Source organism: Ruegeria sp. YTSA105 (genome assembly GCF_059610225.1).
This window is the reverse complement of the sequence record NZ_JBXWNE010000008.1, coordinates 56,886-166,541: the sequence shown is the minus strand read 5'-3', so window position 1 is coordinate 166,541 and position 109,656 is coordinate 56,886. Positions and strand designations below refer to the sequence as shown.

Annotated in this window: 116 protein-coding genes (2 of these 116 running past the window's edge); 67 read left to right on the top strand and 49 right to left on the bottom strand. The window is 58.0% G+C overall.

Features of this window, described 5'->3' with window-relative positions:
- Window positions 1–347 carry the 5' end (the start) of a DnaJ C-terminal domain-containing protein gene (locus AC2FH2_RS12345; protein WP_271949567.1) on the bottom strand. 574 nt of this gene lie to the left of the window's left edge, so the window shows 347 of its 921 coding nt (coding positions 1–347); it begins with the start codon at window positions 345–347; its stop codon lies beyond the left edge, outside the window.
- A gap of 160 nt (window positions 348–507) precedes the next feature.
- Here AC2FH2_RS12345 and AC2FH2_RS12340 point away from each other — a divergent pair, with 160 nt between their 5' ends.
- On the top strand, window positions 508–891 hold the full coding sequence (locus AC2FH2_RS12340; protein ID WP_142637207.1) for a hypothetical protein: 384 nt from the start codon (window positions 508–510) through the stop codon (window positions 889–891).
- Here the strand turns inward: AC2FH2_RS12340 and AC2FH2_RS12335 are convergent, their stop codons facing one another.
- Both AC2FH2_RS12335 and AC2FH2_RS12330 read right to left on the bottom strand, forming a co-directional pair.
- Window positions 892–1,989 carry a cystathionine gamma-lyase gene (locus tag AC2FH2_RS12335; protein WP_496823752.1) on the bottom strand — a complete coding sequence of 366 codons (1,098 nt, stop codon included), beginning with the start codon at window positions 1,987–1,989 and terminating at the stop codon, window positions 892–894. It lies immediately after the preceding gene.
- Between the two features lie 3 nt (window positions 1,990–1,992).
- Window positions 1,993–2,835 (bottom strand): LOG family protein, encoded by an 843-nt coding sequence (locus tag AC2FH2_RS12330; RefSeq protein WP_142637203.1) that lies wholly within the window; start codon window positions 2,833–2,835, stop codon window positions 1,993–1,995.
- Window positions 2,836–2,914: 79 nt separating this feature from the next.
- Between AC2FH2_RS12330 and AC2FH2_RS12325 the strand changes: the two genes are divergently transcribed.
- Together AC2FH2_RS12325 and dapD are read left to right on the top strand one after the other, a co-directional pair.
- Entirely contained in the window at window positions 2,915–3,832 is a 918-nt protein-coding gene (locus AC2FH2_RS12325; protein WP_496823750.1) for a threonine/serine dehydratase, read from the top strand.
- A gap of 108 nt (window positions 3,833–3,940) precedes the next feature.
- The gene (gene dapD / locus AC2FH2_RS12320) at window positions 3,941–4,768 is read left to right on the top strand and encodes a 2,3,4,5-tetrahydropyridine-2,6-dicarboxylate N-succinyltransferase (RefSeq protein WP_496823749.1); all 828 of its coding nucleotides are present in this window, start codon (window positions 3,941–3,943) and stop codon (window positions 4,766–4,768) included.
- A 64-nt stretch (window positions 4,769–4,832) separates the two neighbouring features.
- On the opposite strand, the gene AC2FH2_RS12315 is transcribed toward dapD, so the two are convergent.
- Window positions 4,833–5,168, bottom strand: coding sequence for a cupin domain-containing protein (locus AC2FH2_RS12315; RefSeq protein WP_271949580.1), 336 nt, complete (start codon window positions 5,166–5,168; stop codon window positions 4,833–4,835).
- A gap of 117 nt (window positions 5,169–5,285) precedes the next feature.
- On the opposite strand from AC2FH2_RS12315, the gene AC2FH2_RS12310 reads away from it, so the two are divergent.
- Window positions 5,286–5,630: a DUF8846 family protein gene (locus AC2FH2_RS12310; protein ID WP_039539567.1), complete on the top strand. Its 345-nt coding sequence runs from the start codon at window positions 5,286–5,288 to the stop codon at window positions 5,628–5,630.
- On the opposite strand, the gene AC2FH2_RS12305 is transcribed toward AC2FH2_RS12310, so the two are convergent.
- Entirely contained in the window at window positions 5,627–6,685 is a 1,059-nt protein-coding gene (locus AC2FH2_RS12305) for a transporter substrate-binding domain-containing protein (RefSeq protein WP_142637194.1), read from the bottom strand. The genes AC2FH2_RS12310 and AC2FH2_RS12305 overlap by 4 nt on opposite strands.
- A 208-nt stretch (window positions 6,686–6,893) precedes the next feature.
- Here AC2FH2_RS12305 and dapE point away from each other — a divergent pair, with 208 nt between their 5' ends.
- From dapE to rnr, 3 genes are read left to right on the top strand one after another with little or no spacing between them, the layout of a single operon-like run.
- A complete protein-coding gene (gene dapE / locus AC2FH2_RS12300; protein WP_496823747.1) occupies window positions 6,894–8,033 on the top strand; it encodes a succinyl-diaminopimelate desuccinylase in 1,140 nt (379 codons plus the stop codon).
- Between the two features lie 3 nt (window positions 8,034–8,036).
- Window positions 8,037–8,612, top strand: a complete 576-nt coding sequence (locus AC2FH2_RS12295; RefSeq protein ID WP_496823745.1) for a TIGR04282 family arsenosugar biosynthesis glycosyltransferase — start codon at window positions 8,037–8,039, stop codon at window positions 8,610–8,612.
- Window positions 8,613–8,659: 47 nt separating this feature from the next.
- Window positions 8,660–10,921 (top strand): ribonuclease R, encoded by a 2,262-nt coding sequence (rnr, locus tag AC2FH2_RS12290; RefSeq protein ID WP_496823743.1) that lies wholly within the window; start codon window positions 8,660–8,662, stop codon window positions 10,919–10,921.
- A gap of 31 nt (window positions 10,922–10,952) precedes the next feature.
- Here the strand turns inward: rnr and AC2FH2_RS12285 are convergent, their stop codons facing one another.
- Window positions 10,953–11,351, bottom strand: coding sequence for a DUF1801 domain-containing protein (locus AC2FH2_RS12285; RefSeq protein ID WP_496689955.1), 399 nt, complete (start codon window positions 11,349–11,351; stop codon window positions 10,953–10,955).
- A complete protein-coding gene (locus tag AC2FH2_RS12280) occupies window positions 11,348–12,061 on the bottom strand; it encodes a glutathione S-transferase family protein (RefSeq protein WP_496823741.1) in 714 nt (237 codons plus the stop codon). The genes AC2FH2_RS12285 and AC2FH2_RS12280 overlap by 4 nt, the downstream gene beginning before the upstream one ends.
- A gap of 67 nt (window positions 12,062–12,128) precedes the next feature.
- Between AC2FH2_RS12280 and AC2FH2_RS12275 the strand changes: the two genes are divergently transcribed.
- The gene (locus AC2FH2_RS12275) at window positions 12,129–12,842 is read left to right on the top strand and encodes a helix-turn-helix transcriptional regulator (RefSeq protein WP_496823739.1); all 714 of its coding nucleotides are present in this window, start codon (window positions 12,129–12,131) and stop codon (window positions 12,840–12,842) included.
- 62 nt (window positions 12,843–12,904) lie between these two features.
- Window positions 12,905–14,203 carry a lytic murein transglycosylase gene (locus AC2FH2_RS12270; RefSeq protein WP_496823737.1) on the top strand — a complete coding sequence of 433 codons (1,299 nt, stop codon included), beginning with the start codon at window positions 12,905–12,907 and terminating at the stop codon, window positions 14,201–14,203.
- Between the two features lie 73 nt (window positions 14,204–14,276).
- Here AC2FH2_RS12270 and AC2FH2_RS12265 read toward each other — a convergent pair whose 3' ends face one another.
- Window positions 14,277–15,674 carry an aspartate aminotransferase family protein gene (locus tag AC2FH2_RS12265; protein WP_281995446.1) on the bottom strand — a complete coding sequence of 466 codons (1,398 nt, stop codon included), beginning with the start codon at window positions 15,672–15,674 and terminating at the stop codon, window positions 14,277–14,279.
- A 75-nt stretch (window positions 15,675–15,749) separates the two neighbouring features.
- Complete coding sequence (locus AC2FH2_RS12260) at window positions 15,750–16,433, bottom strand: GntR family transcriptional regulator (protein ID WP_496823735.1); 684 nt, start codon at window positions 16,431–16,433, stop codon at window positions 15,750–15,752.
- A 141-nt stretch (window positions 16,434–16,574) separates the two neighbouring features.
- Between AC2FH2_RS12260 and AC2FH2_RS12255 the strand changes: the two genes are divergently transcribed.
- From AC2FH2_RS12255 to AC2FH2_RS12235, 5 genes are all read left to right on the top strand, one after another.
- Complete coding sequence (locus AC2FH2_RS12255) at window positions 16,575–17,660, top strand: polyamine ABC transporter substrate-binding protein (protein WP_142637176.1); 1,086 nt, start codon at window positions 16,575–16,577, stop codon at window positions 17,658–17,660.
- 69 nt (window positions 17,661–17,729) lie between these two features.
- Window positions 17,730–18,857, top strand: coding sequence for an ABC transporter ATP-binding protein (locus AC2FH2_RS12250; RefSeq protein ID WP_142637173.1), 1,128 nt, complete (start codon window positions 17,730–17,732; stop codon window positions 18,855–18,857).
- Entirely contained in the window at window positions 18,857–19,747 is an 891-nt protein-coding gene (locus tag AC2FH2_RS12245) for an ABC transporter permease subunit (RefSeq protein ID WP_142637171.1), read from the top strand. Before AC2FH2_RS12250 ends, AC2FH2_RS12245 begins: the two co-directional genes overlap by 1 nt.
- A complete protein-coding gene (locus AC2FH2_RS12240) occupies window positions 19,744–20,562 on the top strand; it encodes an ABC transporter permease (protein WP_142637169.1) in 819 nt (272 codons plus the stop codon). The genes AC2FH2_RS12245 and AC2FH2_RS12240 overlap by 4 nt, the downstream gene beginning before the upstream one ends.
- On the top strand, window positions 20,559–21,860 hold the full coding sequence (locus AC2FH2_RS12235) for an NAD(P)/FAD-dependent oxidoreductase (RefSeq protein WP_496689951.1): 1,302 nt from the start codon (window positions 20,559–20,561) through the stop codon (window positions 21,858–21,860). The genes AC2FH2_RS12240 and AC2FH2_RS12235 overlap by 4 nt, the downstream gene beginning before the upstream one ends.
- A 3-nt stretch (window positions 21,861–21,863) precedes the next feature.
- Here AC2FH2_RS12235 and AC2FH2_RS12230 read toward each other — a convergent pair whose 3' ends face one another.
- From AC2FH2_RS12230 to AC2FH2_RS12220, 3 genes are read right to left on the bottom strand one after another with little or no spacing between them, the layout of a single operon-like run.
- Window positions 21,864–22,733, bottom strand: a complete 870-nt coding sequence (locus tag AC2FH2_RS12230) for a phosphotransferase family protein (RefSeq protein WP_496713339.1) — start codon at window positions 22,731–22,733, stop codon at window positions 21,864–21,866.
- Window positions 22,734–22,787: 54 nt separating this feature from the next.
- Entirely contained in the window at window positions 22,788–23,453 is a 666-nt protein-coding gene (locus AC2FH2_RS12225) for a flagellar hook capping FlgD N-terminal domain-containing protein (protein WP_496677849.1), read from the bottom strand.
- Window positions 23,454–23,455: 2 nt separating this feature from the next.
- On the bottom strand, window positions 23,456–24,667 hold the full coding sequence (locus AC2FH2_RS12220) for a flagellar hook-length control protein FliK (RefSeq protein ID WP_496823732.1): 1,212 nt from the start codon (window positions 24,665–24,667) through the stop codon (window positions 23,456–23,458).
- A gap of 112 nt (window positions 24,668–24,779) precedes the next feature.
- Here AC2FH2_RS12220 and AC2FH2_RS12215 point away from each other — a divergent pair, with 112 nt between their 5' ends.
- From AC2FH2_RS12215 to AC2FH2_RS12190, 6 genes are all read left to right on the top strand, one after another.
- Entirely contained in the window at window positions 24,780–25,052 is a 273-nt protein-coding gene (locus AC2FH2_RS12215; RefSeq protein WP_142637161.1) for a rod-binding protein, read from the top strand.
- On the top strand, window positions 25,045–25,404 hold the full coding sequence (locus AC2FH2_RS12210; RefSeq protein ID WP_496692543.1) for a flagellar biosynthesis protein FlgN: 360 nt from the start codon (window positions 25,045–25,047) through the stop codon (window positions 25,402–25,404). The genes AC2FH2_RS12215 and AC2FH2_RS12210 overlap by 8 nt, the downstream gene beginning before the upstream one ends.
- Before the next feature lie 209 nt (window positions 25,405–25,613).
- Complete coding sequence (locus tag AC2FH2_RS12205; protein WP_496692542.1) at window positions 25,614–26,861, top strand: flagellin N-terminal helical domain-containing protein; 1,248 nt, start codon at window positions 25,614–25,616, stop codon at window positions 26,859–26,861.
- A 77-nt stretch (window positions 26,862–26,938) separates the two neighbouring features.
- Entirely contained in the window at window positions 26,939–27,313 is a 375-nt protein-coding gene (gene flaF / locus AC2FH2_RS12200) for a flagellar biosynthesis regulator FlaF (RefSeq protein WP_271949611.1), read from the top strand.
- Complete coding sequence (gene flbT / locus AC2FH2_RS12195) at window positions 27,313–27,714, top strand: flagellar biosynthesis repressor FlbT (RefSeq protein ID WP_271949613.1); 402 nt, start codon at window positions 27,313–27,315, stop codon at window positions 27,712–27,714. Before flaF ends, flbT begins: the two co-directional genes overlap by 1 nt.
- Window positions 27,711–28,502 (top strand): DUF1217 domain-containing protein, encoded by a 792-nt coding sequence (locus tag AC2FH2_RS12190; protein WP_496823730.1) that lies wholly within the window; start codon window positions 27,711–27,713, stop codon window positions 28,500–28,502. The genes flbT and AC2FH2_RS12190 overlap by 4 nt, the downstream gene beginning before the upstream one ends.
- A gap of 49 nt (window positions 28,503–28,551) precedes the next feature.
- Here the strand turns inward: AC2FH2_RS12190 and AC2FH2_RS12185 are convergent, their stop codons facing one another.
- The 3 genes from AC2FH2_RS12185 to AC2FH2_RS12175 form a co-directional block, all read right to left on the bottom strand.
- The gene (locus AC2FH2_RS12185) at window positions 28,552–30,123 is read right to left on the bottom strand and encodes a DUF427 domain-containing protein (protein ID WP_496750806.1); all 1,572 of its coding nucleotides are present in this window, start codon (window positions 30,121–30,123) and stop codon (window positions 28,552–28,554) included.
- Between the two features lie 82 nt (window positions 30,124–30,205).
- Window positions 30,206–30,907: a winged helix-turn-helix domain-containing protein gene (locus AC2FH2_RS12180; RefSeq protein ID WP_496823728.1), complete on the bottom strand. Its 702-nt coding sequence runs from the start codon at window positions 30,905–30,907 to the stop codon at window positions 30,206–30,208.
- The gene (locus tag AC2FH2_RS12175) at window positions 30,879–31,166 is read right to left on the bottom strand and encodes a hypothetical protein (protein ID WP_142637145.1); all 288 of its coding nucleotides are present in this window, start codon (window positions 31,164–31,166) and stop codon (window positions 30,879–30,881) included. Before AC2FH2_RS12175 ends, AC2FH2_RS12180 begins: the two co-directional genes overlap by 29 nt.
- Before the next feature lie 175 nt (window positions 31,167–31,341).
- Here AC2FH2_RS12175 and AC2FH2_RS12170 point away from each other — a divergent pair, with 175 nt between their 5' ends.
- The 4 genes from AC2FH2_RS12170 to AC2FH2_RS12155 all read left to right on the top strand — a co-directional run bounded on the left by AC2FH2_RS12170 (window position 31,342) and on the right by AC2FH2_RS12155 (window position 35,295).
- Entirely contained in the window at window positions 31,342–31,830 is a 489-nt protein-coding gene (locus AC2FH2_RS12170) for a hypothetical protein (RefSeq protein ID WP_142637143.1), read from the top strand.
- Window positions 31,831–31,939: 109 nt separating this feature from the next.
- On the top strand, window positions 31,940–32,557 hold the full coding sequence (gene rnhB / locus AC2FH2_RS12165) for a ribonuclease HII (RefSeq protein ID WP_496823726.1): 618 nt from the start codon (window positions 31,940–31,942) through the stop codon (window positions 32,555–32,557).
- Between the two features lie 106 nt (window positions 32,558–32,663).
- Window positions 32,664–33,767, top strand: coding sequence for a site-specific DNA-methyltransferase (locus AC2FH2_RS12160; protein ID WP_496823724.1), 1,104 nt, complete (start codon window positions 32,664–32,666; stop codon window positions 33,765–33,767).
- A gap of 145 nt (window positions 33,768–33,912) precedes the next feature.
- Window positions 33,913–35,295: an adenylate/guanylate cyclase domain-containing protein gene (locus AC2FH2_RS12155; protein WP_496823722.1), complete on the top strand. Its 1,383-nt coding sequence runs from the start codon at window positions 33,913–33,915 to the stop codon at window positions 35,293–35,295.
- Between the two features lie 84 nt (window positions 35,296–35,379).
- Here AC2FH2_RS12155 and AC2FH2_RS12150 read toward each other — a convergent pair whose 3' ends face one another.
- Together AC2FH2_RS12150 and mutY are read right to left on the bottom strand one after the other, a co-directional pair.
- Entirely contained in the window at window positions 35,380–36,516 is a 1,137-nt protein-coding gene (locus AC2FH2_RS12150; RefSeq protein WP_496677844.1) for an alkane 1-monooxygenase, read from the bottom strand.
- Window positions 36,517–36,574: 58 nt separating this feature from the next.
- Window positions 36,575–37,630: an A/G-specific adenine glycosylase gene (mutY, locus tag AC2FH2_RS12145; protein ID WP_271949633.1), complete on the bottom strand. Its 1,056-nt coding sequence runs from the start codon at window positions 37,628–37,630 to the stop codon at window positions 36,575–36,577.
- Between the two features lie 81 nt (window positions 37,631–37,711).
- On the opposite strand from mutY, the gene AC2FH2_RS12140 reads away from it, so the two are divergent.
- A complete protein-coding gene (locus AC2FH2_RS12140) occupies window positions 37,712–38,236 on the top strand; it encodes a DUF721 domain-containing protein (RefSeq protein WP_496823720.1) in 525 nt (174 codons plus the stop codon).
- Window positions 38,233–38,895, top strand: coding sequence for a DsbA family protein (locus AC2FH2_RS12135; protein ID WP_271949636.1), 663 nt, complete (start codon window positions 38,233–38,235; stop codon window positions 38,893–38,895). The genes AC2FH2_RS12140 and AC2FH2_RS12135 overlap by 4 nt, the downstream gene beginning before the upstream one ends.
- A 36-nt stretch (window positions 38,896–38,931) precedes the next feature.
- Here the strand turns inward: AC2FH2_RS12135 and lpxK are convergent, their stop codons facing one another.
- From lpxK to AC2FH2_RS12115, 4 genes are read right to left on the bottom strand one after another with little or no spacing between them, the layout of a single operon-like run.
- Complete coding sequence (lpxK, locus tag AC2FH2_RS12130) at window positions 38,932–39,930, bottom strand: tetraacyldisaccharide 4'-kinase (RefSeq protein ID WP_496694175.1); 999 nt, start codon at window positions 39,928–39,930, stop codon at window positions 38,932–38,934.
- Window positions 39,917–41,152: a 3-deoxy-D-manno-octulosonic acid transferase gene (locus tag AC2FH2_RS12125; protein WP_496694174.1), complete on the bottom strand. Its 1,236-nt coding sequence runs from the start codon at window positions 41,150–41,152 to the stop codon at window positions 39,917–39,919. The genes lpxK and AC2FH2_RS12125 overlap by 14 nt, the downstream gene beginning before the upstream one ends.
- Window positions 41,149–41,949 carry an inositol monophosphatase family protein gene (locus AC2FH2_RS12120; protein ID WP_142637123.1) on the bottom strand — a complete coding sequence of 267 codons (801 nt, stop codon included), beginning with the start codon at window positions 41,947–41,949 and terminating at the stop codon, window positions 41,149–41,151. Before AC2FH2_RS12120 ends, AC2FH2_RS12125 begins: the two co-directional genes overlap by 4 nt.
- Window positions 41,936–43,282, bottom strand: coding sequence for a TldD/PmbA family protein (locus AC2FH2_RS12115; RefSeq protein ID WP_496823717.1), 1,347 nt, complete (start codon window positions 43,280–43,282; stop codon window positions 41,936–41,938). The genes AC2FH2_RS12120 and AC2FH2_RS12115 overlap by 14 nt, the downstream gene beginning before the upstream one ends.
- A 212-nt stretch (window positions 43,283–43,494) precedes the next feature.
- Here AC2FH2_RS12115 and AC2FH2_RS12110 point away from each other — a divergent pair, with 212 nt between their 5' ends.
- A complete protein-coding gene (locus tag AC2FH2_RS12110) occupies window positions 43,495–44,181 on the top strand; it encodes an FkbM family methyltransferase (RefSeq protein WP_496823714.1) in 687 nt (228 codons plus the stop codon).
- Between the two features lie 36 nt (window positions 44,182–44,217).
- Here the strand turns inward: AC2FH2_RS12110 and AC2FH2_RS12105 are convergent, their stop codons facing one another.
- On the bottom strand, window positions 44,218–45,747 hold the full coding sequence (locus AC2FH2_RS12105) for a DUF2125 domain-containing protein (RefSeq protein WP_496713349.1): 1,530 nt from the start codon (window positions 45,745–45,747) through the stop codon (window positions 44,218–44,220).
- A 139-nt stretch (window positions 45,748–45,886) separates the two neighbouring features.
- Between AC2FH2_RS12105 and AC2FH2_RS12100 the strand changes: the two genes are divergently transcribed.
- From AC2FH2_RS12100 to AC2FH2_RS12090, 3 genes are read left to right on the top strand one after another with little or no spacing between them, the layout of a single operon-like run.
- Window positions 45,887–46,630 carry an SDR family oxidoreductase gene (locus AC2FH2_RS12100; RefSeq protein ID WP_271949652.1) on the top strand — a complete coding sequence of 248 codons (744 nt, stop codon included), beginning with the start codon at window positions 45,887–45,889 and terminating at the stop codon, window positions 46,628–46,630.
- A complete protein-coding gene (locus AC2FH2_RS12095; protein WP_271949654.1) occupies window positions 46,627–47,235 on the top strand; it encodes an enoyl-CoA hydratase/isomerase family protein in 609 nt (202 codons plus the stop codon). Before AC2FH2_RS12100 ends, AC2FH2_RS12095 begins: the two co-directional genes overlap by 4 nt.
- On the top strand, window positions 47,232–47,969 hold the full coding sequence (locus AC2FH2_RS12090; protein WP_496694170.1) for a VOC family protein: 738 nt from the start codon (window positions 47,232–47,234) through the stop codon (window positions 47,967–47,969). Before AC2FH2_RS12095 ends, AC2FH2_RS12090 begins: the two co-directional genes overlap by 4 nt.
- On the opposite strand, the gene AC2FH2_RS12085 is transcribed toward AC2FH2_RS12090, so the two are convergent.
- Complete coding sequence (locus tag AC2FH2_RS12085) at window positions 47,970–48,266, bottom strand: HNH endonuclease (RefSeq protein WP_271949658.1); 297 nt, start codon at window positions 48,264–48,266, stop codon at window positions 47,970–47,972.
- Between the two features lie 47 nt (window positions 48,267–48,313).
- On the opposite strand from AC2FH2_RS12085, the gene AC2FH2_RS12080 reads away from it, so the two are divergent.
- Window positions 48,314–49,486: a TIGR03862 family flavoprotein gene (locus AC2FH2_RS12080; protein ID WP_496823711.1), complete on the top strand. Its 1,173-nt coding sequence runs from the start codon at window positions 48,314–48,316 to the stop codon at window positions 49,484–49,486.
- On the opposite strand, the gene holA is transcribed toward AC2FH2_RS12080, so the two are convergent.
- The 4 genes from holA to AC2FH2_RS12060 all read right to left on the bottom strand — a co-directional run bounded on the left by holA (window position 49,483) and on the right by AC2FH2_RS12060 (window position 54,095).
- Window positions 49,483–50,511 (bottom strand): DNA polymerase III subunit delta, encoded by a 1,029-nt coding sequence (gene holA / locus AC2FH2_RS12075; protein WP_271949662.1) that lies wholly within the window; start codon window positions 50,509–50,511, stop codon window positions 49,483–49,485. The two genes, AC2FH2_RS12080 and holA, sit on opposite strands and share 4 nt — an antisense overlap.
- Window positions 50,508–51,011 carry an LPS assembly lipoprotein LptE gene (lptE, locus tag AC2FH2_RS12070; RefSeq protein WP_496823709.1) on the bottom strand — a complete coding sequence of 168 codons (504 nt, stop codon included), beginning with the start codon at window positions 51,009–51,011 and terminating at the stop codon, window positions 50,508–50,510. Before lptE ends, holA begins: the two co-directional genes overlap by 4 nt.
- A complete protein-coding gene (gene leuS / locus AC2FH2_RS12065; protein ID WP_496823707.1) occupies window positions 50,998–53,535 on the bottom strand; it encodes a leucine--tRNA ligase in 2,538 nt (845 codons plus the stop codon). Before leuS ends, lptE begins: the two co-directional genes overlap by 14 nt.
- Window positions 53,536–53,606: 71 nt before the next feature.
- Entirely contained in the window at window positions 53,607–54,095 is a 489-nt protein-coding gene (locus tag AC2FH2_RS12060) for a DUF3576 domain-containing protein (RefSeq protein ID WP_142637277.1), read from the bottom strand.
- A 283-nt stretch (window positions 54,096–54,378) separates the two neighbouring features.
- On the opposite strand from AC2FH2_RS12060, the gene AC2FH2_RS12055 reads away from it, so the two are divergent.
- Both AC2FH2_RS12055 and AC2FH2_RS12050 read left to right on the top strand, forming a co-directional pair.
- The gene (locus tag AC2FH2_RS12055) at window positions 54,379–55,416 is read left to right on the top strand and encodes a porin (RefSeq protein WP_281973064.1); all 1,038 of its coding nucleotides are present in this window, start codon (window positions 54,379–54,381) and stop codon (window positions 55,414–55,416) included.
- 102 nt (window positions 55,417–55,518) lie between these two features.
- Complete coding sequence (locus AC2FH2_RS12050) at window positions 55,519–56,178, top strand: YggS family pyridoxal phosphate-dependent enzyme (RefSeq protein ID WP_142637099.1); 660 nt, start codon at window positions 55,519–55,521, stop codon at window positions 56,176–56,178.
- Here AC2FH2_RS12050 and AC2FH2_RS12045 read toward each other — a convergent pair.
- Window positions 56,162–56,662, bottom strand: a complete 501-nt coding sequence (locus AC2FH2_RS12045) for a L,D-transpeptidase family protein (RefSeq protein WP_281995420.1) — start codon at window positions 56,660–56,662, stop codon at window positions 56,162–56,164. The two genes, AC2FH2_RS12050 and AC2FH2_RS12045, sit on opposite strands and share 17 nt — an antisense overlap.
- Window positions 56,659–57,753 (bottom strand): GTP cyclohydrolase II, encoded by a 1,095-nt coding sequence (ribA, locus tag AC2FH2_RS12040; protein ID WP_271949672.1) that lies wholly within the window; start codon window positions 57,751–57,753, stop codon window positions 56,659–56,661. Before ribA ends, AC2FH2_RS12045 begins: the two co-directional genes overlap by 4 nt.
- Window positions 57,754–57,916: 163 nt before the next feature.
- Between ribA and AC2FH2_RS12035 the strand changes: the two genes are divergently transcribed.
- The 6 genes from AC2FH2_RS12035 (at window position 57,917) to AC2FH2_RS12010 (ending at window position 61,925) form a co-directional block, all read left to right on the top strand.
- Entirely contained in the window at window positions 57,917–58,603 is a 687-nt protein-coding gene (locus tag AC2FH2_RS12035; RefSeq protein WP_142637092.1) for a response regulator transcription factor, read from the top strand.
- 228 nt (window positions 58,604–58,831) lie between these two features.
- The gene (locus tag AC2FH2_RS12030) at window positions 58,832–59,224 is read left to right on the top strand and encodes a GFA family protein (RefSeq protein WP_271949675.1); all 393 of its coding nucleotides are present in this window, start codon (window positions 58,832–58,834) and stop codon (window positions 59,222–59,224) included.
- Between the two features lie 71 nt (window positions 59,225–59,295).
- Window positions 59,296–60,084 carry an exodeoxyribonuclease III gene (locus AC2FH2_RS12025; RefSeq protein ID WP_496692519.1) on the top strand — a complete coding sequence of 263 codons (789 nt, stop codon included), beginning with the start codon at window positions 59,296–59,298 and terminating at the stop codon, window positions 60,082–60,084.
- A 75-nt stretch (window positions 60,085–60,159) separates the two neighbouring features.
- On the top strand, window positions 60,160–61,074 hold the full coding sequence (trxA, locus tag AC2FH2_RS12020; RefSeq protein ID WP_281995418.1) for a thioredoxin: 915 nt from the start codon (window positions 60,160–60,162) through the stop codon (window positions 61,072–61,074).
- Between the two features lie 27 nt (window positions 61,075–61,101).
- On the top strand, window positions 61,102–61,743 hold the full coding sequence (locus AC2FH2_RS12015) for an LON peptidase substrate-binding domain-containing protein (RefSeq protein WP_496823704.1): 642 nt from the start codon (window positions 61,102–61,104) through the stop codon (window positions 61,741–61,743).
- On the top strand, window positions 61,740–61,925 hold the full coding sequence (locus AC2FH2_RS12010; RefSeq protein ID WP_142637084.1) for a Trm112 family protein: 186 nt from the start codon (window positions 61,740–61,742) through the stop codon (window positions 61,923–61,925). Before AC2FH2_RS12015 ends, AC2FH2_RS12010 begins: the two co-directional genes overlap by 4 nt.
- Here the strand turns inward: AC2FH2_RS12010 and AC2FH2_RS12005 are convergent.
- The gene (locus AC2FH2_RS12005) at window positions 61,922–63,184 is read right to left on the bottom strand and encodes an FAD-dependent monooxygenase (RefSeq protein ID WP_496823702.1); all 1,263 of its coding nucleotides are present in this window, start codon (window positions 63,182–63,184) and stop codon (window positions 61,922–61,924) included. The genes AC2FH2_RS12010 and AC2FH2_RS12005 overlap by 4 nt on opposite strands.
- Window positions 63,185–63,237: 53 nt before the next feature.
- Between AC2FH2_RS12005 and AC2FH2_RS12000 the strand changes: the two genes are divergently transcribed.
- The 4 genes from AC2FH2_RS12000 to AC2FH2_RS11985 all read left to right on the top strand — a co-directional run bounded on the left by AC2FH2_RS12000 (window position 63,238) and on the right by AC2FH2_RS11985 (window position 69,394).
- Window positions 63,238–64,566, top strand: a complete 1,329-nt coding sequence (locus AC2FH2_RS12000; RefSeq protein WP_271949844.1) for an amidase — start codon at window positions 63,238–63,240, stop codon at window positions 64,564–64,566.
- Window positions 64,567–64,673: 107 nt separating this feature from the next.
- Entirely contained in the window at window positions 64,674–65,855 is a 1,182-nt protein-coding gene (locus tag AC2FH2_RS11995; RefSeq protein ID WP_496823700.1) for an aminotransferase class I/II-fold pyridoxal phosphate-dependent enzyme, read from the top strand.
- 14 nt (window positions 65,856–65,869) lie between these two features.
- Complete coding sequence (locus AC2FH2_RS11990; protein WP_496823698.1) at window positions 65,870–68,758, top strand: DNA translocase FtsK; 2,889 nt, start codon at window positions 65,870–65,872, stop codon at window positions 68,756–68,758.
- Window positions 68,759–68,797: 39 nt separating this feature from the next.
- A complete protein-coding gene (locus AC2FH2_RS11985; RefSeq protein WP_142637078.1) occupies window positions 68,798–69,394 on the top strand; it encodes a LolA family protein in 597 nt (198 codons plus the stop codon).
- A 12-nt stretch (window positions 69,395–69,406) separates the two neighbouring features.
- Here AC2FH2_RS11985 and AC2FH2_RS11980 read toward each other — a convergent pair whose 3' ends face one another.
- Both AC2FH2_RS11980 and AC2FH2_RS11975 read right to left on the bottom strand, forming a co-directional pair.
- Window positions 69,407–69,988 (bottom strand): transglycosylase SLT domain-containing protein, encoded by a 582-nt coding sequence (locus AC2FH2_RS11980; protein WP_142637077.1) that lies wholly within the window; start codon window positions 69,986–69,988, stop codon window positions 69,407–69,409.
- A 60-nt stretch (window positions 69,989–70,048) separates the two neighbouring features.
- Window positions 70,049–70,930, bottom strand: a complete 882-nt coding sequence (locus tag AC2FH2_RS11975) for an AEC family transporter (protein ID WP_496823696.1) — start codon at window positions 70,928–70,930, stop codon at window positions 70,049–70,051.
- An 80-nt stretch (window positions 70,931–71,010) separates the two neighbouring features.
- On the opposite strand from AC2FH2_RS11975, the gene hspQ reads away from it, so the two are divergent.
- Entirely contained in the window at window positions 71,011–71,337 is a 327-nt protein-coding gene (gene hspQ / locus AC2FH2_RS11970; RefSeq protein ID WP_142637073.1) for a heat shock protein HspQ, read from the top strand.
- A gap of 34 nt (window positions 71,338–71,371) precedes the next feature.
- Here the strand turns inward: hspQ and AC2FH2_RS11965 are convergent, their stop codons facing one another.
- The 3 genes from AC2FH2_RS11965 to AC2FH2_RS11955 form a co-directional block, all read right to left on the bottom strand.
- Complete coding sequence (locus tag AC2FH2_RS11965; RefSeq protein WP_496823694.1) at window positions 71,372–72,949, bottom strand: gamma-glutamyltransferase family protein; 1,578 nt, start codon at window positions 72,947–72,949, stop codon at window positions 71,372–71,374.
- Between the two features lie 212 nt (window positions 72,950–73,161).
- The gene (locus AC2FH2_RS11960) at window positions 73,162–73,602 is read right to left on the bottom strand and encodes an ATP-binding protein (RefSeq protein WP_496823692.1); all 441 of its coding nucleotides are present in this window, start codon (window positions 73,600–73,602) and stop codon (window positions 73,162–73,164) included.
- Window positions 73,603–73,634: 32 nt separating this feature from the next.
- Window positions 73,635–73,973, bottom strand: coding sequence for an STAS domain-containing protein (locus tag AC2FH2_RS11955; RefSeq protein WP_142637067.1), 339 nt, complete (start codon window positions 73,971–73,973; stop codon window positions 73,635–73,637).
- A gap of 100 nt (window positions 73,974–74,073) precedes the next feature.
- On the opposite strand from AC2FH2_RS11955, the gene AC2FH2_RS11950 reads away from it, so the two are divergent.
- The 3 genes from AC2FH2_RS11950 (at window position 74,074) to AC2FH2_RS11940 (ending at window position 76,369) form a co-directional block, all read left to right on the top strand.
- The gene (locus AC2FH2_RS11950; protein ID WP_142637066.1) at window positions 74,074–75,246 is read left to right on the top strand and encodes a thiolase family protein; all 1,173 of its coding nucleotides are present in this window, start codon (window positions 74,074–74,076) and stop codon (window positions 75,244–75,246) included.
- Between the two features lie 73 nt (window positions 75,247–75,319).
- Window positions 75,320–75,787 carry a GAF domain-containing protein gene (locus AC2FH2_RS11945; RefSeq protein WP_496823690.1) on the top strand — a complete coding sequence of 156 codons (468 nt, stop codon included), beginning with the start codon at window positions 75,320–75,322 and terminating at the stop codon, window positions 75,785–75,787.
- Window positions 75,788–75,844: 57 nt separating this feature from the next.
- Window positions 75,845–76,369, top strand: coding sequence for a GNAT family N-acetyltransferase (locus AC2FH2_RS11940; RefSeq protein WP_496823688.1), 525 nt, complete (start codon window positions 75,845–75,847; stop codon window positions 76,367–76,369).
- A 39-nt stretch (window positions 76,370–76,408) separates the two neighbouring features.
- Here the strand turns inward: AC2FH2_RS11940 and AC2FH2_RS11935 are convergent, their stop codons facing one another.
- Window positions 76,409–76,678, bottom strand: a complete 270-nt coding sequence (locus AC2FH2_RS11935) for a DUF1294 domain-containing protein (protein ID WP_142637060.1) — start codon at window positions 76,676–76,678, stop codon at window positions 76,409–76,411.
- Window positions 76,679–76,795: 117 nt separating this feature from the next.
- Between AC2FH2_RS11935 and AC2FH2_RS11930 the strand changes: the two genes are divergently transcribed.
- From AC2FH2_RS11930 to rarD, 10 genes are all read left to right on the top strand, one after another.
- Window positions 76,796–77,365, top strand: a complete 570-nt coding sequence (locus AC2FH2_RS11930; protein ID WP_142637059.1) for a helix-turn-helix domain-containing protein — start codon at window positions 76,796–76,798, stop codon at window positions 77,363–77,365.
- Complete coding sequence (locus AC2FH2_RS11925; protein WP_281973074.1) at window positions 77,365–77,988, top strand: LysE family translocator; 624 nt, start codon at window positions 77,365–77,367, stop codon at window positions 77,986–77,988. The genes AC2FH2_RS11930 and AC2FH2_RS11925 overlap by 1 nt, the downstream gene beginning before the upstream one ends.
- Before the next feature lie 5 nt (window positions 77,989–77,993).
- Window positions 77,994–78,374, top strand: coding sequence for a GFA family protein (locus AC2FH2_RS11920; protein WP_142637055.1), 381 nt, complete (start codon window positions 77,994–77,996; stop codon window positions 78,372–78,374).
- Window positions 78,375–78,389: 15 nt separating this feature from the next.
- On the top strand, window positions 78,390–80,840 hold the full coding sequence (locus AC2FH2_RS11915) for a GcvT family protein (protein ID WP_142637053.1): 2,451 nt from the start codon (window positions 78,390–78,392) through the stop codon (window positions 80,838–80,840).
- 19 nt (window positions 80,841–80,859) lie between these two features.
- Complete coding sequence (locus tag AC2FH2_RS11910; RefSeq protein WP_496823686.1) at window positions 80,860–81,336, top strand: cupin domain-containing protein; 477 nt, start codon at window positions 80,860–80,862, stop codon at window positions 81,334–81,336.
- A 2-nt stretch (window positions 81,337–81,338) separates the two neighbouring features.
- Window positions 81,339–82,391 (top strand): alcohol dehydrogenase family protein, encoded by a 1,053-nt coding sequence (locus AC2FH2_RS11905; RefSeq protein ID WP_496823684.1) that lies wholly within the window; start codon window positions 81,339–81,341, stop codon window positions 82,389–82,391.
- 12 nt (window positions 82,392–82,403) lie between these two features.
- Window positions 82,404–83,294, top strand: a complete 891-nt coding sequence (locus tag AC2FH2_RS11900) for a homocysteine S-methyltransferase family protein (protein ID WP_496793543.1) — start codon at window positions 82,404–82,406, stop codon at window positions 83,292–83,294.
- An 11-nt stretch (window positions 83,295–83,305) separates the two neighbouring features.
- Window positions 83,306–84,280 carry a GlxA family transcriptional regulator gene (locus tag AC2FH2_RS11895; protein WP_496823682.1) on the top strand — a complete coding sequence of 325 codons (975 nt, stop codon included), beginning with the start codon at window positions 83,306–83,308 and terminating at the stop codon, window positions 84,278–84,280.
- Window positions 84,281–84,369: 89 nt separating this feature from the next.
- Window positions 84,370–86,823, top strand: coding sequence for a GcvT family protein (locus AC2FH2_RS11890; RefSeq protein WP_142637045.1), 2,454 nt, complete (start codon window positions 84,370–84,372; stop codon window positions 86,821–86,823).
- Between the two features lie 143 nt (window positions 86,824–86,966).
- On the top strand, window positions 86,967–87,869 hold the full coding sequence (gene rarD / locus AC2FH2_RS11885; protein ID WP_496821830.1) for an EamA family transporter RarD: 903 nt from the start codon (window positions 86,967–86,969) through the stop codon (window positions 87,867–87,869).
- Here rarD and AC2FH2_RS11880 read toward each other — a convergent pair.
- Both AC2FH2_RS11880 and AC2FH2_RS11875 read right to left on the bottom strand, forming a co-directional pair.
- A complete protein-coding gene (locus AC2FH2_RS11880) occupies window positions 87,860–88,576 on the bottom strand; it encodes an SGNH/GDSL hydrolase family protein (protein ID WP_271949709.1) in 717 nt (238 codons plus the stop codon). The two genes, rarD and AC2FH2_RS11880, sit on opposite strands and share 10 nt — an antisense overlap.
- Complete coding sequence (locus AC2FH2_RS11875; RefSeq protein WP_496823680.1) at window positions 88,573–88,983, bottom strand: nuclear transport factor 2 family protein; 411 nt, start codon at window positions 88,981–88,983, stop codon at window positions 88,573–88,575. The genes AC2FH2_RS11880 and AC2FH2_RS11875 overlap by 4 nt, the downstream gene beginning before the upstream one ends.
- A gap of 60 nt (window positions 88,984–89,043) precedes the next feature.
- Between AC2FH2_RS11875 and AC2FH2_RS11870 the strand changes: the two genes are divergently transcribed.
- Window positions 89,044–89,727: an RluA family pseudouridine synthase gene (locus AC2FH2_RS11870; protein WP_496823777.1), complete on the top strand. Its 684-nt coding sequence runs from the start codon at window positions 89,044–89,046 to the stop codon at window positions 89,725–89,727.
- Between the two features lie 2 nt (window positions 89,728–89,729).
- On the opposite strand, the gene AC2FH2_RS11865 is transcribed toward AC2FH2_RS11870, so the two are convergent.
- Window positions 89,730–89,915 (bottom strand): hypothetical protein, encoded by a 186-nt coding sequence (locus AC2FH2_RS11865; RefSeq protein ID WP_496789732.1) that lies wholly within the window; start codon window positions 89,913–89,915, stop codon window positions 89,730–89,732.
- A gap of 103 nt (window positions 89,916–90,018) precedes the next feature.
- Here AC2FH2_RS11865 and AC2FH2_RS11860 point away from each other — a divergent pair, with 103 nt between their 5' ends.
- From AC2FH2_RS11860 to AC2FH2_RS11845, 4 genes are all read left to right on the top strand, one after another.
- Entirely contained in the window at window positions 90,019–90,711 is a 693-nt protein-coding gene (locus AC2FH2_RS11860; protein ID WP_271949714.1) for a helix-turn-helix transcriptional regulator, read from the top strand.
- 117 nt (window positions 90,712–90,828) lie between these two features.
- Window positions 90,829–91,500 carry a YiaD family glycine zipper/OmpA-like lipoprotein gene (locus AC2FH2_RS11855; protein WP_142637036.1) on the top strand — a complete coding sequence of 224 codons (672 nt, stop codon included), beginning with the start codon at window positions 90,829–90,831 and terminating at the stop codon, window positions 91,498–91,500.
- 114 nt (window positions 91,501–91,614) lie between these two features.
- Entirely contained in the window at window positions 91,615–92,157 is a 543-nt protein-coding gene (locus AC2FH2_RS11850; protein WP_271949716.1) for an NADPH-dependent FMN reductase, read from the top strand.
- A gap of 49 nt (window positions 92,158–92,206) precedes the next feature.
- The gene (locus AC2FH2_RS11845; protein ID WP_496823678.1) at window positions 92,207–92,995 is read left to right on the top strand and encodes an HTD2 family dehydratase; all 789 of its coding nucleotides are present in this window, start codon (window positions 92,207–92,209) and stop codon (window positions 92,993–92,995) included.
- On the opposite strand, the gene AC2FH2_RS11840 is transcribed toward AC2FH2_RS11845, so the two are convergent.
- Both AC2FH2_RS11840 and AC2FH2_RS11835 read right to left on the bottom strand, forming a co-directional pair.
- Window positions 92,987–93,466 carry a GNAT family N-acetyltransferase gene (locus AC2FH2_RS11840; protein ID WP_342782003.1) on the bottom strand — a complete coding sequence of 160 codons (480 nt, stop codon included), beginning with the start codon at window positions 93,464–93,466 and terminating at the stop codon, window positions 92,987–92,989. The genes AC2FH2_RS11845 and AC2FH2_RS11840 overlap by 9 nt on opposite strands.
- Window positions 93,463–94,503: an NAD(P)/FAD-dependent oxidoreductase gene (locus AC2FH2_RS11835; protein WP_142637020.1), complete on the bottom strand. Its 1,041-nt coding sequence runs from the start codon at window positions 94,501–94,503 to the stop codon at window positions 93,463–93,465. The genes AC2FH2_RS11840 and AC2FH2_RS11835 overlap by 4 nt, the downstream gene beginning before the upstream one ends.
- 49 nt (window positions 94,504–94,552) lie before the next feature.
- Here AC2FH2_RS11835 and mnmC2 point away from each other — a divergent pair, with 49 nt between their 5' ends.
- Entirely contained in the window at window positions 94,553–95,218 is a 666-nt protein-coding gene (gene mnmC2, locus AC2FH2_RS11830) for a tRNA (5-methylaminomethyl-2-thiouridine)(34)-methyltransferase MnmC2 (RefSeq protein WP_496823676.1), read from the top strand.
- Window positions 95,215–96,084, top strand: a complete 870-nt coding sequence (locus AC2FH2_RS11825; protein WP_496823674.1) for a DMT family transporter — start codon at window positions 95,215–95,217, stop codon at window positions 96,082–96,084. Before mnmC2 ends, AC2FH2_RS11825 begins: the two co-directional genes overlap by 4 nt.
- Here the strand turns inward: AC2FH2_RS11825 and AC2FH2_RS11820 are convergent.
- Window positions 96,058–98,022: a lytic transglycosylase domain-containing protein gene (locus tag AC2FH2_RS11820; protein ID WP_281973085.1), complete on the bottom strand. Its 1,965-nt coding sequence runs from the start codon at window positions 98,020–98,022 to the stop codon at window positions 96,058–96,060. The genes AC2FH2_RS11825 and AC2FH2_RS11820 overlap by 27 nt on opposite strands.
- Window positions 98,023–98,155: 133 nt before the next feature.
- On the opposite strand from AC2FH2_RS11820, the gene dapA reads away from it, so the two are divergent.
- Window positions 98,156–99,028 (top strand): 4-hydroxy-tetrahydrodipicolinate synthase, encoded by an 873-nt coding sequence (dapA, locus tag AC2FH2_RS11815; RefSeq protein WP_496692491.1) that lies wholly within the window; start codon window positions 98,156–98,158, stop codon window positions 99,026–99,028.
- 7 nt (window positions 99,029–99,035) lie between these two features.
- Here the strand turns inward: dapA and AC2FH2_RS11810 are convergent, their stop codons facing one another.
- The 6 genes from AC2FH2_RS11810 to pdxR all read right to left on the bottom strand — a co-directional run bounded on the left by AC2FH2_RS11810 (window position 99,036) and on the right by pdxR (window position 107,939).
- A complete protein-coding gene (locus AC2FH2_RS11810) occupies window positions 99,036–99,908 on the bottom strand; it encodes a dimethyl sulfoxide reductase anchor subunit family protein (protein ID WP_142637012.1) in 873 nt (290 codons plus the stop codon).
- Complete coding sequence (locus AC2FH2_RS11805) at window positions 99,908–100,657, bottom strand: 4Fe-4S dicluster domain-containing protein (RefSeq protein WP_142637011.1); 750 nt, start codon at window positions 100,655–100,657, stop codon at window positions 99,908–99,910. The genes AC2FH2_RS11810 and AC2FH2_RS11805 overlap by 1 nt, the downstream gene beginning before the upstream one ends.
- A complete protein-coding gene (locus tag AC2FH2_RS11800) occupies window positions 100,654–103,467 on the bottom strand; it encodes a molybdopterin oxidoreductase family protein (protein ID WP_496823672.1) in 2,814 nt (937 codons plus the stop codon). Before AC2FH2_RS11800 ends, AC2FH2_RS11805 begins: the two co-directional genes overlap by 4 nt.
- 87 nt (window positions 103,468–103,554) lie before the next feature.
- Window positions 103,555–104,568, bottom strand: coding sequence for a phosphate acetyltransferase (gene pta, locus AC2FH2_RS11795; protein ID WP_496710171.1), 1,014 nt, complete (start codon window positions 104,566–104,568; stop codon window positions 103,555–103,557).
- Window positions 104,569–104,573: 5 nt separating this feature from the next.
- Window positions 104,574–106,352 carry a sulfoacetaldehyde acetyltransferase gene (gene xsc, locus AC2FH2_RS11790; RefSeq protein ID WP_142637005.1) on the bottom strand — a complete coding sequence of 593 codons (1,779 nt, stop codon included), beginning with the start codon at window positions 106,350–106,352 and terminating at the stop codon, window positions 104,574–104,576.
- Window positions 106,353–106,478: 126 nt separating this feature from the next.
- Entirely contained in the window at window positions 106,479–107,939 is a 1,461-nt protein-coding gene (gene pdxR / locus AC2FH2_RS11785; protein ID WP_496823670.1) for a MocR-like pyridoxine biosynthesis transcription factor PdxR, read from the bottom strand.
- Between the two features lie 135 nt (window positions 107,940–108,074).
- Between pdxR and AC2FH2_RS11780 the strand changes: the two genes are divergently transcribed.
- Window positions 108,075–108,383 (top strand): ArsR/SmtB family transcription factor, encoded by a 309-nt coding sequence (locus tag AC2FH2_RS11780; RefSeq protein ID WP_142637001.1) that lies wholly within the window; start codon window positions 108,075–108,077, stop codon window positions 108,381–108,383.
- A complete protein-coding gene (locus tag AC2FH2_RS11775; protein WP_496823668.1) occupies window positions 108,376–109,407 on the top strand; it encodes a permease in 1,032 nt (343 codons plus the stop codon). Before AC2FH2_RS11780 ends, AC2FH2_RS11775 begins: the two co-directional genes overlap by 8 nt.
- Window positions 109,408–109,449: 42 nt before the next feature.
- Here AC2FH2_RS11775 and AC2FH2_RS11770 read toward each other — a convergent pair whose 3' ends face one another.
- Window positions 109,450–109,656, bottom strand: the 3' portion of a protein-coding gene (locus tag AC2FH2_RS11770) for a hypothetical protein (RefSeq protein WP_496823666.1). The gene runs 183 nt beyond the window's last position; only the last 207 of its 390 coding nucleotides appear in the window; its start codon lies beyond the right edge, outside the window — the gene reads right to left on this strand; the stop codon is at window positions 109,450–109,452.

Here is a 109,656-nt window from a genome sequence, read left to right as displayed (position 1 = left end):
CCGCGACCCCGCATGAATTCAGCAAAAATGTCCGACATGTCGTCCGGGTCCGTCGCCTGCCCGCGATAGGGGTTGCCGGCGGCTTCGGCGTAATCGCGATAGTATTGCTGTTGCGGGCGTTCCTGTCCCGAGGCATCAATCTCACCATTGTCATAGCGTTTGCGCGTCTCAGGATCTTTCAACAGATCATAGGCTGCAGCGGCGGCCTTGAACTTGGCTTCGGCCTCGGCGTCCCCGGGTTTCAAGTCCGGGTGGCATTCCTTGGCAATGCGCCGATACGCTTTTTTGATTTCAGCGTCGCTGGCATCTTTGGCCACGCCAAGTGCGGCATAGGGATCGTCGCTCATCTCACCTCTCATGAATGGGGGAAGGGCTGATCATGATGAAGGTATTTTATCACGTGATTTCAACAGGTCAAAAAGAACCGGCGGCTAAATTGGTTCGCAAGTTTCGTAATCTCTGATACTATCAGGCTGTTTCATATTATTCATTGACGGAGATCAGCCGATGACGCGCAGACTTAAATCGGTTCTGGCCCTGCTGGCGGGCAATGCCATTGGGTTAATGTTGGCCGCTTTGCTACTGACCGGTTTTGCAATCAAGCCGATTTCATTCATCGTTGTGGTGATCGTCTTCACGCTGGTGCAGGTGGTGGCCGAGCCGCTGATCCTGAAGTTGGGTGAGAAAAGGGCGCCTTCGTTGAAAGGCGGGATCGCGTTGATCGTGACCTTTGTCGGCCTGCTTGTGACCGATCTGGTGACCAATGGGCTGACGGTTGGCGGAATTTCCAACCTGCTGGCTGCGACACTGCTGGTCTGGCTGGGCGCGCTGATTGCCAGCGTCGTGCTGCCGATCTACGTGTTCACCGAGCTGCGCACGCCCAAAAAGTAATTACAGTGCGTTCAGGCTGGCATCGATTGCCTGCCAAAGCTCAACCACCGGCTCGCATCCCACCGACAGACGGACAAAAGCGGGGTCAACGTCGTCGCCCCAACGGGCGCGGCGCTCGGCCGAGCTATGGACGCCGCCAAAAGACGTCGCAGGGCGCAGCATTGGACAGGTGTTGATGAAGGTTTCGGCCTTGGCCTGGGTTTCCAACGTGATCGAAAGAAGGAATCCGAACCGCGTGGTCTGAGCCTGTGCCAAGGTGTAGGATGGGTCACCTGGCAGGCCGGGATAGCGGATGTCTTTCACAGACGGATGCGCCGCCAACCGTTCTGCCAACACCTGGGCCGAGCTGCACATCCGGTCAAACCGAACATCCAGTGTTTCCAGCCCACGATGCAGCAACCAAGCCTCGTGCGGACCGGGGATCGCGCCAGAGACACGCCGCCATTCCTCGACCCGCTCCATGACATCTGTATTGCGGCTGGCCACATGGCCCATCAGCAGATCGGAATGCCCACCCATGGCCTTGGTGTCCGAGGACACGACGATATCTACGCCCATATCCAAAGGACGCTGGCCCAGTGGTGTCATGGTTGTGTTGTCAGCAATGGTGATCCCACCAGCTGCGCGCACGGACGACGCGATGGCTGGCAGGTCCATCATATCCAGACCAGGGTTCGAGGGGCTTTCGACAAAGACCACATCGATGCCGTCGAACCCGCCTTCGGAAAAGGCGGTTGTCGGGCGTTCTGTCACGATGACACCCAGACCAGACAGAAATCGGTCGGCCAGCACGCGAGTGACGTAATAGCCATCCGACGGGATCAGGATGCGCGACCCGGCTTTGACCGTGGCAAACAACGCGGCCGAGATCGCCGCCATGCCCGACGGGAAAGCCAGGCAGGGGGCGTCTTCAAGATGGGCGAGAACCTGTTCCAGATGTTCCCAGGTTGGGTTGTTGACGCGACCGTAGAAATCATGCCCGTCCGGTGCGCCGGGCAGGTGAAACATACTGCTTTGGGTCAGGGGCAGGGCCACGGGCTCGCCCTTGGTCAGTGCGTTGCCCCGCAGATGCAGCATCTCGCCGGTCTTGCGCCCCATCGTTTAGCGCCCCGGTATTTCGTCACGGGGCGGGGTGGGTTCCCATTTCTCGATTATGTCGACCGCCTCTTGCGCGGTATCGACGAACCGGAACAGGTCCAGATCCTCGTCCGAGATGGTGCCGGCGTCGGCCAGCGCCTCCCAGTTGATGACCTTTTCCCAGAACGCGCGACCGAATAGCAGGAAGGGCACACGCTCCATACGGCCGGTTTGAATCAGGGTCAGGGACTCGAACAGCTCATCCATGGTGCCAAAGCCGCCGGGGAAGATGGTGATGGCGCGGGCGCGCATCAGGAAATGCATCTTGCGGATGGCGAAATAGTGGAAGTTAAAGCTGAGCTCGGGCGTAACGTACAGGTTCGGTGCCTGTTCATGCGGCAGCACAATGTTCAGGCCGATGGAACAGCCGTTCGCATCCTGCGCGCCGCGGTTACCAGCCTCCATCACGCCGGGGCCACCGCCGGTGACGATTACATTCTCGCGCCCGCCGGTTTCGTTCGATTTCTCGGTCATCAACCGGGCAAACTCGCGCGCTTCGTCGTAATATTCCGACAGCCCGGCCAGCGTTTCCGTCCGCGCAGTGTGTTTCTGTGATGGCTCAGGGATACGCGCGCCGCCGAACATGACGATGGTCGAGGTGATCTCACGCTCGGTCATGATCATCTCGGGCTTGAGCAGTTCCAGCTGCAAGCGCACCGGGCGCAGCTCATCCCGGCACAGGAAATCCTCATCGGCAAAGGCAAGGCGATAGGCGGGTGAGCGGGTTTGCGGGGTGTCGGGTACCTCGCTTGCGGTCGAACGGTCGGTCTGCGCGTCGCGAAACGGGCTGAGGCGGTCTTCTCTCATGGGGTAACGATCCCTGCTTGCGTGTTTTCCAAACAGCTATAGGGTTCGGGCGCAGAGTGCCAGTCACGGAAAGATGAGAATGAATTGGAAGAGCGAAATACTGGCGGCGCAACACCGCATAACCGGCTATGCACAAGTGACGCCAGTCACGGAAAGCCGTGCCTTGGGTCTGGAATATTCGGTGGAAATGAAGCTGGAGCATATGCAGCACACCGGCAGTTTCAAAGCGCGCGGGGCGTTTAACACTCTGATCAGTTCGGATGTGCCCGAGGCCGGGGTTGTGGCCGCATCGGGTGGCAATCACGGCGCAGCGGCCGCCTTTGCCGCGCAGGCGCTGGGCTATCCGGCCAAGATTTTCGTGCCCGAACTGGCGGGGCCATCCAAGATCGCGCTGATCGAACAGACCGGCGCGGATTTGAGCGTGATGCCGGGTGAATATGCCAACGCCTTGACAGCCGCGCGGGCGCATGAGGAGGCCACGGGCGCGATGCAGATTCACGCCTATGACGCCCCCGCTACGGTCGCCGGGCAGGGAACCTGCTTTGCCGAATGGGAGGCACAGGGCCTGAAAGCGGATACCGTATTGATCGCGGTGGGCGGTGGCGGTCTGATCGCCGGGGCGCTGGCCTGGCTGCAAGGCACGCGCAAGGTCGTGGCGGTTGAGCCGGAAACCTCCTGCGCGCTGAATGCAGCCCTGCAGGCGGGAGAACCGGTGGATGTGTCCGTCTCGGGCATTGCGGCAAATGCGCTGGGCGCGCGGCGGATCGGCTCGATTTGTTTCGATCTGGCACAGGGCGTGCAATCAGTTCTGGTCAGTGATGAGGCCATCGCGCAGGCGCAGAAGGTCCTGTGGCGGGCGCATCGGATTCTGGTGGAACCGGCAGGCGCAACCGCCTTGGCTGCGCTGCTTTCGGGGGCTTACACGCCAGAGCCGGGCGAACGGGTGGCGGTGCTGATCTGTGGTGGAAACATCTCACCGGACCCTCTGAACGGCTGAAACCGGAACAAACAGCCGCAAAGCGCGCGCTCAGCGTCGCATTGCAGCCAGTCCGTCGCTTGCGTATAGGCAACACAAGCGTGAACAGAATCTGCAGGGAGCCGCCAAATGTCCAACGCGCAACTGGAAGCCGCCATCGAAGCCGCCTGGGAGGCGCGAGATGCCATCACCCCCGCCACCACCGGCGAGACACGCGAAGCGATCGAAGATACGCTGAACGCGCTGGACAGCGGGTCGCTGCGGGTCGCGGAAAAGCAAGACAGCGGCGACTGGCATGTGAACCAGTGGGCGAAAAAAGCGGTTCTGCTGGGCTTTCGCATCAAGGATATGGAAATCCAGACAGGCGGCGCTCAGGACGGCGGCTGGTGGGACAAGGTAGACAGCAAGTTCGCGGGTTGGGGTGAAAACCAATGGCGGGCCGCTGGCTTTCGCGCGGTGCCGAATTGCGTCGTTCGCAAATCCGCCTTTATTGCGCCCGGCGTGGTTCTGATGCCGTCCTTTGTGAACCTGGGTGCCTATGTGGACGAGGGCACAATGGTTGATACTTGGGCCACCGTCGGGTCATGCGCGCAGATCGGCAAGAACGTCCATCTGTCGGGCGGTGTTGGGATCGGCGGCGTTCTGGAACCGATGCAGGCGGGTCCGACCATCATCGAAGACAACTGCTTTATCGGCGCCCGGTCCGAAGTGGTCGAAGGCTGCATCGTGCGCGAAGGCTCGGTTCTGGGCATGGGCGTGTTCATCGGCAAATCGACCAAGATCGTCGACCGCGAAACCGGTGAGGTCACCTATGGTGAGGTTCCGCCCTATTCGGTGGTTGTTGCGGGCTCGATGCCGTCCAAGAACAACATCAACCTCTATTGCGCTGTGATCGTGAAGCGGGTGGATGAAAAGACCCGCTCGAAAACCGGGATCAACGACTTGCTACGCGACTAAACTGGGCGCGGATCAAACAAGTGGGCTGCAGCGCGATCCGCTGCGGCCCTTTTTTTGTTATCGCTTACCCTTTGACCGGATAGCGGTCCGGTTCTTCGAACACATCAATGACGCGCGACCCGGCTTTGATCTTGCCGCCATGCTCCACTCCTGCGGGGATCGAATAGCTGTCACCGGGGCCATATCTCTTGGTTTCATCGCCAATGGTCAGCTCAATCTCACCTTCGACCACAGTTCCCCATTGTGCCAGATGGGAATGAAGGGGCAGTTCGAAATCCTGAAGAAAGGTAAAAAACGCCACCAGCCCCGCGTCTGATCTGATCACGGCCGTTTGCACCACATCTTCGGGGAAGGGCACGTCGAGGCTTGGGAATCCTGTGATGAAATCCGGATAAGTCATGGCAACGTCCTTTTGTGATCGGTGTCAGGTTACTGCGGGCACTATGGCGGCACAGGCGATCCACTGCAATTCCCCGGCTGCTTGACCGCAGGCAGGTGCGCGGCTATGGCCCCTTGCATGGAAAAGCAAAAGAAACCTTCGCGTCAGCAGGTCTATACCCTGCTTGTGCAGATCGGTCGCAAGGATGGCGATGGCCTGCCCGACGGCGCAACGGGGGCAGCATTGATGTGTTTTGCCAGCGGCGTCGACGAGGCCGAGGCCGTGCGCGAAACGGTGGCGATCCTGAAACAGGCAGATACCGCGCCTTTGGATGTCACAGGCTATGGCACTTTGGCTGAACGTGAAGCGCAAGGTCACGAGATCGACCCGGATGAACGGGCCCTGATGCAGCGCGCGCTGGATGAAAATGCAGTGATCGTGGCGCAGATGACCCCGTTTTTCGGGGATGAAGAGACGGCTTAGTTCCGCGCCCCAAACCACTTGCGATAAATCTCGTCATAGGTGCCGTCTTCGCGCAGCGCCAGCAGCGCCTGGTTGACGTCTTCGACCAGGGGGGACCCGGTGGGGAAGGCAATGCCGTAATTCTCGCGCAGGAATATACCGCCTGTCATCGAGGCAATCCGGCGGCCTTCATGGGCGGCGAAATAGGACAGGATCGGCGCGTCGAACACGATGGCGTCCAGTTCCTCGTTGCGAAAAGCTTCAAGCATGGGGTCGAGCCCATCATAGTTGGTAAACTCGATCTCGCGGCGGTTCAGAAAGTTAGCAGCGGTTGAATTCGAGATTGTTCCGACCTCTTTGCCGTAAAGGTCATTTATCGAATTCACGCTGCCACTGATTGCATCCACTGTCATGACCGAGGTGATCCGCGCAGTGAAGACCGAGACGATAAACAGCGAAGATACAACCAGCACTACACCCAGAATTCGACCAAATGGCGTGCGCGGCATTCGTTCCTCAAACCCGCCATTGACCACCAGGTTCAAGGCCCACCAGAATGAGGGGAACCAGGCCTCGTCAAGCTTGCGGTCGAAATAGGGCTGCGAGCGGCGCTCGAACACCCACATCAGCATGCCGCCGCCAAGAAGGATGGCAAAGGCGAGCCCGATAGCAATGAACAATTCGCGCGACAGTAACGCATGTAGCAGTGACGGGCGGCGCACCGCGTCCGATGGCACCATGATCTGCAAACCAGCCTCGAAAATCGGCTGGCTGAAGTCCATCTGCGTTTCTCGCGAGGCAGTGATCGAGATATTGGCGATGGCCAGATCTGCGGATCTGTTCTGCACTGCGCCCAGCATGTCGCCAAAGGCGTCGGAACGTTGGATGGAATAGTCCCAATTCAGGGATTCAGCCAACGCCTCAAGCAGGTCCATCGAGAATCCGGTTTGGGCTCCATCTTCGACAAAAGAAAACGGAGGCCGTGTCACGGTCGAAACCGTCAGCGTCTGGGCCTGGCTTTGCTGGCCGAGAACGGCGAAAGTCAGGCAGATCAATGCGAAAAGAGCACGTGTCATCGTAAAATCACCTGTTTCGCGGCCCACTAGCGCATATTCGAACCGGCAGACAAGGCAATCGCAGCGTAAGGCCCCATGTTTTCCGGGGGTGTCAGTTCGATACAAGGTGGAAAAAGCCCGCGGTTTCTGGCCTGTTGGGGTTGGCAATCGGGCCAATTCGTTGAATCTGTGCACGAACCTGAAAGAAATTTTATGGAAAGGGCCCACCATGACAGATCCGATTGCGTTGACGGCCGACCTGATCCGTTGCCCATCGGTCACACCTGAAGAAGGTGGTGCCCTTGTCCTGCTGCAGGATGTCCTGTCACAGGCGGGGTTTGATTGTACCCGTGTTGATCGCGCCGGCATCAGCAATCTGTTTGCGCGATGGGGTGCAAAAGGTCACGCCCGAAGCTTTGGTTTCAACGGTCACACCGATGTTGTTCCAGTGGGCGACGAGGCCGCTTGGACCACACCGCCTTTCGGGGCAGAAATCCGGGAAGGGTTCATGTATGGGCGCGGGACCACTGACATGAAATCGGGTGTGGCGGCCTTTGCAGCGGCGGCAGTGGATTTTGTACGCGACACGCCACCCGACGGGGCGATCATCCTGACGATCACGGGTGACGAAGAGGCTGATGCGCTGCATGGCACCACCGCCCTGCTTGACCATATGGATCAATGCGGCGAGCGGATGAGCGTCTGCCTGGTCGGTGAACCCACCTGCCCGAACAGGATGGGTGAAATGATGAAGATTGGCCGTCGCGGCTCGATGACCGCCTGGTTCACCGTAACAGGTGTGCAGGGCCATTCGGCCTATCCGCACCGGGCAAAGAACCCACTGCCCGCCATGGCCCGGCTGATGGACAGGCTGGCCAGTCACGAGTTGGACCGGGGATCTGATCATTTTGACGCCTCGACGCTGGCGGTTGTGGCGATCGACACGGGTAATTCCGCCACAAATGTCATCCCGGCACAGTGCAGCGGGACCGTGAACATCCGGTTCAACGATCTGCATTCCGGCGCCAGCCTCAGCGATTGGCTGCAAGCGCAGGCGCGCGATGTAGCCGCCGCGTTTGGCGTTGATGTTGATGTGCGTATCAAGATATCGGGCGAAAGCTTTCTGACCCCTCCTGGCCCTCTGTCGGAATTGGTGGCCAAATCGGTTGCGGCTGAAACCGGGGTCACGCCCGAGATGTCGACAACCGGGGGTACTTCGGACGCGCGTTTCGTCAAGGATCACTGCCCGGTGGTCGAATTTGGTTTGGTCGGCAAAACCATGCATCAGGTGGATGAATGCGTTGAGGTGGCACAGATCGAACAGCTCAAGGCGGTCTATACCCGTATCCTGACCGACTATTTTTCCTGATTCATGCAGCGCACGCTGGTGATCATGGTGAAAGAACCGCGCCCGGGCCGTGTCAAAACCCGGTTGGGGCGCGATATCGGTATGGTCGGTGCGGCGTGGTGGTTTCGGCATCAGACCCGGTCGCTGATCCGGCGCCTGCGCGATCCGCGCTGGCAGATCGTGCTGGCGGTCTCGCCGGACTGCGAAGGGCTGAACAGCCGCATCTGGCCCGCTGATCTGCCACGTGCGCCACAGGGGTCTGGGGATCTGGGCGATCGTATGGGGCGGATGCTGCGGGAAATGCCAACAGGGCCAGTCTGTCTGATCGGTGCGGATATCCCGGGGGTTACACGGGGGCATATCGCGCGCGCGTTCCGGGCATTGGGGCGCAACCAGATGGTGTTTGGTCCGGCCCCGGATGGCGGATATTGGCTGGTCGGGGCGCAGCGCGTTGGTGCCTTGCCGCACGGCTTGTTTCAAAACGTGCGCTGGTCTACGGAACATGCGCTGGCCGACACGCTGGCCTCGATCCCCGGATGCCGGGTGGCGATGCTGGATCAGCTGCGCGATGTCGATACGGTTGCCGATCTGCGAGGCTGACCCTTTTTGGTCATGACGCCGCCGCATCTCCGTGTTAGGCCGATCTCATGACACGTATTCCGACCAAGCAAGAGGTCCTCGACTGGATCTCGGCAAACCCCACCCTGACCTCGAAACGCGATATCGCCAAAGCCTTTGGCATCAAGGGCGCGGATCGGATTGATCTGAAGCGTATTCTGAAAGAGCTTGAGGCCGAAGGGCATCTGGAAAAGCGCAATCGTAGTTATCGTGACCCCGACCGCCTGCCGCCGGTCAGTGTGTTGCAGGTGAAGGCTCCGAATGCCGATGGTGACCTGTTCGCGAGACCGTTGGAATGGCATGGCGAAGGTGTTGAACCCATTGTGCTGATGGTTGCGCGGGCCAGTGATCCGGCGCTGGGCGAGGGCGACCGCATTCTGGCGCGCCTGACAGTGGTCCACGAGGAAGACCACAATTATGAGGCGCGCCTGATCCGTCGCATCGGGACCAACCCGCGTAAGATTGTTGGTATCTTCCGGAAAAGCGCAGAAGGTGGCCGGATTGTACCAATCGACAAGGCCGGCCAGAACGAGTGGCTGGTTTCTGACGGAGCGGTTCACGGCGCGAAGGTTGGCGAACTGGTCGAGGCGGAACAAGCAGGACCGAAAAACCGCATGGGCCTGCCGCGTGCGCGTATTGTCGAGCGGCTGGGTGATCCGTCGGCACCCAAGGCCGTCTCGTTGATCGCCATTCACCAACACGGTATCCCGGATGACTTTCCGGACAAGGTGATTGAAGAGGCTGACAAGGCCAAACCCGTTGGTCTGAAAGGGCGCGACGACCTGCGGGACATACCCTTGCTGACCATCGACCCGTCGGATGCGCGCGACCACGACGATGCGTGTTACGCGCATGAAGATGATGACCCGAAGAATAAAGGGGGACATGTGATCTGGGTCGCCATCGCGGATGTCGCCGCCTATGTGCAGCCCGGTACAGCGCTGGACCGCGAGGCGCGCAAACGCGGCAATTCCAGCTATTTTCCTGACCGCGTGGTTCCGATGCTGCCGGATCGTTTGTCGGGTGACCTCTGTTCTTTGCACGAGGGTGTCCCCCGCGCCTGTATCGCTGTTCGGATGCAGATTGACGCGGACGGCAACAAGATCGACCACCGCTTTGTGCGTGGTTTGATGCGGTCTGCCGCCTCGCTGCACTATGGCGAGGTGCAAGAGGCCATCGATGGCAACCCGAACGACCGCACCGGGCCGCTGTTGGAGACGGTTCTGAAACCGCTCTATGGCGCCTATGCCGCGCTGAAAAAGGCGCGCGCGGTGCGCCAGCCATTGGAACTGGATCTGCCTGAACGCAAGATCGTTCTGAGCGATACCGGAGAGGTTACCAGCGTCGCCTTCCGCGACCGGCTAGATGCGCATAAGTTAATCGAGGAATTCATGATCCTCGCCAATGTTGCAGCCGCCGAAACGCTAATCGCCAAACAACGCCCGCTATTGTTCCGCGTGCACGAAGAACCCGCGCCGGAAAAGCTGGAAAGCTTGCGGGAAACGGCGCAAGCGGCGGGGCTGAATCTGGCCAAGGGGCAGGTGCTGCAGACCCGGCATCTGAATGCTTTATTGAATGCTGCCGCTGGAACTGAAGACGCAGAACTGATCAATCTATCGACTTTGCGGTCTATGACGCAGGCCTATTACAACCCTGAAAATTTTGGCCATTTCGGACTGGCTCTGCAGAACTATGCCCATTTTACCTCACCCATCCGCCGCTATGCCGACCTGATCGTTCACCGTGCGTTAATCACGGCTCATGGTTGGGGCAAAGATGGGCTGACCGAGGATGAGATCGCCCGATTGGAGGACACCGCCACCCATATCTCGGATACCGAGCGCCGCTCGATGATGGCCGAGCGCGATACGACCGATCGCTATTTGGCCGCCTTTCTTAGCGAGCGGGTGGGCAATGAGTTCACCGGTCGGATCAGTGGCATCGCCCGGTTCGGCGCCTTTGTGAAGATGGACGAGACCGGAGCGGATGGTCTAGTACCGGTGCGGTCTTTGGGGCGCGAGTTCTTTCATTTCGACCGCGAGGCCGGAACCCTGATGGGGTCGGACACCGGGCTGATCATAGCCATCGGCCAACGCGTCACCGTGCGTCTGACCGAGGCGACACCTGTGACGGGCGGGCTGGAGTTGGAGCTGTTGTCGATCGACGATCAGGCCCTGCCGACGGGGCGCGGAGGAGCATCCAAGCGCCCAACGCGACGCAAGGCGGTCAGCACCAAGCGCAAGAAGGACAAGATCAAACGCAAGGTGGAACGCAAACGCCGTCAGAAGTGATTTCGCATCTCGGGAACAAGGCGAATGTAAGTTAGCCTTTTCCGGGAAGGTGATAGGTCAACGCGCGGGCGATCAGCCAGCCATGGCGGGTGGCGTCGATCTGACCCGGGTCATCAAACAGAACAGCGCGGTTGCCGTCTATCCGATCTTCGCCCGGAAAGGCCGAGGTGAAATCGCCCATCAACCGGCTTTGACAATGCACGAACAGGGCAAAGCGGGCTGCTTTGTGCCCGCCCAATCGGATCGTGGATCCCTTGGGCGCCAGATAGGCGGGCTGCCCCCAGCGCAATGCCTCTTGCAACGGCTGCGCGCGGGGCAACGAAGTGGCGGTTTCCAGGATCAACTGACGCAGCGCAAGCGCCCCGACACGTGTGCCTTCGGGCAGGGCTTGATAGGCCGCTGCCACTGCGGGATCGTCAAATTGTGTCATGACAGCGGTATCGCCTGCTCCATCCGGTCTATGTAGTCGCTCAACAGCTTATCCTGTTTGATCCGCTGGGTCAGCGGTGTATTGGCCGGCGTCGCGCGCATCGCGGCAAGCATCGGGGCCACACTCATATCCACTGAGGTCGGGGTTTCTCCCATCAGATAAGTCGACTGCCACAGATAGGCCGAGATCGCCTCAAGATCGCGTTCCAGCCTGTCCTGACGTTCCGCATCTGAGAATCGAGAGACGCCCTGAAACCCCAATCCTTTAACAACGTTCTTGCGGATAGAATTGGCAACCGGTTTGCGGATCAGGGCGGGGATGCCTGCGAAAAAGGTCTTGTACAGGGTTGGCCAGACTTCGTCATTCGCCCAACGGTCCTGAACGATCTGAAAATACAGATGCTCTTCGGTCAGGCGGATCAGAGCACGAGATTGAGCTTTTTGCAGATCGCTCAGCCCGTGATCAAAATCACTACCTTGCGCCTCAAGCCAGTCGCGGATCAGGTCGCTGTCGGGGATCAGACGCTGGGGCGTGCGCAGAACCGGCAGCTTCTGATGCGGCATCTTGCGCGGATCAAGGAGGTCAGATCGCTGCCAGTGCTGGCCCGATGTTTGTAGCATTAGTGCGGTTTTCACGCAAAACGGGCTGGCGCTGAACAGGCCAAAGGCGGAGGGGTAGGTCAAAAGGGTCAGCATCTTGGGCTCCATCATGGGGATATGTGATGAGTACGCCGGCCTAATGACAATTTCTGTCATTAGAGATAAAGTAACCTGCATTATGACCCGCACCGCCCGTTTGTTCCAATTAATGCAATCCTTGCGCTCTGGCCCGTCGCCAAGAACGTCGATTGAGCTGGCTCAGGATCTGGGCGTTTCGCCGCGCACGATTCACCGAGACATCGATTCATTGCGCAGCCTCGGCGCCGTGATCGACGGAGAGGCGGGGTTCGGGTTCACCCTGATCGAGGACGCCACCCTGCCACCGCTTGGCTTCACCGATGATGAGCTTGAGGCCCTGGTGCTTGGCCTGCGCGAGGTACAATCCATTGGTGATCCCGGCCTCTCAGAGGCTGCCAGCGAAGTCCTACGCAAGCTGCAGGGTCGTTTGCCACCGCGCCAGTCTCAGCGCCTCAGCCATGCGGTGCTGACCGCCACACGGTTTGACCGGCCGGCGAAACCAACGGTGGATGTCGCTGAACTGCGGCGGGCCACCTGGGACGAACAGACGATCGAATTTTCCTATTGGGATGCCAAAGGCGATGAGACCCATCGCCGCGTAAATCCGTTGAGCATCGTTTACATGGACCGCGCCAGCGTGCTGATCAGCTGGTGTCTGTTGCGGCAGGATTTCCGCGTGTTTCGGTTGGATCGCATGCAAGAGATGCAGATTACCGGGGCCTCGTTCCGGCCCAACCGGGTCCCTCTGCTGCGCGAAGCTCTGAACCGGCTGCGATCCGAGCGAAAGGCGAGAGACCGCGACTCGGAAAGCTGAGCGCTTTGAGATTCGCCATTTTTGCGCTATCCTGTGGTTGAGCAGTTATCAGGAAATTCGGAATGCGTAGATGCGTAAGCGGCGTTATGACCGCAGCATTATGGGCATCCATCGTACAGGCGGAGTCCATCAAAAGCCCGGAAGGGCCACAGCCGATACAATTGGCATCGGCTGATCTTACAGTCTCAATCCGACCGGTCGTCCGACCATCGGAGGAAATGTATCGCGTGTCAGAGGAAAGAAGCGCCCGGTTTCAGGCGTGGCTTGGTGATTTTCGGGCGAGGGCACAGGCGCAGGGCATCCTGCCCGGGACTTTGGACCGCGCGCTTGCGGGGCTGGCCTATGACAAGGACATCATCAAGCGCGATCGTAATCAGGCTGAGTTTACCAAGCCCATCTGGGACTATCTGGATGCGGCCGTTTCTGATCGGCGCGTCGCGGACGGTCGCGCGGGGTTGGAACGCCATGCCGCGGTGCTGACCCGGATTGAGGCGCAGTATGGCGTCGAAAAAGAGGTTGTGGCCGCGATTTGGGGGCTTGAGACATCTTTCGGCACATTTCGGGGGTCGGATCAGACGATCCGTTCGCTTGCGACGCTGGCCTTTGATGCCCGACGGGCTGAGTTCTTTGAAACGCAACTGATTGCCGCCTTGCGGATCATTCAGGCAGGCGATGTCAGTCCCGCAACGATGGTCGGAAGTTGGGCCGGAGCAATGGGGCATACGCAGTTCATGCCGACCTCGTTTTTGGATCACGCCGTGGATTTCGACGGTGATGGGCGGCGGGATATATGGGCGGATGACCCGACCGACGCGCTGGCCTCGACAGCGGCCTATCTGGCGCGTCATGGGTGGACCAAGGGACAGCCATGGGGTGTTGAAGTACAGCTGCCCGCCGGGTTCGATTTTGCGGCCGCGAGACGCGATTACACGCTGCTGCCGTCAGACTGGGCGGCGCTGGGCGTGGTTGCGTGGGATGGACAGCCGCTTGCGGATCATGGTCAGGCAGCGATCTTGTTGCCAGCGGGTGGTGAAGGCGTTGCATTGATGGTCTTCGAAAATTTCCGCGTGATCGAGCAATACAACGGTGCAGATGCCTATGTGATCGGCATTGGACATTTGTCCGACCGTCTGGCGGGCCGCGCGGCGTTTCAGGCCGAGTGGCCTCGGGGTGATCGGGCGTTGAGCTTTGCTGAGAAGAAGGAATTGCAGCTCCGGCTGACCGAAGCCGGGTTCGATACACAGGGGATCGACGGGCGCACCGGCCCGAACACCACCGAGGCGGTTCGGGCCTATCAACTGGCACAGGGGCTTTTGCCGGACGGCTATGCGTCCGCGCCGCTGTTAGAGCGGTTGAGGTAGGGGAGGGGGCTCTGCCCCCGTCGCCTGACGGCGCCTCCCCCGAGGTATTTTCAGCCAGATGAAGCTGCGCGGGTCAGGAGGCCGCTTTCATCAGGCCCTGTGCGATGATCTCGGCCTGTGCCTCGTCCAGAGATTTGTGGATGCGTACGAGCATCTCATCAATTTCCGCGGGTGTCAGAACCAGCGGAGGAGAGATGATCATCCGATCGCCCACATGGCGCATGATCAGGTTATTCGCAAAGCAGCGGTCGCGGCAGATATAGCCGACTGTACCCGGATCGGAGGCGAATTTGGCGCGGCTGGCCTTGTCCGGGGTCAACGCAATCGAGGCCATCATGCCGACGATCTTGGCCTCGCCCACAAGCGGGTGATCGGCCAGCGCCTCCCATTTTTCCTTCAGATACGGCGCGGCCACATCGCGGACATGCTCGACGATCTTTTCTTCTTCGAGGATGCGCAGGTTTTCCAGTGCCACGGCGGCGGCGACCGGATGGCCGGAATAGGTGTAGCCGTGATTGAACTCGGTGCCACCAATGACCTCGGCGATTTCATCGCTTACGATGGATCCGCCAATCGGCGCATAGCCCGAGCTGAGGCCTTTGGCGATGGTCATGATATCGGGGCGAATGCCGACGGTTTGTGACCCGAACCAATTGCCGGTGCGGCCAAAGCCGCAGATGACCTCATCCGCGATCAACAGGATATCGTATTTGTCACAGATGCGCTGAATTTCAGGCCAGTAGGTATCCGGTGCAACGATCACGCCACCTGCGCCCTGTACGGGTTCGGCGATAAAGGCTGCGACGCGGTTTTCGCCAAGTTCCTCAATCGCCTCTTCCAACTCACGCGCGCGGGCCAGGCCGAATTCTTCGGGTGACATGCTGCCACCTTCGGCCCACCAGTTTGGCTGGTTGATATGGTGGATATTCGGGATCGGGATTCCACCCTGCGCGTGCATCCCTGCCATGCCGCCCAACGACGCCGAGCCGACCGAAGAGCCATGATAGGCGTTATGGCGGCTGATGATGATGTTCTTGTCGGGCTGGCCTTTTTCGGCCCAATAGGTCCGAACCAGACGGATGTTTGTGTCATTCGCCTCAGACCCGCCGGCTGCAAAGAACACATGGTTCAGATCGCCTGGCGCAAGTTCCGCGATCTTCGCGGCCAGCGCGATGGCAGGGACGTGGGTCGTTTTGAAAAAGGTATTGTAATACGGCAGTTCGCGCATCTGGCGGGCTGCGACCTCGGCCAGTTCATCGCGACCATAGCCGATATTGACACACCACAGGCCCGCCATTGCATCGAGTATTTCTTCACCCTCGCTGTCCGTAAGGTAGACGCCCTTCGCACGGGTGATCACACGCGCGCCTTCTTTCCCTAGGGCGCCATTGGCCGAAAAAGGGTGCATGTGGTGGGCGGCGTCCAAGGCCTGCAGCTGGGCCGTGGGCAAATGGTTTGTGATGGTCGACATCGGAAAATCTCCTGCAAGAGCGATTGGCAGCTACAATATGATCAAATTTTTTCCTGTCAATCGAATCGGACAGATCTAAGCGTTGACTAAGGCGTCTGCCATCAGCTCCATGCCCTGTTCGATATCTTGTGCGGTTGCTTTTGCTGCCACATCCGCGTCCTGATTGCGCAACGCCGAAATGATATCCTTGTGGCGGTCCGGCAGGCTCTGAGTGCCGAATCTACCGCATACAACGCGCAAAGACGGCCCGAATCTAAGCCACAGGCGCTCGGCCAGATCATTGAGAATCGGGGCATTTGCATGGCCGTAAAGCGTTTCGTGAAACCGGTGGTTGAGGCGCAGATAGCCACTGACGTCTCCGTCGCTGATAGTGCGATCCAGACGTTGGTCGATCTGCTCAAGATGATCAATGTCCTGAGGTGTCACATTCGCAGTTGCACGCCTCGAAAGCTCTGATTCTATTTTGATTCTTGAATAAATCATCTGTTCGACGTCGCCGTCGGTCAGAAGAGGAACACTCACTCGGCGGTTGCCCTGAAACACCAGAGCACCATCGGATATCAGGCGTCTGATAGCCTCCCGCACAGGGGTCATTCCAACACCCAGCGAATCAGTGAGACCCTGGATCGTGACGGGTTGCCCCGGCACCAATTCACCGTACATGATTTGTGATCTGAGGGTATTATAGACCTGTTCATGCGCAGGTCGTTTTTCACGCGCACCGTCAGTGCTGGATGCCTTATTTTTGATCAAATCCAAGTGGTTTGCCCTGTTTCCCGCTATGTTGACTTGTCAGGTTTCTGACCTCGTGAAACCATACGACGGATCGTGCGAAAACGCAAAACTTGATCAAATCCAAAAAAACGGGAAAATAGCGCGTACACTTGCAGGGAGAATAATATGACAATCAAAACGCTGACCATGACAGCGGTCATCGCATTGGGGACTTCGGCGGCCTTCGCTGAAGAGGTGCGTGTTTACAACTGGTCCGACTATATCGACGAAGAGCTTCTGACAAAGTTCGAGGAAGATACCGGTCTGACTCTGATTTATGATGTTTTTGACAGCAACGAGGTATTGGAGACCAAGATGCTGGCCGGTGGATCAGGCTATGACGTGGTAGTGCCTTCGGGTACTTTCCTTCAGCGTCAGATCCAGGCTGGAGCCTTTCAGGCGCTTGACGCTGCACAGCTGTCGAATTCAGGCAATCTGTGGGATGTGATTCAGGAACGTACTGCCGGGTATGATCCGGACAACGCCTATTCTATCAACTACATGTGGGGCACAACCGGGCTTGGTGTAAATGTTGGAAAAGTGCAGGAAGCGTTGGGCGAGGATGTTGCGCTGAACAGCATGGATCTGGTTCTGAAACCCGAGAATATGGAGAAACTTGCATCCTGCGGCGTACATTTCCTGGATGCTCCGGCAGAAATCATTCCGATGGTTCTGCAATATTTGGGTGAAGACCCGGACAGCCATGACAAAGATGTTATTGGCAAGGCCGAGGCGGTCTTGACCAGCGTTCGACCGCACATTCAGAAGTTCCACAGCTCGGAATATATCAATGCATTGGCCAATGGCGACATCTGTGTCGCCGTGGGGTGGTCGGGTGATATCCTGCAGGCCCGCGATCGTGCGGCCGAAGCCGATAATGGTGTTGAAATTGAGTACCATCCCTTTGCTGAAGGGTCGTTGATGTGGTTCGACCAGATGGCGATTCCGGCTGATGCTCCGAACCCGGAGGGTGCGCATAAATTCCTGAATTTCATTCTGGATGCCAACAATATGGCTGCGGCCTCGAACTATGTTTACTACGCCAATGGCAACAAGGCTTCGCAAGAATTTCTTGAGGAAGACGTGATCGGTGATCCGGCCATCTATCCGGATGATGCGACCATGCAAAACCTCTATATCACGACGCCTTACCCGTCGAAGATACAGCGGGTCGTGACCCGTTTGTGGACCAAGATCAAATCGGGCACCTGATCCGGCTTGTTTCAGCAGGGCGGACCAACCGCCCTGCCATTCTTTTCAGATTGCCGAACGGGGGCCGTTTTGAACTCTACTGTTTTTGTGCCGTGGGAAGACCCACAGGCGAAACCTCTGATCCAGTTCCAGAATGTCACCAAACGGTTTGGTGAGTTCACGGCCATCGACAATCTGTCCTTGGATATATTTGAGAAAGAATTCTTTGCTCTGCTAGGGCCCTCGGGCTGCGGCAAGACCACGATGATGCGAATGTTGGCCGGGTTTGAAAAACCGACCGAAGGGCATATTTTGCTGGGCGGGCAGGATATAGATCCCATTCCGCCGAACAAACGGGCTGTGAACATGATGTTCCAATCCTACGCGCTGTTTCCGCATCTATCTATCTGGGAAAACATCGCCTTTGGTCTGCGCCGGGACAATATGCCAAAGCATGATCTTATGGATCGTGTCGAAGAGATGTTGCGCCTGACCCGGCTTGAACAATTCGCCCGTCGCAAACCGCACCAGATCTCGGGTGGTCAGCGTCAGCGCGTGGCGCTTGCGCGATCCCTGGCCAAAGCGCCAAAGCTGCTGTTGCTGGACGAACCTTTGGGGGCGCTGGATAAGAAACTGCGACAGGATACGCAATTCGAGTTGATGGATATTCAGGAAAAGACCGGCACCACCTTTGTGATCGTGACCCATGATCAGGAAGAGGCGATGACCGTGGCCAGCCGGGTTGCGGTAATGGATCAGGGTAATCTGATACAAGTGGCGACACCCGACCGGATTTATGAGAATCCCAGTTCGGTCTATGTGGCCGATTTCATTGGCGATGTGAACATCATCCAGGGCAGGGCCACGGCAAGCGCTGATGAGACCTATCAGATTGACTGGGCTGAAGGTCAGGCACCTTTGACTGCGTCCTCGACCACAGAGTTTTCGAACGGCCAGCTATGTCATCTGGCGATCCGCCCCGAGAAGGTGACGATCTCGGTTGATCGTCCTGCGGATGCAATCAACGCAGTGCAGGGCAAGGTGCTTGACATTGCCTATCTGGGCAATCTGTCCACTTATCACGTCGAACTGAATAACGGCACGATTATCAAGGCGCAGACGGCAAATACCCGTCGCATTTCGCGTCGTTCCTTTACATGGGAAGACCCGGTCTGGCTGTCCTGGACAGCCACCGCCGCGGTTCTGTTGGCGGATTGATGCGCCGCGCCCTTCTGATCGCCGTCCCGTATGTCTGGCTTTTGGCGCTGTTTCTGGTGCCATTTTTCATCGTTCTGAAAATCTCGCTTTCGGACACGGAGCTGGCCATCCCGCCTTACACGCCGACACTGGATCTATCTCAGGGCTGGGCCGGGCTCAGGGATTTCTTCAGCCAGCTGGATTTTGAGAATTTCGTCTGGCTAACCGAAGATGACCTGTATTGGAAAGCTTACCTGTCCAGTGTCAAAATCGCGTTGATTTCAACCATACTGACTTTGCTGGTGGGGTATCCTATCGCGTATGGCATGGCCCGCGCACCGGCTGAGTGGCGCCCGACGTTGATGATGTTGGTAATTCTGCCGTTCTGGACGTCGTTCCTGATCCGGGTCTATGCTTGGATGGGTATTCTCAGCAACGAAGGTTACCTGAACCAACTGCTGCTGTGGACGGGCATCATCTCGACCCCGCTGACCATTCTGAACACCAACACAGCTGTCTATATCGGTATCGTCTATACCTATCTGCCCTTCATGATTCTGCCGATCTATTCCGCGCTTGAACGAATGGACGAGTCGCTGATCGAGGCCGCAGAGGATTTGGGCTGTTCGCGTATTCAGGCCTTCTGGCTGATAACGATCCCCTTGTCACGCCCGGGTATCATCGCGGGTTGTTTCCTGGTGATGATTCCGGTGATCGGCGAATTTGTGATCCCATCATTGCTCGGGGGATCCGGGACATTGATGATCGGCAAAGTGTTGTGGGAGGAGTTCTTCTCGAACCGCGACTGGCCGGTGGCCGGTGCCGTGGCAGTTGTGCTGTTGCTGATCCTTGTGATTCCCATCGTGCTGTTCCAGCGCAACCAGCAGAAACAGACGGAGGCTGAGCAATGAACAGGTTAAGCTGGTTCAACGTCGTCTCGTTGACGCTTGGTTTCGCGTTTCTCTATATCCCGATGCTCATTTTGATCATCTTCTCTTTTAACGAAAGCAAACTGGTCACGGTTTGGGCTGGATTTTCGACCAAATGGTATGGTGAGTTGGTCCAGAACGAAGCGTTTCTTGATGCTGCCTGGGTCACCTTGCGGGTTGCAGTATTCTCGTCGACCCTAGCCACCATTCTGGGTACGGCGGCGGCTTATGTGCTGGTACGCGGTGGGCGGTTCTTTGGCCGGACTCTGTTTTCAGGCATGATCTATGCGCCTCTTGTGATGCCCGAAGTGATCACTGGCTTGTCGCTTTTGCTGCTGTTCATCGGAATTGGACTGGACCGGGGTATTTTGACCATCGTGCTGGCACATACGACCTTTTCAATGTGCTTCGTGTCGGTTGTTGTATCCTCACGTCTGGTCACGTTTGATCAGTCTCTGGAAGAGGCAGCGTTGGATCTTGGGTGCTCACCCGCACAAGCCTTCCGTCTTGTCACCCTGCCGATCATCGCCCCGGCGGTGATTTCAGGCTGGCTATTGGCTTTTACGCTGTCGCTGGATGATCTGGTGATCGCATCATTCACATCGGGCCCGTCAGCCACGACTCTGCCGATCAAGATTTTCTCAGCTGTGCGGCTGGGCGTCAGCCCTGAAATCAATGCGCTATCCACGATCATGATTGCGGTCGTGACGGTCGGTGTCATAGCAGCATCTTTGGTCACCAAGCGCGCGATGGTCCGGCAAAAACAGGATGAGATGGCGGCAGTGCGTGCGGAATGAAACGTCTGTTCCCTGAGTATACCTATGGATCTGGACCGCGATCAGGGTGCTGGTGGGATGAAACTATCGCAGCACCAGACTGGCCGGTGTTGCAGGATGATCTGAGCGTGGATGTCGCCATCATCGGCGGCGGGTTCACAGGTGTTACAGCCGCGCTTTTCCTGGGGCAGGCAGGCCTATCCGTCGCAGTTCTCGAGGCGGAGACGCCGGGGTGGGGTGCCTCGGGTCGCAATGGTGGGTTTTGCTGCCGAGGTGGGTCAAAGCTGAGCGATCGTGGCATGGCTCGGCGATATGGGGTCGAGGGGGCCGAAAGCTTTGCCCGGGCCGAAGTGGATGCGGTCAATCTTGTCGCCGACCTGCTTGAGGCGCATCAGATCGAAGCGGACGTTCATTCCAAGGGCGAGACCGCCCTGGCCCACACCGCCCGCGCCATGGAGAAATTGCGACGCTCTGCGGATGACGGGGGCTGCTTGCATGAGGCAGCCGACCTGCCCGGGCTCGGGTTGGGTGGGGATTTTTTCGGGGGCTATAGCGTGCCGGTCGGATTTGGTCTGAACCCCCGGAAATACCTGTTCGGCATTGCAAATGCGGCCGCTTCCGTTGGGGTCCGATTTTTTCAGAAAACCATGGCCAGAGACATCACCAAAACCAGCGCGAGCTTTGATGTTCGAACCGCGTCAGGACGGATCAAAGCGTCGAATGTACTGATATGCACCAACGGATATTCCAGTGAAAACATGCCTGAATGGCTGTCTGGGCGCTATATGCCAGCGCAATCAACCGTTCTGGTGACCCGCCCGTTGACCGAGGCTGAGGTATCGGCGCAGGGCTGGACCTCGGATCAGATGTCTTACGATACACGAAATCTCCTGCACTATTTTCGTCTTATGCCGGATCGACGGTTTCTGTTTGGGATGCGCGGTGGCCTGCGCTCATCACCTAAGGCCGAGGCTGCGATCCGGCAAAAGGTGCAGCGTGATTTCAAGGCCATGTTTCCGGCATGGGCCGATGTGGACGTGACCAATATGTGGTCAGGGATGGTGTGCCTTACCCAGGACCTGACGCCGTTCGCAGGGCCCGTTCCGGGTCAGAATGGGATGTTTGCTGGGCTGGCCTATCATGGAAACGGCGTCGCGATGGGTACCTATTGTGGGCGGGCGCTTAGTCGCATGGTGCTTGGACAGGATGCGGAATTGCCTGAGCCAATGGCCCGACCCCCGCGGCGTTTTCCACTTGGGTCCTGGCGGCGGGCGCTGATGCCGCCAGCCTATGCGTTAATGGCACTGGCCGACCTCTGACACTCACAAAGCGGCCAGTTCCAGCTCGAGCCCTTGTTCATAATCCGGTGCCCCATGTTCTGTGCGCCATAGGCAGTAGGCCGCCATCCTCCACCCGTACCAGCGGCGCAAAGACCGGTAGCGGTTTACGGTTTCCTGCCGGTCATAGGCCGAAAGAAAGGACTGTTGCTCGTCGACGGTCAAAACCGCACCTCTGTAAAGATATTGCATGGCGGGTGACAGGAACAGCGCAAGGTCCTCGCAAGGATCACCAACGGCTGGGCATTGCCAGTCAATCAGCGTCAGCCCCGAGGATGCGACGAGGATGTTTCCCGCCACCGGGTCGCCGTGAATCAGGCAAGTGTGATCCGACCGCAAAATATGATGCTGTGGTTGCATCTTTTCCAGCTGAGCCCGTCGATCCGATGTGCACATCGCCAGAATGCTTTGACCATGTTCGGCCAGATCTGCGCTACCGTTTTTACCGGTGGGTGCGTTCTCTATGTTTAGGTTGAGCGAATGCAGGCGGTGCAGCAACCGGGCCACTGGGGCCGGGTCAGACCGCCAGGGGGTGCCCTGTGCGTGGTCGTAGAACACCCAATATCCGTTGTCATGTTGTCCCGTTGCCCGCAATCGCGGCACAACCCCAGAAGAAGCCAGTGCCCGCAGACAGGCGGCTTCCAATGCGGGATCGTTGCGAAACAATGGGTTTTCCAGGTCCGAGCGGTACAGTTTCAATACCTGATCACTGTCGTCGCCCAGCACCTTCCACACCCGGTTTGTCCTGCCACCATACAGAGTTTCGAACTGTGCCCCAGCGCTGGCAAATCCGAGCCTGACAAGTTGAGCAACAAGGTCGCGCGGTGGGGACGGTATTTGAGGCAGGGAGATCACCAATCAGTCAACGAGTCGGGCATTGCCTTGGTTTCGCTTGTCGTTAACCGTAGATCAAGCTCCTGTTCGCACCGCAGTGACTATTCCTGCTGGCACCACCTCTCCGCCAGCGAGCGTCAGCAACACTGCATCAGTGCCGACCTGCGCCTCCAGAACCTGATTATACGCTGAGGCGATGCGTTCAGACAGCAGTTCATCGCCGTCATAACTTTCCATTGTTGCGGTATAATTTCCTGCCGGTAACGGGGCGGCATCGTCATCGGTTCCGGCCCAGACAAACTCGGATTCCGTCGTAGAAACAGCGATGCGTTCAACGACCTCGTCCGAGTCGTTGCGGATCACCATAAAGGCGCTGTCCGCCCCGGGGTCGGCCTGCGCATACAGCGTTTCTGGTGAACCGTCGAAATGAAAGGCAGAGGCGGTTCGCACATCCATCCCGACCCAGCTGGCAAGCTCTTCAAGGTTTACACTGCCAAGCGAATAGGCAAGCGCTGAGAGCAGATCGTTGGTCTGAACTTGCTGCTCGACCATCGAGAACTGAGCCAGTTGCGAGGCGTATTCTGATGAATCCAGCGGCTCCAGCGGGTCTTGGTTGCGGGCCTGGGCGGTCAGCATCAGAAGGAAGGTTTCAAAATCCGAGGCCAGGCCGGATGTTCCAGATTGCGCCGAAGATTGGGTCTGTGTGGCGGTAGCGCCTGTATTCTGTGTGGGCGTGATCATGCTCAAAGCCTCATATCAACGCGGCCACTATGGCCGATCCGGGTTAAGACCGGCTCGCTGGCCTGATCCATTTCGGTCTGGGTTGTATTCAGACCGGACTCCGCGTGTCTATCCGCGCTTTCGGACTGGCCGTCTGACGAACCACCCAGATTGAAAGACAGATCGCCAAGCCCGAGGTTTTTGAACTCAGCCTCAAGAACCGAAAGATGTCGCCTCATCATTTCCAGAGTTTCCGGCCGTTCGGCTGCGATCGTCATCTGCAACCCGTCATCCCGGCCATTCATGACGATTGAGATCTTGCCCAGCTCTTCCGGATTCAAGGTCAGTTCAATCGTGCCGGATTGTGGTCTTGCATGTATCGCAGCGGCCATTTGCCCCGCGATTGCCCGCGCCGTTTCTGCCCGTGCTGAGGTTAAAAAGTGCTGATGGCTTGCTGACGTATCTCGTGCCGTTGAAAATGGCTGGCTTTCGCGCGCGGGCAGAATCCCCTCGGCATCCGGGTCTGATACCAAATCAACGTCCTGCACCTTGGCAGACGCCATCAGTTGTATTTGAACAAATGTCGGAACGGATTGCGTTGTCGGCGGTGAACCGGTGGCTTTGGGAGCCCGAGCCGCATCGGGTGTATCTCGCGAAACCAGCTTTGGTTCTGGCACTTCGGGTTTTTCGGACGCAGAATCCGAGGGTATCGACGCCTTGGTCCGATAGCCCTTTGCAATAGCGGTTTGCGTCAGATTGTGTTCCGGGTCTTGCTGAGCGGTTTTCGCCTGCAACAAAGCCGGAACCTCAGATCGGGCGCGTTGCGCCGCGTTTCCAAGCGCATCACCCCGAGGATCGGGGGTCGCATTGTTTGGCGCTGCGAGTATTACGGCCTTGTCAGGTTCGGGCAGCGATGCCGGCGTTTCCTCAGGTGCCATCTCTTCGTCCTGCGCCGGCGCGCGGGTGGGCGGGTCAGTTACAGGTTTTCCCGACAGGCTGGTCGCAAGATCAACAGAGTCTTCTTCGACCACATCCTCTTCAACCTGCACCTCGGCATTAATGGTCAGTTCGGGCACGTCCTCATTCAAGCTGTCACCTTCGGAACGCTGCAATTCCTGCTCCATTACCTCAGCAAAGGTGTCAGCCCCTTCCGAGATTGGGTGTCCCTTGGCGGCAGTTTCAGATTTTGCGGCGCTGGCGGTCGAGGATGTGGACAATATAAGAGGGTTGGGCATTTTGCTCCGGCTCCGGTTTGCGTAACCAGGAATTTGCCCGCAGGAAGTTACGTTTATTTTAACCGCTTTCATCTTTGATCCAGAAAGTTCGATGCAATTTTTGGAGAAAGCTATGAAGCTATCTGGTATTCCAGCGGCGCCGCAGCCCTTGTCTGTTGAGCAAAAGCTGAAAGATGCTGCGGTAGAGCTTGAGGCGGCGTTCCTGTCTGAAATGCTCAAGTCCGCAGGTCTGGGCGAATCCCGAGATTCGTTCGGCGGCGGTGCGGGTGAAGACCAGTTTTCATCGTTTCTTGTTCAGCAGCAGGCACTGCAGCTTGCCAGGTCCGGCGGTGTTGGCCTGTCCGAAATCCTGTTTCAGTCCATGATGGAGAATACCAATGCCTAACAAGTCTGAACATGACCTGATCAAATCTCTTGAAGAAGTTCTGGACCTTGAACGCAACGCCTTGGTGACCGGGGATCTGGATCGGTTGAATCACATGGCCCCGGAAAAGGAAAAGCTGATCGGTGCGATCAATGATCTTGAGGTGATTGATAGTGATGAACTGATCGGGGTTCAAAAGAAAGTCGACCGGAATCAGGCTCTGCTGAACAGCGCGGCCGAAGGGATTCGGGCGGTTGCCGGGCGCATGGCTGAACTGCGCCGAGTGCGTCAGGAATTCAGTACTTATGGAGCGGATGGGCAACGCAGCGATTTTGCCGTTCGCAGTCACGCAAAGCTGGAAAAGCGGGCCTAGCGCGAGGATTGAATCAAATCTGAACTTTCGGATTTTCGAGTCTTAGCACTCCGTTAGGAGATCGGCGCCAAAGGTGATCCTGCATCTGGAAAACTCAGGTGGCGCGAACAGCCCGTCGGCGGGTCGCAGTGATCAGAAAGACGTCAAAGCCCGCACATGTTGCGGGGTAAGCAAGGGCGAAAAAGCCCGAACGGAAAAGGAAGAAAGCTATGTCCAGCATTCTGACCAACAATGGCGCCATGGTTGCGCTGCAAACCCTGAAATCGGTCAACAAGAACCTGGCGCAGACCCAGAACGCGATTTCAACTGGTAAGGACGTCGCCACAGCCAAGGACAATTCAGCCGTCTGGGCGATTTCCAAAGTCATGGAGTCGGACGTTAAGGGGTTCAACGCCATCAAAGACAGTTTGGCACTGGGTGAATCGACCGTTGCGGTGGCCCGGAATGCGTCCGAGACAGTCACTGACCTGCTGTCCCAGATGAAAGAGAAGATCGTTGCGGCACAGGAAGACAACGTTGACCGCGGCAAAATCAATGACGACGTGACTGCTCTTAAAGATCAGATCGCATCGGTGGTTGGAGCGGCGCAGTTTAACGGGCTTAACCTGGTTGACGGTTCGGCGGGTACAGCCTCGATCCTGTCGTCTCTGGATCGTGACTCCAGTGGCAACGTAACCGCATCTTCGATTTCGGTGGCCTCGCAGAACCTGTCCACAGGTGGGTATGCCAGCAAAGGTGTTCTGGCCGGCTCGGACAACGTCACAACCGACAATGACGCCGCGGGCTTCACGATGGACAAAGCTGGTGGAACCGGCGATATCGTGGTGGACAGTTCAACGGACAACTTTGCTGCTGGTGACAAGATCTCGATCACTATTGGTGACAAGGTTGCGTCCTACACGGTGCAAGCTGCTGATCTGGACCCATCTGGAACATATGACGCCGCTTACACGGATGCCATTGTTGCTGTTGGCCTGAAAAATCAGATCGATTCCCTGGGGATCACGGGTGTCGCAATCGACTATGACTCGGCCAACCCGGGCACTTTGACATTTGTAACCGGTGCTGCGACGGCTGGCGCCGACGCTGATCGGGACGTTACTGTCTCGGCGCAGTTCACCAATGCCAATGCAGGTGGCCTGGGGGCGTTGGCTTCGATTGATGTTTCGACAGATGCTGGTGCTCAGGCGGCGCTGGGCACTATCGAAACCTTGATCGACACGTCCATTGATGCATCTGCGGCGTTTGGTTCGTCTCAGGGCCGGATCGAAACGCAGAAAGAATTCATCTCGAATCTTTCTGACTCGTTCAAGTCCGGCATCGGAGCGCTGGTTGACGCCGATATGGAAGAAACCTCGGCCCGTCTGCAGGCCCTGCAGGTACAGCAGCAACTGGCAACGCAGTCGTTGTCGATTGCCAACCAGGCGCCGCAGTCGATCCTGTCGCTGTTCCGCTAAGTTCAGGACCCTGGCCGGGGCGTGGAAACGCGCCCCGGCTTTGACCGCCGTAAGACGGCCTTTTGGAAGGATTTCAAGTGACACCGCAAACTCTTGCACAACGCGCCTATGCGCAGACCGCTGCTCCGACGCGCACACCGCGTGATACGGAATATGAGGCGATTTCCAAGATCACGCATCGGTTGAAGGCTGCGGCCGCGCGGCACAAAACCGACTTTGGAGCGTTTGTTCAGGCTTTGCATGAAAACCGGAGGCTTTGGTCTGTGTTGGCAAACGGGGTAGCCGATTCCGATAACGCCTTGCCGAATGACCTTCGCGCCCGGATTTTCTATCTAGCTGAGTTCACCGAACAGCACAGCAGCCAGATACTCAGCAATAAGGCTTCGGTAGAGCCCCTTCTGGAAATAAACATGGCCGTTCTCAAAGGCCTTCGGCAAATGGGTGCGAACTGATGGCGGGTTTGGTATTGAAGCTTGCCCCAAAAGAACGGGTGCTGATTAATGGTGTAGTTGTGGAAAACGGCGATCGTAGAAGTCGGTTTTCAATCATGACACCACAGGCAAATGTCCTGCGTTTGCGCGATGCGATACATCCTGACGAGGTGAACACACCCGTTCGCAGAGTGTGCTATGCGACGCAACTGGTTCTGTCTGGAGACATGGAAGCTGAAAGCGCCCGCCAACAACTGCTACGTCGGGTGGAAGAGTTGAGCCAAGTGTTTACGGATGCGGACAGCCGCAGAGTTTTGGCCGAGGCAACCGAAGCCTTGTTGGCCGAGCAATATTACAAATGCCTCAAATCCCTGCGTGCTTTGCTACCGCGAGAAGAGCGCCTCATGGCTTACCAGCAATGACCTTTCAGCCGGTCATACCCTCAGGTGGCATTGTTGGCTGGCGGTTCCTTCAGCGCACCTACGAAGGCCAGTTGAACAGCTTTTCCTCTTCGACGGTCAATGAGCGTGAGGCGACGTATTTCCGGGAAAACATCGGCAAGGTTCAGACGGCTGAAGATCTGGTTTCTGACCGCCGGCTGCTACAGGTTGCCTTGGGCGCATTTGGTCTGGAGAGCGACATCGACAACCGCTATTTCATCCAGAAAATCCTGTCAGATGGAACAAGCGCAGATGATGCATTGTCCAATCGCCTATCTGATAAAAGATACCGTGAATTCTCTGAGGCATTTGGACTGGGCCCTGGCGAAATTCGAAGAACCATTCTTTCGACATTTATGGAGGATATTGCCCGGGACAACGTGACCTCACGCTTTGAGGTCGCCGTGGGTGAACAGGACGAGTCAATGCGCATATCCCTGTATGCACAACATGCGCTGGCTGAGTTGGCATCGCAAGACAGCAGTGGTGACACGAAATGGTTCGACTTGATGGGCCTTCCGCCGTTGCGAAAGATGATGGAGACGGCGCTTGGGCTGCCTTCAAGCTTTGGTCAGTTGGACATCGACAAGCAGCTTGAGGTGTTCAAGGATAGGTTGTCGAACCTGACTGGATCTGACGATTTAGCGCAGTTCGCGGATGAAGAGGCGATCGGGGATTTGACCGACAGATACCTTGCGCGCAGTCAGATCACGCAGCTTCAAAGCACAATTTCCCCGGCCCAAACCGCGTTGCTTCTGCTGGGCGGGTAATGCTGTCCCTATCGCAAGATGCGTGAGTATCAAACGCAACTTCGCGCGACTATCCGTTCAGAATCGCGTCCGCCGAGGTTTTGAGCGCGTATGAGCACACGGGTTGTGACACGTTGTGCAGCTTGACCTCTCCAAGTGGCAAAGCGTCTGTACAGGCCGGCACGATGTCTTTGGTAACAACGATCCTGTGATTCACGATCTTGCTGTATTCCCCAAGCCGTGCGGCGACGTTCGCAGCTTGTCCGATCACGGTGAAGTCCAACCGTTCGCGCGACCCGATATTGCCGTAGGTTACGCGCCCATAGGCGACGCCAATCGAACAATCGCAATGCATGTCGGACCCAGACTTGCGCAGCTCTCCTAACCTTTCAACGATTCCAACTGCTGATCGCTGCGCGTTTTCGCGGGCTAAAGCAGAATCTTCGCCTGCCGGGAATACAGCAAGAACAGCGTCCCCGATGAATTTCAGAACTTCACCACCGTTTTCGTCGACGATGTCCGAGACCGTTTCAAAGAAGTCATTCAGCAGATTGATATAGGCGGCGCGGCCCAGCTTTTCTTCTAACAGGGTAGAATTGCGCAAGTCGCAGAACATGATGGCTGCATCAATCTCATCCCCGTCGCCACGACGGATTTCTCCGCCCAGGACACGCGCGCCGGTCCGCTTTCCGACATAGGTTTCCAGCAATACCTGGGCGTTTTCGCGCTGCATGAAGACTTCGTAGAACCGGGCAATCACCGAGGAGCATTCGAACACCAGCCCAAGATTGGCCGTTGTGAACCCGTCGGGGTGATCGCAAGTCAGAGTCAAGACATTGGTGCGCCCGTCTGAAAATGGCAGGGGCATCGCGACATAGTCAGTCGCCCCTTTGGCGCGCAGGTCTTCCATGATTGGAAAGCTGTGCTGAGGGTTCTCGTCATTCAGCCTTTGGCGCACGCCGCCCATACCGTTGGACACGTGGCGCAGAGGGCTGTTGATATAGGCGGGGTGGTCGTGGATTTCATAGGTGGGCACATTGGTCGAAATCTCGGCCTCATCCTTTTCCCAAATATAGTGTTTGCCCGCGATCAACGGATGTAGGGACCAGGCAAGGATACTGAGGCGCTGAATGGCAATTCCATGTTCCAGCATCTTCTCGGCCAGCGCTTTGGTGAATGCTTCGGGCGTGCTTAGATCACTGGCCCCCCGCATCAGCCAATCAATCAGCGGCCCGCTGATATTGCCGTCTTCCGGGTTGCGCAGGTTGTTTTCACCCAGCTCAATCCGCGTATATGCGGTGGGCATAAAGCCGATATGGCCCTGGATCGCGGCGCTTTCGGGCAGGGCGTTCTCGTAAGCCCAGACGGAGTTGGCCAATCGTTGATCCGCCAGAACGACATCGTGGTAAGTGGCGGTGCCTTTGAACGGGCAGAATGTCTGAAGTTCGGTCTCATCGCTGAGATCGACATGTACATCCTGACGGGGGATGTAGATCATCGGCGGCAACCGAGTTTCGTACATTACCTTGGCATCAAAGCTTTCAGCCAGAAGGATCTCATCCCGGTAGATTGCGATACGGCCGACAAGTGGTTCGACCGAGATCCCATAGCCTTTGATATTTGGAGTCACGTGAACGTTCATAATCATCCTCCCCGGCACGGGTCTTTATAGGATGGGCGTTTGATCCGTGTTTTCCAAGGGGCAGAGCAGGATTTTCCCAATATCAAATCATCTGAATGACGTCTTTTTCGATCGACAACATATAGCCTTTTTTAGCAATGTTCTTGACCAGCAACTCGCTGACCATCTGATTGCCCAAAGCATCGCGCAGGCGCTTGATCCGCGTCGCGCCAGCAGCCTCGTCACAATCAGCTGTGCTTTTGCCGGAAATCATCGCCTCGATCTGAATGCCGGATAGAACCTCGTCATCCAACCGGGATTCGGCAAGAACTGACAGGGTTTCCATCGCCGACGCTGTCAGTTTGAAATCCATGTTATTGAGATAGACGGTATTCTCTTCCCGGCTGATCAAAAGTGAAGTGACCTGAATCCCAGTGCGCTCAATCTGTGCCATGCGTCGGTTCAACAGCACCAGCATGACCAGAAACACCAGCGCAGCAATCAGCATTGCAGTGGCGAAAACCAGCAAAACAAAGATAACCATGCGGTAACTGGACAATGTATCGGCAAAGGCAGTGCCGGACTGGGCCAGAATCTCGAGTAGGCGAATCTCGGTCTGCGAGGTCAGATCACTCTCGACGAACAGTTGTTCGACGCGGGCATTGAACGCGTTTGCATCTGGCAATGTCCAGAACAGAAAGGCGGCAGAGGCCACAAGTATGACAACGATTACCGTGATGCCCGCGCCAACCAACCTGACGCCCGAGCGCCGTGCCTCAGTAACGGAGATAGAATTTTCCGGCATTGGCCTTCCTTTTATCCAACCCTTCCGGTCCAAAAACGGACATGACGTTCAGCAGGGTCCAGCCCGAGCCGCGCAGCCGTTGCGCGACCTCTTTTTTGGCTTTTCCTTTGCCGCAGGACGAAACCTGCATGACGCCATAATGCAGGCGCAACGGATTGTCCTGCTTGGCCTTGTAATCGGCATAGCAGTCCGCTGCTGACGCCATGGAACCAAGCGATATCAGGGCCCCGATGGCCAGAGAAGAGAGGATCTGTTTCATAGGCCGCATCCTGCGCATGGCTTTGGTTGATATTCAATAACGCAAAGGGGTTTCGCGGTCTGATATCAGATAACAAAACGGCGTTATTGCTTGTCTGAAGGGGACATCCCCAATGTCGGGTCATCGAATTTACGGACTGTCATCACGTCCACCGAGTACCCGAAAGGACAGCACCATGCATAAGAAATTCATCGCTCTGATCATTGCCTCTGCAGTCGCAATTACCGGCGTTTCTGCATCCCAGGCCCGTGCCGCTGATGCAGAAGATATTCTTGGCGGGCTGGCGGCGATTGCCTTGATTGGCGCTGCCATCCATCATTTTGACAAGCAAGGTGACAGCAAAAAGGTTACCCGCAACTACAACCACGTGTATCAGGCCCCCAAACAGCACATCCAGAGGACCCCCAGGCATCGGCCGAACCATATCCGTCCCTTGCCCGAGCGCGTTGCGCGCTATAGTCTGCCGCAAAGGTGCCTGGAAACCTTCAAGGGCTATGGCAAAAAGCGCCCGCTTCTGGGGACGCGCTGCCTGGATAAGCACTACAAATACGCCAATAGCCTGCCCAAAAAGTGCAAGGTCGGTTTCTGGAATGGCAATAAAGTCAAGCGGGCCTATGAACCCGCCTGCCTGCGCCAACAGGGATACCGCGTCGTTTACAAGTAATACGGTTCGAGCAGGAGTGGTGCCTTAGAAGCATCACGTCGGAGAGGGCAGCGATTGCTGTCCTCTCTTTTTTCTTGCGCAATGGGGGAAAACAGGATTTTCCCAAAACATGACCACACCGGATTATGAGATTGAAAAAGCCGCGCTTGCGCAGGGATATCTGCGGATTGCCGGCGTCGATGAGGTTGGGCGGGGGCCGCTGGCCGGTCCTGTTGTGGCTGCTGCGGTGATCCTGAATCCTGCGGTCATGCCCGAAGGATTGAATGATTCAAAGAAATTGTCGGCCAAGCGCCGGGCCGCATTGGATACTGCCCTGCGTGGCTGCGCCGAATTCGCGGTGGCCGAGGCTTCGGTGGCCGAAATTGATGAGCACAACATCTTGCGTGCATCGCATCTGGCGATGGAGCGCGCGGTGGCGGCGCTGGACCCCCCCCCGGATTATCTGTTGATCGACGGAAATATGATTCCGCGCGGACTGGCCATTCCGGCGCAGGCAGTGGTCAAAGGCGATGCCCATTCCGTGTCGATCGCCGCAGCTTCGATCCTTGCCAAAAACTGGCGCGATCAACTGATGGTGGATTTGGCGCAACAGCATCCGGGATACGGCTGGGAGACAAATGCCGGTTATCCGTCAAAACAACACAAGGATGCGCTGCGAAATCTTGGTGTGACCCCTCACCATAGAGTTTCGTTCAAGCCCGTCCACAATATGTTGTATCAAGAGTAAATCGTAAGCCGCTGATTCAAAAAAGAAATTGACGGCGAATCGTCTTTGACTCATCCTTGTCTCAACCAAATGAGCGCATAAGCGCCGTGGAACTTGAGGCAGCGATATGACAACGACTACCAAAAAGGGCGCGACAGCGCTCCCTGTAAACACGATCCTATCCGGGGACTGCATCGAAGTGATGAACAGTCTGCCCGAGGCTTCGGTTGACCTGATTTTTGCCGATCCCCCATATAATCTGCAGTTGAAAGGGCAACTGCACCGCCCCGATAACAGCCAAGTGGATGCAGTCGATGATCACTGGGACCAGTTTTCCAGCTTTGGCGTCTACGACCAGTTCACGCGGGAATGGCTGAAGGCGGCCCATCGCCTGCTGAAGCCCAATGGCGCGATCTGGGTGATTGGATCGTATCACAACATTTTCCGTGTTGGGTCTGCGTTGCAGGATGCTGGGTATTGGATCCTCAACGATGTAGTTTGGCGTAAATCGAACCCGATGCCGAATTTCCGTGGCAAGCGGTTCACAAATGCGCATGAGACAATGATCTGGGCCTCCAAGCGTGAAGGGGCGAAATACACCTTCAACTATGAGGCACTGAAAGCGTTGAACGAAGGCGTCCAGATGCGCAGCGACTGGGTGCTGCCGATCTGCACTGGCCATGAACGGCTCAAGGATGAAAACGGCGACAAGGCGCATCCGACGCAGAAACCGGAATCATTGCTGCACCGCGTGCTGGTTGGATCAACCAATCCGGGTGACGTTATTCTGGACCCGTTCTTTGGCACCGGGACTACAGGGGCCGTGGCCAAGATGCTGGGTCGCCAATTCATCGGGATTGAGCGCGAAGAAAGTTATCGCAAAGTGGCCGAAAAGCGCATCGCGAAAGTGCGTAAATTCGACCGCGAGGCGCTGGAGGTCAGCGCCAGCAAACGCGCCGAGCCACGCGTGCCCTTTGGCCAGTTGGTCGAACGCGGCATGCTACGCCCGGGCGAGGAACTCTATTCCATGAACCAGCGTCACAAGGCCAAGGTCCGCGCCGATGGGACACTGGTGGGGCAAAATATCAAGGGTTCGATCCATCAGGTTGGCGCCCATCTCGAGAATGCGCCCTCCTGCAACGGCTGGACCTACTGGTGCTTCAAGCGCGACGGCAAAACCGTGCCGATCGACGTCTTGCGTCAGCAGATCCGGTCCGAGATGCACAACTGATAGACCAATACCGCCGGTGCCTGTGGCCTGACACAAGGCACTAAGCCTTGCCCCGCCGATCAACGGCGGGGTCTTTTGTTTCTTTCCCTGATGAGTTCCGATATGAGCCTATTGAAGCAATCGGCGCAGTGTAGGAGCTTTCGCAATGTCGGACACAGCAGCCAGCGAACCTCGGGCTAGGTGGTTCTTTTTCACCCGTCCGAACGAAGTAGAAATCGAGAATAAATACACCGAAGCTGCGCTGGAACGGCACAAGCGCGAGGGGCTGGAGCTTGCTGTCCGGGCCCGCTGGATCGCAATGGGTCTGACTGGCCTTTTGTTGATCTTCCTGAACCCGCATTGGGAGGTCCTTTGGTATCATTTCATCCTTTTGCTGATTTGCGCAAATGGTTGGATGATCCGACGGGCAGGCCGTGTGGGTCAATCTCGGACAGAGTTGCTGCTTATCTTTGTTGACCTTTTGATTATGACTTTGGGAATGATCATTCCCAACCCGTTCAGCGATGATGTGCGCCCATTGGCAATGCAATTCCGGTTTGACAACTTTCAGTATTTCTTCGTCATTCTTGCAGCAGGAACCATGGCCTATTCCTGGCGCACGGTGATTGCCATAGGCACATGGACTGCAATAATCTGGACTACCGGATGGGTGATCGCCTGGTGGGTTGCGTTTCCGATTCCCGGCATAAGTGAGAAAGTGGCCGAGGCCTTGCAGGGGTATCCGGATGTAGCCGAGATGTTGGATCCAAATAGTTTCAGATCTTCGATCCGAATCCAGCAAGTGATTGTGTTCTTGATGGTGGCGGTGACGCTGGGCGTGTCGATGCGGCGGCTCAATCATTTGCTGATGACCAATGCTGGGTTGGAACGGGAACGAGCGAACCTGTCGCGATATTTCTCACCAAATGTGGTGGAGGAACTGAGCCAAAATGATGATCCGCTCAAACAGGTGCGAAAAGAGAATGTCGCAGTGCTCTTCATCGATATTGTGGGGTTCACCAAATATGCGGCGGGTCGTGATCCTTATGACGTGATCGAGGTGCTGCGTGGATTTCACGCCAGGATGGAGGCCGAAGTGTTCCGCCATCATGGGACATTGGACAAGTACTTAGGCGATGGTCTTATGGCAACTTTCGGGACCCCGGTGACGACACCGTTGGATGCGACCAACGCGGTATCCTGCGCGCGCGGCATGGTGACTGTGATTGACCGGTGGAACATAGAACGTAGACGTGCCGGAGAGCCCGAGATTCATGTTGGCATCGGTGTCCATTATGGCTCGGTTGTTCTGGGGGATATTGGTGCCAACCGTCTGGAATTTGCTGTGATCGGTGATGCGGTAAATGTCGCTGCGAAACTTGAGGCAATGACCCGCGAGCTGCAGGCCCGGATCGTGCTGAGTGATGCGGTGCGCCTGCAGCTTGAGCAGGAAGGGAGCAGTGCCTCCGAACTGACAGCCGAATTTACCGAAAACAAGGGCCACCCTGTGCGCGGTGTCGAATATCCGATGGATATCTGGGTGATGTAGCTCAGGGCTCTCTGGCCGATGGACCATGCATCAAAGACGCAGGGCCAGTCGTTGGGCCGGGCAGCGCGCCGAGGCGCGCTGCGGTCAGGACCCTGGCATCGGGTTTTGTGACTTGTTGTAGGGTTGCCAGTCTGTGACTTCGGGGTAGTACCGGCGCCGCCAATCCCGCACACGGGGGTTCATGACACGCCGCCAGAGCGGTGGGATCATCGCGGCGATCGTCATCACTGGGTATCCGTAGGGCAGTTGTGGTGCGGTGTTCTGATCGTGATGTTGAAGCAGTGGAAATCGACGGTTGGGTTTGTAGTGATGGTCCGAGTGGCGCTGTAGATTGATCAGCAGCCAGTTCGACGCTTTTTGCGACGCGTTCCACGAATGACAGGGCAGGACGTGTTCGTATTTCCCCTGGCCCAGATATTTTCGGGTCAGCCCGTAATGTTCGACATAGTTCACCAGTTCAAGCTGCCAGATGGCGACGCCGGCCTGAATCAGGAACAGGACAAGGCCGGACCATCCTCCAATCAAACCTGCCAGGGTCAGCATACCACACTGTAACATCCAATACCGCCAGAACGGGTTTGCGCGGTCAGTCCAGGGTTGGTTCTTGCGCGCCAGTTTCTCGCGCTCTGCATGAAAGGCGGAGGCCAGACATTGCCACAGAACGCGCGGATAGAAGCGATGAAAGCCTTCGTTGTATCGTGCTGTTACCGGATCGCGCGGGGTTCCGACATAGCGGTGGTGAACCAGCAAATGTTCGGACCGGAAGTGCGAGTACAAGACCATGGCCAGCAGGATGTCGCCAAGCCCGCGCTCCAGTCGGCCCTTCTGGTGCATCAGTTCGTGGCTGTAGTTGATTCCAATCGTCCCCGAGATCACACCCATGCCAAAGAACAGGCCGATCTTTTCTGGCGAAGACAGGTGAGAGCTGTGCGTCACATACCAAAGCAGCCCGTAAAGGGTCAGGAACTGTACCGGAACCCAGGCTTTGGTCAGCAGGATATACCAGCGCAACATGCTGTCCGGCGTATCTGGGTCCGCATTTTCGAGGTCGAGCCCGGTGAGCTGATCCAGCGCGGCAAATATCCACCATGTTGAAAGCGGCACCAGCAAGACCCACCAGCCACCCACAAAGGCCGTGGCCCAAATCAATGGAATCAGCAAAAACGAGACCCAGAATGGAAGGGTGGATTGCCAGCGAGTCAATGTTTCAGATGCGATCATCAAAAGCTCCGGTCGACGCGGGACAGACTATCCGTAGATCGTGTTTCAGCATAATGTGTTACTGGTTGCGCCAGAGGTCAAATGCCTTGCGCATGACCGTCGGCAGATCGCTGGGCCGAAAGGCATGTTTATCAAGCAAGATCATGTCCTCCGGTGCCGCACCGGGCGGTAAAGAGGTTGCCCAAACCTGCAGGATCAGGTGGAAATGCGTGAACGTGTGGCGCACTTCGCCCGGTAGAACCCGCCAGTCCGCCGCAAACGGCGCGGTGTCAGACGGCGCATCGGACCATTCGGATCCCGGCCATCCCAGCATACCGCCCAAAAGCCCTTTGTCTGGGCGGCGTTCAAGCAACATCGCCCCGTCCGCTGTCTGGGTGATGTAGACATGGCCATAACGTGTGGGTTTTGGCTTTTTCGGTGTTTTGCGGGGCAGATCGGCCTGGGTACCCGCAGCGTGGGAGCGGCAACGCGTGCGCATTGGACATATCCCGCATGCCGGGGATCTTGGGGTGCAGACAGTCGCACCCAGATCCATCACGGCCTGTGCATAGTCGCCCGGACGCACCGCTGGGGTCAATGCAGCTGCCCGTTGCTTGAGTTGTGGTTTTGACCCCGGCAGCGGATCGTGAATGTCGTATAGGCGGGCCATGACACGTTCGACATTGCCGTCCAACACGGTTTCCGGACGATCAAAGGCAATGGCTGCAATCGCGGCGGCTGTATACGGGCCTATGCCCGGCAGGTTCAGCAGCTCATCGTGTGAGTCGGGAAAACAGCCATCATGGCTTTCAACCACAACGCGCGCGCATTTCAGCAGATTGCGGGCGCGGGCATAATATCCCAGACCGGCCCATTCCCCCATGACCTGCTCGTCAGGCGCTGCGGCCAGTGATTCAACTGTCGGCCACCGAGATGTGAACCGCAGGAAATAGTCGCGCACCGCTGCCACAGTTGTCTGCTGTAGCATGACTTCAGACAGCCAAACCCGATAGGGGTCAGGACGCATTCCGGAAGACCTATCGGCAGGACTAATGCGCCATGGCATTTCACGGGCATTGCGGTCGTACCAGGCCAGCAACTCATCGCTGAAGTCAATTTCGTGGGTGTCACGCAAGTTTTACATATCTCCTTGTCGGGTTTCGCTGGCGCCCGGTGTTCTGCCCTTTACAATAGAGAGACAGGAGTTGGAAACCAGATGCAGCCCAGACGTTCTTCGACACGCGGCTTTAAACGTACTGCGACATTGCTGAACGGCCAGATCAGGCGCGCCGGGGAAAGCCGGGGATTCGCCGTCTCTCGTCTATTGACCCATTGGGCCGAGATCGTGGGGCAGGATGTGGCCTCGATCGCGCGGCCGGTGAAAGTGGGCTATGGCAAGGGCGGTATGGGGGCCACGCTGACGGTGCTGACCACCGGTCCGCAGGCGCCGATGCTTGAGATGCAAAAGGAACAGCTGCGCGGCAAGGTGAATGCGGTTTATGGCTATAATGCCATCAGCCGGGTGCGCATCACCCAGACAGCTCCGACAGGATTTGCCGAGGGGCAGGCCAGTTTCGACCACAAGCCGAAACAGGCGAAACCCACAATCAAACCAGAAATCATAGCCGAGGCAGACCGGGCCGCGCAGGGTGTCCATGATGGCGATCTGCGCGCAGCCCTTGAACGTCTGGGCCGTAACGTTTTATCCAAGCAAAAATGCCGAGAAAGGGCTGATTCATGAGCCGTATTGCAACCGGAATCTGCGCCGCCATCGCCATAGCCGCAGGCGGCTATTGGCTGACGCAGTCGAATTCTACTCCGTCCAACCCGCTGGTTGGCAGCGCCGAGGCACAACAGACCGATCTGGATACCTCGACCATCATCGAAATGGTTCAGGGCTCGGCGGATGCGCCGGTCGAGATCGTCGAATATGCGTCCTACACCTGCCCTCATTGCGCGACCTTCCATCAGGGGACGTATAAAGAGCTGAAGAAGAACTATATCGACACCGGCAAGGTCAAATTCACCTACCGTGAGGTGTATTTTGACAAATACGGACTTTGGGCCTCGATGGTCGCGCGCTGCGGCGGCCCCGAGAAGTTCTTCGGCATTTCTGATCTGATCTACAAGGATCAGTCCAAATGGACTCGCGCCGGAGGACCTGCGGAAATCGTGGACGAGCTGCGCAAGATCGGACGTTTGGCCGGAATCAGCAACGACCAGCTTGATGCCTGCCTGCAGGACGGAACGCGTGCGCAGACGCTGGTGGCCTGGTATCAGGAAAACGCCGAGCGCGACGACATCAGAGCAACCCCATCCTTTATTGTGAACGGCAAGAAGGTCGACAATCAGTCTTACGAAGAATTCAAAAAGCTGATCGACGCCGAACTGGGCAGCTAAATCCAAACACGACCGGCCTGTCAGGGCCGGCCGCCTTCAGGGCGAAGGCGCGACCTGCAGTAGCAACTGTTTGACCCGGTCGCCCTCGTCCATATTCAGCCGGACGGGCAGGGTGATGACTTTGCTGCGAAAGGCGGCTGGCAGGCGGACCGCATCTTTTTCCGTCGTGACCATCTGAGCGCCGAGCAGGTGCGCTTCATTCTCTAGCCGTGTCATCAGGGCCGGTGTCAGGGGCTGGTGATCGTCCAGCGCTTCGGCCCGCAGCAATTTGGCGCCCTGTTGGCGCAGGGTGGCAAAGAACTTCTCCGGATGGCCGATACCGGCAAAGGCGAGAACCGGCGTGTCCGTCCAATCCATTCCTGTCTGCAGCGGTTCGACCGCACCGGTCGCATGTGGAACCGTCAGATTTCCCCCCCAGCGGGCGGCGAACTGTGTCTGCGCGTCTGTACCGCCCAGCGACAGCACCAGATCGGCCCGTTGCTGCCCCACATCGACCGGTTCCCGCAGTGGACCCGCAGGCAGGCACAATCCGTTGCCGAACCCCCGCTCGGCATCCACCACGATGACCGAGAAATCCTTGGCGACCGAGGGGTTCTGAAACCCGTCATCCAACAGGATTACGGTTGCCCCGGCCTGGGCTGCGGCTTTTGCGCCCTCGGCGCGGTCCTTGGCCACCCAGACATCCGCAAATGCGGCCAGCAGCAGCGGTTCATCCCCGACTTCTGCCGCCGTATGTTTGCCAGGATCGACGCGCACAGGTCCTGTCAGTGCGCCGCCGTGGCCTCGGGTGACAACATGGGTCTGATGCCACGCGTCCCGCAGCTGTTCGATCATCCAGATCACGGTTGGTGTTTTGCCGGTCCCGCCTGCATTCAGGTTTCCAATGCAGATAACGGGGACGCCTGCGTTGAAACCTGTTTCCGAGGCCAGCCTGCGGGCTGTCGCCGCCGCATAAACCCGTCCCAATGGGGACAGCAGCCGGGCCCTGAGGTCCAACTGATCCGGAGCGGTGTTCCAAAAGTCAGGTGCCCGCATCGTCGGTGCTCCGTTCGTCCAGATAGTCCTGTACCAGTTCGATCAGCTGATCTGATTGCGGCGCGCCGTCGGTCACGATCTGCCAGCCTGCCAAAGCCATATCCGCCGCGCGGTCAGGCGCAAGTAACTCTACCACGGCATCCCCAAGTTCGGTTGCGGTTCTGACCGTCAAAGCGGCGCCTGCCTGGTCCAGCTGATCGTAGGCTGTCTGATGCTGGTCAACATGTGGGCCATGTATGACAGCCGATCCCAGGGCGGTCGCACCAAACGGATCCTGTCCCCCGTCGCCCCGTTCGAGCGAGTTGCCGATAAAGGACACTGCCGAAACACGGTACCACAAGCCCAAATCCTCTGGGTCCGAGGACAAGACGACCTGTGTGGTATCTTCAATCATGCCGCCATCGTCCCAGTTGATGCAGCGCAAGTCCATGGCTTCGAGCCGCCGATGCAGTGGGGCGGCTTCCTGTATGTCGGCGACATGCAGGATTAAGGTCAACCGGGGCAGCATCCGCATGGCCTGACGGTGGGCGCTGAGGACCGAGATGAACTCTTTATCCTTCACCCAGGCCGCAAGCCATATGGGTCTGCTTGAAAAGGCGTGATTGGTTTCGATCAGTTCGTCTTCGGGCCACGGAGAAGGGTTCGGACTTATCAGCAGAGGAGGCGCCTCGCTGACCTTGGTGAAGGCGATTCCCAGTTTGCGGATCTGCCGGGCCGTTTCGTTGCTGGTAGCCAGAATTCGTTGAAAGCAATCGAGAGTGTACCGGCTGATATCGGGCAGCCACCGGGTCCCACGCGCGGTGTTCAGGTCGATTTCAGCTTCGATCAGGATCAACGGCACTTCGCGCTCGTGGGCACGGGTAATCACATTGGGCATCAGCCCGCCGCCAACCCAAATGCCAATATTCGGGCGCCAATGGTCCAGAAACACCCGCGCGGCGCCGGTTTGTTCCGAAGGTAGGTTCACAAGTATGTATTTCGCGCAGTCCCACTGACTCAGGTCCGCTTCGGGTGGGGCCGACAGGACAACCGACAGGCCCAGGCGCGACTGCAGCAGTCTGTGGCAGAAATCCATCATCGCGTGAAGGCGACCCGGATTGGCAATGTGAATCCAGATCAGATCTCCTGATGGTCGGGGCACATAGGGTTGGTCCCCGTTGCCGGGTACGCCCCACGAAAGCACGCGATAGGCCGCCAGACTAAGGGATCGCGGTTTGCTCATGGCGCAATGCCCGCACTGTCTGGGTCAATCTGATCCGCCAGTTGCCGGTGCAATGGCGGGTTTGCCGCGATGACACCATTCAGGCGCGGATGTGGGTTGTTAAGGCGCAGTGGGGCGCCAAGCCGGTCCGTACATATGCCACCTGCCTCTTGGACGATCAAATCCCCTGCCGCGATGTCCCATTCCCAGCTGGGGCGCAGTGTCAACATTCCGTCAAAGCGACCCTGCCCGACCAATGCCAACCGATAGGCAAGCGACGGGCGATAGTTTCGACGGAATTGAGGAACCCGGCCCTGACACCAGTGCCGGCTGTCCAGATTGGGTTTCGCGGCCAGGATCTCGGCCGTCGTGATGTCTTGGGTGTCCGATACGACAATCGGCGCGCCGTTTAGTGTGGCCCCTTGGCCCTTGGCCGCCGCATACAACAGGTCACGCAAGGGCAGGTAAATGACCGCCGCCGTCACCTGACCGTGTTCCGCCACAGCCAGAGAATGCGCCCAGGTCGAGGAACCTTCGGTGAAGCTACGGGTGCCGTCGATCGGGTCAATGATAAAAACCCGGTCCCGGGACAGGCGGTGCTGGGTGTCTTCGGTCTCTTCGCTGAGCCATCCGTAACCCGGTCGGGCAGAGGGCAAACGCTGTTCGAGCATCGCGTTCACGGCCAGATCAGCCTCGGTCACCGGGCCTGCGCCATCGGGCTTGTCCCAGCGTTGTGCTTTTGACCCGGAATACCGGGTTGCGATCTTTCCGGACTCGCGCGCGGCTTCAATCAGCAGGGGCAGGTCAGTTGCCGGCAAGTGTCATTCCCTCGATCAGCAGCGATGGAACCACGCGCGACAAATAGGGGCGGGCGTCATTGGCCGGAATGATCCGCAGCAGCATATCGCGCAGGTTCCCGGCGATGGTGCATTCGTTGACCGGGTGGGTAATCTCGCCATTCTCGATCCAAAACCCCGAGGCACCACGGGAATAATCCCCGGTATTGGGGTTGATGGTCGATCCGATCATCGACGTGACCAACAATCCAGTACCCATATCGCGCAGCAGCTCTGCACGGCTGCGCTCGCCCTGAGTCAAGCTGAGGTTCCAGTTGCTTGGGGACGGAGGCCCAGACACGCCCCGCGTAGCATTTCCTGTCGAGGCCATCTTGAGCTTGCGTGCGCTGGACAGGTCCAATGTCCAGCCCGTCAATACACCGTTTTCGATGATCGCCCGGCGTTGTGTGGGCAGGCCTTCGGCATCAAAGGGGCGCGACCCGGACATGCGCCGGCGATGTGGGTCTTCGATCAGCGAAAGATGTTCCGGCAGAACCTGTTGTCCAAGACAATCCGACAACCAGGACGAGCCGCGCGCGATGGAGATACCGTTGCTGGCGCCCAGAAGATGCCCGATCAACGAAGATGAAATCCGTTCATCGAACAGAACCGGATAGACGCCTGTTGCAGGCTTGCGCGCGCCAACCTGCGCAACAGCACGTTCGCCTGCGGTCCGACCAATCTGGTCCGGGTTGCGCAAATCGCTTTGGAATGTGCGGCTGTCGCCGTCATAATCGCGCTCCATTCCGGTACCTTGGCCCGAGATCGCTACGCAGGAGGTTGACCGGCTGCTGCGCTCATACCCGCCGGAAAAGCCGTTTGTGGCTGCCAGATGCACCCGATGGGTACCATAGGCGGCCGCGGCGTCCGAAACCTGTGAGACGCCTTCAACCGCCAGCGCCGCAGATTCCGCCGCCAGCGCATCATTCAGAAGATCTTCAGCAGTGGGCTCCGGCGCTGGATCGCACAGTTCCAATGCCTGAATGTCCCAATCCCGGATCAACTGAGCCTCATTCGCCAGGCCGGTAAACGGGTCTTCGGGGGCGTCGCGGGCCATAGCGACGGCGCGTTCGGCCATGGCTGTCAGAGTTTCGGACCGGCTGTCGGAACTAGAGACGATGGCCTGTCTTTGGCCCAGAAACACTCGCAGCCCCAGATCGGTGCCCTCGGACCGCTCGGCGGCCTCAAGCGCGCCAGAGCGTACCTCTACCGAGACCGAAGACCCGTCCAGCACGATGGCATCCGCAGCCTCGGCCCCGGCCTTTCGGGCGGCATCCAGCAGGTGTTGGCTGATCTCTTCGGGTGTGCGCGTCATGTGGCCTCCGGTCTTGTTTCTTTGGACCTATCGTCCGCCCGTCCGTCCCGCAAGACCTGCGGTCATTTTCGGGGGTTTGCAGAAAGGCCAGAAAGGCGAATTTCGCATGTGGCTGCAATAATTCCGCTGTTTTGTCCGTAGCCGTAGGTTAGTAGTTGATCCAACTGGATGAGAATGAGACGACTGGGCAGCAAGAACGGGCAGGCCACAACATGCAGAACAATCTATCGCTGCGCGGGGTTACGATCCCCGATGATCCGCAGATCATTACGCCTAAGGTCAAGCGTTCAATCCTGGCCGAGCGTTACGAAAAAGACGAAGTGACCGGTCTGCCGAAATTCATCGACGCGAAGGATCGCGTGGTAGAGCTGGGCGCTGGGATCGGCTTCATCTCATCCTATCTGGTGACACAACTTGGTGTACGCCACGCAAAGTGCATCGAGGCGAACCCGACGCTGTGTGAATTCATCGGCCGTGTCCACAAGGCAAATGACATTGCGAATGTCGAGGTGGTGAACGCGGTTGCTCTCGGCGATACACGGGTTCCCGGAACCGCCCGATTTTACATACGTGAACCGTTCTGGTCCTCATCTCTGGACCCTGATCCTGACTATGTCAGAGAGGTCAGCGTGCCGGAACGTCCTCTGTCAGAAATTCTGCGGGACTTTGAAGCCAACGTGCTGATCGTCGATATCGAAGGGGGCGAGAAGTTTCTGTTCGACGGGGTCGATCTTGTGAATGTCCAGAAAGTCTATCTTGAGGTCCACACCCGTAAGATCGGATTGCACGGGATCAAGGCTTGTTTCGATCATCTGTCGGCACTTGGGTTTGCCTACGATCAACGTGTCAGCAGCGGTGGGTCGGTGCTGTTCCGGCGTGTTCGCCGGCGCTCGTCGTAAACTGGGAAGGCAGCCGGGCCGCCTTCCCTGTTTCTTTTATTTGATGCGCTGTCCATTGGCCAGAATTTGACCATCTTCCTTGAACTCGATTGTCGAATTCAGCGTGTCGGGCTCTTCCCCCGGCACTGCCATGAGACCCATCATCATTCGCGCGCCCATTGCGTCTTGCTCGGCAATCAGACCCATACCGATCAGAGTGTCGATCAGGGCATTCGCACCAACCAGTTGCAGGTTCGCAACGCCAGCGGGCGTCGGCAGACCGCCCAGTTCCTCAGTGTTGGAATTGTCGAAGGTGAAGTCGCCATCGCCGGACAGTTCCGCACCGACCATAGAGACCAGCAACTCGTTGATTGTCAGAGAGTGCAATTCACCCGGCGCTTCGTCCGCAAACTCAAGCGCCTCTACGGCCTCGGGGTCAAAGAAGTTGGTCAGCACTTTGGCCGTACCGGAAAGGTCCAGCGCAATCGTGGCCGGATCGCGTGGCAGGGCGGCTGCGGGGTCAAAAATGCTCCACAGTACGTCTGACATAGTGAAGTCCGTCAAGTTTATCGCCAGCCCAAAGGGTTGAATCTCTTCGGATTCCTGTACCGGGAATTCGAACTTGAAACCGCCACTTTCCATGGCAATTTCGATTGGAAAGGGCAGTTCCGCCGTAGTTACAGCAATCTTGGCGCTGTTTTGTTCGACGTCATAAGCAATTCGGTTCGCGTCGATGCTGCCGGAAAGCCGTCCACCTTCGGATTCGCTGGCCATCGAAAAGTCTTCGCCTTCGCTGCTGCCCGCCATCGAAGACTGGCCCGATCCGTAAGTAAAGAGACCCGAGAAGGCAAAGCCAGCGTCATAGAATGCCTGCGGGTCAGAGAAATTGAAATCTGAAGGGATAATGCTGGTGCCGTCGAAGGCCAGATCGCCAAGCGTGCCGTCGAATTTCCCGGCGTCTTCGCTTTCGGGATCCTGAAATGCCAAGCTGTAGGTCATCTCTGATGCGGTAAAGCTTTGGTCGATATCGCGGTTTTCGCCGATCTTCATTTGCGAGCTGCCGCTCACATCTGCCATTTCAAGGTAGCCACCAACCACTTCGGGCGGCAACGTTTCACCGTCGACTTCGATGTTACCCAGTTTGATTCCAAGGCTGTCTGCAGAGTAATCGTAAGTCACATCATCCGGATCGCCAGAGACGGTCATAACAAGCCCGCTGTGGACGTATTCGATATCGACTGTAAATGACTCGTCCTGACCATCGACATTGCCGGTGACGGTCATGGGGAAACTTTCCGGGACACCAATATTGACGCTACCGTCGCCATTGTCGGTGAGGGTCATTTCAGGCATGGCCATGCTGAACGATCCCTCTTCTTCCGGGAGGTCCATCGACATCGTCAGGTTTTCGATGGTGATACCATTGCCGGTATCTGTCTGGTCACCTGAAACAGTATAGCCCATCTGCGCCAGATAGGACTGCCAGTCATCCCAGACTTCCTGTGGAGTAACGTCGGCAAGCGCCCCCTGCGAAATGACAGTGTAGGCCAGAACTGCGCCGCAGGTGCGGCGGAGAAAAACGGACATCATAGAACCCTTCTTGATCAAATTTGCGCGCATGGTGATGCCGGTGGCGGCGGGCGTCAAGGGGGAAGGGCTGGACCCATTCCCCGTTCGCAGGATAGAGGTTCATTAATTCTCAGGACAATGGAGGTACTGGAACCTTATGCAGGGGAAAACCGTACTGATCACTGGGGCCAGTCGCGGCATCGGGGCCGAGGCAGGGCGCGTATTTGCCGCAGCAGGGGCTAATGTCGTGCTAGTGGCGCGTAATCGGGATCAAATTCAGGTACTGGCGTCGTCGCTTGGTGAAAACGCTATTGCACTGGCCTGCGACGTCAGTGACTTCGCCCAGGTCGAGCTGGCCGTGGCAGAGTGCGTAAACAAGTTTGGCGGGCTGGATGTTCTGATAGGCAATGCTGGTGTCATTGACCCGATTTTCCATTTATCCAGCGCCGATGTCGCGTCCTGGGGTAAAGCGATCGACATCAACCTCAAGGGCGTATTTCATGGAATGCGCGCCGCGCTGCCGGTCATGCGTGCCGCGGGTGGCGGCACTGTCCTGACGGTCTCTTCCGGTGCGGCGTCGAACCCAGTCGAGGCCTGGAGCCATTATTGCGCCTCGAAGGCAGGGGCCAAGATGCTGACGGAATGTCTGCATCTTGAAGAATCCTCCCATGGGATCCGCGCCATGGGCCTGTCGCCCGGCACGGTTGCAACCGATATGCAGCGGGTCATCAAGGCCAGCGGGATCAACGCCGTCAGCCAGTTGGATTGGACCGATCATATCCCCGCCGATTGGCCGGCGCGGGCGCTGTTGTGGATGTGTTCGTCAGACGCGGATGAGTTTCTAGGCACCGAAATTTCGCTGCGACGTGAGGATATTCGGCAAAGGGTTGGATTGACGTGATTGAATTGAACAAGGCGGACGGGCTGTGGACAGTCACGCTCAACAACCCCGACAAGGCAAATGCGCTGACCGGTGCGATGCTGACCGAGCTGTGCGAGATTGCCGAGGCCGCGACCGGCGCAAGTGCGCTGATCCTGACCGGGGCTGGCAAAGTGTTCAGCGCCGGCGCCGATCTGGAAGAGGCGCGCGCCGGCCTGGCGACCTCGGATCTGTGGGAGCGGTTGTCGGCTGCTATCGCCGCGTTACCCTGCCTGACGGTTGCCGCACTGAATGGAACGCTGGCTGGTGGGGCCAATGGCATGGTTCTGGCCTGCGATATCCGCATTGCCGTACCGGAAGCCAAGTTCTTTTATCCGGTGATGAAGCTGGGTTTTCTGCCACAACCCTCCGATCCCGCACGCATGGCGGCCCTGATCGGTCCGGCTCGGACAAAGATGATCTTGATGGCCGGGCAAAAGATCACTGCGGATGAGGCTTATGCCTTTGGGCTGGTCGATCGCGTAGTTGCACCTGAAGACCTGATGCAGACCTCCCTTGATCTGGTGGCTGACAGCGTCGCCGCCAATCCTGAAATTGCGACCGGTATCGCGCGGTTATGTTCATGAGGTTGTCTGCCCTGCGTCTGCGCGTGGCTGACACGGATCGTCTTTCCGAGTTTTACAGGGATGCAATGGGTATGACTGCACGCCGGCAGGGCGCAAGCCTTCGATTGGGATATGCCGGGCAGGATGCCGATCTGCTTTTGATGCCGGGCGGCGGTGGGTACACACATGATCGGGGCCAGAGATATTGGAAGATCGGCATCACCCTGCCGGATGTTGATCTGGCTGCCGCTTTTTTGCGCGAAAAAGGCATCGAGGTTTCAGAGCCGGACCAGTTTCTGGATATCGGCTATATGTGCCACCTGACTGATCCCGAGGGTTTCGTGATCGAACTGCTGCAACACGATTTCCGTGGCAATCGCCCGGACGGTATCGCCGATCCCAAGACCCCTTTCGCGGATGCGCGTATTGGACAGATCACCTTGCGCGCCGGGAATATCGCGGCCGAGGATGCCTTTTGTCGTGCACAGGGGATGCAGCTGCTATCTGTGCAGGATGTGGCACAATATGGGTTCGATCTGCACTTTTATGCTTTCACCGACGAGGTTCCCCCTAATGCCGACCTGTGGTCTGTTGAGAACCGCGAATGGCTTTGGAAACGCCCCTATACTACGCTCGAGTTTCAGCACAGCGCAGGTGCTACGTTTGCTCGGACCCCCGATTTCCGAGGGCTTGAGATGCAGGGCCTGACCCAGCCCGGCCATGATGCTTTTGGCGACCCTGTCCTGCCGGGCTGATTACCGACGACGCCGTTTTCCCGGCACTCTGGATCGAAAATCAGGGGGCCGTTTGCGAATCCAGCTCAGAAATCTTTCTAGGCGAGGGTGGGCGCGCAAAGCTTCGATCGTATTGAAATCCCGTGCCAGCTCCGCTTCGGTCAGGGTGGCGTGGATCTCTTTGTGGCAGATCACATGCAGAAAAACCGTGGGGCCGCCCTTGCCCCCTTTCAGTTTTGGGATCAGATGGTGCAGGCTGCCGTTCCCATCGGGGATCGGCCGGTCGCAGAGGGGGCAGATCGGGTCGCGGTCGGTCATATCAGCGTAACGTCGCGCCGCAGGGCGCGAAAGGCAAGAGGACAGCAATGGCACAAGCCGTCGTGATCGGAGGCGGGCCAGCGGGCCTGATGGCGGCGGGTGAACTTGCCGCCGCAGGTCATGATGTGCTGGTGGCCGAGGCCAAACCCTCGGTTGCCCGAAAACTCTTGATGGCAGGGAAGTCTGGCCTGAACCTAACCAAGAATGAACCGCTCGAAACACTTTTGTTGTCTTATGGACCCGCCGCTGAGTGGCTACGCCCTATGGTGGCGGAATTTGATGCTGCCGCCGTTCAGGACTGGGCGCGTGATCAGGGACAAGAGGTATTTACAGGCTCAACGGGGCGGTTGTTTCCAAAGGCTATGAAGGCCTCACCTCTGTTGCGGGCTTGGCTGGGGCGTCTTGATGCGGCTGGTGTGCAAATCAAAACCCGATGGCGGTGGACCGGATGGAACGGCGATGCTCTGGAATTCGATACTCCGGAAGGTCACCGGCAGATTGAGGCTGACACGACGATTCTGGCCATGGGCGGCGCAAGCTGGGCGCGATTGGGATCGGATGGAGCTTGGGCCCCACTGTTGCAAGGGGCGGGTGTCGACCTGTCGCCATTTGCCCCGGCGAACTCGGCCCTGTCAGTGGATTGGAGCGCACATATGCAGCCGCATTTCGGCGCTGCGATCAAATCCGTTGGGTGGACTGCCGGGGATGTGATCAGTCGCGGCGAGGCGACGATTTCATCCAAAGGCCTTGAAGGCGGAGGGCTCTATTCCCTGACGCCCGCTTTGCGAGAAGGTGCGCCGTTGAGTGTTGATCTGGTTCCCGATCTGGATGCAGCTACCTTGCAGCAGAAAATTGCAGCCAAGAAATCCAAGACGACGCAGTCGCAATGGATGAAGAAATCTCTGCATCTGTCTCCGCAAAAGATCGCTCTGTATCACGAGATGAACAGGGGAAGCGGTCTGAGTGTCGAAACGTTGAAATCTCTGCCCCTCAGCCACGCGGGGTTGCGGCCAATGGATGAGGCAATCTCAACCGTCGGAGGTGTACGGCAAGGCGCTTTGGACGAAGGGTTGATGCTGAAATCCAGGCCCGGAATGTTCTGTGCCGGCGAGATGCTGGATTGGGAAGCTCCGACCGGTGGCTATCTGCTAACTGCCTGTCTGGCGACAGGGCGATGGGCTGGGCGATCAGCTGCAAACTGGCTGGCGCGGACCGCTTAACGCGACTTTGCCAGCATCGCCAGACGGATCATGGCACGTTCGACCAAAGCCATGGCTGGGGCCGTTTGCCCAGCTGACCGCAATGACAGATCCGTATCAGTCAGAACGGTCAAAGCGGTCTGCAGTTTGGGTGCCCCCCATCCCTGTGCTTGCCGCAGAATACGATCACGCCGCTTTCCATAGACGGGTGGGCGCAGCTTGCCGACGCCCTGTGCCGCACCACCGGGATCGGCGGCACAGGCGTAAAGCGTTCGAAAGTGCCGGGTTGCTCCGATACACAGGCTGACCGCATTTGTACCTTGCGATTGCAGCCGTCGTATCAGCGGGCTAATCTCTCCGGCTCTGCCTTCGGCGACCACGTTCAGGACATCGTCCAGAGCGGCCTCGGTCGAGCTGGGTGCACAGGCCTCGATATCTTCGAGAGCCAATTCAGTATCGTCTCCGCGCTTGTAAAGAGACAATTTTTCAATGGTTTGCGTAAAGTCCCCGGGGCTGATGGCCGTGGCAAGTTCGGTGATGGCCGACATTGCATCCGGTGGAATGTTATTGACTCCGGCCTGTGCCAGAACCCGTTCAACCTCGGCCCTAGAGGGCGGATCGTCATAGATCCCAACGGCATAGGCTGCGGGATGCGACTCGAATGCCTTACGGATCTTTGAGCTGGGTTTGAGCTGCCCGGCCGTCACGATGATCTGAGCGTCGCCCGTTGCCCAATCCTCGAATGCGGTAATGATGGCTGGGGCGGCGACATCAGTTGCATCTTCGACGAAAACTGCACGTGGGCCGGGGAAGAACCCGACAGCCTTGACCGCGTCCAGCAACAGTGCCGGTTCCCCGCGCAGATCACCACCTGGCATTCGGGTCAGGCGCATTTCCTCTTCGGCGCCTTCTCCCAGCAGGGCTGACAAGACCTGTTGCCGTTTCAAGGCCACACGCATCGCATCGGATCCGTAAATCAACAACCCTGCCTTGCCCGCGTCCGGTTTGGCGAAATACCCCTCAGCCTCGCGCGGGCTGAGCTTCATTGGGTCAGGCCCGGTGCTGCATAAAGGCGGTTCACGATTTGATCGGACAGGATGATCATCAGCCGCTCGGTCGCGTCACGTTCGTCCGCAAGCGTCGAGACGGTTGAGCCTGCAGCGGAATAGCCCACGAAATCATGGACATTTCCTGATACCAGAATCCGCCTGGTTTCAGCGGACCTGAGGGAAAATTCCGCGCGCCCTTCGATTGTATACCGGTTCGTCTCGTTGGTAGTCGTGATCGCTGCAGATTGCGTGGCCGTAGCAACCTTAACATCCAGATCATACAGCTTTTGTGCGCTCGCATCCCGGCCCAGCCGCTGTTCCAAATTCTGGACAAGCAAATAGCTTTCCACGGAATTTGGCTCAGTTACAGCAACTTTACCATGCAATGCTTCACCTGTTCCGCCCGGCGCGTAAACGGGTTGGAACCCGCATGCGGCCGCCAGCAAGCAAGCAGCCAGCGGCATCAACAAAAGGCTTCTGCGATTAAACAACGACATTCACGATCCGACCTGGAACAACGATCACTTTCTTCGGCGCGGCACCGTCCAGTGCCTTTTGCACAGCTTCGGTGCTGAGCGCGATTTTTTCAACCTCTGCCTTGTCCATATCTTTTGGAACGCTGATTTCCGCGCGGCGTTTGCCGTTGATCTGGATCGGCAGGGTTACAGTGTCATCGACCAGCATAGCTTCGTCCGCGACAGGCCAGGGGGCTGTTGCGATCAAACCTTCGCCGCCCTGATGCGCCCAGATATCTTCGGCCAGATGTGGTGTCATCGGCGACATCAACTGTGCCAGCGTCTTTATCGCCTGCTTTTGGGCCGCTGCACCCGCTTTGGATTTTGCCAACGTATTGGTAAACGCATAGAGCTTTGCAATGGCGGCATTAAAGCCGAAGCTTTCAACACCAAGCGTCACATCATGGATGGCTTTGTGCATCTCGCGCAGCAGGTCTTGATCCCCGTCGCCTTTTGCCTCGGGGTCCATCGCGCCGATCTTGTCGCAGAGGTTCCAGACACGGTTCAGGTGCTTGAATGCAGCCTCTGCGCCTGATGCTGTCCACTCCACATCCCGCTCGGGCGGTGAATCGGATAACACGAACCAGCGCGCGGTATCCGCGCCGAAGGCCGAGATGATGCTGACCGGATCGACCACATTTTTCTTAGATTTTGACATCTTGGCCGATGGGATGACCTCAACCTCGGTTCCATCCGCCAATTTTCCGTCGGTCACATCCTCGGGCAGGTGATAGACCGGACGGCCATTGGCGTCGCGGGTTTGATAAATCTCGTGCGTGACCATGCCTTGGGTAAACAAGGCATCAAAGGGCTCGATGGCCTTTTTCGGCAAATGGCCAGTGATCTGCATCGCCCGCGCAAAGAAGCGGGAATAGAGCAAGTGCAGGATAGCGTGTTCGATGCCGCCGATATATTGATCGACATTCATCCAGTATTCAGCCTCGGCCAGATCGGTCGGCGTTTCCGTGTGCGGAGCCGTAAAGCGGGCGAAATACCACGACGAATCGACGAACGTATCCATCGTGTCGGTTTCTCGCTTGGATGGCGCACCGCAAGACGGGCAGGCGCAGTCGCGCCAGGTCGGGTGGCGGTCCAGCGGGTTGCCCGGTTTGTCAAAAGTGACATCATCGGGCAGGCGGATCGGCAAGTTTTCTTTCTTTTCGGGCACCACGCCGCAGGATTCGCAATGCACCACGGGAATCGGGCACCCCCAATAGCGCTGACGCGACAGACCCCAATCGCGCAGACGGTATTTGGTAACGCCTTCGCCCCAACCCGCTTTTTCAGCGAAATCGACGGTGGTGTTGATTGCGTCATCACCCGTGGCGTCGGTCAGCCCGGCAAAATGGTTTACCCAGCGGACTTTTTCGGTTTTCGGCGGAACGAATGCGGTTTTGTCGACCGGCGTGTCATTATCAAGCGCAAAGAACGTGTCGACGACGGGCAAACCGTACTTACGGCAGAAATCCAGGTCGCGCTGGTCGTGGGCCGGGCAGGCAAAGATGGCGCCGGTGCCGTAATCCATCAGGATGAAATTGGCGATCCAGACCGGCAGCTCCCAATTCGGATCCAGCGGGTGTTTGACCTTGACACCAGTGTCATAGCCCAGCTTTTCGGCGGTCTCTATGGCCTCTTCTGTGGTGCCGCCCTTGCGGCATTCGGCAACGAACTCAGCCACTTCGGGGTTTTCGGCCTCAAGTTGCTTGGCAATCGGATGGTCTGGCGAGATGCCGACGAAAGACGCCCCCATCAGCGTATCGGGGCGCGTTGTATAGACGGTGATTGGCTCACCACCATCGACGCGTTCAAAGCCAAACTGCAATCCACGCGACTTGCCGATCCAGTTTTCCTGCATTAGGCGCACTTTTGCCGGCCAGTTCTCCAGCGTGTCCAGCGCATCCAGCAATTCCTCAGAGTAATCGCTGATCTTGAAGAACCATTGCGTCAGCTCGCGCCGTTCAACCAATGCGCCCGAGCGCCAGCCGCGCCCGCCTTCGACTTGTTCATTGGCCAGTACGGTCATATCGACCGGGTCCCAGTTCACCACTGCGTTCTTGCGGTAAACCAGACCGGCCTGCAGCATATCCAGGAACAGCGCCTGTTGCTGGCCGTAATATTCTGGGTCACAGGTGGCGAATTCGCGGGACCAGTCGATGGACAGGCCCAGAGGCTTCATCTGGCTGCGCATGTCTGCGATGTTGCCATAGGTCCAGTCTTTCGGGTGACCGCCAATAGCCATCGCAGCGTTTTCTGCAGGCATCCCGAACGCGTCCCATCCCATCGGGTGCAGCACGTTATGGCCGGTCGCAAGCTTGTGGCGCGCGATTACGTCGCCCATCGTATAGTTGCGCACATGTCCCATATGGATGCGGCCAGACGGGTAGGGGAACATTTCAAGCACATAATATTTCGGCTTGTCCGCCTTGTGGTTGGCGGTGAAGATTCCGGCCTTGTCCCAGGCCTCTTGCCATTTTGCTTCGATTTCGGTGGCCGAATAGCGCGACATCGTGCGGTCCTTCGTAATGAAAACGCCGGGCATGAACCCGGCGTGGTAATATTGTGATTTGAAGCGGGTTGCTAGAGCTTGTTGTCCGCAATGCGCAGCTGACGGGCGCGGGACAGGATTGCATCTTCGATTGCGCGTGTGGTTGCCGCGCTGACCGGTGCACCCCCGCTGGTCTGCAGCGCAACCGACAAGGATCGTGCCGCCAGGGCGGGATCGCTGATGTGAACCGTGGCCCTGTATTGCCGTCCACCACCCGGAGGCGTGCCGTAACCTGTTACGATTACACCGGTAAAGGGATCGACTTCCTGCACGGGCAGAAAGTTAAGGACATCCAGCGAGGCAGCCCACAGATAGCGGTTCACATTGGTAACCTGCTCGGCGTCTGCGGTGTTGAATACATCCCAGATCGTTGAGCGATTCGGATCGTTCAGCTCACGCTCGTCCGAGCGACCGCCATCCACATTGAGTGGCGTTGCACTGGGTTCTGCGTTGCGATTCTGTCCGCAAGCCGACACCGCGGCTGTCACTATGATCAAACCGAAAATTGTCTGCAGGCGCATGTTGGACAGGTTCCGTTTCGTTGGTTTTAGGTTATTCACGTTACTCCTAGACAAGGTCTGGTTCGTCAACAAGCTTAATCTTGTCACATCCAGAGCAGGCTTCGGGGTTGATTCAGTGGGTAAATCAGACTGTGGCATCCTTGCACCAATTCTAGGTCAATGCGCGTCAGTTTTTATGCCAAGCTTGCGTGACAGGGGCAAAAAGGGCGAAACGGTTCCCGTGCTGAGACATGTGCCTAAGCACGTGTCGAGTTAAAAAACTTTTGAAACCGAGGGAAACAAGATGAAAAAAGTTCTCTTCGCATCGACCGCACTGATTGCAACCGCAAGTGTTGCAGCGGCCGAAGTTAAGTTCAGCGGCTACGGCCGTTTTGGTATTGGTTATCAGGAGGACCGCACAGCGGCCACCACCACCACCACTACCACCACCACTACTGCAAGTAGTGCAACTGTTCAGAACGTTAACGTGTTCGCGAACGACACTGACGACACAATCCTGGTCTCGCGCTTCCGCCTGAACATCGACGGCACAGCCGAAACCGATGGCGGCGTTGAGTTCTCGGCTCGTGTACGTCTGCAGGCTGACGAAGACTCGTCCACCGGCGAAGCCAACTCGGCTGGCCTGAACGGCGCGCGCTTCTCGGTCATCTACGGTGGTCTGCGTGTTGACGCCGGCAACGTTGCTGGTGCTTTCGACAACTTGGCAAACTACTACGGTAACGAGCCTGGCTTGGAAAACTTCATCGGTCAGTATTCTGCCGTTGACTATGGCTTCCTGGGTTACTCGTCGACCGGTTCGGGTTCGAACGCTGTGTTCTTCCAGTACGCAGTTGGTGACTTCGCCTTTGGTGCGTCGTACGATCAAGCGACCATCTTCCAGGGCGGTGGCAACACCACGAGCGCTGACCGTTGGGACGTAAGCGCGACTTACACCTTCAACAACATCACTGCAGCGCTGGCCTATGGTCAAACTGACGCGGGCGATGCTGGCGACGACCCAAGCCTGCTGGTCTTCACCCTGGGTGCAGAATTCGGCGACTTCTCGGGTACGCTGTTTGTTGCTGACGATAAAACCGAAAACGACCTGACCGACGGCACTGCTTGGGGTGTATCGGGTGCCTACAATGTTGGCGCCGCGACCACTCTGACCTTCGCCTACGGTGACGGTAACGCTGATGCGGACACGCAGCAGTACGGCATCGGCGCCATCTACGACCTGGGTGGCGGTGTATCGCTGCGCGGTGGTGTAGGTGTCAGCGACTGTGACGTCTGCGACGACTCGACCACACGTGCCGACTTTGGTGCACAGTTCAACTTCTAAGTTGATCTGAGCCGCAAGGTTTAAGGGCAGGTCTTCGGACCTGCCCTTTTCTTTTTGTCCGACATAGTGTTTTTCTTCGCCCATAACTGATCGAGGACCCAAATGTCGCTGCAAGAAATATCTGCCCGGATAACCAAAGCCGAAACTGCCTCGGGGCGGGACGTCGGGGCCGTGAAGCTGATCGCCGTGTCAAAGGTTCAGCCGAATGAGCGTGTAGCGGAAGTGCTTGCTTTAGGGCATCGCTGTTTCGGTGAAAACAGGGTTCAAGAAGCCGTCGGAAAATGGCCGGAATTCAAATTGCAGTACCCGGATGTCGATTTACATCTGATTGGGCCGTTGCAAACGAACAAAGCCCGTCAGGCGTTGGATCTGTTCAGCACGATCCATTCTGTTGACCGCCCCAAACTGGCCAATACTCTGGCCCGGCTCGCGCAAGAGGTCGGCACTTGCCCGGATCTGTTCATTCAGGTCAATACCGGTGAAGAGGATCAAAAGGCAGGAATTCTGCCCACTGAGGCAGACGCATTTATTGCCGATTGCCGCGGGCTCGACCTTCCGATTCAGGGCCTGATGTGCATTCCGCCTGTCGAGGAAGAGCCATCTCTGCATTTCGCCTTGCTTGCCAAGATAGCTGAACGCAATGGTCTGAAAGGGCTATCCATGGGGATGAGCAGCGATTTCGAGCAGGCCATTGCACTTGGCGCGACCCATGTGCGCGTCGGCTCGGCCATTTTCGGTGAACGAGTTAAGCCTGAGGGATAATCAGCCGCGTGCCTGGCTCGATTCGACGTGCGATCCACCGCAGATGGTCGCGCCGAAACGCAACGCAGCCTTCTGTAGGAAAACCGGGCCGTCGCCATTGATGCAAGAAAATTGCTGAACCGCGCCCAGCCACCGCATTGGGCCAGTTCCAGTCAGTGATCAGAACCAGATCGTAAAGCGGGTCCGCGCGGCGGAGTTTTTCGTGGCTGAAAGGATAAGGTGCGCTGACCATATGATTGTACTGCGCGTCTTCCACATCATCTGACCAGAGGTCCTGAGGACCGATTGGGATGGCCCAAGGCGACGGTCTTGCGAGCCGGTCGGGCCGGTACAGCATACCAACGATGTTGAGGCAGCCGGTCGGCGTGGCGCCGTCCCCCTCACGCTTGCTGTTGCTTAACCCACCTTTCCCGATCGAACAGGGAAAATACCCGCCGCGAAAACGAACGCCGCGGCGGGTTAGAACCAGATCTGCGGGTGTCACAGCAAATGTCCCGACTTGGCTGCTTTGGTGGCCAGATAGTCGCGGTTATGGGCAGTTTCGCCGACTTTCAGCGGGACGCGCTCGGTGACGGCGATGCCGGTCTTCTCCATCATCGCGATCTTGGCGGGGTTGTTGGTCAACAGCCTTACGGAACTGAAGCCGAGCAATTTCAGGATGTCCGAGCCCAGACGGAAATCGCGCTCGTCATCCTCGAACCCGAGACGGTGATTGGCCTCGACTGTATCGAACCCTTGATCCTGCAGGAAATAGGCGCGCATCTTGTTGGCCAAGCCAATCCCGCGGCCTTCCTGATTCAGATACAGAAGTACTCCTGCCCCTTCAGACCCCATCTGGGCCAGGGCCCCACGCAGTTGTGGCCCGCAATCACATTTCAAGCTGCCCATCAGATCACCGGTGAAGCAGGCCGAATGCAGCCGAGCCAATACCGGTTTGCTGCGGTCGGGGCGGCCGATCTCTATTGCGTAATGTTCCTCGCCGCCATCTTCAGGGCGAAAAACGTGCAGGCGCCCGGCTTCGGATACCTCCATCGGCAGTCGGGCGGCCACGACCTCATTCAAAAGGCTTCGATCCGACAGATGTGGCGCGGCGCGGGTATGGTCAATACATGTCAGGCCATGTGCAGTAGCGAAGGTTCGACCATCTTGAACAGGAACAACGATTGCCGCCGGCAGAAGGTGGGCTGACTTGGTCAAAGCAATGGCAATGCGATGCAGATTGGCGTTGCCCTGACGCTCTGTCATCAGTGGGCCTTTCATAGGCGCGTTCAGATCGTCCGAGGGATCGGCCACCGCCTGCACCCAGGCAACATCGGCATCTGCTGGAACGATCACACGCGCCAGGTCACCGTCATAGGCCCGTGCCTTTAATGTCTCGGCCCGTCGGACAGTCACTGCGACTACAGGATCGCCACCCAGACCTTGCAAGTCGGCAAGCCGCTGTGCGCTCAGCGTTTCCGACGCAATGGCCAGTACGCTAAAGCCGGTGTCATCCGTCAGGGCGACCGGCAAGCCCATGCGCAGGTCAGCCCGTGCCCGAGCAAGCAGTTCCGAGATATCCGGGATAAGACTCATCTGTTGTTACCCTGTAACGATCAGCCCTTCATGTAGCCTGATCAAAAGGAAATGTGAAACAATTCTTCATCCTGAGACACGAGGGCGTGAAACGGTTGCAGCAAACCTTGTTGATTGCATCTTTCGCGCGCAAGTGGTGGAAAAGGGCTTAGGAGGACCGGATATGGCACAGCTAAAGAAAATCCTGCTAGTGGATGATGATGAGGATCTGCGCGAGGCGTTGAGCGAACAGCTCGTGATGACCGAGGATTTTGATGTATTCGAAGCGTCGGACGGGGCATCAGCCATGGAGCGGGCTCGCGAGGCGATTTACGATCTGGTCATTCTGGATGTTGGCTTGCCCGACACGGATGGGCGCGAGCTGTGCCGCCTGATGCGCAAGCAAGGTGTGAAAAGCCCGATCCTGATGTTGACCGGTCATGACAGTGACGCGGACACCATCCTGGGTCTGGATGCCGGTGCCAATGACTATGTTCCCAAGCCGTTCAAGTTTCCGGTTCTTCTGGCACGTATACGTGCACAGCTTCGCCAGCATGAACAATCAGAAGACGCGGTATTTGTGCTCGGGCCTTATACTTTCAAGCCGGCGATGAAGATGCTGATCACCGACGAAGACCGCAAGATTCGACTGACCGAGAAGGAAACCAATATCCTCAAGTTCCTGTACCGGTCCGCCGACGGTGTCGTCGCCCGTGACATTCTGCTGCATGAGGTCTGGGGCTATAATGCCGGTGTCACCACACATACGCTGGAAACTCATATCTATCGCCTGCGTCAGAAGATCGAGCCCGATCCATCCAACGCGCGCCTTTTGGTCACAGAATCGGGTGGATATCGCTTGGTATCGTAACTTGATGTGGATTGACTTGGATCAAAGTGATACCCTGTAGACATCTTTAAGTTACTCCCAACCCGTACATGTCCGGGTAATGACATGTACCTCCCTGTTGGACTGCCGGGCCTGATGGCCCGGCCTTTTTTGTTTGTGCTGCAAAATGTTTTGCGGCTCCTAGCGGATTGCGACAAAGTATATGTTCATGTAATGTTCTATTTCTGGAGTGCAAAATTGGAGGCGAAAGTGATTCATGGAAGTTGCCTGTGTGGCGCCGTAAAATTCCAACTTACCAGTGAACCTTCGGTTATGGGAACATGCCATTGTTCGCGTTGTCGGAAGGCAGGTGCAAGCACTGTTGTCTTCGTCAAGAAAGATGATGTTGTTTGGCTGGACGGTAAGGACCGAGTTGTCACTTACCAGCCTGAACCGCCCTATAAATATGGCAGGTGTTTCTGCGATACCTGTGGGACGTCGCTTGGTGAAATTCTGGCTGATGCGGACAGTTTTCCGATTGCGGCTAATGCGCTGGACACTCCGTTTGATCTGAAAGTCCAGTTTCACGAATCCGTATCTGAGAAACCGCATTGGTACGAGATTTGCGATGATGCGCCCCAATCCTCAGGGCATCCGTCCTGATAATTTCTTTTACGATGGTACCTGTGAAAGCACCGCGTTAGGGTGCGCCAACCGCGACAGAGGAATTCCCTATGCCTTTTACTCTTGCCACATGGAACATCAACTCGGTCCGTCTGCGCGAGCCTATCGTGCTGAAATTGTTGCGCGAAGAGGCACCGGATGTTCTGTGCCTGCAGGAATGCAAGTCTCCGGTGGACAAGATCCCCACCGAAGGGTTTGCCGAACTGGGTTACACTCACATGGTTGCGCGCGGGCAAAAGGGGTACAACGGCGTTGCGATCCTGTCTCGCCTGCCTATGGTCGAGGCGGGCGACATGGATTTCGCAGATCTCGGCCATGCGCGCCATATCGCGGGGCGGCTGGAAAACGGTGTGACGATCCACAATTTCTATGTGCCTGCGGGCGGGGATGTGCCGGATCGTGAGGTGAATGAGAAGTTTGGCCAGAAGCTGGATTACCTGACCGATATGCGTGACTGGTTCCACGCGGAAAAGCCGGAAAAATCCATTCTGGTTGGTGATCTGAACATCGCTCCGCGTGAGGATGATGTCTGGTCGCACAAACAGTTGCTCAAGGTCGTTTCGCATACACCGGTCGAGGTCGAGGCTTTGGCCGAAACACAGGACTCAGGCGGTTGGGTCGATGTCACCCGGCAGGACATCCCCGAAGGGCAGCTTTATAGCTGGTGGTCCTATCGCGCGCGGGATTGGGACGTGGCCGACAAGGGGCGGCGGCTGGATCACGTCTGGGCGACCCCGGATATCTCGAATGCAGGCCATTCCAGCCGCGTTCTGCGCAACGCGCGCGGGTGGGAAAAGCCCAGTGATCACGCCCCGGTCTTTGCGACCTTTGACGTCTGACGTAAAACTCTGCCCTTGGTTTCCGGGTCAAGCGACTGCATATAGAGCGCAAGTTTAATCGAAAGAGTGACAGCCATGGACCTTCTGAACGGCGCAGACACCCCCGCCACCGATCTGATCAAGGACGGGACCGAAGCCACTTTTATGGCGGATGTGGTCGAAGCCTCGCAGGACGTGCCGGTCATCGTAGATTTCTGGGCGCCGTGGTGCGGCCCATGCAAAACGTTGGGCCCGCTGTTGGAAGAGGCTGTGACCGCCGCCAAGGGTGCGGTCAAGATGGTCAAAGTCAATGTGGACGAAGCACAGATGATCGCTTCACAGATGCGCGTTCAGTCTATCCCGACCGTGTATGCCTTTCACAAAGGCCAACCGATCGACGGATTTCAGGGCGCAGTGCCCGGATCCGAGATCAAAGCATTTGTAGATCGCGTGATCGAGGCGACAGGTGGCGAAAGCCCGGGTGGTCAACTGGACGATGCTGTCGAGGCTGCCGAGGAAATGCTGACCGAAGGTGCCGCAGCGGATGCCGCTCAGACCTTTGCTGCCATTCTGGGTGAGGATCCGAACCACGCCACCGCTTATGGTGGGCTGGTACGCGCGCATATCGCCACTGGCGATTTGGAGCAGGCCGAGGCAATTTTGAACGGTGCCCCGGCGGAGATTTCCACATCGCCAGAGCTTGAAGCGGCAAACGCACAGTTGGAACTGGCCAAGCAAGCGGCAGATGCCGGCCCGGTGGCCGAATTGACCGCAGCGGTTGAGGCCGATCCTGACAATCATCAGGCACGGTTCGATCTGGCGCAGGCCCTGCATGCCAATGGCGAGGTTGAAGAGGCGGTGGCGCAGCTGCTGGAAATGTTCCGCCGTGACCGTGAATGGAACGAAGGCGCGGCCAAGTCTCAGCTGTTCACGATATTTGATGCGCTCAAACCCAATGATCCGATTGTTCTGAACGGGCGGCGCAAGCTCAGCTCGATGATATTTGCCTAATTCTGGATCAGGGCTACACTCGGGTACATGATGCATCCCGCTGATCTGCCGGAAACGGTATCCGTTTTCCCTTTGCCCGGGGCGCTGTTGCTGCCCCGATCGCGCTTGCCGCTGCATATATTTGAGCCGCGCTATCTGCAGATGCTGGACGACGCTTTGAAGACCCAGGAACGGTTGATCGGGTTGGTTCAGCCGAATCCCTGTCAAAGCAACGAAAACAAGCTGCACAAAATTGGCTGCGCGGGGCGGGTGACGCAGTTTTCCGAAACTGAAGACGGCCGCTATCTGATCACTCTGACTGGCATCTCCCGGTTCCGTATTCAGGCCGAGTTGGATGCATTTACCCCATACCGCCGTTGTAACGTGACCTGGCGCGGGTTTGACCGTGATCTTGGCAAGGTCGAGCACGACGAGGGGTTTGATCGGGTGGGGCTTTTGAAGCTGTTGGAAAAGTTCTTTTCGTCGCGAAAGTTGTCGGCTGATTGGGATATGTTGAAAGACGCGAATGATGAACTGCTTGTGAATTCGCTGTCGATGTTGCTGGATTTTGATCCGGAAGAAAAACAAGCCTTGCTAGAGGCTCCCTGTTTGCGCACCCGGCGCGAGACTTTGGTGACACTGATTGAATTCGCCATGCGCGGCGGAGCGAATGAGGAAACACTACAATGACCACCGTTGAACACGCTTTTGACCGCCACATGCTTGAGGCGCTAATTTGTCCGAAGACGCATACAACGCTGCATTATGACGCTGAAAAGCAGGAACTGGTGTCAAAAGCGGCGGGTTTGGCCTTTCCGATCCGCAATGGCATTCCTGTCATGTTGGTGGATGAGGCGCGCGAGCTGGACTAGATCGCCCGACCCTGCAGTAGTTTTGGCAGGTCCCCGGTCAGGCCGGCGGCCTCGCGCACGAAACCGCGACGCAGGCCGGGTAGTGACCCGACGACGCCCATCCCGATATCCCGTCCGATCCGTAGTAGAGGATTGTCGTTGGAAAACAGTTTGTTGAATACATCCGTCGCCATCGCCAAAGACGCGGTATCAAACCGTCGCCATTCCTGAAAACGCTCCAAAACCAGTGGCGAACCAATATCTTCCCCGCGCCGTCCGGCCAGGGTCAGCACCTCGGCCAGGGCGCCCACGTCGCGCAGGCCCGCATTCAGGCCTTGGCCTGCAATCGGGTGCATTCCATGGGCTGCGTCTCCGACCAGTGCCATCCGTTCTCCGATGAAAGAGTTGGCGATGGTCAGGTTCAGCGGATAGGTAAACCGATCTCCGGCCAGACGGATTTCGCCCAGGAAATCGCCGAATCTGGGGCGCAGGACCTGCAGATAGTCCTCCTCGGGCAGGGCGTTGATGCGCTTGGCCATTTCTGTTCGCTCGCTCCAGACGATAGAGCTGCGATTGCCGGTCAGAGGCAGAATGGCCAAAGGGCCGGGTGGCATGAAGAACTGATGCGCGATGCCGTGATGCGGCAAGTCATGTTCGATGGCGCAGACCAGCGCGGTCTGCCCGTAATCCCATCCTGTGCGTTTGATCCCGGCACGTTCCGCTGTGCCGCTGCGACGCCCATCGCATCCGATCAGCAGCGCACCCTTGACGACCGCGCCATCATCCAATGTCAGGCTGACGCCTGTTCCCGAGGTCTGCTGTGACACTACCGTCTTGCCGCTGATCTGGGTAATGGCCTTTTCCGCGGCCATCGCGTCCAGAAAGGCACGGCGCAGGTGGCGGTCTTCGACCATAAAGCCCATCGGACCTTCTTCGATCTCGGCATGGTCGAAATGCATGAAAAACGGCGACGGGCCAGCGCCTGCATGGCCATCGGTGACCTTGATTTCGAGCATTGGCTGGGCGTGTTTGGCAACCCGTGACCAAACCCCAATCGCCTCTAGCAGGCGCTGCGAGGCCAGGGCCAACGCATAGGCTCTGCCGTCAAAAGCCGCATTTTTGCGAACCTTTTCGGCCAGCGCGTCAATGACGGTAACTCTGTGCCCTGTTTGTGCCAGTGCCAAAGCCAAAGCGGGGCCATTCAGGCCGCCGCCGACGATCAGGATATCCGAGCTCTGTTCCATGCTGCGCACTATGCGCGCCCATTCGGGATTGTCCATGTGCGGTCCTGTCGCTACCGTCGCTGGGAATGCAGAAATTGAAGGGGGCAGTGATGCAGGATTGGTTGTCGATGACGGCTTGTGATCTGGGTCGGGGCATTGGCATGGGCCAGATTGACCCGGTTGAACTGACAGAGACCTTTCTGACTGCGATAGCAGCCCACCCGCATCGCGACCGAATCTATGCCCGCGTGACCGAAGCGCGCGCCCGAGCCGAGGCTGAGGCGGCGCAGGAACGGGCAAAGCTGGGATTGCGCCGATCATTGTTGGATGGGGTGCCGATCAGTTGGAAAGACCTGTTCGATACTGCCGGGACTGCCACCGAGGCAGGAACGGCACTGCTGAAAGACCGGGTTCCCAAAACTGATGCAATCGTGCTGCGAAATGCCAGTGCCATGGGCGCGGTATGTCTTGGCAAAACCCATATGAGCGAGCTGGCGTTCTCGGGTCTGGGCCTGAACCCGATCACCGGAACACCGCCCTGCATCGATGATGAGGATGCGGTTCCCGGCGGGTCATCCTCGGGGGCTGCGGCGTCCGTGGCTTGGGGCTTGGCGGCCTGCGCGATTGGCTCAGATACTGGCGGGTCGGTGCGGATACCGTCAGCCTGGAACAATCTGGTCGGGCTGAAAACCACTGCCGGGCGGGTCAGCCTGGAGGGTACAGTCCCGTTGTGCCTGCGGTTTGATACCGTTGGACCGCTGGCCCGCTCGGTCGAAGATGCGACCCATATGCTGGCCATGCTGGAGGGCGGGACGCCAGCTGATTTGCGCGGAGCCAATCTAAAGGGGCGTCGTTTCGCGGATTTGCAGACTGTCGCCAAGGATGATTTGCGCGCAGAGCCACGTGTCGCTTACGAGGATGCCCTGGATCGGTTGCGTGAGGCCGGTGCAGATATCCTGCCTCTTGAGGTCCCTGAACTAGCCGACGCGATGGGGCTGTCGGGGGTTCTTTACACCACCGAAGCCTATGGCCTGTGGCGAGATGTGATCGAGGCCAACCCAGATGTGATGTATCCCGAAATACTCGAACGGTTCCGTGCTGGACGAAATGCTTCAGGCCCCGATTATGTTGCAGCCTGGTCAAGGCTGAAGGCGTGTCGCGGTGCATGGGACGTGGCCACTGCCGGGTTTGACGCCGTTTTGGCCCCAACTGCACCGATCCTGCCGCCCAATCTTGAACGGCTGATGAGCGATCACGACTATTACGTCACCGAAAACCTGCTGGCATTGCGGAACACCCGGATCGGCAACCTCATGGGGCTGGCAGCGCTGACCTTGCCGACCGGAAAACCGGGCTGCGGGCTGATGATGATGGGTTATCCGGGGTCCGAAGAGGCGCTTTTGCGGCTTGGTTCCGCGGCCGAGGCCGCATTGGCCTGAATGCCACAATCCCCTGATTCGGCGCCTCTTTGTCTGGACGAAGCCCCGCCCGGACTGTAACCTGCTTGAAAACGGGGCGAAATGATCCCGATATTGAGGCAGTAGTTATGAATTTCCCCGAGCGGTTTTCGAACCTTCCGGAATACGCATTCCCGCGCCTGCGCACCCTGTTGGATCATCACCAACCGGGCGGTGAAGTGATTCACATGACCATTGGCGCGCCGATGCACGCTTTTCCGGCCTGGGTCAGCGACGTGATTGCGGAAAATGCTGCCGGTTTTCAGGGATATCCGCCGAATGAGGGTTCGGCCGAGCTGCGCGGTGCGATCACTGACTGGATTACACGCCGTTATGGCGTCACGATGGATCCGGACACGCAGGTTATGGCCCTGAACGGGACGCGCGAAGGGCTGTATAACGCCGCCATGGCGCTGTGCCCCGAACAGAAATACGGACAAAAACCGGTCGTTCTGTGCCCGAACCCGTTCTATCAGGTCTATATGGTTGCCTCGATCTCGGTCGGGGCTGATCCGGTTTTTGTCCCGGCCACGGCGGCCACAGATCATCTGCCGGACTATGCGGGATTGCCCGCGGATGTGCTGAACCGCACTGTCGCCGCTTATATCTGCTCACCGGCCAACCCGCAGGGCGCAGTTGCCACGCGTGAATACTGGGTCGAGCTGATCCGGTTGGCTGAAACATATGATTTCCGCATCTTCGCCGATGAATGCTATTCCGAGATTTACCGCGACACAGCGCCTACAGGTGTTCTGACCGTCGCAAAGGAACTGGGCGCTGATCCTGAACGGCTCACCCTGTTCAACTCGCTGTCAAAGCGGTCGAACGTGGCCGGGCTGCGGTCTGGCCTGATTGCAGGCGGGCCGGAAACGATCAAGCGGGTCAAGCAGTTACGCAATTATGCAGGCGCGCCATTGCCGCTGCCGTTGCAGGCCGCCGCCGCAAGGCTCTGGGCCGATGAGGCGCATGTGGACGAGAATCGCGCGCTCTATCAGGAAAAATACGCCATCGCAGACCAGGTGTTTGCAGGCATCCAGGGCTATATGCCGCCCGAGGCAGGGTTCTTTCTGTGGCTGCCGGTCGAGAATGGCGAGGAAACCGCATTGAAACTGTGGCAGCAGACCGGAGTTCGGGTGCTGCCGGGTGCATATCTTTCTCAAGGTGATCCGGGGCAAAACCCGGGCGAGCATTTTATCCGGGCCGCGATGGTGGCCCCAAAAACAGAGATGCGGCAGGGGCTGATCACGCTCCGCGACTGCATTTATTCGTGAGGTACGAGGGCAAAATGGCATCATATAACGCGCGCAACCGCGATCCATTGCTGGACAGCACGACTCAGGCCGCCATCGAAAGGCGCAGCAAAGAGTTGATCGGCATCGCCCTGATCCTACTTGGGTTGGCTTCGGCGGCAATGATCTGGTCCTACACACCGGATGACCCGAACTGGATGGTGTCGACGGATGCACCAGTGCAGAACTGGATGGGGCGTGTTGGTGCCTCGATCGCGGCGCCATTGTTCATGATTGTCGGTTGGGGCAGTTGGAGCATCGCGTTGGTGTTGATCGGCTGGGGTGTGCGTTTTGCCGGGCATTTCGGTGAAGATCGTGCCGTCGCGCGCCTGATATTTGCACCGATCTGGATCGCCATTGTCTCGGTCTATGCGGCGACATTAGTGCCGGGTGAGGCTTGGCGCGTAACGCATAGTTTTGGTCTGGGTGGATTGTTTGGGGATACGGTCATGGGTGCCTTCCTGACCTTGTTGCCCATATCCTCGCATTTTATTGTCAAGCTGATGTCTCTGGCGATGGCTATTGGGATGCTGACGCTGGGCGTGTTTGTTCTTGGTTTCACCAAGGACGACGTGCGCAAGGGGTTCCGTGCCTTCCTGCTGGGGCTGGTCATGTCCTATGACATATTGATGAATCTGCTGGGCCGTGGGGCTGCTGCAACAGCGGAGGCTGCGCGCGAACGTCGTGCCCAATGGGACGAACGCAAGTTGACCCGCGCCGAAGGGGCCGTGTTCGACGACGAGATTGCCTTTGCCGACCCTGTTTATGACGAGCCGCTTCTGGAAGCGCCCGAACCGGTAAAGACCGGCCTTCTGTCGCGCATTCCTGATCTGATCCGTCGCCCGGACCCCATGCCCGAACCCGAGCTGATCGACCGTGAACCTGTCGCGGGTTATGAGGAAATGCCGGGCGAGGACCGAATCCGTTCAAAGATTTCTGCCGCTGTGCGCAACCGTAAGGTTGCAGTCGGAGAGATGGATCCTGAGCCCGATCCCGATCTGCCGCTGACCAAAGGGCGGGGCCGTGGACCTGATCCGTTGATCCTGAACGCAGGGCCTGCGGACGATCTGCCGCCCGAGCCGCCAGTGACATCAACCGGGCTGCCGCCCGAGCCGATGCTGTCAGCGCAGCCTGAAACAGAATGGCAGGAACCGTTGCATCAGGATTTTGCGCCCGAGCCGGATTTCGATGACGAGGCCGTTTTCGAGGATGACGCCGATGAGATGCCGCAAGCCCGCCCGGCGATGAAAATCCCCGTGGCCGAGCCGCGCAAGCCGGTGGTTGCTCAACCCGTGCGCCGCACCCCGCCACCCTCGCGCCGGGCCCAGGCCGAGGCCCAGCCCGCGTTGTCGTTCGAAGAAAAGCACTCCGATTTCGAACTGCCTCCGCTGGGCCTGCTGTCCAACCCCTCCAGCATTCAGCGCCATCACCTGAGCGATGAGGCCCTGGAAGAGAATGCGCGGATGTTGGAAAATGTGCTGGATGACTATGGCGTCAAAGGTGAGATCGTCAGCGTCCGCCCCGGTCCGGTTGTCACCATGTACGAACTTGAGCCGGCTCCGGGTTTGAAAGCCAGCCGTGTTATTGGTCTGTCGGATGACATTGCCCGCTCGATGTCGGCCCTCTCGGCGCGGGTTTCGACCCTGCCGGGCCGCTCGGTCATCGGGATAGAACTGCCCAATGAAAACCGTGAAATGGTGGTGCTGCGCGAAATCCTTTCAAGCCGTGACTTCGGAGACGGCAATCAGGCGCTGCCTTTGGCGCTGGGCAAGGATATCGGCGGTGAATCCGTTGTGGCCAATCTGGCCAAGATGCCCCACCTGCTGATCGCGGGGACAACCGGTTCCGGTAAATCGGTGGCGATCAACACGATGATCCTGTCATTGCTGTATAAGCTGACGCCGGATGAATGCCGCCTGATCATGATCGACCCCAAGATGCTGGAATTGTCGGTCTATGACGGCATCCCGCATCTGCTTTCTCCGGTTGTGACAGACCCGAAGAAGGCGGTTGTCGCCTTGAAATGGGTCGTGGGCGAGATGGAGGATCGCTATCGCAAGATGTCCAAGATGGGCGTGCGTAACATCGCGGGCTATAACGGCCGGGTGAAAGACGCGCTGTCCAAGGGCGAGATGTTCAGCCGCACGGTCCAGACCGGTTTTGACAACGAAACGGGTGAACCGATGTTCGAGACCGAGGAATTCGCACCCGAGTCGATGCCCTATATCGTTGTTATTGTCGACGAGATGGCCGACCTGATGATGGTCGCGGGCAAAGAGATCGAGGCCTGCATCCAACGTCTGGCGCAGATGGCTCGGGCCTCGGGTATCCACCTGATCATGGCCACGCAGCGCCCCTCGGTCGATGTGATTACCGGCACGATCAAGGCGAACTTTCCGACTCGGATTTCCTTCCAGGTGACGTCAAAGATCGATAGCCGCACCATTCTTGGTGAAATGGGCGCCGAACAACTGCTGGGTCAGGGTGACATGCTGTATATGGCGGGTGGCGCGAAGATAACCCGTTGCCACGGTCCGTTTGTCTCGGATGAAGAGGTCGAGGAAATCGTCAACCATCTGAAGCAATTCGGCCCGCCGGATTATATGAGCGGTGTGGTCGATGGACCGACCGAGGAAAAGGCTGATAATATCGACGCTGTTCTGGGTTTGAACACCGGGGGCAACACCAATGGCGAAGACGCCCTTTACGATCAGGCCGTGGCGATTGTGATCAAGGATCGCAAATGCTCGACCTCGTATATCCAGCGGAAACTTGCCATTGGCTATAACAAAGCTGCGCGTCTGGTTGAGCAGATGGAGGACGAAGGCATTGTTTCATCGGCAAATCACGTCGGAAAACGCGAAATCCTGGTGCCAGAGCAATAGGATATTTAATAACAAGGGCAGAGCGCTTATCTGGGTCTTATGAAACAGATTGCTTTTGCCCTTGCACTGACACTGGCCACACCCGCCGCCTGGGCTGCGGACAAGTTGCCGCTGTCGCAGATATCGAATTACCTGAATGGTCTGAAAACTGTCGAGACGACATTTACACAGGTCAATGATGATGGCTCACTGAGCACAGGAAAGCTGTGGATCGCGCGACCTGGAAAGATGCGGTTCGAATATGACCCGCCAGACAGCGCCGTTGTGTTGGCACGCGCTGGCACCGTTCAGATTTTCGATCCGAAATCCAATCAACCGCCCGAGCAGTATCCGTTAAAGCGAACACCTCTGTCTCTGGTTCTGGCACGGAATGTCGATCTGGGTCAGGCTAATATGGTGGTTGGGCATGACTTTGACGGAACGGCCACTGTCGTGACAGCACAGGACCCGAAAAACCCTGACTCCGGTCGAATTGAGCTGATGTTCACTGGCGATCCGGTTGAGCTGCGAAAATGGGTGATCCACGATAATGCAGGCGGACAGACAACGGTTCTGCTGGGACAGCTTGATACCGAAAAAAATCTAAGCAGCAGCTTGTTTTCGAACAAGAACAGAAGCGGGTCAGGCAATCGCTGACCCGCTGTTTGTTCAGTAACGACAGCCTGACAGTTGCGCCTGGTACATCCGGGCGCGCGCATCCACATCATTGGCCACGTTCAGCAACCACGTCTTGCTGTAATGGCTGCCGCGGGCATAACCGGTATGGCCTTCATGATAGGCCAGATACTGATTGCGCGTGTCGCTTGGCTGGATGCCATTCCGCTCATAGCTTTTGTTCATGTACCAGCCGATGAAATCCGAAGCGTCGCGGATACGGTCCCGCTTGGCCCGGCGTTTGCCGGTTTCGCGCTGATACTCATCCCATGTCCCGTCCAGCGCCTGGCTGAAGCCATAGGCGCTGCTCTGGCGGCCCATCGGGATCACACCCAGAACATATTGATGCGGTGTGCGCGCATCGTGTTTATAGCGGCTTTCCTGATAGATCGTCGCCATCTGAACGTGAACGGGGATGCCCCATTTCCGTTCGGTGCTTTTGAACGCCTTGATGTATTCCGGCCGTTCACGTGCAATGCTGCATGCATCATTCAGCTTGCTGGGCGGTTGTTTGGAACCACCCCCGCAGGATGCCAAAAGCAGCACCCCGAAGAGTACGATAAGAATTCTGCTCATGTGCCTCGTGCCTTTTTTCTTCATTCTAGCGCAGATTGAGCGATTAGGAAATCACAATCGCTACAGAACAATAGCTAGAATTATAGGCAAAGCGCCGACGGACATCAGGGTTGAGACCATAACCAGCCCCGCAACCGCGTCAGAATCCGCTTCGAACCGTTCGGCCAGCAGGTATGAGGTTACTGCAACCGGCGTACACATCTGCACCACCAGAACGCCGAACGCGACTTTATCCAGATCAAACCCTTTTGCGATTGCCCATGCCAGGGCAAAACACACGACCAGTTTCAACGCCGATAGCCAGACCGCTTGCCCTAGCTTTCTGGTGGTCAGCCGCGCAATCGCAACACCAAGCGTGATCAGCATCATCGGAATCGCCATCTGTCCCAGCAGGTCCAGCGTATTGGTCACGAAGACAGGTGTTTGCCAGCCCTGCCACAGAAACAGCGCCCCCAGCAGAGTAGCCCAAACCATGGGTTCACGTGCTACCTTGCCGAAAGCGCCTTTTCCCGCCACCAGGTAGATCCCGTAAGTAAAGGAAAACAGGGCGGTAACGGCCAGAAATATCACCGCGAAACCCAAGCCTGCCTGCCCAAATGCGAAAATAGCCAGAGGCAGGCCCAGATTCCCCGTGTTGCCGAATATCAGCGGCGCCAGATAGGTGCGCCTTTCCAGCTTGCTGGCCCGGACAAATACGCTAAATGCGACCGCCAGCCCGACATGGCCTGTGATGGCGGCCAAAGTGAACCGGGTCAGCTCTCCGGGCGGGATCTGGGTTCGCATCAGGGCCACGAAAATCAGGCTGGGCACGGCGAGCGTCACCGCAAGGCGGGTCACAAATTGCAGCCTGTATTCAAAGCCATGTTTGACCCAGGCAAACCCGATCCCCGCCAAGAGGAAGACCGGGGCCACGATTTCGAGTACTGTCAGTAAGAGGTTCACAGACTGTTTCCCATTATTTTAGATCAATGATTGGCATTCCTATGAGGAAACGGGTAGTAAGACCTTTGGGGGCAAACGTGATGCTAAAGACACAAGCAAAGTACCGGCTGGGCCAAGTCGTCCGCCACAAAAAACATCCCTTCCGAGGGGTGATTTTTGACGTGGACCCAGAGTTTTCAAATACCGAAGAATGGTATCAGGCCATTCCCGAAGACAGCAGGCCGATCAAGGATCAGCCGTTTTATCATCTGTTGGCGGAAAATGACCAATCCTTCTATGTTGCTTATGTTTCTGAACAAAATCTGATTGCCGACCAGTCCGGAGAACCGGTCGAGCATCCGGATATCCCCGATATGTTTGGTCCGTTTGAAAACGGCGCATATCCGTTGCATTTCCATTTGAACTAAAAATGGAAGCGCGGGTGAAACCGGGCCCATACTGTCAATAACCAAGCGCGCACCCATCTTTTCGCGGATCGCTTGCGCCTTGCAAAACGCCGCTCTTCTGGATTCGGATCGCTTGAGCCCCGCCAAGAGGTGTTTCTGAAATCAGAACTTTGTGGCCGATTTCAGATAATTGTTGCGCGACCTTCCGCGAAATTCCGCGTTCCAGTTTCAAGACAGGTCCGTCTGCAAAGGCCCGCGGTGTGTCTATGGCCTGCTGCAGCGCAAACTCATCGTCGGTTAGTAGCGAGACCAGCTTTGCATGCCCTGTGGGCTGAAAGGCGCCACCCATCACACCGAAGGGCATCAGGATTTTGCCTTTCTGTTTCAACATGCCGGGAATGATTGTGTGCATCGGACGTTTGCCGCCGCCGAACTCGTTCGGATGGCCTGATTGCAACGTAAATCCAGACCCACGGTTTTGCAGCAGAATGCCGAATTTCTCAGAAGCGATACCGGATCCAAAGCTATGAAAGATCGAATAGATCAGCGATACCGCCATCCTGTCCCTGTCGACCACCGTGATATAAACAGTGTCTTTGTGAATGGCTTCGGTCAGTGGGGCAGCAGCGGGCATGGCATGGTTTGGATTGATAAGCTCTGCCAGTCGATCGGCTGTTGTCTGGTCCCAAAACCTGTCTGCGTGTGTCGTATGATCCGGATCGGCGATGAATCTGTTGCGGGCATCGTAGGCGAGTTTTGAGGCTTCGGCCTCGATATGCAGACGCTCTGCGGATAGCGGATACATGGATCCGAGGTCAAAGTTCTTGAGGATATTCAGCAGCAAAAGGGCGGTTGCACCTTGGCCATTGGGCGGATGTTCCAGCAGGTCCAAGCCACGATAGTGCCCTGCGACCGGAACTGTAGGTGTGGCAGCGGTCGCGTCCAGATCTTCGGCTGTGTGTACCCCGCCCATGGCCGTCAGGGTCGAGATAATATCTTCAGCGACCTCGCCCGCGTAAAACGCCTCTCGTCCGTATTTGGCGATTCTGCGCAGCACTTCTGCCTGCCCGGCGGACCGGAACATGTCTCCGGTCTTTGGAACGTCTCCTTTCAGCAGATAGTGGTTCCTGGCTGCCCCCTGCAACGTGTTAGCACCCGGGCCCCAATCAAAAGCCACACGTGGGGCGACCGGCACGCCCTGGTCTGCATAGCGGATGGCGGGTTGCAGGATGGCGTCCAGCCCTAGTTTGCCCTCGGTTTCGGCCAGCTGGCAGAACGCCTCGACCGCGCCGGGAATGGTGACCGCATCCGGTGTATTGAGTGGAACTGCAGTCAGTCCCTTATCGCGCAAGCTGCCAGCGTTGGCTGCTGCCGGTGCCCGGCCAGAGCCGTTGAGGGCCCGAACCTCATCTTCTCCGGCGCGGTTGTACAGAACAAAGCAATCTCCGCCCAGGCCGGTCATTTGTGGTTCGCAAAATCCCAAAAGCACTGCCCCGGCGATGGCTGCGTCCATCGCGTTGCCACCTTGCTGTAGAATGCCAAGGGCCGCTTGGGCTGCCAGCGGGTGAGATGTGGCGCACATCCCTTCGGTCGAAAAAACTTCGGATCTGCCTGGTGCCTGAAAATCCCGCATTGCGCTGCCTTCCCGTGTGATCGCGCAGAAGGTATCGCGCGTCCGGGTATTGTCCAGTCAAATCAAAGGGGAAGTTCCTCGGCATCGTTCACTGGGTGGGGGCTGTGACATACGATGCCGAGGGAAGCTATCTGAGCTACAGTTAAGACTTTGATCTTTGTTTGCGGCGCTACAATGGTTCGAAAAGGGCCTTATTGTGACGTTTTATAGCCCTAATCCGCGTCGAGAAAACTGAATCGCAGTGACAACCGGTTGCAGCCTTCGCTACGGTCATAGCGGATTTCACTGGTCAGTTGGTGGATCAGAAACCATCCAAATCCCCCCTCGGGCAGGTCTTCACGTCTTTCCCCCAGAGGTGCAGGTGCACCTTCTGGTACGCGAAAGCCAGGAAGGGGATTGCCGGTATCCGAGATGAGGATTTCCAACCAGTTCTGATGCAGGCGGCAGTGTACCTTTACGCTGGCGGGCGTGGTTCCGGCATAGGCGTGTTCAACGACATTGTTAATGGCTTCGGCCAGGGCAATTCTGACATCAGCCGCTTTGTGTGCAGGCAGCCCTTTGGACGACAGTGCCTGGCTCAACTTGGCAATGCCAGAGCTTGCTTCGACCTCGGTCGCAGCGAAGCTCAAATCGAAACTGATGCCGTTACACATTAGCCTTGCGCCTGTTCAGTTTCTCCTTGTGTTCAATCCGGCGCACCGGACAGTGCGTCATCCATCGTTGGGTAAAGCTTGAACACTGTGTCCATGCGCGTAAGACGAAACACCTTTTCCACAAAAGGCTGAAGACCTGCCAGATCCAGGCGCCGTTCAGCCCCGAGTTGTTTCATGGCGGCGACAATGGCGCCCAAACCACTGGAGTCAATGAATTCGACACCGCTGAGATCCAGAACCACGCGCACAGCCCCACCTTCGGTTTCCGTGCGCATGTTTTCTTTGAACTGAATGGCCATTGCGGCATCAATCCGGTTGGATTGTACAGTAATTATTTGAATATTGTTGGTCGTAGTACTGGACAGGCCCATACGTGACGGTCCTTTAACTGAAATCGCTCGTAGAAATACGCTAGACGGGAATTCTTACCATTCGGTATCCATTGAATGACAAGAATTTAGGAGCGCCCAGATGAAGCAAGTTGTAATCGCCGGAGCAGCACGTACCCCGATGGGTGGATTTCAAGGAATGTTCGATGGTGTTTCTGCCGCCGATCTGGGTGGAGCCGCGATCCGGGCCGCGCTGCAGGGTGCCGGTGCTGAAACGGTTGACGAAGTGCTGATGGGCTGCGTTCTGCCAGCCGGTCAGGGTCAGGCCCCTGCACGTCAGGCTGGGTTTGCAGCCGGTTTGGGCCAAGAGGTCCCGGCCACGACGCTCAACAAGATGTGCGGATCAGGGATGAAGGCTGCGATGATGGCCTTCGATCAGATCGCATTGGGCCATGCCAACACAATGATCGCAGGCGGGATGGAGAGTATGACGAACGCGCCCTACCTGTTGCCCAAAATGCGTGAGGGTGCGCGCTTGGGGCACGCTCAGGTCGTCGACCACATGTTTCTGGACGGGCTGGAGGACGCCTACGACAAAGGTCGTCTGATGGGCACTTTCGCCGAAGACTGTGCCGAGGCGTTCCAGTTCACCCGCGAAGCGCAGGACGAATACGCCCTGCAGTCCCTATCCAACGCGCTGGCCGCGCAGGACAGCGGCGCGTTCGACGGTGAAATCACTCCGGTAACCGTCCGTACAAGGAAAGGCGAGGTCACGCAGTCCGCGGACGAGCAGCCGAAAACCGCCCGCCCGGAAAAGATACCTTCGCTGAAACCGGCTTTTCGCAAGGGTGGAACGGTGACGGCGGCCAACGCGTCGTCGATCTCTGATGGGGCGGCAGCTCTGGTTCTGGCGTCAGCTGAAGCCGCCGAAGCGCAATGCCTCTCGGTTCGGGCGCGCATTCTGGGTCATTCCAGCCATGCGCAGGCTCCGGGATTGTTCACGACTGCGCCAGTTCCCGCTGCGCAAAAGCTTTTGGCCAAAATCGGCTGGTCCAATGATGATGTGGATCTGTGGGAGGTAAACGAAGCCTTTGCCGTGGTGCCGATGGCATTCATGCATGAGATGGGTCTGACGCGTGACAAGGTAAATGTGAATGGTGGTGCATGCGCCCTGGGTCATCCTATTGGCGCTTCGGGAGCGCGTATCATGGTCACCCTGCTGAACGCGTTGGAAAAGCGGGATCTGAAACGCGGCGTGGCGGCGATCTGCATCGGTGGTGGAGAGGGAACTGCAATCGCGATTGAGCGTGTTTGACGCGGGGCCGATTCCACCATAGGTCCGGTGCTGTAGAACCTGTTTACAAGATCACTGACCGGACCCGCCCCCCATGACCGTTGACTACGATACGCTGACCAAGACAATCGTCGCCCTAACCGCTGGCGAGACAGATCAAGTTGCTCTGATGGCGACAATCGCCTGTGAGGTTCATCACGCCGATGATCGGTTTGACTGGACGGGGTTCTATCGCGTAACAGATCCGGGCATTTTGAAAATCGGCCCCTATCAGGGTGGTCACGGGTGTCTGGTTATTCCCTTCGGGCGCGGTGTCTGTGGTGCCGCGGCGCGGACCGGAAAGGTACAGTTGGTGGCGGATGTGCATGCGTTTCCAGGTCACATCGCCTGCGCCTCGTCTACGCAGTCCGAACTGGTGCTTCCGGTGCGCAATGCCTCGGGCGAGGTCATCGCGGTTTTTGACATCGACAGTGACCAGCCGGATGCGTTCACGGATGAGGACGCAGATAAGCTGTCTGCCATATTGTCAAAGGCGTTTTCGGGCGAGTTAAGAGGGGCCTGACGCAAAATCAGCCCGTCTGTTAGACTGGAATGGATACTAATTGCGACTGGCCAAGGCATGATCCCGGACCAATTCACCACAGAGCGGCTTGCCGTCTGCCACTGGCAAGTGGAAGTCTCAGAAGCTGGTCGCCTTTCAGCGTTGACGGCCGAGTTGGCAACCGTCCTGACACCAGCGGTTCTTGAGCCCCTGCCGCCTTCGATGCAGGTCGAAGAAACGCCCAGCGGGATGACCGACTGGATCGCGGCACGCAAGACCGAAAGCGATGTTCTTCTTGTTCGGCTAAGGCAAAATAATCAGCTGATCGGACTGCTGATACTGGCCTCAGAACCCGAAGATCAGGCCGCACCAGCCATTCACCTTGGATATCTGTTTGCCGAACGAGCCTGGGGCTGTGGCTATGCAACCGAACTTGTGTCCGGCTTTATCGCGGCCTGCGGCACGAGCCGCGCCATTCGGTTTTTGGCCGGGGTCGAGCACAGCAATCCCGCCTCTGCCTGTGTGCTACAGAAATCGGGGTTCACGCGATCCTCAGCTCACTCCACCGACGATACCGATATGTATGTCTGCGACATTTCCTAGATCCCATCGGGATCTTACGTGGCTTGCGGATCAAGCCAACTACAGAATGTCTGTGATTAGGAAATATGCCAGCCCGACCTGAGTCGCAAAGATCGCAAACAGCGACAGGGAAAACCGGCCTTTTCGGGACTTGTGATTGAAAATCCAACGCCCGACCAGCGCACCGGGACTGCCGCCCAGTGCCGCCAGCCACAATAGCCTGCGTTCCGGAACCCGGCTTTTTCTGCGTCTGGCGCGCAGCTTGTCCCAGCCAAAGGCCAGCAAAGTCAGGCCGTTGATGACCCACAGGTATATAACCGCAATCCACATAGCTGACGGATAGCTAAATGCGTCGATTTTCCCAAGTGAAAAAATGCTTGGAATTTTCACCGATTCGCGGCATCGTGAAAAACACGAGGAAAATTTCACCAGATATCGGAGAGTTCGGTGAACAGCCAAGCCCCCCACAGTGCAACGCTCGGAGCCGACATTCGCGCATTGCGTAAGGCGCGTGGGTTGACGCTGACCGAGATCGCAGAGCGGTTGAACCGGTCGGTCGGATGGCTCAGCCAGGTTGAACGCGACAAGTCCGAACCGTCAATTTCAGACCTGCGTCAGATCGCGGAATGTCTGGGTGTGCCGATGTCCATGCTGTTCGCCCATTCTGCCGCCCCCGCCAATGAACAAGGCTATGTCGTGCGCGCCGGGTCGCGCCGCCCTATGGGGTCGGGCGAAGAAGGTCTGATCGAGGAACTGCTGTCACCCGATCTGACTGACGATTTTGAGATGGTGCATTCCACCTTTGAGCCGCATTCCAAGATGCAGAATCCGGCGGACCGCCCCACGCAAGAGGTTGGCTATGTGATTTCCGGTCAGTTGAATCTGACCATCGGCGCGCAAAGCTTTTCAGTTGGGCCCGGTGACAGTTTTCGGATCAAGAACGAACCCTATATTTGGGCGAACCCTCATGATGAGCCTGCTGTGGTCATCTGGGTCATCGCACCTCCGGTGTACTGATGAGTTTCGAGGCCTGGACCATATTCGCGCTGTTCTGGGTGGTGTTTGTAACCACACCGGGGCCTAACGCGGTGAACTGTATCTCGAACGGGATGAGCCTGCCCTTCGCAAAAGCGATGCTGGGTGTCTTGGCGATCCTGACCCAAGCCAGCGCCTTTTTGGTTTTGTCGGCGCTTGGGGTGACGGCCTTGATCGCGGCCTCACCCACCGGATTCTTCATCGCCAAGCTGGTGGGCGCAGGGTTTCTGATCTGGCTGGGTGTCCGAGGCTGGAAGGCTGCAGCAAATCCCGCCCCTATTTCCGAACGCCCTGCACGGCATGTCTATCTGCACGCGCTGGCCGTCGCGACAATCAACCCCAAAAGCGTCGCGGGTTATCTTGCTGCATTCTCGCAATTCGTGCAGCCGGATGTGCCGATCTGGGAGCAAATGTTGGTCATCATGCCAACGGCGCTGATCATCACAACGCTCAGCTACATCGGGTTCACTCTTCTAGGTGCGCTTATGGGGCGGGCTGCGCTGGGGGCCGTGTTCAACATCTGGGTACGCCGGGTCATGGCCACCTGTTTCATCATTTATGGCGTGTTGCTGGGCACCACCAGCGCGCCAGCAGCAAGGGGATAAGCGAAATGCATACAGGTTCCTGTCTGTGCGGCTCGGTTGCGTTCAAGATCGAAGGCGATCTTCCTGCCGCCTCGGCCTGCCATTGCGGTCAATGCCGCAAACAGTCGGGTCATGTCTGGGCCTCGACCTCGGCCCATCAAGACGACATCACCTTCACCGCCAGCGATACGCTGAGCTGGTTTCGTGCTTCCGACATCGCCCGACGGGGATTTTGCAACGCCTGCGGCTCTTACCTGTTCTGGCAGCATAAGGACGAAGATCGGATTGCCATTGCTATGGGGGCGCTGGATGCACCCACCGGCCTGACCCTCGCCCGCCATATCTTTGTGGCCGACAAGGGCGACTATTACGACATCACGGACGATCTGCCTCAAGAGGCACAGTAACAGGGACTGAAAGACATGAGTGATTTTCCGACAAAAGCCCGCGTGGTTATTATCGGTGGCGGAGTGGTGGGGACATCGTCCCTGTATCATCTGGCCAAAAAGGGCTGGACCGATTGTGTTCTGCTGGAGAAAAACGAGCTGACCGCCGGGTCGACCTGGCATGCAGCTGGCAACGTGCCGACCTTTTCGACCTCTTGGGCGATCATGAACATGCAGCGCTATTCGACCGAGCTTTATGCGCGGCTGGGTGAAGAGGTCGACTATCCGATGAACTATCACCAGTCCGGCTCAATCCGGTTGGCCCATTCGAAAGAGCGGGTGCAGGAGTTCGAGCGGGCAATGGCGATGGGCCGTTATCAGGGCATCGAGATGGAGATGTGGACACCCGAACAGGCCAAAGAGCATTACCCGTTCCTGGAAACTCATGACCTTGAGGGTGTTCTGTTCGACCCGACCGATGGCGACATCGACCCGGCGCAGTTGACCCAGGCACTGGCCAAGGGTGCGCGCGACATGGGGGCGAAGATCCTGCGTTTCTGCCCGGCCACGGGTGTGACCCAGAAGGAAGACAAGACCTGGATCGTGCATACTGACAAGGGCGATATCGAAGCGGACCACGTGGTCAATGCCGCCGGGTATTACGCCCAGCGTGTGGGTGAATGGTTCAAGCCCTTCGGCGGTCGCACCGTTCCGGCCATGGTGATGAGCCACCAGTACCTGCTGACCGACGAAGTGCCCGAGATCGAGGAATGGTCCAAGGCCAATGGCGGTAAAAAGCTGCCGCTTCTGCGCGACGTGGATATCTCCTATTACCTTCGGCAGGAGAAGAACGGATTCAACCTCGGCCCCTATGAGCCCAACTGCAAGGGCCACTGGATGACCGAGGATGATCCGATGCCCGAGGATTTCAGTTTCCAGCTATGGAATGATGATCTGGACCGGATCGAAGACATCGTCACCGACGCGATGGAGCGGGTGCCGCTGATGGGGACCTCGGGCGTGGGCCGGGTGATCAACGGACCCATCCCCTACGCGCCGGACGGGCTGCCGCTGGTTGGCCCGATGCCGGGCGTGACCAACGCGTTTGAGGCGCATACCTTTACCTTCGGCATCGCGCAGGGCGGTGGTGCCGGCAAGGTGCTGGCCGAATGGATCGTCGATGGCGCAACTGAGTGGGATATGTGGGCCGTCGATCCGCGCCGTTACACCGATTACACCGATCAGGATTACTGCAACCAGAAGGGGCTTGAGGTCTATGGCAACGAATACGCCATGCATTTCCCGCACCATGAATGGCCCGCCGCGCGCGACAAAAAGCTGTCGCCTGTCCACACCAAGGTCAAGGAATTGGGCGGCGTGATGGGGCCCTATAACGGCTGGGAACGCGCCAACTGGTTTGCGCAACCGGGCGACGATACCTCTGAAGAAGCGACCCATACCTGGGGCCGTTCGGGGCCATGGGAGAAGCGGATCAAGGAAGAGTGCGAGGCTGTCCGTGATCATTGCGGCGTATTGGACTTGCCCGGATTTTCGCGTTTCATCGTAAAAGGTGAGGGTGCCGCCGAGGCGCTGCGGTCGCTGGTCACCGGCGGTTTGCCCAAGGTGGGTCGCATCAACCTGGTCTATATCTCAGATGGTCGCGGCCGGATCCTGACCGAAATGTCCTGTATCCGCCTCGGCGATGACGAGTTCGTCATGATCACGGCCGCTACAGCGCAATGGCATGACCGCGATATCCTGACCGAGGCAATGCCCACTGGCGTCACCGTCGAGGATGTCACCACCACTCGTGACACGCTGATCGTGACAGGTCCAAAATCGCGCGACATTCTGGCGGGGCTGAGCGATGCGGACCTGTCCAGTGGCTGGCTGACCCATCAATCGGCCACGGTTGCAGGTCAGCCCGCATTCCTGATCCGCGTCTCGTTTGCAGGAGAACTTGGCTGGGAGGTTCACGCGCTGAACGACCATATGCCCGCGATCTATGGCGCGATCCTTGACGCTGGTGCCAAACCGTTCGGGATGTACGCCCTGAACTCTCTGCGCATCGAAAAGGGTTATCGGGCTTGGAAAGGCGATCTGTCCACTGATTACTCTCTGTTGGAAGGCGGGTTGGAACGGTTCGTCAAACTTGACAAACCGCAGGACTTCCCCGGCAAGGCCGCGATCCTGAACGAAAAGCAGCAGGGCGTGAAAAAGGCGTTTGCCACTATGTTGGTCGAGGCAGGTGACGCGGATGCACCCTACATGTCCTGTATCTGGCACAACGGCGAGATCGTTGGCGAAACCACCTCGGGCGCTTGGGGGTATCGCGTTGGCCAATCCATTGCGCTGGGCATGATCCGTCCCGAATTGGCGGTGGCAGGTACCGAGCTTGAAATCGAAATCTTCGGTGAAAAGCGGCGCGCCGTGGTACAGGACGATAAACCGCTCTGGGATCCAGAAAACGAGCGGCTGCGCGCCTGATCGCCCGAAGGAGACCTGCATGAGCACGCGTTATTCAAAACTGGGGCCCGGAGAGGGCCTCAATTATGACTGGGAAAATGACCACACATTTGTGAAGGTTTCGACCCGGGATACTGATGGCGCCTATACGCTCATGGAAGACAATCTGAAGGCCAGCTTTGCGCTTGGCCTTCATCGCCATGAAACCCATGCCGAAAGCTTCTATTTTCTGGAAGGCGAAGTGGACTTCTACGTTGATGGCGACTGGCATCGCTGTAGGCCGGGCAGCACGATGCATGTGCCGCCCGGTATGCCGCATGCCTGCCGCGTTGCTGGTAAAGCACCAGCCAAGATGCTGATGATTTTCCAACCTGCCGGTTTTGACGGCTTCCTTGCTGAGCTGGCCAAGATGACCGAGGCGGACTTCGCCGATGAGGTGAAAATGGCCGAATTGAACGCGCGGTATGACATTGTCCCGATGGGCTCTGTGCCGCCTCATCCCGATGACGAGGTCTGATCATGACACTGCCTAAAACGATGTCCGGTGTATTCCTGACCTGTCACGGCGGGCCCGAGGCGCTGGAATGGCGTGACGATATACCGGTCCCAACCCCTGCGCCGGGGCAGGTTCTGGTCCGTGTGGCCGCAGCCGGGGTGAACAACACCGATATCAACACCCGTATCGGCTGGTATTCCTCGGACGTGACCGGCGCCACAGATGCCGTGGATCAAGAGGTCGAAGCCGGAGGCTGGGGCGGCGCGTTGAACTTCCCGCGCATTCAGGGCGGCGACCTTTGCGGCATCGTCGAAATCGCGGGGCCCGAGACTGGGTTCACCTCGGGCCAGCGCGTGACCTGTCCGATCAACCTGCCACGTCCGCGACCGGGCAACCCGACAGGCTTCATCGTGCTTGGGTCCGAGATTGACGGCGCCTTTGCGCAATATTGTTTGGTGCAGGCCGATGACCTTTATGATGTCAGCGCCTCACCCCTGTCCGACAATGAAATCGCTGCCATCCCCTGCGCCTTTGGAACCGCCGAGGCTATGCTGACCCGATCCGGTGTGACTGCCGGGCAAAAGGTGCTGATCACCGGCGCATCCGGTGGCGTCGGCCTTGCCGCTGTGCAACTGGCGGCGCTGCGCGGTGCCTCGGTTTGGGGCGTGACCGGTGCGGCCAAGGCCGAAGCGGTGAAAAGCCAGGGCGCGACCGCCACGTTCAACCGGGATGCGTCGCTGCCCACCGACATGTTCGACGTGGTCATTGACGTGGTGGGCGGACCTGCATGGGCTGACCTGATCCTGGCGCTGAAACCGGGCGGTCACTATGCCGTTGCGGGTGCGATTGCTGGCCCGATTGTTCAAGCCGATCTGCGGGATATCTATCTGCGCGACATTACCATTCACGGCAGCACCCATCAGCCGTTCGAAGTCTTCGGTCGCCTGGTCGAACTGATGAATGCGGGGCGGATCAAGCCCCTGATTTCAAAAACCTATCCGCTGAAAGACATTGCGACGGCGCAAGAGGACTTTCAGTCAAAAACGTTTCCGGGAAAACTGGTTCTGGTTCCCTGAGGAGGTTCATTGATGGCAGATATAACCCTTCTGGATGGGTCTATCGGACAGGAACTGGTCAAACGCAGCGGTGATGCGCCGACGCCTTTGTGGTCGACCCGGGTGATGATGGACCATCCCGAGTTGGTCGGGGATGTGCATGCGGATTATTTCTCACGCGGTGCGACTGTGGCCACGACAAATACCTATGCTGTTCACCGGTCGCGTCTGGACCGTGTCGGCTTGGGTGATCAGCTGCCAGATCTGATCGAGGCGGCCCTGTCGCAGGCCGAGCGTGCGCGGCCCGCGGGTAGGCGCATCGCTGGGGCTTTGGGTCCGCTTCTCGCCTCTTACCGGCCGGACCTGAATCCAGAGGTCGAAGAGGCGGCAGAGAAATTCTCCGAACTGGTGGCGATGATGGCAGATCGCGTTGACCTGTTCCTGATCGAAACCGTGTCGTCGGTGCAAGAGGCCGAAGGCGCGTTGCGTGGAACGGAACAGGCAGACAAGCCGGTCTGGCTGGCGCTGTCCGTGATGGATGATGATGGGACGCGGCTTCGGTCGGGTGAGCCATTGTCGGGAATAGCATCTTTGGTTGATCGCTTTACGCCTGAGGCCGTGCTGATCAACTGCTCGCGCCCCGAGGCGGTGCCCGCTGCGCTGAATATTATCGCGACCTTCGGGCGTCCGTTTGGGGCATATGCCAATGGCTTCACCGGGATTACCCAGGAATTTCTACAAGACGCCCCAACCGTCGATGCGCTGCAACAGCGCCACGACCTTGGGCCGGATGAATATGCTGATCAGGCGATGGGGTGGGTGGCGCAGGGTGCAACTATCATCGGCGGATGCTGCGAAGTCGGTCCCGATCACATTCAGCGACTGGCAGATCGGCTGTGCGCTGCTGGCCACAGCATCGTCTGAAGGGGGTAAAGATGCGGCAACGACCAGATAGCTTGACCGACAAGGCGCAGATACATTTCGATGTTCTGGTCGCGCCGGGCTATGTGCTGTTGGAGCTTGCCGCATTGATTGAGGTTCTGAGGCTGGCAAACCGCGTCTGCCCCAACCCGCCCTTCAGCTTTACCTATCGGTCTCTGAAAGGTGGGCCCATTGCCAGCAGCAGCGATGCGACGGTCCAAACTGAACCCGTATCAACCCATCCCAAGGCGGATTATCTATTTGTGATCGGAAATTCCGACCCTGACCACCCCGATCTGTCTATCGGACGGGTTGTATCGGACTATACGTTCCGAGGCGCTCAGGTCTTTTTGCTGGCCGAAGCTGCCAGCCGCTATATTGACGAATTTGGCACCGCAGACATGGCGACCCATTGGGAAAACGCCTCTTTCCTGAGTGAACGCGGGGCCCGGTTCGAGGCGAAGCTGTCGATAGCCACAGAACAGGGCCAGGTCGTGACCTGCGCAGGGATGGAGGCGACAACCGATATTGCTTTGTCCGTGATCGGACGCCACATCTCGGGGCCTGCCAAGATGACGGTGGCCAATATCATGCTGCACGAAAATATCCGCGACTTTTCATCGATGCAGCCTTTCTCGGGGGCGCAACTGACAGCTACTGGGGACGCCAAGCTGGATCAATGTATCAAGCTGATGCAGGCCAATATCGAAGACCCCTTACCCATCCAGCAGATTGTCGAGGCATTAAATCTTTCGAACCGATCGCTTGAGCGAAAATTCAAAGCTTTCTTTGGCACCAGTCCAAACGGTTTCTATCGCGAGATGCGGCTGGCGAAGGCTAACAACCTGCTGCTGAACACCACGATGAGCGTTCGGGAAATCGGTCTGGCCTGCGGCTTTCCGAACGGTTTCTCCTCGGTTTACAAAAGCTTTTTCGGGGTCACGCCCTTTGTTCTGAGGCGCGAAAGACGGGCTGCGTCACATAGGTGAAAATCGCCTATAACATGACGCTTTTGGTGCATTTATTGCCGATCTTCCATGGCAACGTGCCCAAAACCTGATTCAGCGGAGACCTCAGGATGGTTGATCTTCCAAACAAAGCTCGAGTTGTCATCATCGGCGGCGGCGTCATTGGATGCTCGGTTGCCTATCATCTGACCAAGAAAGGTTGGAGCGATGTTGTGCTGCTTGAACGCAAGCAGTTGACCAGCGGCACCACATGGCATGCGGCGGGTCTGATCGCTCAGCTGCGGGCCTCGTCCAACATGACCAAACTGGCGAAATACACGCAGGAGCTTTACGGCGCGCTGGAAGAGGAAACCGGCGTGTCCACCGGGCTTAGACGCTGTGGATCGATTACCGTGGCACTGACTGAGGAACGCCGTGAAGAGATCTATCGCCTGGCTGCCATGGCACGTGCCTTTGGCGTTGAGGTCGAAGAGATTTCCAATGAGCGCGTCAAGGAAATGTATCCGCATCTGAATGTCGAAGACGTCAAGGGCGCGGTCTATCTTCCGCTGGACGGGCAGGGTGACCCGGCCAATATCGCGCTGGCCCTGGCCAAGGGCGCACGGCAACGCGGTGCCATTACCAAGGAACGGGTGAAGGTCACCGACATCACCAAACAGGGCCGTACCGTGACGGGCGTGGACTGGGTTGCCGATGACGGCAGCGGCTCGGGCCATATCGAATGTGATATGGTGGTGAACTGCGCCGGCATGTGGGGGCATGAGGTCGGCCGGATGGCCGGTGTGAACGTCCCGCTGCACGCCTGCGAACATTTCTACATCGTCACCGAAGGCATTGACGGACTGTCCCAACTGCCGGTTCTGCGGGTGCCGGATGAATGCGCCTATTACAAGGAAGATGCGGGCAAAATCCTGCTGGGTGCTTTTGAGCCCAATGCCAAGCCCTGGGGGATGAACGGCATCCCAGAGAGCTTTGAGTTTGACCAGCTGCCCGAGGATTTCGACCACTTTGAGCCCATTCTAGAAGCTGCGTGTAACCGGATGCCGATGTTGGCCGAGGCTGGGATTCATACATTCTTCAATGGACCAGAGAGCTTTACCCCCGACGATGCCTATCACCTCGGTCTCGCGCCCGAGATGGACAATGTCTGGGTCGCGGCGGGCTTCAACTCGATCGGCATTCAATCTGCGGGCGGTGCGGGCATGGCGCTGGCGGAATGGATGGATAGCGGCGAGAAACCGTTTGATCTGGGCGATGTGGATATCAGCCGGATGCAGCCGTTTCAGGGCAATAAGCAATATCTGTTTGAGCGTTCGAAAGAGACGCTGGGCCTGCTTTATGCCGACCACTACCCCTATCGCCAGAAAGCCACTGCGCGCGGTGTTCGGCGCACCCCGTTCCATCACCATCTGAAAGAGCAGGGCGCGGTGTTTGGTGAACTGGCGGGCTGGGAGCGTGCAAACTGGTACGCAAATCCGGGGCAGGAGCGCGAATACCAGTACAGTTGGAAACGTCAGAATTGGTTCGAGAACTCAGCTGCTGAACACCGCGCAGTGCGCGAGAATGTTGGCATGTACGACATGTCTTCTTTTGGCAAGATTCGCGTTGAAGGACCGGATGCCGAGGCGTTCATGAACTATATCGGGGGCGGCGATTATTCGGTGCCGAACGGCAAGATCGTCTATACCCAGTTCCTAAACCGCACCGGCGGGATCGAGGCGGATGTGACGGTGACCCGTCTGACCGAGACCGCCTATCTGGTCGTGACCCCGGCGGCGACGCGGCTGGCGGATCAGACCTGGATGATGCGCCATGTGGGTAGCTTCAACGTGGTCATAACCGATGTTACCGCTGGCGAAGGCGTTTTGGCCGTGATGGGCCCCAATGCGCGCGCTTTGCTGGAAAAGGTCTCGCCGGCGGATTTCTCGAACGCGACCAACCCCTTTGGCACCGCACAAGAGATCGAGATCGGCATGGGCCTGGCCCGCGCTCATCGGGTGACCTATGTGGGCGAGCTGGGATGGGAGATCTACATGTCCGCCGATATGGCGGGCCATGTGTTCGAAACGCTGCATGAGGCCGGTCAGGACATGGACCTGAAACTCTGTGGCATGCACATGATGGACAGTTGCCGGATCGAAAAGGGCTTTCGCCATTTTGGTCATGACATCACGTGCGAGGACAACGTCGTGGATGCCGGGCTTGGTTTTGCGATCAAGGTGGACAAAGGCTGTGACTTTATCGGGCGCGAAGCAGTGATTGCCCGCAAGGAAAGCGGGCCCAAAAACCGTCTGGTTCAGTTCCGCCTGACCGACCCGGAACCGCTGTTGTTCCATAATGAACCGATCGTGCGGGACGGGGAATATGTCGGTTATCTCAGCTCGGGCAATTATGGTCATACTTTGGGTGGCGCTATCGGTATGGGCTATGTGCCCTGCGAGGGTGAGAAGGCGGCGGATGTTCTGGGGTCAACCTATGAGATCGACGTGTGCGGCGTGAAGGTAATGGCCGAGGCGTCGTTGAAACCGATGTACGATCCGAAATCCGAACGCGTCAAAGTGTAATCAAATTGTCGGAGCGCTGCGGCGCTCCGGCTTTGTTCTGGTCTCACATATCAAATATCCTGATGGGCCGCTTCACAGTTTTCGCGGTTCCCAAGCATGTCTGGATTACCGTAAAGACGACCGGTACCCCCCGGAGACCCGCAATGGCCAACGCAACACCCACACAGAATGCCGATACGCCAAAAGGCCTTGTTCTGGCGGTTACGGCCTATGTTTTGTGGGGGTTTTTGCCTTTATACATGAAGGCGATGGCCCATATCGCGCCGGTTGAGGTTGTGGCGCATCGTATCATCTGGTCGGTGCCTTTGGCCGGGCTATTGCTGATCGCACTGGGCCGGACGCGGGATCTGAAGTCAGCTTTGCGCGATCCCAAGATGCTGGGCATGGCCTGTCTGACGGCTGCGTTGATATCGGTGAACTGGGCGATCTATGTCTGGGCCATAGCCAGTGGGCATGCGCTGGACGCAGCGCTGGGCTATTACATAAATCCGCTGTTCAGTATCGCGCTGGGCGCGGTGCTGCTGCGCGAACCTTTGAACCGGACGCAGCTGATTGCTGTTGGGTTGGCCGCAGCCGGGGTGTTGGTTCTTGTTGTAGAGGCCGGAAGCCTGCCTTGGGCGGCGCTGGGGCTTATGTTCAGCTGGGGGTTCTACGCCTTCTTCAAACGCTCACTCCCCATCGGGCCAAATCAGGGGTTCTTGCTGGAAGTGCTGATCCTTCTGATCCCCGCATTGGTTTATGTGACTTGGCTGGGGGTCAACGGGACGGGGCATTTCGGGCTGGTCGCAACCGACACCATGCTGCTGGCCGGGGCAGGGGTGGTGACCGCAGTGCCGCTGTTGATCTATGCCAATGGCGCCAAGCTGGTGCGCCTGTCGACGATGGGCATCCTGCAATATATCGCGCCGACCATGATTTTTGTGACTGCCATCGCGGTTTTTGGAGAGCAGATTGACCGTGGCCGCATGATTGCGTTTCCGCTGATCTGGGCCGCACTTGTGGTCTATTCGATCCCGATGATCCGGCAGATACGCGCTCAGGCCTGACGCAACAATTCGGCGGCCTCATGCGCCCAGATCGCATAGGCTTTGGGGCTGGGATGATACCCATCCGAGGCGGCCAGCGCCGGGTCGTCGGGCAGATCAATCGACAAATGGCGGATCTGAGGGAATTCAGTCGCGACCTGCTGCAATCCCTGGTCCAGCCGGGCTGCCTGACGCCCCAGCACCCAGGCAAGCGGTTGCGGCAAGGCGGGAAACCGACCCATCTGGGGAACGGCCGTTACAATGACACGCCGGGCTCCAAGCTGGTCGGTGATCAGGTGCATCAGACGGGATTGGTGTTCGACAAACCGCTTTTTAGTGACGCCACGGGTGACGTCATTGACGCCAAGCGCCGTGATGGCCGCATCAAATTGATCTGTCAGACCGTCAAGGCGTTTCAGTGTATCCAGCGTTGTATGCCCTGTCATAGCCTCGAGCCGCCATTCGACACTGTGGCTTTTTGCTAGCTGTGCGACCAACTGCCCGGACAAAGCCTGCGCCTGGGTGCCAGCGCCAACACCTGCTGCCGAGCTGTCGCCTGCGATTAGCAACCGCAAACGCGGGCCGCGCCCTTCACGGCCTTCGCGCGGCCCGGTCGGTTCGGGCAGGAACCGCGCCTTTCGTCGAACTGAAATCCCCTGTGCCGCCAATAGTGGCAACAGCGGTAGTCTCAGAAACTGATCAGCTCCGATCCGGGCAGGCTTGGTCAACCCAAAGCGTCCTTAAAATTGATAAAGCGAGGGTCTTTTGCCACGCGTGCCATCATCTCGGTGCGCAGGGCTGCAATAGTTTTAAGTGGGCGCATGACCACTTCGAACTTTTCGATCAAGCCTTCATCATTCAGCCGGATCAAGTCCACACCAACCGCATCCAGATCACCAACCTTGCACTGAAATTCCAGCGCCCAGTCTTTGCCTTCACCCATGATCCGACTATAGCTGAAGTCCGAGAATACCTGCCCCACATGCCCTAGCAGAGCCGCCACAGGTTCGCGCCCGGCCCAGGTGCTGTAGTAGGTCGGCGGCAGAAAACGCACGTCTTCGGCCAGAAACTCGTGAATCAGACTGTCATCGCCTTTTGTGATGACATCTTTGAGTTGTTCGATTGTTGGGTGCATTGTTTCTCCTCCGAGTTGTCGCATGATTTGCTGAACTATTCAGTTCAGGCAAGCACGACGTTGCGGGAGGTTGTCGCTTGCGATAGGCAGACCCGCATGAGCGAGACCTACGATCCCCCGAAAACACCGCTGGATGTGCTGCACGAAGATGCGCATCTGATTGTGGTGAACAAGCCCTCGGGGCTTTTGTCCGTACCGGGTCGCGGAGAGCATCTGGCCGATTGTCTGTTGACCCGTGTGCAGGCGGCGTTCCCGCAAGCCCTGCTTGTACACAGGTTGGACCGCGACACTTCGGGCGTGATGGTTTTTGCCCAAACCCCTCATGCGCAGCGCAATCTGAGCATGCAGTTCGAACAGCGTCAAACTCGCAAGACCTATATCGCCCGGGTCTGGGGTCTGGTCGAGGCAAAGACCGGAGCCGTTGATCTGCCGTTGATTGTGGATTGGCCCAACAGGCCGCTGCAAATGGTGTGCCATGAGACCGGCAAACCTGCGGTGACGGGTTGGCGCGTGGTCAAATATGAAGGCAACACTACCCGCATACGCCTGTTCCCGAAAACCGGGCGCTCGCACCAGCTGCGGGTTCACATGCTGGCGCTAGGGCATCCGATTTTGGGTGATCCGTTCTATGCAAAAGGTGAGGCACGGGCCTTCCCGCGCCTCATGCTGCATTCCGAGGAATTGCGGCTGAAAAGCCCCGATAGCGGGACGTCGATGAAGTTTCGCGCCAAGGCCGGGTTCTAGGCTCAGGCGGGGTTGGTCCAAAGCAGTTTGAGATTGCCCAGCGAAAACCGTCTGGTGCGTTTCTTTGGGGCGCAAGGCTGGCGGTTGGCCATGATCTCGCGTTCGATTTCAAAGGCGCGCAGGGTGTGGTCCTGGGACCAGTGTCCCAGTTGCAGTGTCATCATTACGTGATTGTCGAGGCTGGGCATCAGTAATCTCCTGTGAATTGTTGAACCAGCATCCCACATCACTCCTGACAGCGCGTTGTCAGGGGGGTGTGCTAAGGTGTCAGCAGAGAAACCGGAGTTTGCCATGCGCCGTTCGTCCCGCCTGTTTGAAATCATCCAGATTCTGCGTGCCGCCGACGCTCCGGTTACTGCTGAGATGCTGGCGCAAAAGCTCGAAGTCTCGGTGCGCACGGTGTATCGCGACATCGCGGCACTGCAGGCCCAACGCACACCGATCGAGGGCGAAGCCGGCGTCGGGTATCTGATGCGGCGGGGCTATGACTTGCCACCACTGAACTTCGACGCTGAAGAGGTCGAGGCGCTTTGGGTCGGTCTGTCAATGCTGGCACGGACCGGCGACAGTACCCTGCAGGAGGCCGCCAAACGCATTTGTCGGAAAATAGAAGGCCTGCGCGCAAGTCCCGACTGGTTGCAGGTCGCGCCTTGGGGGGCTCCGGTTGATGATCCGGCCAAGGGCTGTATCCCGGTCGTGAATTACCGCGAAGCCATCCGGGACGAGCGCAAGCTTCGCCTCACATATGTCAGCTCGCAAGACGTTCGCTCCGAACGGGTCGTCCGTCCGGTTGCCCTGATCTATCATATCGAGTGCACGATGCTGGTTGCGTGGTGCGAATTGCGCAACGGTTTTCGCCATTTTCGGACCGATCGCGTCTGGGCCTGCGAAATGGTTGACGATCATTTCTGCGGCCAAGGGCAGCCGCTGCGGGAGATCTGGCAGGAGCAGAACCAATGGGGTTCCCCTGCCGAGGCCCATTGAACGGCGGGTATTCGCCGATATCACCTGATTGTTGCTTGAGCCTGCGGGGGGGCAGCGCGATATACTGTGCCAAATAATGGGACCCGGCAAACGGGCCTCTGAGCAGAAGGTGATATCATGACGATTTCCAAGCTTGTTGTTTCTGCTGGGCTTTGCTCGGCCTTGTTCTTGGCGGGCTGCACCGACCCCGGAACGCTGAACTTGCCCTCGGACCCCAACCAAAATACCAAACAGGGTGCGCTTTTGGGTGGGTTGGTTGGTGCCGGTGTCGGGGCCATTGCGAACGACTCGGATCCGCTTTTGGGTGCGCTGGCTGGTGGAGCAATCGGTGCAGCAGGTGGCGGCCTTATCGGCAATCAACTGGACCGTCAGGCGGCTGAGTTGCGCCAGCAGCTGGCAAATGACGGCATTACAATCGTCAACGCAGGCGACCGCCTGATTGTTACCGTCCCCAACGACATCACCTTTGACACCGACAGCTCGACCGTGCGGCCTGCATTGCGTTCTGATTTGGTCCGGGTGGGTCAGAATTTGGTGAGATATCCCAACTCGGCCGTTCAGGTCATTGGCCATACGGATAGTGATGGCGAAGCCTCTTATAATCAGGCCCTATCTGAGCGTCGGGCGAGGTCCGTGGCGGATGTTCTGCAAGCCAATGGTGTGAACGGGGCCCGTATCAGCACCATCGGTTTGGGTGAGAACCGACCTGCGGCCTCGAATCTCACACCCGAAGGGAAGGCGCGGAATCGTCGGGTTGATATCGAAATCATCCCCAACGGCAACACATGATGTGACCGGGCACCGTCAAGGTGCCCGTTTTTGCACATTGACTGCGCGTCAAGTGGGCTTTGGCTGGCGGTGATCAGGAGCTACCTTCTGGAAAACGCCTGAACGGAGACCTTTATGTCCGAACCGATCCTTCTGAGCCTGTCAGGTTCGCTGCGCCAAAATGCCACCAACCGAAAACTGCTTCGCGAGGCGGCGCGGCTGTTTGAGCCGGGCACCCATATCGAGGCTGACCTGAACTTGCCGCTCTATGACGGCGATCTTGAAGAAGGCGAGGGCATCCCCAAGGGCGTTCAGGTTTTGGCCGGTCAGATCGCCCGTGCGGATGCGGTGATCATTTCGACGCCGGAATATAACAAAGCGCCGTCCGGCGTGTTGAAGAATGCGCTGGATTGGGTAAGTCGCACCAAGGATAAGCCCTGGGCGAACAAGCCGGTTGCGGTGATGTCTGCCGCTGCGGGTCGTGCGGGCGGGGAACGTGCACAGATGATATTGCGCAGCTATATGGTTCCGTTCCAGACGCGCATCTTGCAAGGGCCGGAAATTCATCTGGCCGACAGTTCGAACGAATTCGACGCGCAGGGCAAGCTGGTTAACGAACGCTATGAAAACGCCCTTCGGACCTTGATGCAGAACTTGCGGTCAGAGGCCGGTTTCTGAAACTGCCGGTTTGCTTGCCCGTATGGGGCAGGCCGCCTAATCTTGCGCTATGTCGATGGAAATTCAGACAGATGTGATGGACGCAGCCCGTGCTGGCGCGTTGCAGGTGGCGCTTGGGAAACAGGCAACTGTGAGGGGCGGCACTGCGTTGCCGCCGTTTTTTCATCACCTGTATTTCTGGACTCCGCAGCCACCCGGCCAACTTGGGCGCGACGGACATCCCAAAGTCGGGGGCCTGATCCCCGATATGGGCCTACCCCGCAGAATGTGGGCAGGCGGACGCTTGGAGTTTTTCGCGCCTCTGATAGCAGGTCAGTTAGCCGAACGGCGATCGCTATGTGAAAGTTCGAGTTCGAAATCGGGACGCACCGGCCCCTTGGGCTTTGTCACGTTGCGCCACGAGGTTTGGCAGAGCGGTGCGCTGCGCCTGACCGAATGGCAGGATCTGGTTTACCGCCAAGACCCCTCGGCAGATACGGCCACCCCTCCGGCACCACTGGCCAGGCAGGATGAAACCGAACATCGCGAGCTGTCCTTCGACAGCACAATGCTGTTTCGCTACTCGGCCCTGACATTTAACGGACACCGCATTCACTATGACATCGACTATGCCCGTGATGTCGAAGGATATGCCGGGCTGGTCGTGCATGGCCCGCTTTTGGCGCAGCACCTGATGTTGTTTGCGGCAGATGTGATGGGCCCATTGGCGCAGTTTTCCTTCCGCGCAACCTCGGCATTGATGCATTTCGAAACTGCGAGCCTGTGCCGGAGGGGCAATACCCTGTGGGTACGTGCGGCAGACGGGCGCCAATGTATGATTGCCGAAGCCTCAGCCTAAATGTTTCTGCATGGTAATCGAGGTCGCCCGGGTGAACCCGGGATGCGCCGTTTCCGCCGTTTTGACAAAGCCCATCCGGGCAAAGGAGGCATGGTTTTCGACCAATTCGACCCGTGCCTTCAGTTCCAGCGTCGCAATACCTGTTTCAACCGCCCGCGCGGATGCCAGATCGACCAGACGCTGTGCCAGCCCCTGACCACGTCGGGTTTCGTCCACAGCCAGTTTGCTCAGATACAGACAGTCCTGTTTGGGTGTCAGAAAGACGACCGCATCCGGGCGATTGCCTATGATCCAAACCTCGTGGTCGCGGGCCTGTTGCCTAAGCGTTTCCTCGGTCAGGCGATGCATTGACGAGGGCGGGTCTATACGCCCCTCCATGAATGCAAAGCTGTGGCGGATCAGGCGTAACACCTGTGGCAACATCGGATCGTCCGGTTGCAGGCGAACTGGGGTGTCGTCGAGGGAGGTCACAAAGAAGCCTCGGGTTGAAAATCTGCGGGGATTTCATCGCGCCCTTCAAGCACCAGTTCGGCCATGACTTCTGCCACTTTGGGCGCCATACCAAATCCGATCTTGAACCCTCCATTGGCGATGAATTCTCCGGCGTACAGCGGATGTGCACCCAACATCGGCGCACGGCTTTTGCTGCGGGGTCGGATCCCGGCCCAGCGTTCGATCACTTCGGCACCGTGCAGGACCGGAACCGCCCGTGTGGCCCGGTCCAGGACATCATCCAGCGCCGCATCGGTGCTGGTCGGATTGTCATAATCCCGTTCCGAGGTTGATCCGATGGCCAATGTACCATCTGCATGCGGGACAATGTGAACGGCATCTGCAAACAGCTGGGAGACGTCCCCGGCATCGAACCGCAGCAAAGCCGCCTGTCCCTTGACGCCATTGCCGACCGTTTTGCCAAAGGCGTCGTTCAGTTCTAGCAGGCCAGAAAGCCCGGTGGCGTGAATGATATGCCCTTGATTGGCCGCATCGGTTTTGACCTCAACCCCCATCACCGCCAGCGCCGAAACCAGTGCAGAACATGCCCGCCTTGGGTGCATCCGGGCGCTAAGCGTGTCGTGGATCACAAAGCCAGTGGGGCTGGGAGGGCACCACGACCCGACCTCATCCATTGCAACAACGCGCCATTCGGCCCGCCCCTGCCATAGCTCTGCGGCGGTGACCGTACGTGCATGGGCCAGATCCAGCGTGCGGCTATCTGCGATGGGCTGCAGCCTACCCAACCGGGCATATCCGGCTGAGACGCCTCCGGTCGCCTCAACCTGTTTCCAGAAGGGTTCGGCCATGATCAGGCTTTCGAATTGAAAAGCTTTCTTGGCATTCCAGTTCTCGGGCACATGCGGGGCCAAAGCCCCGACCAGACCGCCGCTGGACCCGGCACCGGGGCCAAAAGGATCTATGACCTGAACTTTTGCGCCGCGTCTAGCGCAGGCCCAGGCGATCGAAAGGCCAAAAATGCCCGCGCCTCGCACCGTCACATCGACCATTGCCATTCCCCTTTTCCTTGTTCAGTGTCGCGCCGCTTAGCTACAGGATTCCCCGATGGCAGACCAGCGCGCCGAACTGACCTGGAAAGACGGGCAGATACCTGTCTCAGGCCGTTTCGACGACCCCTATTTCTCGTTGCAGAACGGGCTGGAGGAGACGCGGCATGTGTTTTTGGCGGGCAATGACCTGCCCGCGCAGTTTGCGCCGGGGTTTCATATTGCCGAGCTTGGTTTTGGCACCGGCCTGAACTTGCTGACTGTCTGGTCCGAATGGGAAAAGGCTGGCCAAACGACCCCGCTGACATTCACCAGTTTCGAAGCCTATCCAATGGCGCCAGACGACATGACGCGTGCTCTGGCCGCCTTTCCTGAGTTGTCCCCTTGGGCCGACCGGTTCCTGTCCCAATGGCAGGGCGGTACCTGCGATCTGGGCACCCTGCAGCTTGAGGTTATCGAGGGCGACGCGCGGTCCACCCTGTCCGCATGGTCGGGGCAGGCCGATGCCTGGTTTCTGGACGGGTTCTCTCCGGCCAAGAACCCCGAACTTTGGGGCGCAGAGCTGATGCAGCAGGTATCCGATCACACGGCGCCCAATGGCTCTGCGGCCACCTATACCGCCGCCGGGTTCGTCCGGCGCGGGCTCGAGGACGCAGGGTTCACCGTCACCCGCGTACCGGGCTATGGGCGCAAGCGCCACATGACTCGGGCGGTCAAGCCATGACCCAACAGAACGACACCCGCGCCGGTATCGCGCTGATGATCGCGGCTACCGTGGTGTTTGCGCTGCAGGACGGTATCTCGCGCCATCTGGCCGGGACTTATAACACCTATATGGTCGTGATGATCCGCTATTGGTTCTTCGCTGCGTTTGTCGTCGCTCAGGCGCTGCGCGCACCCGGCGGTATCGCGGCCACGGCCCGCACCAACCAGCTTGGGCTGCAGATCCTGCGCGGGGTGCTTCTGGCCGGAGAGATCTGCGTCGCGGTTTATGCCTTTACCATCCTGGGCCTGATTGAAAGCCAGGCCGTTTTCATCTGCTATCCGCTGCTGGTGGCGGCGCTCAGCGGACCCGTTCTGGGCGAGAAGGTCGGCTGGCGTCGGTGGTCGGCCATCGGCGTGGGATGTATTGGTGTTCTGATCATTTTGCAGCCCGGGGTGGGAGTGTTCAATCCGTGGGCGGTGATCCCGTTGATCTCGGCCCTGATGTTTGCCGTCTATGGCCTGCTGACCCGCTATGCGGCGCGGCGCGACACTACCGCCACCAGTTTTTTCTGGACCGGCATCGCCGGGGCGGTTGCCATGACGGCCGTGGGCGTGTGGTTTTGGGAGCCTATGCAGGGCGGTGACTGGCTTTGGATGTGCCTGCTCTGCCTGACCGGAGTTCTGGGACATTGGTTGTTGATTAAGTGCTACGAAATGGCCGAGGCCAGCGCCGTGCAGCCCTTTGCCTATTTTCACCTGATGTGGAGCGCCATTCTGGGAATCTCGGTCTTTGGTGAAAGCTTGCGACCCGCGGTTGTTGCAGGGGCCACATTGGTTATTGCCGCCGGACTGTTCACCTTATGGCGCGAACGACGCCAGAGTTGACCCGATCAGTTCTTCGGAAAATGGCACCGGCAACGCCTGCTGCCCCAACCGTGCGCGATACACAGGCAGGCTTTCGGCGACGCGCATGACATAGTTGCGGGTCTCGCTAAAGGGTATGAATTCGATCCAGTCGACGATATCGGCCTCACCCCGGCGCGGGTCGCCATTGCGTTTCATCCACGAGATCGGCCTGCCCGGTCCGGCATTATACCCCGCCGCCATCATCACCACATTGCCGTTGAATTCTGCTGCCAGCTCGGACAGGTAATTCGCCCCCAATTTGGCGTTATATCGCCAGTCCGAAGTCAGTTTTCCGGTTTGGTGGCTGCTTAGAATGCCCATGTTCCGGGCCACAACTTTCGCCGTCGCGGGCATTACCTGCATAAGCCCGCGCGCGCCCGCGCCGCTGATGACAACCGGGTCAAACTCGCTTTCGCGCCGGGCGATTGCTAGCGTCATTTCCTTTGCCATAGGTAGGCCTAGATCTGCCACTGGATGAACCGGGTAATACGCGGCGGGCAGAACAACGCCGGTGGTCGCGGCGCGCTTGGCGATCATCACCGCCAGATGTGGTTCGTTCAGTTCGATGACCAGATCGCCCAGTTGGCTTGCCTGAACGGGGTCGAGCCCCTCAACCAGATGGGTCAGGAACCGCTCAGATAGGTTTGCCTCACCTGCGCGCAACAGCAATAGCCCCGCTTCCAGAACGCTGGAATCGGCAAACTCCGCTTGTTTCCAGTGCGGTGCCCTTCGCGGGTTTGCCAGATCGCTGTCGAAGGGGCGCCCTATCCGTTCGGCGGCAAGAAGCCCGTAGAACGAGGTCTGGTGATCAGCACCCATGGCATAGGCCTCATAAGCCTTTTCCGCATCCCCCTGCGCGGCATAGGCCCGACCCAGCCAATACCCGCCGCGTCCCTTGGAAATCGGTGACTGCACCGCGCCCGAGAAGTTTTGGAAATGCCGTACAGCCGTTGCGGGATCATTCAACCGACGCAGGGCAAGGAACCCGGAAAGCCATTCGAGATCGGCATAGGCATAGCCCATGTCCGGCGTCATATGGTGACTAGAGGCAATCTTGTATGCGCGGCTCATATCACCGTTGCGCATCTCAAGCCGGGCCAACCGGCGACGGCCCTCGGCCCATTTGTCTGGCTCGCCCAGAGCATCCGGGCTGGATGACCGCGCCAGCATCAGATCAATCGCACTGTCATCCAGTTCCTTTTTGTCTCGCCAGACAAAGCGGTCAAAGGCAAGCCCCGCCGATCCGGCCACGGAATCGGGAACCGCCCCTACTTTGGCATCAACACCCGGCGCACGTTTTTGCAATGCAATCCGCGCCTCGGCCAGCTTGCGCTGATCGTCATTCACCAATGGCAGCATTTGTCCTGCGCTGATCAGATGACCGTCCCACAGCATCCGGTCTAGCCGCGCCGCGTGGTGGGGTTTCAGCAATGTTTCAAAGTTCTCGATATAGTCTTTCTGCAGGCCCGATCCCATCGGCATCGTACGCCAGGCGGTGACGATATCCGCCTGCGCATCACCCTGCCGTCCCTTAGCCTTCAGCGCTACGGCGAAATTCAGCGCCCCTTCCGCCGTTTGCGGGGCAGTGTCGGCGTAGAATTTCAACACCCGGTCCGGGTCCGCCCCGGTAAAGGCGGGTTCGCTTTCGCGCCGTAACCATGCCAGCCCCGGCCAATCCGGCCTGCGGTTCAGAAATACCAGCACATCGCCCGAGCTTCCGAACCCCTCGCGCAGCCAATGCCATACGATGATGTCACGTGACACAGATCCGCGCGGGCCTGCCTCTTGCAGCGCTGCGTTCCAATCGCCCTTTCGCATTTCATACATGCCAGCGCGCAGATCGCCCACCGAGTCGGCTTGGGCCGGCCCGAAGGATGCCAGAATCACCGCTGTCAAAAGCGCCAGAACGCGTGTCATGCCTTGCATTTCCCAACCAACCAAGGATAGAGCCATTTAGGATAAACCTTGCGCCGGCGGGATCAACACACATTGCTAGGAATGTGATTGCCCAAGGCGCAAAAATTGCTAACCGCACAGCAAGGAGCGTGTCATGTTCAAAGGCTCGATGCCAGCCCTCGTTACCCCGTTTTCGAATGGCGAGTTGGATCTGGGCACGCTCAAACGTTTGGTGGAATGGCAAATTCAGGAAGGCTCGACCGGTTTGGTGCCGGTGGGGACCACCGGTGAAAGCCCAACCCTAAGCCATGAAGAACACGAAACGGTGGTGGCAGAAGTTGTCAATGCCGCAGCCGGTCGTGTCCCGGTGATCGCTGGTGCGGGCTCGAACAACACTGTCGAGGCGATCCGATTCGTTCAATTTGCGCAGCAAGTCGGCGCGAATGCCGCTCTGGTGGTGACCCCGTATTACAACAAGCCGACCCAGAAGGGCCTAATTCAGCATTTCCGCACACTACATGATTGTTCTGATATTCCGATCATCATCTACAACATTCCAGGCCGTTCCGTCATCGACATGACGCCCCAGACGATGGGTGAGCTGGCCGAGTTGCCGAGGATCGTTGGGGTTAAAGACGCAACCGGAGATTTGGGGCGTGTCAGCCAACAGCGCGCCTCTTGCGGGCCTGAGTTTTGCCAACTGTCGGGCGAAGACGCCACGGCGCTGGGTTTCAATGCGCATGGTGGTGTGGGCTGTATCTCGGTCACGGCGAATGTTGCGCCCAAGCTATGTGCCGAATTCCAGCAGGCCACCCTGCAGGGGGATTATGCCAAAGCGCTGACTTATCAGGACCGCCTGATGCCTCTGCATGAGGCGATCTTTATCGAACCCGGTCTGGTCGGGGCCAAATACGCCCTCAGCAAGCTGGGCCTGTGCAGCGAAGAAGTTCGCTCGCCGCTGACCACGTTGGACGACAGCACCAAATCAGCCATTGACGCAGCCATGAACCACGCAGGTCTGCTGTAACCCTTCTTTACCGTTTGCCGTAATACAGACCCACGACATGCTCGGCCTGCGCAAAGAACAGCCAACGCGAAACTGCAACGCCGGCCACATGCGACAGCGCAGCCAGAAGAGCGAAGAAGTGGTTGAACGGCAGGATCAGCAGGATGACCGGCAATAGGAAGGCCAGCACAAACGAGATGACCCGCAATTTGTCCGCATGTTTCCTGCCAACCACGTGGACAAATTCGCGCAGAAGATAGTTTGTACCTGTATGTGGAGGCTCAAACGCACGCACTGCCCCGCGCTGCCCCAAACCCGTAGCGGTGCCAAGGTTTGTTCCTGAGTTCGCAAATGCCTTATCCCCTTGCCACCAGTAAAATGTCTGCGCAACGGCAGCGACCACCAACAGAGGGACGGCAAGGCTGACCTGACCGGCCAGAAGCGAGCCACCGGCAAGGCTGAAGCTCAGAAACATGATTGGTGTCAGTTTCATGTTCCAACGTGGGATTGTCTTGAGCTGGGTGTAGATCATTGAGGTGGTGAAAACTGTTGCCAGCGAAAACAACGCGCCAAGGACGCCCAGAACACCCCAACGCTGTCCAAAGAAGACGGCGCCCAGCGCGTAGAAGCCCAGAAGAATCAAGGCGATCACTGCGCACCAACCCTCACGGCTGAGCCAGCTTGACCGCCATTGGGTGAATGCTTTCCACGCACGTTCAGGATGGCCCAGGTGAAAGGTCGAGGCCATCAGCCCGCCCACCGACAGGCCAAAGGCCATGGCATAGAATACGAAGGCCACCCACCCGGTGACATCCGGCATCCCAAGGCCCAGAAAAAACAGCAGCCCAAAGCCCAGACCGGACAAGGTAGTGAAGATAATGACAGATGGGGCCGGATGCATCAGAGCTTCTCCAGTGTCTTGTCGAGCCAACCCAGAAAGCCCTTGGGCTCTTCGGCTACCGGGGCCAGAAGGGGCGCGAGAATGTCGACCTGGTCCTCGATCTGATCTTTAGGGCGAGGTGGCAGGTATTTGTTAACGGGCTTGGTGCCCATTTCAGGCATCAGATCCATGCCACCACGTTCGGCGACCAATTTGCTGACATCGCTATCTGCGTCGCCCAGATCACCGAAATGGCGGGCTCCGGCGGGGCAGGTCCGCACACAGGATGGCACGCGGTCCACTTCGGGTATGTTCTCGTTATAGATGCGATCCACGCAGAGGGTGCATTTCTTCATCACGCCCTCGGCCATATCCATCTCACGCGCGCCGTAAGGGCAGGACCAGGCGCAAAGCCCGCAGCCGATACAGTCGCTTTCATTGACCAATACGATACCGTCCTCGACCCGCTTATAGCTGGCCCCGGTGGGGCAGACGGTGACGCAGGGCGCGTCCTCGCAATGGAGGCAGGATTTGGGGAAGTGGATCAGCTGGGCGTGACCCTGTTCGGGTTGGACCTCGTAGGAATGTACCCGGTTTAGGAAGGTGCCGGACGGGTTGCCGCCATAAGCGTCCTGATCCGACAGGGGCGCCCCGTAGTTTTCGGTGTTCCAGCCTTTGCAGGATATCACACAGGCATGGCAGCCGACACAGGTGTCCAGGTCGATGACCAGACCCATTTTCTTGTCTGTGGATTGGGGGAGTTGGGTCATTTTCCTACCTTCCACGCCAGATCTTTTGGTCCGGTGCCGACCGGTGATTTGATCGGTTTGAATTCGGGCTGGCTTTCTGCATCCGAAGGTGGCGCCGCCTTTTCGATCCTGACCTTCAGGTCGAACCAAGCCGCCTGACCTGTAATCGGATCAGAATTGGCCCAGCGCATTCCATCGCCTTTTGACGGCAGCAGTTCGTGGATCAGGTGGTTCAGCAAAAAGCCTTTGGTGGCCTCTGGTGCGTCTTCCTGCAGGGCCCAAGCACCTTTGCGTTTGCCGATGGCATTCCAAGTCCAGACAGTATTTTCATTCAGCGCGGCCATCTCCATGACCGGAACAGTAATTTCCCCGTGCGGAGACGTCACTTTGGCCCAGTCGCCGTCCTGCATCCCGTGTTCGCGCATCAGTTTGGTTGGCACATAAAGCGGGTTGCGCCCGTGTAGCTGGCGCAGCCAGGCGTTTTGGGTGCCCCATGAGTGATACATCGCCATCGGGCGCTGAGTCAGGGCATTGATTGTGAAACCTTCATTGCCCTGCTGATCGGTTTCGTACCAGATCGGCAGCGGGTCCATGGTGTCCTTGAGGCGCTGGCGCAGATTTTCCGGCGGTTGCCGGTCCCCGTGGCCTTCGGCGGCCAGTTGGAACTTGCGCATCGGTTCTGAATAGAGCTGGAACAGATAGGGTTGCGGGCTGTCGTAGATACCCATCCCCACTGCCCAATCCTGATAGGCAGCGTTCCAGGGTTTGTAGTAATCCGCCCCTTCGGGGATATGCGCGACGTAGAAGCCGCCATTTTCGATGTAGCGATTTAGCTGGTCGGGGTTGACCTCGCCACGACCTTCTTTGTCGCCATTTTCGCCTCGAAACCCGGCCAGCGGGCCAATACCGGGTTTTCGCTGATGGTTAACGATATAGTCAGCGTAGTCTTTCCACTTCGGCGTACCGTCTTCGTTGGTAAAGCCTGGCAAGCTCATGCGGTTGGCCAGTTCCACCAGCACCGACTGAAAGCCTCGCACGTCGCGGTCGGGCTCGATCACCGGCCAGCGGATTGCGTCGGCGGCGGCGTCTGCCTCGCAGATCGGGCGGTCGAGCAGCGAGATACAGTCGTGCCGTTCAAGATAGGTGGTGTCGGGCAGGATCAAGTCGGCATAGGCCACCATTTCCGAGGAATAGGCATCGGAATAGATGATGTTTGGGATGACGTATTTGCCGTCTTCGGTCTTGGCGGTCAGCATCTCCATCACACCTTTAGTGTTCATGGAGGAGTTCCACGACATATTCGCCATATACATGAACAGCGTGTCGATCTTGTAGGGATCACCGGCGGCGGCGTTTGAGATTACCATATGCATCAGCCCATGGGCTGACATCGGGTTTTCCCATGTGAATGCTTTGTCGATCCGTTGGGGAGTGCCGCAGTCGTCCAGCAACAGGTCTTCGGGCCCGCGGGGGAAGCCTAGATGGGGGCCTTCCAGGGGTCTGCCGGGGCGGCGGTCGCCATGCGGGGTAGGGTGCGCCTCGACTGGTTTGGGATAGGGCGGTTTGAAGCGGAAACCGCCCGGAACTTCGACCGTGCCGAGGATGATCTGCAGCACGTGCAGCGCGCGGCAGGTCTGGAACCCGTTGGCATGGGCCGAGATGCCACGCATGGCGTGGAAGCTGACCGGGCGACCGATCATCTTAGCATGGGATTCGCCGCGGAAATCGGTCCATTCCTGATCCAACTCGATCGCCTCGTCAAAGGCGACGCGGGCGATTTCCGCCGCGATGGCGCGAATGCGACTGGCCGGGATGCCACAGCGGTCAGCCACGGCCTCAGGGGCGTGCTCGTCGCTTAGGTATTTCTCGGCCATCAGGTGGAAAACCGGGCGATGGGTGACGCCGTCCTTTTCGTAAGTAGCCGACAAGTCCGGGCGCACGCCCGGCTTGTCGAACGCAGTGAGTTCGCCTGTGGCCCGGTCGACCACCAGCGGTTTGCCGTCACTATCGCGCAAGAACAGACCCCTCTCGGGGCCTTCGGATGCGTTCACCAGAACAGGCGCGTTGGTATAACGGCTGAGGTAATCCAGGTCGATCTTGCCCGCCTTCATCAACACATGGATCAGCGATAGGATGAATAACCCATCGGTGCCGGGGGTGATCCCGACCCAGTCATCGGCCACAGCGTTATAGCCTGATCGGATCGGGTTCACACCGATCACCCGTGCGCCGCGTGCCTTGATCTTGCCGATCCCCATCTTGATCGGGTTGCTGTCGTGGTCTTCGGCCACGCCGAACAGCATGAACAGTTTGGTGTGGTCCCAGTCGGGCTGGCCAAACTCCCAAAACGCACCGCCCATCGTATAGATGCCCCCTGCTGCCATGTTGACGGAACAGAACCCGCCATGGGCGGCATAGTTTGGGGTTCCAAAATTCTGTGCCCAGAAGCTGGTGAAGCTTTGGCTTTGGTCGCGTCCGGTAAAGAAGGCCAGCTTGTGCGGTGCGGTTTCGTGCAACTCGTTCATCCAGCCGACGGCGGTGCTGATTGCCTCGTCCCATTCGATCTCGCGGAACTCGCCCGATCCGCGCGGGCCGACACGGCGCAGCGGTTTACGTAAGCGCGACGGCGCGTTGACCTGCATAATGCCCGCGGACCCTTTGGCGCACAGAACGCCTTTGTTCACTGGGTGGTCTCGGTTGCCCTCGATATAGGCGACCTTGCCGTCTTTCATGTGAACGTTGATGCCACAGCGGCAGGCGCACATGTAACAGGTGGTCTGCCGGATCTCGTCCGAGACTTTGGGCGAGGTGTCAATCACTGGCTGGTTCATAGGCGCCCCTGTAGTTTGCAGACCGGTATTCCCCCGAGTATTGCCGGGAACCGGAATAAAATTTGTTTTTCACGGACTTGTCGAGACTTATATTCCGTTTTCGCCATGTTGTGCTTGAACAGCAGTCACGGCGATCATGTGAAGGATGTCCTCTGCCGTACAGCCGCGCGATAGATCATTTGCCGGCTTGGCCAGGCCTTGTAGGACTGGCCCGATTGCCTCAACCCCTCCGATGCGCTGTGCGATCTTATAGCCCAGATTGCCCGCATTCAGGCTGGGGAAGACAAAGACATTTGCTTCGCCCTTCAGTGGCGAATCCGTCGCCTTTTGCGCCGCAACCTCGGGGACAAAGGCGGCATCGAACTGCAGCTCTCCGTCGATCAGAAGGTTCGGATCTTTTTCACGTGCGATCCGGGTTGCCTCGACGACCTTGGATACTTTTGGGTGTTCGGCGCTTCCCGAGGTGGAAAAAGACAGCATTGCCACACGTGCCGTGTTTCCAGTCAAAGCTGAATAGGATGCGGCTGATGCGCGGGCAATTTCCGCCATTTCTTCGGCGTTTGGATCCACCACCAGGCCACAATCGGCAAAGATGCGCGCGCCTTTGACCTCGTGATGATCCTGGCAGAACAGCATGAGAAAAAAGCTGGATACCATTGTTGTACCCGGCGCTGTTCCGATGATCTGCAACGCCGCGCGAACTGTGTCAGAGGTGGTTTCAACCGCTCCGCCCACGGTGCCGTCAGCGATACCCTGATGCACCAGCATGGCGGCAAAGGTCAGCCGGTTGGTGATCTGTTGCCCTGCCTCTTCAAGGGTCATGCCCTTGTGCTTGCGGCGATTAAACAGCGCTTCAGCCAGTTCCGGGGTGATTGAGGAATGCGCCGGGTCAAGAATGTCTATCCGAGTGGGATCAAATCCTTCATGCGCATCCAGAAGGGCCGAAATTTTGGCCCCGTCGCCGATCAGGATGATCCGTGCAACGTCCTCTTTTACGGCCCTGACCGCACCTTCCACGACGCGGGGATCATCGCCCTCTGACAGGGCGATGATCTTGTCCGACGCGCTGGCCGTCCCGAGAATGGCGCGCAGCGGTTTCACGCGGATTATACCCCGGCCTGCGGTTCCATGTCGTCATTGCTGATGCCTGCCACCGCGACCGGTTTCTTCATTGCGTCCCGACGGAAGGGCTCGCCCAGTTCCTGGTTGATCATGGCTTCGATCAGCGTGGTGATCCCATTCTTCTGATCCTCGATGGCCTGATTCAGGGCTGCAGTCAGCTCGTCCTGTGTGCGGGCCACGACACCTTTCAGGCCACAGGCCTGAGCGATACCGGCATAGGACACTTTGGTGTCCAGTTCGGTTCCGACAAAGTTGTCGTCGAACCACAGGGTCGAGTTGCGCTTTTCAGCACCCCACTGATAGTTGCGGAAAACGATCTGGGTGACTGCGGGCCATTCATCGCGGCCGATTGCGGTCAGTTCGGTTACAGCAATACCAAAGGCGCCGTCACCCGAGAATCCAACGACGGGCACATCCGGGCAACCGATCTTGGCACCCATGACAGATGGCAATCCGTATCCACAGGGGCCGAACAGCCCGGGGGCCAGATATTTGCGGCCCGCTTCAAAGGATGGGTAGGCGTTGCCGATGGCACAGTTATTGCCGATGTCGGACGAGATGATCGCCTCTTTCGGCAGGGCTGCCTGAATGGCGCGCCACGCCATGCGCGGGCTCATCCAGTCGGGCTTGGCTGCTCGGGCGCGTTCGTTCCAGGTTGTGCCCGGATCGTCCTGCTCGTGGTCCATCGAAGTCAGTTCCTGCGCCCAGCGTGACTTGGTTTCCGCGATTTTCGCTTTGCGTGCATCGCGTCCTTCGTCACCTGCGGTGTCTGACAGCTGTGCCAGGATATTGGTTGCAACGGTGGCTGCGTCGCCAACAATACCGACAGATACCTTCTTGGTCAGGCCAATGCGGTCGGGATTAATGTCAACCTGAATGATCTTTGCATTCGCCGGCCAGTATTCCATACCATAGCCAGGAAGAGTCGAGAACGGGTTCAGGCGAGTGCCGAGACACAGAACCACGTCTGCTTCTTTTATCAGCTCCATACCGGCTTTCGAGCCATTGTAACCCAGCGGGCCAGCAAACAGCGGGTGCGAGCCCGGGAAGGCGTCATTGTGCTGGTAGCCAACACAAACCGGGGCGTCCAGACGCTCGGCCAGTGCTTTCGAGGCTTCGATGCCGCCCGCAGACAGAACCGTGCCCGCACCGTTCAGGATGACAGGGTTCTTGGCATCCGACAGCAGCGCGGCGGCTTCGGTAACGGCTGATGCGCCGCCAGAAGGCAGTTCAAATTCAACTACGGCAGGCAGTTCGATATCGACAACCTGAGTGAAGAAATCACGTGGAACATTGATCTGTGCCGGTGCCGAGGCGCGCTTGGCCTTGGTGATAACGCGGCTCAGAACTTCGGCCATCCGCGAAGGGTCGCGTACTTCTTCCTGGTAGCAGACGCAGTCCGCGAACATGCGCATTTGTTCCATCTCTTGGAAACCGCCCTGACCCATGGTCTTGTTTGCGGCCTGAGGGGTCACAAGCAGCAGCGGGGTGTGGTTCCAGTAGGCGGTTTTGACGGCAGTAACAAAGTTGGTGATCCCCGGTCCGTTCTGCGCGATCATCATCGACATTTTGCCGGTGGCGCGTGTGTACCCGTCAGCCATCATCCCGCCCGAGCCTTCGTGTGCGCAATCCCAGAACGTAATGCCAGCTTTTCCAAAAATATCCGAGATCGGCATCATCGCCGAACCGATGATCCCAAACGCATGCTCGATCCCGTGCATCTGCAGAACTTTTACAAAGGCCTCTTCGGTGGTCATTTTCATCTGATTTGTCTCCGCGGATTTGTGGATGAAGCCGGACGATCAGCCCAGCCTTTGGGTACGGTTGTGGCCCAAGGGACGGAATGGCGTTAGGTCCAAAACGAAATGCGGATTAGGTCCAGACGCGGGCTACTGCGTTTGGATGGCATCCGCGATCAGCTTCACGCCCGGAGCGATGCGGTCGGGCGCGATGGATGAGTATCCGAGCCGATAGAAGTTCTGTGGCCTATCCGGCCCTGCGAAAAACGGTGCACCAGGCTCGATGTGAACGCTTTGGTTTTGCAGGCTGCGTGCCAGCTGGGACATGTCGACATGTTCGGGGGTGGACATCCACATCGAAGATCCGCCCATCACACCGCGCCCCGCCACCGACAGCCCGTATTCGTCGATAGCCTTGTCCATTGCCTCCCGCCGCTTGGACAGCTCTTTGGACATGCGCCTGATCTGTGCATCGTAATGTCCCAGAGACAGAAAATACGCTGCCGTGCGCTGAATGTGGCCCGGCGGGTGGCGCAGCACCAAAGAGCGCAGCGCGCGCGCCTCGCGGATAAACGGCTCGGATCCAACCATGTAACCAAGGCGCAATCCAGGGAACAGCGATTTTGAGAAGCTGCCCACATAGATGACACGTCCATCCCGGTCCATGGACTTCAGCGCGGGTGAGGGCGCCCCCAGAAACGCCATTTCGAATTCATAGTCATCCTCGACCACCATTGCGTCCAGATCCCGGGCACGATCCAAAAGTTGGCGGCGACGGGTGATCGGCATTGTTGCGGTTGTCGGGCTCTGATGGCTGGGCGTGGTGAAGATGACATCCGTTTCATCGGGCAGCGCCTCGGGTGGCAGGCCATCCTTGTCCACGCCAATGGGTACGACCGCGCAGTCCCAATGGTTCAACAGGCTGCGCAGCGCATAGTAACAGGGGTCTTCGATGACGGCGGTGTGATTGTGAGTCAGCAGAATGCGCGACGCCAGCCAAAGTGCGTTCTGAGCCCCCAGTGTGATCAATATTTCTTCGGGGCGGGCCGAGATTCCACGGCGGGGCAGAGTGTGGCGGGCGATGAACTCGATCAGCAAGGGATCGTCCTGATCGACATAGTCGCGGGTCAGCGATTCGAAATCCTTGTGCCCCAATGCCCGCACTGCACATAGCCGCCAGTTGGCATGATCGAACAGGGTTCGGTCCGCCTGACCATAGATAAAAGGATAGGTATAGTCCCGCCAATTCCAGGGCTTGGGCAACACATCCGAATCTACAAACCGGCGGGCCAGCGCCTTGTCCCAATCCACGGTCTCAGTGCCCCGTTGGATGGGCGTGTATTTAGGCGGTACTGGCGCATTTTCCGACACATAATACCCAGATCGGCCCCGGGCGGTCAGGTAGTCATTGGCCAACAGCTCGGTATAAGCCAATGTCACGGTGATCCGGCTGACACCCAGATGCGTGGCCAGTTTACGCGACGAGGGCAGTTTTTCTCCGACATGGAAACGGCCTGACAGGATGCCTTCTGCAATCATCTGCTGAATCTGGGCCTGCAAGGTGCCTTGCCCATTCAGCTCTAGAAAGAACGTATCAACTGATATCCCCATAAGACCTTATAGAGTGGCCTTATTGATTGAGCAATCTGGACTCACGCTCTTTTCACGAATTCTGATCAGAATTTGTTGACGGCAGCTTTCGACATCTCTATATAACTAGAAATCTAGTTTATTGGAGTTGTGGATATGTGGGAAACCGCTGCAGCAGGATTTTCGGCGATGGGGTCAGAGGCGCGACTGAAAGTCCTCAAGACACTCGTTCGCGCCGGAGAGGCCGGGCTCACCGTAGGTGAAATCCAGGAGAGAACCGGCATTGCCCCGTCGACGCTGGCCCATCACCTCCGGTTTCTTGCGGCCGGTGATGTTGTCGAACAGGAAAAGATCGGGCGCACCACGATCAACCGTGCCCGGTATGACCATCTCAGAAACCTCGCGCAGTTCATTCTGTCGGAATGTTGTGCGGACGAAACTGGAAAGGCGGCAAACGATGGCTGACCTTACTCAGAGCCCTCGGGCCCCGTTCAAAGCTGTCTTCGACCTGATCAAAACCCCATGGGCGGTGATTGTCGCCATTCTGATCGCGGTGGCGATACTCGACCCAGGGAATCTAACGGAAGTGATAACATTTGCCGGCAAGGCACTGGCCCATACCGGCCAATATATTCTGTTTGCTGTGCTGCTGTTGTCATACCTCAAGGCCACCGGTGCCGAAGTCATGGTGGCCCGAGCCTTTGAAGGCCGCGAAACGCGGATGATCCTTTTGGCTGCCCTATTTGGCGGGTTGGCCCCATTCTGTTCCTGCGAGGTCATCCCGTTCATTGCTGGTTTACTGGCGCTTGGGGCGCCACTGTCTGCGGTTATGGCGTTCTGGCTCAGCTCTCCGCTGATCGACCCGCCGACGCTGTTGATTACGGCTGGCGCTTTGGGATGGCCCTTTGCTATCGGAAAAGCCTTAGCCGCAGTGGCACTTGGCCTGTTTGGCGGATTCGTCGTGCGCACCATGACGCGCAGCGGTGTGTTGACCCAACCTTTGCGGAACTACCAACCAGCTGGATGCGGCAGTTGTGGACCTAAGCAAGAGGACAAACCGGTCTGGAAATTCTGGCATGACCCTGCGCGCCGGAATAGATTTCGTAGCGAGTTTTTTCGGAACGGCCTGTTCTTGTTGAAATGGCTGGCGCTTGCCTATGTTCTCGAGGCGTTGCTGATCAATTATGTACCCGCTGATCTGATCGCACGCGCGGTCGGAGGAGACGGCGTGTTGCCCATAATCATCGCGGCACTTGTTGGGATGCCGGCCTATCTGAACTCATACGTCGCGCCGCCGCTATTGGCAGGTCTGATGGAGCAGGGGATGAGCGCCGGGGCAGCAATGTCCTTTATGATCGCGGGTGCGGTCAGCTCGATCCCGGCCATGGCTGCGGTATGGTCGCTGGTCAGGCCGAAAGTGTTTGCGACCTATCTGGGCCTGGGGATAGTCGGCGCAGTGATCGCAGGGATCATCTTTCAGATGATCTGAAGGAAAAACCGCCCGGTGTGGACACCGGGCGGTTTTGCTTTGTCAGCTTGCTTCGCAATAACGCGGAAGTTTGAAGCGATACCTCGGTTCTCCGGATTCCACATAGACCCGCTTTTCGACACAGGCGCTTTGGCCGACGGTCTGGGAAATCGGGGCCTCGGTCGAAGTGATCGACGTCGCGGATCCGTCGGGTAAACGTACCGAGGCAATCACCCCGTTCTTGAGGTCGCCGTTGATAGCGGTGGCGGA

Bases quoted from the DNA above. Each gene is read 5' to 3' on its own strand.
- AC2FH2_RS12340 (WP_142637207.1), top strand. From the start codon at position 508: ATGACGCGCAGACTTAAATCGGTTCTGGCCCTGCTGGCGGGCAATGCC.
- AC2FH2_RS12335 (WP_496823752.1), bottom strand. From the start codon at position 1,989: ATGGGGCGCAAGACCGGCGAGATGCTGCATCTGCGGGGCAACGCACTG.
- AC2FH2_RS12330 (WP_142637203.1), bottom strand. From the start codon at position 2,835: ATGAGAGAAGACCGCCTCAGCCCGTTTCGCGACGCGCAGACCGACCGT.
- AC2FH2_RS12325 (WP_496823750.1), top strand. From the start codon at position 2,915: ATGAATTGGAAGAGCGAAATACTGGCGGCGCAACACCGCATAACCGGC.
- dapD (WP_496823749.1), top strand. From the start codon at position 3,941: ATGTCCAACGCGCAACTGGAAGCCGCCATCGAAGCCGCCTGGGAGGCG.
- AC2FH2_RS12315 (WP_271949580.1), bottom strand. From the start codon at position 5,168: ATGACTTATCCGGATTTCATCACAGGATTCCCAAGCCTCGACGTGCCC.
- AC2FH2_RS12310 (WP_039539567.1), top strand. From the start codon at position 5,286: ATGGAAAAGCAAAAGAAACCTTCGCGTCAGCAGGTCTATACCCTGCTT.
- AC2FH2_RS12305 (WP_142637194.1), bottom strand. From the start codon at position 6,685: ATGACACGTGCTCTTTTCGCATTGATCTGCCTGACTTTCGCCGTTCTC.
- dapE (WP_496823747.1), top strand. From the start codon at position 6,894: ATGACAGATCCGATTGCGTTGACGGCCGACCTGATCCGTTGCCCATCG.
- AC2FH2_RS12295 (WP_496823745.1), top strand. From the start codon at position 8,037: ATGCAGCGCACGCTGGTGATCATGGTGAAAGAACCGCGCCCGGGCCGT.
- rnr (WP_496823743.1), top strand. From the start codon at position 8,660: ATGACACGTATTCCGACCAAGCAAGAGGTCCTCGACTGGATCTCGGCA.
- AC2FH2_RS12285 (WP_496689955.1), bottom strand. From the start codon at position 11,351: ATGACACAATTTGACGATCCCGCAGTGGCAGCGGCCTATCAAGCCCTG.
- AC2FH2_RS12280 (WP_496823741.1), bottom strand. From the start codon at position 12,061: ATGATGGAGCCCAAGATGCTGACCCTTTTGACCTACCCCTCCGCCTTT.
- AC2FH2_RS12275 (WP_496823739.1), top strand. From the start codon at position 12,129: ATGACCCGCACCGCCCGTTTGTTCCAATTAATGCAATCCTTGCGCTCT.
- AC2FH2_RS12270 (WP_496823737.1), top strand. From the start codon at position 12,905: ATGCGTAGATGCGTAAGCGGCGTTATGACCGCAGCATTATGGGCATCC.
- AC2FH2_RS12265 (WP_281995446.1), bottom strand. From the start codon at position 15,674: ATGTCGACCATCACAAACCATTTGCCCACGGCCCAGCTGCAGGCCTTG.
- AC2FH2_RS12255 (WP_142637176.1), top strand. From the start codon at position 16,575: ATGACAATCAAAACGCTGACCATGACAGCGGTCATCGCATTGGGGACT.
- AC2FH2_RS12245 (WP_142637171.1), top strand. From the start codon at position 18,857: ATGCGCCGCGCCCTTCTGATCGCCGTCCCGTATGTCTGGCTTTTGGCG.
- AC2FH2_RS12240 (WP_142637169.1), top strand. From the start codon at position 19,744: ATGAACAGGTTAAGCTGGTTCAACGTCGTCTCGTTGACGCTTGGTTTC.
- AC2FH2_RS12235 (WP_496689951.1), top strand. From the start codon at position 20,559: ATGAAACGTCTGTTCCCTGAGTATACCTATGGATCTGGACCGCGATCA.
- AC2FH2_RS12225 (WP_496677849.1), bottom strand. From the start codon at position 23,453: ATGATCACGCCCACACAGAATACAGGCGCTACCGCCACACAGACCCAA.
- AC2FH2_RS12220 (WP_496823732.1), bottom strand. From the start codon at position 24,667: ATGCCCAACCCTCTTATATTGTCCACATCCTCGACCGCCAGCGCCGCA.
- AC2FH2_RS12215 (WP_142637161.1), top strand. From the start codon at position 24,780: ATGAAGCTATCTGGTATTCCAGCGGCGCCGCAGCCCTTGTCTGTTGAG.
- AC2FH2_RS12210 (WP_496692543.1), top strand. From the start codon at position 25,045: ATGCCTAACAAGTCTGAACATGACCTGATCAAATCTCTTGAAGAAGTT.
- AC2FH2_RS12205 (WP_496692542.1), top strand. From the start codon at position 25,614: ATGTCCAGCATTCTGACCAACAATGGCGCCATGGTTGCGCTGCAAACC.
- flbT (WP_271949613.1), top strand. From the start codon at position 27,313: ATGGCGGGTTTGGTATTGAAGCTTGCCCCAAAAGAACGGGTGCTGATT.
- AC2FH2_RS12190 (WP_496823730.1), top strand. From the start codon at position 27,711: ATGACCTTTCAGCCGGTCATACCCTCAGGTGGCATTGTTGGCTGGCGG.
- AC2FH2_RS12185 (WP_496750806.1), bottom strand. From the start codon at position 30,123: ATGAACGTTCACGTGACTCCAAATATCAAAGGCTATGGGATCTCGGTC.
- AC2FH2_RS12180 (WP_496823728.1), bottom strand. From the start codon at position 30,907: ATGCCGGAAAATTCTATCTCCGTTACTGAGGCACGGCGCTCGGGCGTC.
- AC2FH2_RS12175 (WP_142637145.1), bottom strand. From the start codon at position 31,166: ATGAAACAGATCCTCTCTTCTCTGGCCATCGGGGCCCTGATATCGCTT.
- AC2FH2_RS12170 (WP_142637143.1), top strand. From the start codon at position 31,342: ATGCATAAGAAATTCATCGCTCTGATCATTGCCTCTGCAGTCGCAATT.
- rnhB (WP_496823726.1), top strand. From the start codon at position 31,940: ATGACCACACCGGATTATGAGATTGAAAAAGCCGCGCTTGCGCAGGGA.
- AC2FH2_RS12160 (WP_496823724.1), top strand. From the start codon at position 32,664: ATGACAACGACTACCAAAAAGGGCGCGACAGCGCTCCCTGTAAACACG.
- AC2FH2_RS12155 (WP_496823722.1), top strand. From the start codon at position 33,913: ATGTCGGACACAGCAGCCAGCGAACCTCGGGCTAGGTGGTTCTTTTTC.
- AC2FH2_RS12150 (WP_496677844.1), bottom strand. From the start codon at position 36,516: ATGATCGCATCTGAAACATTGACTCGCTGGCAATCCACCCTTCCATTC.
- AC2FH2_RS12140 (WP_496823720.1), top strand. From the start codon at position 37,712: ATGCAGCCCAGACGTTCTTCGACACGCGGCTTTAAACGTACTGCGACA.
- AC2FH2_RS12135 (WP_271949636.1), top strand. From the start codon at position 38,233: ATGAGCCGTATTGCAACCGGAATCTGCGCCGCCATCGCCATAGCCGCA.
- lpxK (WP_496694175.1), bottom strand. From the start codon at position 39,930: ATGCGGGCACCTGACTTTTGGAACACCGCTCCGGATCAGTTGGACCTC.
- AC2FH2_RS12125 (WP_496694174.1), bottom strand. From the start codon at position 41,152: ATGAGCAAACCGCGATCCCTTAGTCTGGCGGCCTATCGCGTGCTTTCG.
- AC2FH2_RS12115 (WP_496823717.1), bottom strand. From the start codon at position 43,282: ATGACGCGCACACCCGAAGAGATCAGCCAACACCTGCTGGATGCCGCC.
- AC2FH2_RS12110 (WP_496823714.1), top strand. From the start codon at position 43,495: ATGCAGAACAATCTATCGCTGCGCGGGGTTACGATCCCCGATGATCCG.
- AC2FH2_RS12105 (WP_496713349.1), bottom strand. From the start codon at position 45,747: ATGTCCGTTTTTCTCCGCCGCACCTGCGGCGCAGTTCTGGCCTACACT.
- AC2FH2_RS12100 (WP_271949652.1), top strand. From the start codon at position 45,887: ATGCAGGGGAAAACCGTACTGATCACTGGGGCCAGTCGCGGCATCGGG.
- AC2FH2_RS12090 (WP_496694170.1), top strand. From the start codon at position 47,232: ATGAGGTTGTCTGCCCTGCGTCTGCGCGTGGCTGACACGGATCGTCTT.
- AC2FH2_RS12085 (WP_271949658.1), bottom strand. From the start codon at position 48,266: ATGACCGACCGCGACCCGATCTGCCCCCTCTGCGACCGGCCGATCCCC.
- AC2FH2_RS12080 (WP_496823711.1), top strand. From the start codon at position 48,314: ATGGCACAAGCCGTCGTGATCGGAGGCGGGCCAGCGGGCCTGATGGCG.
- holA (WP_271949662.1), bottom strand. From the start codon at position 50,511: ATGAAGCTCAGCCCGCGCGAGGCTGAGGGGTATTTCGCCAAACCGGAC.
- lptE (WP_496823709.1), bottom strand. From the start codon at position 51,011: ATGTCGTTGTTTAATCGCAGAAGCCTTTTGTTGATGCCGCTGGCTGCT.
- leuS (WP_496823707.1), bottom strand. From the start codon at position 53,535: ATGTCGCGCTATTCGGCCACCGAAATCGAAGCAAAATGGCAAGAGGCC.
- AC2FH2_RS12060 (WP_142637277.1), bottom strand. From the start codon at position 54,095: ATGCGCCTGCAGACAATTTTCGGTTTGATCATAGTGACAGCCGCGGTG.
- AC2FH2_RS12055 (WP_281973064.1), top strand. From the start codon at position 54,379: ATGAAAAAAGTTCTCTTCGCATCGACCGCACTGATTGCAACCGCAAGT.
- AC2FH2_RS12050 (WP_142637099.1), top strand. From the start codon at position 55,519: ATGTCGCTGCAAGAAATATCTGCCCGGATAACCAAAGCCGAAACTGCC.
- ribA (WP_271949672.1), bottom strand. From the start codon at position 57,753: ATGAGTCTTATCCCGGATATCTCGGAACTGCTTGCTCGGGCACGGGCT.
- AC2FH2_RS12035 (WP_142637092.1), top strand. From the start codon at position 57,917: ATGGCACAGCTAAAGAAAATCCTGCTAGTGGATGATGATGAGGATCTG.
- AC2FH2_RS12025 (WP_496692519.1), top strand. From the start codon at position 59,296: ATGCCTTTTACTCTTGCCACATGGAACATCAACTCGGTCCGTCTGCGC.
- trxA (WP_281995418.1), top strand. From the start codon at position 60,160: ATGGACCTTCTGAACGGCGCAGACACCCCCGCCACCGATCTGATCAAG.
- AC2FH2_RS12015 (WP_496823704.1), top strand. From the start codon at position 61,102: ATGATGCATCCCGCTGATCTGCCGGAAACGGTATCCGTTTTCCCTTTG.
- AC2FH2_RS12010 (WP_142637084.1), top strand. From the start codon at position 61,740: ATGACCACCGTTGAACACGCTTTTGACCGCCACATGCTTGAGGCGCTA.
- AC2FH2_RS12005 (WP_496823702.1), bottom strand. From the start codon at position 63,184: ATGGACAATCCCGAATGGGCGCGCATAGTGCGCAGCATGGAACAGAGC.
- AC2FH2_RS12000 (WP_271949844.1), top strand. From the start codon at position 63,238: ATGCAGGATTGGTTGTCGATGACGGCTTGTGATCTGGGTCGGGGCATT.
- AC2FH2_RS11995 (WP_496823700.1), top strand. From the start codon at position 64,674: ATGAATTTCCCCGAGCGGTTTTCGAACCTTCCGGAATACGCATTCCCG.
- AC2FH2_RS11990 (WP_496823698.1), top strand. From the start codon at position 65,870: ATGGCATCATATAACGCGCGCAACCGCGATCCATTGCTGGACAGCACG.
- AC2FH2_RS11985 (WP_142637078.1), top strand. From the start codon at position 68,798: ATGAAACAGATTGCTTTTGCCCTTGCACTGACACTGGCCACACCCGCC.
- AC2FH2_RS11980 (WP_142637077.1), bottom strand. From the start codon at position 69,988: ATGAGCAGAATTCTTATCGTACTCTTCGGGGTGCTGCTTTTGGCATCC.
- hspQ (WP_142637073.1), top strand. From the start codon at position 71,011: ATGCTAAAGACACAAGCAAAGTACCGGCTGGGCCAAGTCGTCCGCCAC.
- AC2FH2_RS11965 (WP_496823694.1), bottom strand. From the start codon at position 72,949: ATGCGGGATTTTCAGGCACCAGGCAGATCCGAAGTTTTTTCGACCGAA.
- AC2FH2_RS11960 (WP_496823692.1), bottom strand. From the start codon at position 73,602: ATGTGTAACGGCATCAGTTTCGATTTGAGCTTCGCTGCGACCGAGGTC.
- AC2FH2_RS11955 (WP_142637067.1), bottom strand. From the start codon at position 73,973: ATGGGCCTGTCCAGTACTACGACCAACAATATTCAAATAATTACTGTA.
- AC2FH2_RS11950 (WP_142637066.1), top strand. From the start codon at position 74,074: ATGAAGCAAGTTGTAATCGCCGGAGCAGCACGTACCCCGATGGGTGGA.
- AC2FH2_RS11945 (WP_496823690.1), top strand. From the start codon at position 75,320: ATGACCGTTGACTACGATACGCTGACCAAGACAATCGTCGCCCTAACC.
- AC2FH2_RS11940 (WP_496823688.1), top strand. From the start codon at position 75,845: ATGATCCCGGACCAATTCACCACAGAGCGGCTTGCCGTCTGCCACTGG.
- AC2FH2_RS11935 (WP_142637060.1), bottom strand. From the start codon at position 76,678: ATGTGGATTGCGGTTATATACCTGTGGGTCATCAACGGCCTGACTTTG.
- AC2FH2_RS11925 (WP_281973074.1), top strand. From the start codon at position 77,365: ATGAGTTTCGAGGCCTGGACCATATTCGCGCTGTTCTGGGTGGTGTTT.
- AC2FH2_RS11920 (WP_142637055.1), top strand. From the start codon at position 77,994: ATGCATACAGGTTCCTGTCTGTGCGGCTCGGTTGCGTTCAAGATCGAA.
- AC2FH2_RS11915 (WP_142637053.1), top strand. From the start codon at position 78,390: ATGAGTGATTTTCCGACAAAAGCCCGCGTGGTTATTATCGGTGGCGGA.
- AC2FH2_RS11910 (WP_496823686.1), top strand. From the start codon at position 80,860: ATGAGCACGCGTTATTCAAAACTGGGGCCCGGAGAGGGCCTCAATTAT.
- AC2FH2_RS11905 (WP_496823684.1), top strand. From the start codon at position 81,339: ATGACACTGCCTAAAACGATGTCCGGTGTATTCCTGACCTGTCACGGC.
- AC2FH2_RS11900 (WP_496793543.1), top strand. From the start codon at position 82,404: ATGGCAGATATAACCCTTCTGGATGGGTCTATCGGACAGGAACTGGTC.
- AC2FH2_RS11895 (WP_496823682.1), top strand. From the start codon at position 83,306: ATGCGGCAACGACCAGATAGCTTGACCGACAAGGCGCAGATACATTTC.
- AC2FH2_RS11890 (WP_142637045.1), top strand. From the start codon at position 84,370: ATGGTTGATCTTCCAAACAAAGCTCGAGTTGTCATCATCGGCGGCGGC.
- rarD (WP_496821830.1), top strand. From the start codon at position 86,967: ATGGCCAACGCAACACCCACACAGAATGCCGATACGCCAAAAGGCCTT.
- AC2FH2_RS11875 (WP_496823680.1), bottom strand. From the start codon at position 88,983: ATGCACCCAACAATCGAACAACTCAAAGATGTCATCACAAAAGGCGAT.
- AC2FH2_RS11865 (WP_496789732.1), bottom strand. From the start codon at position 89,915: ATGCCCAGCCTCGACAATCACGTAATGATGACACTGCAACTGGGACAC.
- AC2FH2_RS11860 (WP_271949714.1), top strand. From the start codon at position 90,019: ATGCGCCGTTCGTCCCGCCTGTTTGAAATCATCCAGATTCTGCGTGCC.
- AC2FH2_RS11855 (WP_142637036.1), top strand. From the start codon at position 90,829: ATGACGATTTCCAAGCTTGTTGTTTCTGCTGGGCTTTGCTCGGCCTTG.
- AC2FH2_RS11850 (WP_271949716.1), top strand. From the start codon at position 91,615: ATGTCCGAACCGATCCTTCTGAGCCTGTCAGGTTCGCTGCGCCAAAAT.
- AC2FH2_RS11845 (WP_496823678.1), top strand. From the start codon at position 92,207: ATGTCGATGGAAATTCAGACAGATGTGATGGACGCAGCCCGTGCTGGC.
- AC2FH2_RS11835 (WP_142637020.1), bottom strand. From the start codon at position 94,503: ATGGCAATGGTCGATGTGACGGTGCGAGGCGCGGGCATTTTTGGCCTT.
- mnmC2 (WP_496823676.1), top strand. From the start codon at position 94,553: ATGGCAGACCAGCGCGCCGAACTGACCTGGAAAGACGGGCAGATACCT.
- AC2FH2_RS11825 (WP_496823674.1), top strand. From the start codon at position 95,215: ATGACCCAACAGAACGACACCCGCGCCGGTATCGCGCTGATGATCGCG.
- AC2FH2_RS11820 (WP_281973085.1), bottom strand. From the start codon at position 98,022: ATGACACGCGTTCTGGCGCTTTTGACAGCGGTGATTCTGGCATCCTTC.
- dapA (WP_496692491.1), top strand. From the start codon at position 98,156: ATGTTCAAAGGCTCGATGCCAGCCCTCGTTACCCCGTTTTCGAATGGC.
- AC2FH2_RS11810 (WP_142637012.1), bottom strand. From the start codon at position 99,908: ATGCATCCGGCCCCATCTGTCATTATCTTCACTACCTTGTCCGGTCTG.
- AC2FH2_RS11805 (WP_142637011.1), bottom strand. From the start codon at position 100,657: ATGACCCAACTCCCCCAATCCACAGACAAGAAAATGGGTCTGGTCATC.
- AC2FH2_RS11800 (WP_496823672.1), bottom strand. From the start codon at position 103,467: ATGAACCAGCCAGTGATTGACACCTCGCCCAAAGTCTCGGACGAGATC.
- xsc (WP_142637005.1), bottom strand. From the start codon at position 106,352: ATGAAAATGACCACCGAAGAGGCCTTTGTAAAAGTTCTGCAGATGCAC.
- pdxR (WP_496823670.1), bottom strand. From the start codon at position 107,939: ATGGGGATATCAGTTGATACGTTCTTTCTAGAGCTGAATGGGCAAGGC.
- AC2FH2_RS11780 (WP_142637001.1), top strand. From the start codon at position 108,075: ATGTGGGAAACCGCTGCAGCAGGATTTTCGGCGATGGGGTCAGAGGCG.
- AC2FH2_RS11775 (WP_496823668.1), top strand. From the start codon at position 108,376: ATGGCTGACCTTACTCAGAGCCCTCGGGCCCCGTTCAAAGCTGTCTTC.